Origin of the sequence: Kitasatospora sp. NPDC086801 (assembly GCF_044745805.1) — a bacterium.
Classification (GTDB): domain Bacteria; phylum Actinomycetota; class Actinomycetes; order Streptomycetales; family Streptomycetaceae; genus Kitasatospora.
The window spans coordinates 1-90,448 of the sequence record NZ_JBIVAX010000035.1; the positions used below are offsets into that span (position 1 = coordinate 1).

The 90,448-nt window shown below is 71.5% G+C and carries 62 protein-coding genes and 1 pseudogene; 31 read left to right on the forward strand and 32 right to left on the reverse strand.

Annotation, left to right across the window (positions count from 1 at the left end):
- Positions 1–27 precede the first annotated feature (27 nt).
- The 3 genes from ACIPLC_RS28545 to ACIPLC_RS28555 all read left to right on the forward strand — a co-directional run bounded on the left by ACIPLC_RS28545 (position 28) and on the right by ACIPLC_RS28555 (position 5,355).
- Complete coding sequence (locus ACIPLC_RS28545; RefSeq protein WP_400475888.1) at positions 28–3,402, forward strand: SDR family NAD(P)-dependent oxidoreductase; 3,375 nt, start codon at positions 28–30, stop codon at positions 3,400–3,402.
- Positions 3,403–3,486: 84 nt separating this feature from the next.
- Positions 3,487–4,407 (forward strand): proline iminopeptidase-family hydrolase, encoded by a 921-nt coding sequence (locus ACIPLC_RS28550; protein WP_400475889.1) that lies wholly within the window; start codon positions 3,487–3,489, stop codon positions 4,405–4,407.
- Positions 4,408–4,419: 12 nt separating this feature from the next.
- Complete coding sequence (locus ACIPLC_RS28555; RefSeq protein WP_400475890.1) at positions 4,420–5,355, forward strand: ACP S-malonyltransferase; 936 nt, start codon at positions 4,420–4,422, stop codon at positions 5,353–5,355.
- A gap of 47 nt (positions 5,356–5,402) precedes the next feature.
- Here the strand turns inward: ACIPLC_RS28555 and ACIPLC_RS28560 are convergent, their stop codons facing one another.
- Positions 5,403–5,648 carry a phosphopantetheine-binding protein gene (locus tag ACIPLC_RS28560; RefSeq protein WP_400475891.1) on the reverse strand — a complete coding sequence of 82 codons (246 nt, stop codon included), beginning with the start codon at positions 5,646–5,648 and terminating at the stop codon, positions 5,403–5,405.
- Positions 5,649–5,755: 107 nt separating this feature from the next.
- Here ACIPLC_RS28560 and ACIPLC_RS28565 point away from each other — a divergent pair, with 107 nt between their 5' ends.
- The 7 genes from ACIPLC_RS28565 to ACIPLC_RS28595 all read left to right on the forward strand — a co-directional run bounded on the left by ACIPLC_RS28565 (position 5,756) and on the right by ACIPLC_RS28595 (position 33,129).
- Positions 5,756–7,273, forward strand: coding sequence for an AMP-binding protein (locus ACIPLC_RS28565; RefSeq protein ID WP_400475945.1), 1,518 nt, complete (start codon positions 5,756–5,758; stop codon positions 7,271–7,273).
- A gap of 110 nt (positions 7,274–7,383) precedes the next feature.
- The gene (locus ACIPLC_RS28570) at positions 7,384–8,931 is read left to right on the forward strand and encodes an AMP-binding protein (protein WP_400475892.1); all 1,548 of its coding nucleotides are present in this window, start codon (positions 7,384–7,386) and stop codon (positions 8,929–8,931) included.
- Complete coding sequence (locus ACIPLC_RS28575; RefSeq protein WP_400475893.1) at positions 8,928–10,157, forward strand: type III PLP-dependent enzyme; 1,230 nt, start codon at positions 8,928–8,930, stop codon at positions 10,155–10,157. The genes ACIPLC_RS28570 and ACIPLC_RS28575 overlap by 4 nt, the downstream gene beginning before the upstream one ends.
- Positions 10,154–10,633 (forward strand): cobalamin B12-binding domain-containing protein, encoded by a 480-nt coding sequence (locus ACIPLC_RS28580; RefSeq protein ID WP_400475894.1) that lies wholly within the window; start codon positions 10,154–10,156, stop codon positions 10,631–10,633. The genes ACIPLC_RS28575 and ACIPLC_RS28580 overlap by 4 nt, the downstream gene beginning before the upstream one ends.
- The gene (locus ACIPLC_RS28585; protein ID WP_400475895.1) at positions 10,630–11,991 is read left to right on the forward strand and encodes a methylaspartate mutase; all 1,362 of its coding nucleotides are present in this window, start codon (positions 10,630–10,632) and stop codon (positions 11,989–11,991) included. The genes ACIPLC_RS28580 and ACIPLC_RS28585 overlap by 4 nt, the downstream gene beginning before the upstream one ends.
- The gene (locus ACIPLC_RS28590) at positions 11,988–28,064 is read left to right on the forward strand and encodes an SDR family NAD(P)-dependent oxidoreductase (protein ID WP_400475896.1); all 16,077 of its coding nucleotides are present in this window, start codon (positions 11,988–11,990) and stop codon (positions 28,062–28,064) included. Before ACIPLC_RS28585 ends, ACIPLC_RS28590 begins: the two co-directional genes overlap by 4 nt.
- Entirely contained in the window at positions 28,039–33,129 is a 5,091-nt protein-coding gene (locus tag ACIPLC_RS28595; protein WP_400475897.1) for a type I polyketide synthase, read from the forward strand. The genes ACIPLC_RS28590 and ACIPLC_RS28595 overlap by 26 nt, the downstream gene beginning before the upstream one ends.
- Positions 33,130–33,264: 135 nt before the next feature.
- On the opposite strand, the gene ACIPLC_RS28600 is transcribed toward ACIPLC_RS28595, so the two are convergent.
- Both ACIPLC_RS28600 and ACIPLC_RS28605 read right to left on the reverse strand, forming a co-directional pair.
- Entirely contained in the window at positions 33,265–33,534 is a 270-nt protein-coding gene (locus ACIPLC_RS28600; protein WP_400475898.1) for a PqqD family protein, read from the reverse strand.
- Between the two features lie 935 nt (positions 33,535–34,469).
- Positions 34,470–35,171 carry a DUF1707 domain-containing protein gene (locus tag ACIPLC_RS28605; protein WP_400475899.1) on the reverse strand — a complete coding sequence of 234 codons (702 nt, stop codon included), beginning with the start codon at positions 35,169–35,171 and terminating at the stop codon, positions 34,470–34,472.
- A 360-nt stretch (positions 35,172–35,531) separates the two neighbouring features.
- Between ACIPLC_RS28605 and ACIPLC_RS28610 the strand changes: the two genes are divergently transcribed.
- On the forward strand, positions 35,532–35,975 hold the full coding sequence (locus ACIPLC_RS28610) for a cold-shock protein (protein ID WP_400475900.1): 444 nt from the start codon (positions 35,532–35,534) through the stop codon (positions 35,973–35,975).
- 99 nt (positions 35,976–36,074) lie between these two features.
- On the opposite strand, the gene ACIPLC_RS28615 is transcribed toward ACIPLC_RS28610, so the two are convergent.
- From ACIPLC_RS28615 to ACIPLC_RS28625, 3 genes are all read right to left on the reverse strand, one after another.
- Positions 36,075–36,842, reverse strand: a complete 768-nt coding sequence (locus ACIPLC_RS28615) for a thioesterase II family protein (RefSeq protein WP_400475901.1) — start codon at positions 36,840–36,842, stop codon at positions 36,075–36,077.
- Positions 36,843–37,058: 216 nt separating this feature from the next.
- Positions 37,059–37,502: a hypothetical protein gene (locus ACIPLC_RS28620; protein WP_400475902.1), complete on the reverse strand. Its 444-nt coding sequence runs from the start codon at positions 37,500–37,502 to the stop codon at positions 37,059–37,061.
- A 369-nt stretch (positions 37,503–37,871) separates the two neighbouring features.
- Entirely contained in the window at positions 37,872–38,669 is a 798-nt protein-coding gene (locus ACIPLC_RS28625) for an exodeoxyribonuclease III (RefSeq protein WP_400475946.1), read from the reverse strand.
- 286 nt (positions 38,670–38,955) lie between these two features.
- Here ACIPLC_RS28625 and ACIPLC_RS28630 point away from each other — a divergent pair, with 286 nt between their 5' ends.
- The gene (locus ACIPLC_RS28630) at positions 38,956–39,729 is read left to right on the forward strand and encodes a GntR family transcriptional regulator (RefSeq protein ID WP_400475903.1); all 774 of its coding nucleotides are present in this window, start codon (positions 38,956–38,958) and stop codon (positions 39,727–39,729) included.
- Between the two features lie 178 nt (positions 39,730–39,907).
- Here ACIPLC_RS28630 and ACIPLC_RS28635 read toward each other — a convergent pair whose 3' ends face one another.
- Positions 39,908–41,086: an ROK family protein gene (locus ACIPLC_RS28635; RefSeq protein ID WP_400475904.1), complete on the reverse strand. Its 1,179-nt coding sequence runs from the start codon at positions 41,084–41,086 to the stop codon at positions 39,908–39,910.
- Between the two features lie 369 nt (positions 41,087–41,455).
- Positions 41,456–43,090: a hypothetical protein gene (locus ACIPLC_RS28640; protein ID WP_400475905.1), complete on the reverse strand. Its 1,635-nt coding sequence runs from the start codon at positions 43,088–43,090 to the stop codon at positions 41,456–41,458.
- Positions 43,091–43,526: 436 nt separating this feature from the next.
- On the opposite strand from ACIPLC_RS28640, the gene paaK reads away from it, so the two are divergent.
- The 4 genes from paaK (at position 43,527) to ACIPLC_RS28660 (ending at position 47,758) form a co-directional block, all read left to right on the forward strand.
- A complete protein-coding gene (gene paaK, locus ACIPLC_RS28645) occupies positions 43,527–44,783 on the forward strand; it encodes a phenylacetate--CoA ligase PaaK (protein ID WP_400475947.1) in 1,257 nt (418 codons plus the stop codon).
- Between the two features lie 75 nt (positions 44,784–44,858).
- On the forward strand, positions 44,859–45,683 hold the full coding sequence (locus ACIPLC_RS28650) for a class I SAM-dependent methyltransferase (protein ID WP_400475906.1): 825 nt from the start codon (positions 44,859–44,861) through the stop codon (positions 45,681–45,683).
- 85 nt (positions 45,684–45,768) lie between these two features.
- Positions 45,769–46,206, forward strand: coding sequence for a GNAT family N-acetyltransferase (locus ACIPLC_RS28655; RefSeq protein WP_400475907.1), 438 nt, complete (start codon positions 45,769–45,771; stop codon positions 46,204–46,206).
- A gap of 136 nt (positions 46,207–46,342) precedes the next feature.
- Complete coding sequence (locus ACIPLC_RS28660; RefSeq protein WP_400475908.1) at positions 46,343–47,758, forward strand: pyridoxal phosphate-dependent aminotransferase; 1,416 nt, start codon at positions 46,343–46,345, stop codon at positions 47,756–47,758.
- Positions 47,759–47,814: 56 nt separating this feature from the next.
- Here ACIPLC_RS28660 and ACIPLC_RS28665 read toward each other — a convergent pair whose 3' ends face one another.
- Positions 47,815–49,251, reverse strand: a complete 1,437-nt coding sequence (locus tag ACIPLC_RS28665) for an aminopeptidase P family protein (RefSeq protein ID WP_400475909.1) — start codon at positions 49,249–49,251, stop codon at positions 47,815–47,817.
- Between the two features lie 112 nt (positions 49,252–49,363).
- Here ACIPLC_RS28665 and ACIPLC_RS28670 point away from each other — a divergent pair, with 112 nt between their 5' ends.
- Positions 49,364–50,014 carry a helix-turn-helix domain-containing protein gene (locus ACIPLC_RS28670; RefSeq protein ID WP_400475910.1) on the forward strand — a complete coding sequence of 217 codons (651 nt, stop codon included), beginning with the start codon at positions 49,364–49,366 and terminating at the stop codon, positions 50,012–50,014.
- Between the two features lie 257 nt (positions 50,015–50,271).
- Here the strand turns inward: ACIPLC_RS28670 and ACIPLC_RS28675 are convergent, their stop codons facing one another.
- The 4 genes from ACIPLC_RS28675 to bioB are packed head-to-tail and all read right to left on the reverse strand — an operon-like array spanning position 50,272 to position 54,114.
- On the reverse strand, positions 50,272–50,718 hold the full coding sequence (locus tag ACIPLC_RS28675; protein ID WP_400475911.1) for a hypothetical protein: 447 nt from the start codon (positions 50,716–50,718) through the stop codon (positions 50,272–50,274).
- A 54-nt stretch (positions 50,719–50,772) separates the two neighbouring features.
- Entirely contained in the window at positions 50,773–51,531 is a 759-nt protein-coding gene (gene bioD, locus ACIPLC_RS28680) for a dethiobiotin synthase (protein ID WP_400475912.1), read from the reverse strand.
- Positions 51,528–52,832 (reverse strand): adenosylmethionine--8-amino-7-oxononanoate transaminase, encoded by a 1,305-nt coding sequence (locus tag ACIPLC_RS28685; protein WP_400475913.1) that lies wholly within the window; start codon positions 52,830–52,832, stop codon positions 51,528–51,530. Before ACIPLC_RS28685 ends, bioD begins: the two co-directional genes overlap by 4 nt.
- Positions 52,833–52,863: 31 nt before the next feature.
- Complete coding sequence (gene bioB / locus ACIPLC_RS28690) at positions 52,864–54,114, reverse strand: biotin synthase BioB (protein ID WP_400475914.1); 1,251 nt, start codon at positions 54,112–54,114, stop codon at positions 52,864–52,866.
- Between the two features lie 306 nt (positions 54,115–54,420).
- On the opposite strand from bioB, the gene ACIPLC_RS28695 reads away from it, so the two are divergent.
- A complete protein-coding gene (locus ACIPLC_RS28695) occupies positions 54,421–55,278 on the forward strand; it encodes a hypothetical protein (protein WP_400475915.1) in 858 nt (285 codons plus the stop codon).
- Between the two features lie 90 nt (positions 55,279–55,368).
- On the opposite strand, the gene ACIPLC_RS28700 is transcribed toward ACIPLC_RS28695, so the two are convergent.
- Complete coding sequence (locus ACIPLC_RS28700) at positions 55,369–57,861, reverse strand: DEAD/DEAH box helicase (protein WP_400475948.1); 2,493 nt, start codon at positions 57,859–57,861, stop codon at positions 55,369–55,371.
- A gap of 171 nt (positions 57,862–58,032) precedes the next feature.
- Here ACIPLC_RS28700 and ACIPLC_RS28705 point away from each other — a divergent pair, with 171 nt between their 5' ends.
- Together ACIPLC_RS28705 and ACIPLC_RS28710 are read left to right on the forward strand one after the other, a co-directional pair.
- Entirely contained in the window at positions 58,033–59,232 is a 1,200-nt protein-coding gene (locus tag ACIPLC_RS28705; protein ID WP_400475916.1) for an 8-amino-7-oxononanoate synthase, read from the forward strand.
- Between the two features lie 82 nt (positions 59,233–59,314).
- Complete coding sequence (locus ACIPLC_RS28710; protein WP_400475917.1) at positions 59,315–59,836, forward strand: hypothetical protein; 522 nt, start codon at positions 59,315–59,317, stop codon at positions 59,834–59,836.
- A gap of 27 nt (positions 59,837–59,863) precedes the next feature.
- On the opposite strand, the gene ligD is transcribed toward ACIPLC_RS28710, so the two are convergent.
- Positions 59,864–60,871 (reverse strand): non-homologous end-joining DNA ligase, encoded by a 1,008-nt coding sequence (gene ligD / locus ACIPLC_RS28715; protein ID WP_400475918.1) that lies wholly within the window; start codon positions 60,869–60,871, stop codon positions 59,864–59,866.
- Positions 60,872–60,952: 81 nt separating this feature from the next.
- Between ligD and ACIPLC_RS28720 the strand changes: the two genes are divergently transcribed.
- Complete coding sequence (locus ACIPLC_RS28720; protein ID WP_400475919.1) at positions 60,953–62,014, forward strand: ATP-dependent DNA ligase; 1,062 nt, start codon at positions 60,953–60,955, stop codon at positions 62,012–62,014.
- 86 nt (positions 62,015–62,100) lie between these two features.
- Here ACIPLC_RS28720 and ACIPLC_RS28725 read toward each other — a convergent pair whose 3' ends face one another.
- The gene (locus ACIPLC_RS28725; protein WP_400475920.1) at positions 62,101–63,540 is read right to left on the reverse strand and encodes a serine hydrolase domain-containing protein; all 1,440 of its coding nucleotides are present in this window, start codon (positions 63,538–63,540) and stop codon (positions 62,101–62,103) included.
- A 467-nt stretch (positions 63,541–64,007) separates the two neighbouring features.
- Between ACIPLC_RS28725 and tdh the strand changes: the two genes are divergently transcribed.
- Together tdh and ACIPLC_RS28735 are read left to right on the forward strand one after the other, a co-directional pair.
- Positions 64,008–65,036, forward strand: a complete 1,029-nt coding sequence (tdh, locus tag ACIPLC_RS28730; protein WP_400475921.1) for an L-threonine 3-dehydrogenase — start codon at positions 64,008–64,010, stop codon at positions 65,034–65,036.
- Positions 65,037–65,068: 32 nt separating this feature from the next.
- Complete coding sequence (locus tag ACIPLC_RS28735) at positions 65,069–66,262, forward strand: glycine C-acetyltransferase (protein WP_400475922.1); 1,194 nt, start codon at positions 65,069–65,071, stop codon at positions 66,260–66,262.
- 255 nt (positions 66,263–66,517) lie between these two features.
- On the opposite strand, the gene ACIPLC_RS28740 is transcribed toward ACIPLC_RS28735, so the two are convergent.
- Positions 66,518–68,092, reverse strand: a complete 1,575-nt coding sequence (locus ACIPLC_RS28740) for a TolB family protein (RefSeq protein ID WP_400475923.1) — start codon at positions 68,090–68,092, stop codon at positions 66,518–66,520.
- Positions 68,093–68,308: 216 nt separating this feature from the next.
- Positions 68,309–69,748: a TolB family protein gene (locus ACIPLC_RS28745; protein WP_400475924.1), complete on the reverse strand. Its 1,440-nt coding sequence runs from the start codon at positions 69,746–69,748 to the stop codon at positions 68,309–68,311.
- Positions 69,749–69,946: 198 nt separating this feature from the next.
- Between ACIPLC_RS28745 and ACIPLC_RS28750 the strand changes: the two genes are divergently transcribed.
- Positions 69,947–70,858, forward strand: coding sequence for a LysR family transcriptional regulator (locus ACIPLC_RS28750; RefSeq protein ID WP_400475925.1), 912 nt, complete (start codon positions 69,947–69,949; stop codon positions 70,856–70,858).
- Between the two features lie 107 nt (positions 70,859–70,965).
- On the opposite strand, the gene ACIPLC_RS28755 is transcribed toward ACIPLC_RS28750, so the two are convergent.
- The 5 genes and pseudogenes from ACIPLC_RS28755 to ACIPLC_RS28775 form a co-directional block, all read right to left on the reverse strand.
- Positions 70,966–71,652 (reverse strand): TetR/AcrR family transcriptional regulator, encoded by a 687-nt coding sequence (locus ACIPLC_RS28755; RefSeq protein WP_400475926.1) that lies wholly within the window; start codon positions 71,650–71,652, stop codon positions 70,966–70,968.
- A 76-nt stretch (positions 71,653–71,728) separates the two neighbouring features.
- Positions 71,729–72,889, reverse strand: coding sequence for an FAD-dependent oxidoreductase (locus ACIPLC_RS28760; RefSeq protein ID WP_400475927.1), 1,161 nt, complete (start codon positions 72,887–72,889; stop codon positions 71,729–71,731).
- Positions 72,890–73,250: 361 nt separating this feature from the next.
- Positions 73,251–73,412 (reverse strand): annotated as a pseudogene (locus ACIPLC_RS28765) (alkene reductase); the annotation flags it as partial.
- Between the two features lie 180 nt (positions 73,413–73,592).
- Positions 73,593–75,377: a serine/threonine-protein kinase gene (locus ACIPLC_RS28770; protein ID WP_400475928.1), complete on the reverse strand. Its 1,785-nt coding sequence runs from the start codon at positions 75,375–75,377 to the stop codon at positions 73,593–73,595.
- A gap of 145 nt (positions 75,378–75,522) precedes the next feature.
- Positions 75,523–76,677, reverse strand: a complete 1,155-nt coding sequence (locus ACIPLC_RS28775; protein ID WP_400475929.1) for a hypothetical protein — start codon at positions 76,675–76,677, stop codon at positions 75,523–75,525.
- A 371-nt stretch (positions 76,678–77,048) separates the two neighbouring features.
- Between ACIPLC_RS28775 and ACIPLC_RS28780 the strand changes: the two genes are divergently transcribed.
- From ACIPLC_RS28780 to pip, 5 genes are all read left to right on the forward strand, one after another.
- Entirely contained in the window at positions 77,049–77,504 is a 456-nt protein-coding gene (locus tag ACIPLC_RS28780; RefSeq protein WP_400475930.1) for a hypothetical protein, read from the forward strand.
- Positions 77,482–78,411 carry a Gfo/Idh/MocA family protein gene (locus tag ACIPLC_RS28785; protein ID WP_400475931.1) on the forward strand — a complete coding sequence of 310 codons (930 nt, stop codon included), beginning with the start codon at positions 77,482–77,484 and terminating at the stop codon, positions 78,409–78,411. The genes ACIPLC_RS28780 and ACIPLC_RS28785 overlap by 23 nt, the downstream gene beginning before the upstream one ends.
- A 300-nt stretch (positions 78,412–78,711) precedes the next feature.
- Positions 78,712–80,598, forward strand: coding sequence for an endonuclease/exonuclease/phosphatase family protein (locus tag ACIPLC_RS28790; RefSeq protein WP_400475932.1), 1,887 nt, complete (start codon positions 78,712–78,714; stop codon positions 80,596–80,598).
- A gap of 74 nt (positions 80,599–80,672) precedes the next feature.
- Positions 80,673–81,185, forward strand: a complete 513-nt coding sequence (locus ACIPLC_RS28795) for a GNAT family N-acetyltransferase (protein WP_400475933.1) — start codon at positions 80,673–80,675, stop codon at positions 81,183–81,185.
- A gap of 234 nt (positions 81,186–81,419) precedes the next feature.
- Entirely contained in the window at positions 81,420–82,379 is a 960-nt protein-coding gene (gene pip, locus ACIPLC_RS28800) for a prolyl aminopeptidase (protein ID WP_400475934.1), read from the forward strand.
- A 594-nt stretch (positions 82,380–82,973) separates the two neighbouring features.
- On the opposite strand, the gene ACIPLC_RS28805 is transcribed toward pip, so the two are convergent.
- Positions 82,974–83,321 carry a hypothetical protein gene (locus tag ACIPLC_RS28805; RefSeq protein WP_400475935.1) on the reverse strand — a complete coding sequence of 116 codons (348 nt, stop codon included), beginning with the start codon at positions 83,319–83,321 and terminating at the stop codon, positions 82,974–82,976.
- Between the two features lie 162 nt (positions 83,322–83,483).
- Between ACIPLC_RS28805 and ACIPLC_RS28810 the strand changes: the two genes are divergently transcribed.
- Positions 83,484–83,735 (forward strand): GntR family transcriptional regulator, encoded by a 252-nt coding sequence (locus ACIPLC_RS28810; protein WP_266272921.1) that lies wholly within the window; start codon positions 83,484–83,486, stop codon positions 83,733–83,735.
- Between the two features lie 59 nt (positions 83,736–83,794).
- Here ACIPLC_RS28810 and ACIPLC_RS28815 read toward each other — a convergent pair whose 3' ends face one another.
- The 6 genes from ACIPLC_RS28815 to ACIPLC_RS28840 all read right to left on the reverse strand — a co-directional run bounded on the left by ACIPLC_RS28815 (position 83,795) and on the right by ACIPLC_RS28840 (position 87,453).
- Positions 83,795–84,100, reverse strand: a complete 306-nt coding sequence (locus ACIPLC_RS28815; protein WP_400475936.1) for a DUF6087 family protein — start codon at positions 84,098–84,100, stop codon at positions 83,795–83,797.
- Positions 84,101–84,132: 32 nt separating this feature from the next.
- Positions 84,133–84,402 (reverse strand): hypothetical protein, encoded by a 270-nt coding sequence (locus ACIPLC_RS28820; RefSeq protein WP_400475937.1) that lies wholly within the window; start codon positions 84,400–84,402, stop codon positions 84,133–84,135.
- A gap of 21 nt (positions 84,403–84,423) precedes the next feature.
- Positions 84,424–85,287: a JmjC domain-containing protein gene (locus tag ACIPLC_RS28825; RefSeq protein WP_400475938.1), complete on the reverse strand. Its 864-nt coding sequence runs from the start codon at positions 85,285–85,287 to the stop codon at positions 84,424–84,426.
- Positions 85,288–85,367: 80 nt separating this feature from the next.
- The gene (locus tag ACIPLC_RS28830; RefSeq protein WP_400475939.1) at positions 85,368–85,604 is read right to left on the reverse strand and encodes a hypothetical protein; all 237 of its coding nucleotides are present in this window, start codon (positions 85,602–85,604) and stop codon (positions 85,368–85,370) included.
- A gap of 367 nt (positions 85,605–85,971) precedes the next feature.
- Positions 85,972–86,487: an NUDIX domain-containing protein gene (locus ACIPLC_RS28835; protein WP_400475940.1), complete on the reverse strand. Its 516-nt coding sequence runs from the start codon at positions 86,485–86,487 to the stop codon at positions 85,972–85,974.
- A 624-nt stretch (positions 86,488–87,111) separates the two neighbouring features.
- Positions 87,112–87,453, reverse strand: coding sequence for a hypothetical protein (locus tag ACIPLC_RS28840; protein WP_400475941.1), 342 nt, complete (start codon positions 87,451–87,453; stop codon positions 87,112–87,114).
- A gap of 205 nt (positions 87,454–87,658) precedes the next feature.
- Here ACIPLC_RS28840 and ACIPLC_RS28845 point away from each other — a divergent pair, with 205 nt between their 5' ends.
- The gene (locus tag ACIPLC_RS28845) at positions 87,659–89,014 is read left to right on the forward strand and encodes a transcriptional regulator (protein ID WP_400475942.1); all 1,356 of its coding nucleotides are present in this window, start codon (positions 87,659–87,661) and stop codon (positions 89,012–89,014) included.
- A gap of 533 nt (positions 89,015–89,547) precedes the next feature.
- On the opposite strand, the gene ACIPLC_RS28850 is transcribed toward ACIPLC_RS28845, so the two are convergent.
- Positions 89,548–90,045, reverse strand: a complete 498-nt coding sequence (locus tag ACIPLC_RS28850) for a hypothetical protein (protein WP_400475943.1) — start codon at positions 90,043–90,045, stop codon at positions 89,548–89,550.
- Positions 90,046–90,047: 2 nt separating this feature from the next.
- Entirely contained in the window at positions 90,048–90,296 is a 249-nt protein-coding gene (locus ACIPLC_RS28855; RefSeq protein ID WP_400475944.1) for a hypothetical protein, read from the reverse strand.
- Positions 90,297–90,448 lie beyond the last annotated feature (152 nt).

A 90,448-nucleotide genomic window follows, 5' to 3' on the forward strand; every position in this document is an offset into this window, starting at 1 on the left:
GGTCGTGCTTACACGGCCGGAGTCCCGGTGGACTGGCCTGCCTACTTCGCCGGCAGCCACGCCCGACACACCGACCTGCCCACCTACGCCTTCCAGCACACCAAGTACTGGCTGGAAGGGATACCGGGATACAGCGATGTCGAGTCAGCCGGTCTGGACGGGGTGGAGCACCCCTTGCTGGGCGTGGCGGTGTCGCTGCCGGATTCGGCCGGTGTGGTCTTCACCGGCCGGCTGTCGCTGGGCACGCAACCTTGGCTGGCCGAACACGTGGTGCTCGGTTCGGTTGTGCTGCCCGGCGCGGCAATGGTGGAACTGGTCGCCCGTGCCGCAGACGAGGTCGGTTACGGGGCACTGGGCGAGCTCACCCTCGGCGCGCCGTTGGTGCTGCCTGAGCATGGCGGTGTCCAGGTGCGGGTCGTGGTGGGGGAGCCGGAGGACAGAGCGCGCCGGGTGCGGGTGTATTCGCGTCCGGAGCATCCGGGAGCGGAGTGGTCGGAACATGCGAGCGGCGTACTGGTCGCCGAGGCGGAACCGGCGGCTTTCGAGCTGACCACCTGGCCGCCGACGGACGCGACACCGATGAACCTCGACGGGTTCTACGAGGCGATGGCCGCCAACGGGTTGAACTACGGTCCGATGTTCCAGGGGTTGCGCGCCGCCTGGCGATCCGGCGAGGAGATCTTCGCCGAGGCAGCGCTGCCCGAGGGGGCACACGCTGACGAGTTCGGTCTGCACCCCGCGCTGCTGGACGCCGCCCTGCACGCGATCGCGTTGACCGTCGGTGAAAGTGGCCAGACCATGGTCCCGTTCGCCTGGTCGGGTGTGCGCCTGCACGCCGCAGGCTCCTCCACGGTACGGGTACGGGTGCGCCCGGCAGAAGACGCGGCCGTGGCGCTGGAGTTGGCGGACGGCGCAGGCAAGCCGGTGGCGTCGGTGAATTCGCTGGCGCTGCGGCCGATCTCGGTCGGACAGCTGGCCGCATTCGGAAGCGACGCCCTGTTCCGTGTTGAGTGGTCCACGGTGTCGGTGCCGGCCGGCGATTCGGTGTCGGCGTCAGTCTGGGACGAACTCGGGGACGCCGTGCCGGATGTCGTGGTGCTGCCGGTCGAGTCCGGTACGGACGCTGAGGCGGCTCGCGCGGCGACCCACCGGGTGCTGGCAGTGCTCCAGTCGTGGGCGGCGGACGAACGGTTCGCCGATTCCCGGCTTGTGGTGGTCACACGGGAGGCGGTCACGCTGCCCGGGGAGGCAGGTGACAACCTGGCCGGGGCTGCTGTCTGGGGTCTGATCCGGTCTGCGCAGGCCGAGCACCCCGGGCGGATCATCCTCGTCGATACCGATGGCGAACCGGACACCGATCTCACCGGTGTGCTGGCATCCGGTGAGCCCCAACTCGTCGTACGTGCGGGAGGGGTGTACGTCGCCCGCCTGGTTCGCACGGCGGCAGCCGAACCGGTCGGCGCGTTCGGTGCTGGCGGCACCGTCCTGGTCACTGGGGCGACCGGAACGCTCGGGGCTCTGGTCGCCGAGCACCTGGTCACCGAGTACGGCGTGGATAGCCTGCTGCTGACCAGTCGGCGAGGCGCGGACGCACCCGGTGCGACCGAGTTGGTTGCGAAGCTGACCGGAGCCGGCACACGGGTGGATGTCGTCGCGTGCGACGTTGCTGACCGGGCGGCACTCGCCGAACTGCTGGCCCGGGTGCCGACCGACCGTCCGCTCACCGGGGTGGTGCACGTGGCCGGCGTACTCGATGACGGGCTTCTGTCCGCTCTGACTCCTGAGCGTCTGGACGGGGTGCTGCGTCCGAAGGTGGACGCGGCGTGGAATCTGCATGAGCTGACCCGTGGGCTGGACCTGTCCGCGTTCGTGCTGTTCTCCTCGGCAGCCGGGGTGTTCGGAGCACCTGGTCAGGGCAACTACGCGGCTGCGAATGCGTTCCTTGATGCCCTGGCCGTTCACCGGCGTGGGCTGGGCCTGCCGGCGCAGTCGATGGCCTGGGGCTTGTGGGACCAGGAGGGAATGGCACAGTCCCTCGGCGAAATCGATCGCCGGAGGATGGCGCGGGGCGGGGTGCTGGCGTTGTCGACCCGCGAGGGACTGGCGCTGTTCGACCGGTCGGTCGGGCACGAGCAGCCAGTCGTGGTACCGGTCAGGCTCGACCTGGCGGAAGCCGCGGAGCTGCCGCCGCTGTTCGCCGGACTGGCGCGCGGCCCGGTGCGACGTAAGGCAGCGGTGGACGTGGGCGCGCTGCGGCGGCGGTTGGCAGGGCTGACTGGTGGTCAGCGCGAGGATGCGCTGGTCGAGCTGGTGCGGGTGCATGCAGCGGCCGTGCTCGGGCACGGCGGTCCAGACGCGGTCGAGCCCGAGCGTGAATTCCTGGCGATCGGCTTCGACTCGCTGGCCGCCATGGAACTGCGTACCAGCCTCGACACCGTCACCGGTCTGCGGCTGCCCGTGATGGCCGTGTTCGACAGCAAGACACCGGTTGGGCTGGCCCGGCTCCTCGACGCTGAACTTGCTGCGAGCCCGACTGGCCGGCCACATGGCGACCGGGCAGACGACACCGTGAGTGCCCTCTTCCGCACGGCGGTGGAGTCCGCGGGCGCGACCAAGGGGTTCGCTCTGTTGCGGGCTGTGGCCGATCTGCGTCCGGAGTTCGCGAGCCGCGCCGAGCTCGATCGCGTGCCGCAGCCGGTGCGATTGGCCACCGGGCCCGGGGCGCCGCGCCTGATCTGCGTCAACACTCCGATGGTCACTGGTGGCAACCACCAGCACGCGCGTCTGATCAGTCGGCTCGGCGGGCGGAACACGTCAGCGGTACCGGTGCCCGGTTTCGCGCGCGGCGAAGCCCTCCCGATCACCTCGGAGGCGGCGATCGCCGTGCTTGCCGAGTCGGTGCTGCTGGCAGCCGAGGACGAGCCGTTCGTGCTGCTCGGTTACTCCTCCGGGGGCGTGTTGGCACATGCTGTGGCCGAACGCTTGGAGAAGGCTGGGACAGGGACGAGCCCGACAGGGGTTGTGCTGTTGGACACCTACCAGGCGCGCGCGTCGAGCGAGTCCGGAGTGCTTGACGCGCTCGCGCTGGGCCTGCTGGCCAAGGAGGAGGCACTGGGCGGGTTCGATAGCGTCCGGCTCTCCGCCATGAGCCGGTACGTCGACCTGCTGCCGGACATCGAACTGGGGAAGCTGTCCACGCCCGTGCTGTTTGTGCGGGCAGGTGCGTCCTTCGTGGCCGGGTCCGGGCAGGTGTCGGACTGGGTGGCCAGGTCATGGGATGCCGCGCACGAGGTACGGGTCGTGCCCGGTACGCACTTCACCATCGTGGAGCAGGACGCCGCGACCACCGCCGAGGCGGTCGTGGAATGGTTGGACAGCTTGGGGGCCGCCGCCATGGGCTGACGCGGTGAACCCCCTAGCCGCCTCACCCCAGGTCTGGGGCGGCTAGGGGTTCAGCTGGATGCCAGGGGAACCTAGCGTGGGAACGTGCCAGACCGATCTTTTCCTCCCAACATCAAGGGAACACTGCCCTTCGGGGAGCATCGCACGTGGTACCGGGTCACCGGGGACCTCGGCGCCGGGCGCCCGCCGCTTGTCGTGGTCCACGGCGGACCAGGCAGCACCCACGACTACCTGCTGAACTTGGCGGCGTTGGCCGAGGAGGGCTGGCCGGTGGTGCACTACGACCAGCTCGGCAACGGCGGGTCCAGCCATCTGACGGACCGGGGCGCGGACTTCTGGACCGTGGAGCTGTTCCTCGCGGAGCTGGACAACCTGCTGACCCGGTTGGGCATCGCCGACGACTACGTCTTGTTCGGACAGTCGTGGGGCGGAATGCTCGCCGCCAAGCACGCATCGGTACAGCCCAAGGGACTGCGGGGGTTGGTGGTCGCCAACTCGCCGGCGTCCTACCCGCTGTGGCTGCGGGAGATGAAGGTGCTGCGGGAGGATCTGCCGGGGGGCGTGAACGACACGTTGCTGCGGCTCGAAGCGACCGGGGACACCCAGGGCCACGAGTACTTTGAGGCCATGCGGCAGTTCTACACCAAGCACGTCTGCCGGCTGGACCCGTGGCCACGCGACTTCATGGCCTCGTTCATGGAGATCTACAACGATCCCACCGTGTACTACACCATGAACGGACCCAGCGAGTTCCACGTGATCGGCACGCTACGCGATTGGTCGGTGGAGGACTGTCTGTCCGGCATCGCCGTGCCCACGCTGATCCTGTCCGGACGACACGACGAGGCCACCCCGGCGACCGTGCGTCCCTTCGCCGAACTGATCCCGGACAACCGGTGGGTGGTCTTCGAGTCCTCCAGCCATCTCCCGCACTTGGAGGAGCCGGAGCGTTTCCTTGCCGTCATGACCGAGTACCTGGGGAGCCTGGCCGGCTCGACCGTCTAAGGGAGCAGTCCATTGGGAACAGACACCGCCGTCGTTTTTCCGGGCATGGGGCCGACGCGCTTCGCCGACGTGGCGAAGTTCATGTTGATCAACCCCCAGGCCCGCAGGCTGACGCGTACTGCCGACGAGACACTCGGCTACAGCTTGGTCGATCGCTACCGCGATACTCCGGGCGACTACAGCGAGTACGCGCAACTCGCCTTCCTGGTCAACAGCCTCGCGCTGGCCGAGTGGGTCGAACAGACCCAGGGCGTGCGCGGTGGGATATGCGCTGGGCCGAGTTTCGGCGGCAAGGCGGCTGCGGTGTACTCCGGTGCGCTGTCCTTCCCCGACGCGGTGCGGATGACCTCGCGCTGGGCCCGCGTGTTGGAGGACTACTTTGCCGTCGAGCACCGCGACATCGTGGTCCAGTCGTTTGCCCGCGTACCCGAGCTGATACGGGCGGAGCTGTTGCGGGAGCTGGACGAGGAGGGCGAGTGGTACGACATCGCCTGCCACATCGACCACGACCTGACCATGGTGTGTTTGCGGGAGGGGCGGCTCGAGTGGTTCCAGCGGCGGGTGCGCGCGCACGGCGGGCTGCCGCTCTATGTCATGCGCCCTCCGATGCACTCGCAGGCGTTCACCGCTCTGCGGGACCGGGTCGAAGCCGAGATCCTCGACGTGCTGACCTTCGCCGATCCCACCATCCCGGTGGTGGCCGACCAGGACGGAAGGATGCTCACCACCGGCCCGGAGGTGCGGGCCATGCTGCTGGACGGATTCGTGCGCGCGGTTCACTGGCCGCAGGTCGTGCAGTCCTTGCGGGAACGGGGCGTTGACAAGGTTTACGTGTGCGGATCGGACAGTCTGTTCGGCCGGGTCCACTGCACCACCGCTGCCTTCGAGGTCGTTACTGCCGATCCCCGGCTGGCGTTGCGTCCCCAACGGCGCGGCATGGCCGCCTGAGCCGACAGGCCCGCCCGTGGCGATCGGTACGAGCGGGCCGAGGGTGCTCAGGCGAGCGTGCGCATCCGCTCGACCGCGGCCCACAACACACCTGGCGAGGTGAAGGTCTCCAGATTCAGGTCGTCCTCGATGAACCGCCCGTCGTACGCGGCCTCGAGGGAGGCCATCAGTTCCACCGTCGCCAGAGAGTCCAGGCCGAGGTCGCGCAGGTTCGTGTCGGGGCACAGTTCCTCGTCGGTTCCGAGGAACGGAAGGTATCCGTGCAGGATCTCATTAAACTGCTTGTCCAACATGCCGGCTCCGATTCGTGATGGTTTTCTGGAACCCCGAGGTGACTCAGGGGGAATCATTGTTGCACAGCGAAGAAAGCATTGCGCCCCATTTGGGCTCGGAGGAGCAAATGGATATTCGACCGGCGCTTTACTCGCGTTTTTTGCGCGGGTTGGCCGAGTCGCCACATGGCGTGGCAATTCGCACTGAAGGCGAAACGCTGAGTTATGCGCAGGTGCACGAAACCGCTTTGTGCTGGGCCGGTTCACTACTGGACGGCCCGGTCGGACAGCCGGCAGTTGTAGGGGTGCTGGCAGGCAGGGTGATCGAGGGGTACGTGGGGTTGCTGGCGGCCCTGTACGCGGGGGCGACGGTGGTCCCGCTGAACCCTGAGTTCCCCGCGGCGCGGACCGGGCGGATGATCGAGGCGGCCGGCGTGCGCGCGCTGATCGCCGACGGTCGCGGCACCGCTGTCCTGGCAGAGCTGGGGCTGGACCTGCCAGTGCTGGCCCCGGGAGGCGGCGGGAGCGTCCCGGTGCTGGCCCCGGGGGTACTTCACGAGCCGCTGCCCCCCGGCGACATCGCCTATGTCCTGTTCACCTCCGGCTCGACCGGCTCGCCCAAGGGAGTGCCGATCAGCCAGGTGAGCGCGCTGTCCTACTTCGACCTGCTCGACCGGCGCTACGACTTCACCGCCTCCGACGTGTTCTCGCAGACCTTCGACCTCAACTTCGACTGTGCGATGTTCGACCTGTTCTGCGCTTGGGGCGCCGGAGCGGCCGTGCACGTCGTCCCGCCGCACGCCTACCGGGTGCTGCCGGAGTTCGCCGCGGAGCGCGGGCTGACCATTTGGTTCTCGACGCCCAGCGCGATCTCGCTGGTTCGCCGACTGGGCGGATTGGCTCCAGGCGCCCTGCCCACGTTGCGGTGGAGCTTCTTCGCCGGCGAGGCGCTGCCGTGTGATGACACCGCCGACTGGCAGGCCGCCGCGCCGAGTTCGGTCGTGGAGAACCTGTACGGTCCCACCGAGCTGACTGTGACGGTGACCCGGCACAGGTGGTCGCCGGAGCGGTCACGCGGCCTGGCGGTCAACGGTGTCGTGCCGATCGGGGCGATTCACGAGGGGCACGAGCACCTGCTGCTGGGTGAGGACGGTCAACCCGTTGACACCGAGGGCGAGCTGTGCGTGACCGGGCCGCAGATGACCGCCGGCTACCTCGACCCGGCTGACGACCACGGCCGGTTCGCCGAGATTGATGGGCGTCGGTGGTACCGGACCGGCGACCGGGTCCGTCGACTCGGCAACGGCGACCTGGCCTACCTCGGCAGGCTGGACGCACAGGTCCAGGTGCAGGGGGTGCGGGTGGAACTGGCCGAGATCGACCATGCGGTGCGATCGTGCGAGGGCGTGGTCGAGGCGGCCACGGTGGCCAGGCAGGCGGCGCGGGGGCTGGAACTGGTCGTTTTCTACACCGGCGTCCCGACATCGCCGGCCGAGCTGTCCCGCCAGCTCAAACGCATTCTCCCGGCGGCGACGCTGCCGAGACATTACCACCACGTCGACGAACTCCCGCTGAATTCCAATCGCAAGGTCGACCGACGGGCCCTGGCCAGCGGGTTCTTCGGGGGTGTGAGCCGAGCCGGATAAGGGGAGTTAGGGGGTGTGGTCGCCGCTCATGTTCGGTAGGTTTTCCGGTTGGGCATTCCAGTGCCGGGTCCGGCACTGCCACCTGTTTCGTGCGAATACGGGGAGCGGCGATGCGGAATCGTTTGCACAAAAATACCGGAGAAAAGGGTGACACCCTTGTTCACAATGAACTGATTCACGACCTGCTGGACGAGGCCCTCGCGGAATACCCCGATTCGACCGCGATCCGGGACTCGGTGGGGCACTGGACCTACCGGCGGCTGGCGCAGATGAGCCACGCGTTCGCGCGGTGGCTGCGAGTGCAGGGGGTATCCCCGGGTGAGCGGGTGCTGACCCAGCTGCCGAGTCGGCGGGAACTGTGCGCGATGCTCTACGGCGCCTCGCGGGCCGGGGTGGTGCTGGTCCCGCTCAACCCGGCGATGAAGGAGTTTCATCTCACCTCGGTGCTGGCCAACGCCGAACCGGCGCTCGTGGTCGCGCCCTCGGCAGCTGTGGACACGCTGGCCGGGCTGACGGGTGTTCCAGTGCACGCCGTGGAGGACGTCTGGCTGGAGGTGGAACGACTCACTGGGGACACCGAGGTTCCGCTCGACCCCGGCATCGGGCCGGATGACATCGCGGCGTTGGTCTACACCTCCGGCAGCACCGCCGCTCCGAAGGCGGTGGTCTGCCCACACCGGCAGATGGCCTTCGCGTCCCGGTCCATCAATGCGGTGCTGGGCTACCGGCCCGATGACGTGGTGTTCTGCCGGTTCCCTCTCTCCTGGGACTACGGGCTTTACAAGATACTTCTGGCTTGCCTGGGTCGGTCCGAACTGGTGCTCGCCGGTGAGGAGTCGGACCTGGTGCTGCTCAGGCGGATGCGGGAGACAGGTGCGACCATCGTGCCGATCGTGCCCTCACTCGCCACCATGATCGCCACCCTCGCCAGCCGAGATGATGGGCCGCCCGCGCCGGTGCGGATGTTCACCAACACGGGCGCGGCGCTGCCGGAGACCACAATTGCCATGCTGCGTGAGGCGTTTCCCGGCGTCCGCGTGGTCCGCCAGTTCGGCCAGACCGAGTGCAAGCGCATCTCGATCATGCCCGTTGACGAGGACACCGAGCGGCCCGGCTCGGTCGGCAAACCGCTGCCGGGCACCGTGGTGCTGCTGCTGGACCAGGACGGCAACCCGGTGCCCCAGGGGGAGGCGGGCGAGATCGTCGCGGTCGGCCCGCACGTCATGCCTGGCTACTGGCGGGCACCCGAGATCTCCGTGCACACGTTTCAGCGCGACGCACGGACCGGCGAACGGCGTCTGCACACCGGCGACTACGGCAGCTTCGACGCCGACGGATACCTGTACTTCCACGGGAGGCGCGACGACATGTTCAAGCGCAAGGGCATCCGGATGAGCACGATCGAGATCGAGGCCGCCGCCATGGACATCCCCGGCGTGCGGGCCGCCGCAGTGCTGCCGCCCTCGGAGGGCCGGGACCTGGTGGTGTTCGTGGAGAGCGACCTCGCTGGGCACGTCGTCCTCAAGGAACTGGCGACGCGACTGGAACCGGCGAAGGTGCCGGCCGCCTGCCGTGTCGTCGATGAGCTACCGCTGACCCAACATGGCAAGAACGCGCGCCAGGTGCTGGCCGCGCTGTTCGGAAGGCCGGGCGAATGAACCTCTATGCTGAGCTTGCCGACCGTTTCGGCACTCCGCTGTACGTCTACGACCTCGACGATGTCAGGGCCGCCCGTGACGAACTGTTCGCGGCGTTGCCCGACGAGTTCGACGTCTACTACGCCCTGAAGGCCAACCCGCACCCCGAGTTGGCGCGCGCGCTGCGTGAGGGTGCCCGCTCCTGCCAGCCGGAGATCAGCTCCACCGGCGAGCTGCGGGCGGCACTGGAGGCCGGGTTCACCGGCGCGGACTGCCTCTACACCGGACCGGGCAAGACGACCGATGAACTGCGCGAGGCGATCGGGCTCGGCGTACGGTTGTTCTCCACCGACTCGGTGACCGACGTCCAGCGCGTCGGCGCGGTGGCGCGTGAGCACGGTGTGGTGGTCGACTGCTTGCTGCGCGTCAACAGTGTCACGGCCAGCGCCACGACGAGCATCCGGATGACCGGGACGCCGTCCCAGTTCGGCTTCGATAGCGAGGCTCTGCCCAAGGCGCTGCCCGAGCTGCGACAGGTCGACGGGGTGCGGATCACCGGCATGCACTTCTTCCCGCTGAGCAACGCCAAGGACGAGACGAGTCTGGTCGGGGAGTTCACACACACCATCGAGCTGGCGGGCCGGCTGTCGGCCGAGCTTGAACTCCCCCTGCGCTATTTGGACATCGGTGGTGGCTTCAGCGCGCCCTACGCCATGCCCGGCAGCCGGGGCAGCTACCCGAAACTGCGAGTGGAACTCGAGGCGGTACTGGACACGCACCTTCCCTCGTGGCGTTCGGGGGCACCGCGGGTAGCCTGTGAGTCGGGCCGCTTCCTGGTCGCGGCGGCGGGCACCCTGGTTGCGGGCGTGACCAACACGAAAACGAGCCGGGGCCGCAAGTTCGTCATTCTCGACGCCGGCGTCAACACCCTCGGCGGGCTGTCCGGACTGGGCCGACTGCTGCCGGTGTCGGTGCGCTTGGAGGCCGGGACGGACACCGAGCAGGCGAGCTTGGTCGGGCCGCTGTGTACGCCCGGCGACGTACTGGGCAGGGAGATCCCGCTGCCCCGGCTACACGCCGGGGACACCGTGGTGGTGCCCAACGTCGGCGCCTACGGGCCCACGGCGAGCCTGTTGATGTTCCTCGGCCGTCCCGCCCCGGTCGAGGTAGTGCTGGCGGGTGGTGAGGTCGTGTCGGCCTCTCGCCTGGAGTACGGGCGGGTCGACCTGAACGGATCTCAGGGATGAGCATCATGGTTCGCGAAGCCCCGATCCGACAGCGGCCGACTGTGGTCGTCAGTGGGGTCGCCTCTGACGCGCATACCTGGAACCTGGCGTACCTGCAGATGCTGATCGAGGAACTCGGCTATCCGGTGGTCAATCTGGGCCCCTGCGTGCCCGACGACGTGATGGTGGAGCGCTGTCTCGAGCTGTCCCCGGCGCTGATCGCGCTCGGTAGCGTCAACGGTCACGGGTACACGGACGGCCTGCGGGTGGCCGCGCAGCTGCGGGACCGCGCGCAGCTCGCGGACGTACCACTGGTAATCGGTGGAAACCTCGGCACCGCCGGGGAGTTGGACGCGCGGCAGGTCGAGCGGTTATTCGCCGCCGGGTTCGACGCGGTTTTCCAGGGCGGACAGCGAGGGATCGGTGACTTCCGCCGGTTCGTGAACGCGCTCCGCGGTCCAGCCTCCCGACTCCCGGTCGGGGAGTACCGGTCGTGAATCTGGAGGTGGAGCCGGTACGAGCGGTGGACTTCGGTGCGTTCGTCCGGAGCAGGGGCGGTGCCGGTGCCTTGGTGGTACAGCCCCGGCTCGGATTCGGCGACCCGGTGCTGATGCGGGCCGGACTGGCCGCGACCAAGGCGGCCGACGCCACCACGGTGGGTACCATCACGCTGGACAGCTATACGCGCGTCGGTGACCTCGAGGCCGCTGAAAGCGCTCTGCGTGAGGGAGCCCCGCTCAACGGCTACCCGATCGTCAGCCATGCCCGGGCGGTCACCGAGGGAGTGCTCGGTGGTATCCGTGACGTCACCTTTCCGGTCCAGGTCCGCCACGGGTCCGCGATGCCGGGTGACATCTTCACCGCGCTCATCGAACTGGGCATCCCCGCCACCGAGGGCGGCCCGGTGTCCTACTGCCTGCCCTACGGCCGCACCCCGCTGGCGGAGTCGGTGCGCAACTGGGCGGAGTGCTGCCGGCGCTTTGCGGCGCTGCGGGAGACCGGGGTCGAGCCGCACTTGGAGACCTTCGGCGGTTGCCTGCTCGGGCAGCTGTGTCCGCCCAGCCAACTGGTGGCGATGAGCGTGTTGGAGGCGCTGTTCTTCCACCAGCACGGACTGCGCAGCATCTCGGTCAGCTACGCCCAGCAGACCAACCTGAAGCAGGACGTCGAAGCCGTACTTGCGTTGCAGCGCCTGTGTGCGGAACTGGTTCCCACCGGCAACCTCCACATCGTGGTCTATGCCTACATGGGCGTGTATCCCACGACAGACCACGGCGCCTACCGGCTGCTCGGGCAGGCCGCCGAACTCGCCGTGCGCACCGGCGCGCACCGGCTCATCGTCAAGACCGTGGCCGAGTCACGTCGGATCCCCACCATTGCGGAGAACGTGGCGGCGCTCGAGTACGCGGGCCGGGTGGCGGACGCCATCCTGCCGACCCTGCCAGCCGGTGAGATTCCTGCCGCAGGGAGCGCTACGAGTAGAAGCCTCGTCGGGTTCGGCGACTCGCAGACCTACGCAGAGGCTCGCGCCCTGGTGGAAGCGGTGCTCGAGGTGGACCAGAACGTCGGGCGGGCCCTGCTGGGCGCGTTCGCCCGAGGCCTGCTCGACATCCCGTACTGCGTCCACCCCGACAATGCGGCCCGCACACGCAGCTTCATCGCCTCGGACGGGAGGCTGTGCTGGGCCGACGTCGGTGGGCTGCCGTTGAGCCGGCTCGTCGACACCCACCACACGCGGCGCATCACCTCCGCCGACCTGCTGGCCGACCTGTCCTACGTGCGCCGGACGTTCGACCAGCCGCCGGAGCGAGTACTCCCCGGTACCCCCGTCGATCAGGGGGCCATAGGGGTGTGAACAGCCGTTTCTTCCCACATAACCTGCCGATCCGCCAGCCGATCCCTGCCAAAAACGGGACCACCCACAGCCTGGAGCGTGCATCACCAATGGGCGAGTCTGGAAACCTTGTGTCACCCGGCGATCTGGCCAGCAGACTCGCGGATCTCCCGGTCGGCCAGCAGCGTGCCGCGCTGCTCGACCTGGTGACCGAGCTGGCCTCGGCCGTGCTGCGTGGCACACGTGGCGAGGAGGCCGGCGGCCTTGCGCCCGGACGGTCCTTCCGGGACAGCGGCCTGGACTCGCTCGGCCTGGTCGATCTGCAAGCCCGGCTCAACGCTGCCGCTGGGTTGTCGCTGCCGCCCACCGCGGGTTTCGACCATCCCTCCCCGGAGCTGCTTGCCGAGCACCTGCGGGCCGTGGTCCTCGGCCTGCCGACCGATGTCCCCGACGTCGAGCCTGTGCCTGGGGACCCGCATCAGCCGGTCGCGATCGTCGGCATCGGCTGCCGGTTCCCCGGGGGCGTGGACTCGCCGGAGAGTCTGTGGCGGTTGGCCGACGCTGACGGGCACGTCATCGGCCCGTTCCCCACCGACAGGGGCTGGGACCTCGACCGCCTCTACGACCCGGACCCGACCACCCCGGGCACCAGCTACGTGCGCCACGGCGGGTTCCTCGACGACGCGGCCGAGTTCGACGCGGAGTTCTTCGGCATCAGCCCCCGCGAGGCGCTGGCCATGGATCCGCAGCAGCGGCTGGTGTTGGAGACCTCCTGGGAAGCACTGGAGCGGGCCGGAATCAACCCGGACTCTCTACGCGGCAGCCGATCGGGCGTGTTCATCGGCGCCGAGCCGCAGGAATACGCGATGCGGCTGCACGAAGCGCCGGACGGCCTGGACGGCTACCTGCTCAGCGGCAACACTCCGAGCGTCGTCTCCGGCCGGGTGGCCTACTCGCTGGGACTGGAAGGGCCCACGCTGACCGTGGACACGGCGTGCTCCAGCTCGCTGGTCGCGCTGCACCTGGCAGTCCAGTCACTGCGGCGCGGTGAGTGCTCGCTCGCGCTGACCGGCGGCGTCGCCGTGATGGGCAGCCCCGGCACGTTCACCGCATTCAGCCGCCAGCGCGGCCTGGCACCGGACGGTGTGGTCAAGGCGTTCGCCGCGGCGGCCGACGGCACCGGCTTCGCCGAGGGTGTGGGCGTCGTCGTCCTGGAACGGTTGTCCGACGCGGTCCGCAACGGGCACCCGATCGTGGCCGTGGTCCGCGGTTCGGCGATCAACTCCGACGGCGCGTCGAACGGTCTCACCGCCCCCAACGGTCGCGCCCAGCAGCGGGTGATCCGGCAGGCGCTGGCCGATGCGGGGCTCAGCGGTGCCGACGTGGACGCGGTGGAGGCGCACGGCACCGGCACCACTCTTGGCGACCCGATCGAGGCGCAGGCGCTGCTGGCCACCTACGGCCAGGAGCGGGACCGCCCGCTGTGGCTGGGCTCGGTCAAGTCCAACATCGGACACACCCAGGCCGCCGCCGGCGTCGCGGGTGTGATCAAGATGGTTCAGGCGATGCGGAGGGGCGTGCTGCCGAGGACGCTGCACGTGGACCAGCCCAGTCCTGCGGTGGACTGGTCCGCGGGCGACGTGCGGCTGCTTACCGAGCCGGTGGCTTGGCCTCAGGCCGAACGGCTGCGTCGGGCCGGTGTGTCCTCGTTCGGGGTGAGCGGGACCAACGCCCACGTCATCATCGAGGAGCCGCCACGTTCCGAGCAGGACGATGCCCCGGGCAGCCGTTCCGAGGAGTTGACGCCGCTGGTGCTCTCGGCCAGGAGCGAGGTGGCGCTGCGCGCACAGGCGGCACGCGTGCGCGAGCTGGTGATGGCCGGGGACGGGCTGCACCACAACGACCTTGGGTTCTCCCTGGCCACCACCAGGGCGGCGTTACCGGTACGCGCGGTCGTGCTCGCGCAGGACCGCGCGGAAGTGCTGAGCGGACTGTCCGCGGTGACCGACGGCGCCCAGGCGCCGGACGTTCTCCGGGGCCGGGCGGCCGGCCGGCTGGCATACCTGTTCACCGGGCAGGGCAGCCAGCGTCTGGGCATGGGTACCCGCCTCTATGAGCGGTTCCCGGTGATGGCCAAGGCCGTCGACGAGGCCATCGGCCATCTCGATCTGCAACTGGACCACTCCCTGTGGGACGTGCTGTGGGCCCAGGAGGGCTCGCCGATGGCCTCGTTGCTCGATCAGACCATGTACGCGCAGGCCGCACTGTTCGCAGTTGAGGTCGGACTGTTCCGGCTGCTGGAGTCGTGGGGTCTGCGCCCGGACTACCTGGCCGGGCACTCGATCGGTGAGCTGACCGCGGCGCATGTGGCCGGGGTGTTGTCGCTGGAGGACGCGGCAACTCTCGTGGCCGCGCGTGGCCGGCTGATGCAGGAGCTGCCCGAAGGTGGGGCGATGGTGGCGATCGAGGCCACCGAGGCGGACGTCCGGGCCGTGCTCAGCACGGACAACGTGGACATCGCCGTGGTCAACGGTCCTCGCTCGATCGTTGTCGCGGGTGAGACCGACACCGTGCTGGCGGTCGCCGAGAAGTTTGCCGCCCAGGGCGCCAAGACCAAGCGGCTGCAAGTCTCGCACGCGTTCCACTCGCGACTGATGGAGCCCATGCTGGCTGAGTTCGGCCGAATCGCGCGAATAGTGACCTACGCGCCGCCGTCCATCCCGGTTGTCTCCACTGTGACCGGGCGGCTCGCCACCGCGGAGGAGCTGTGCTCGCCGGACTACTGGGTACGCCAGGTGCGGCAGGCCGTCCGATTTGCCGACAGCGTTAGGGAGCTGGCTGCGCAGGGCGTGTCCACCTTCCTGGAACTCGGCCCTGATGCGGTGCTGTCGGCCCTGGGGCCGGACTGCCTGGACGAGACGGACGACGTCGGCTTTGTCCCGGTGATGCGGTCCGGGCACGACGAGGACCGCCAGACGCTGAGCGCGCTCGCCGCTGCGCACGCGCGTGGCGCGGCCGTGGATTGGCATGCTTTCTTCGCCAGCAGCGGGGCACGCCGGGTTGACCTGCCGACCTATGCCTTCCAACGGCGGCGGTTCTGGCTCAGCAGCCCGTGGGGGGTCGGGACCGCACGCGGAACCGGGGAGCCGGACCACCCGCTCCTCGACACGGTGGTCGGTCTGGCCGACTCCGGCGGCCTGGTGCTGACCGGCCGCGTGGGCGCCAGCACCCACCCGTGGTTGGCCGACCACATGATCGCGGAGGCGACACTGCTGCCGGGGACGGCGTTCGTGGAACTGGCGCTGCAGGCCGCTGCGCAGGCGGGCTGCACGCGGCTTGCCGAGCTGACCCTAGCCGCGCCCCTGGTGCTGCCCGAGACGGGCGAGGTCACACTCCAGGTGGTCGTTGGCGAGCCGGATGATCACGGCGGCCGACGCATAGACATCTACTCGCGCAGCGGCAGCGCGCCGTGGGTGCAGCACGGGACCGGGTTTGTCACTCCCGAGGCGGGCGCCGGAGTCGCCCTGACTGCGTGGCCGCCGACCGGAGCGCGGCGCGTGGACACCACCGGCCTCTACGAACGCATGGCCGAGCAGGGATACGAGTACGGGCCAGCCTTCCGGGGACTGCGCTCAGTGTGGCAGGGCGACGGTGAGGCGTTCGCCGAGGTCGAACTGCCCGCCGCGGTCGTCGGCGAGGCTGGCGCCTTCGGGCTCCACCCGGCCCTGCTCGATGCGGTCCTGCAGATGACTGACTTCGCCGCAGCCACGCGGCCGTCCTCGGATATCCGGCTGCCGTTCTCCTTCTCCGACGTGTCGCTGCACGCCAGCGGGACATCGGTACTGCGCGTGCGGGTCACCGCCACCGGCACCGACGAGGTGTCGCTGGCGCTGGCGGACGCCACGGGTGCGCCTGTCGCCTCCATCGGCTCCTTCGTCGTTCGACCCATGGCTGGTGACAAGCTGCGCGCGGCGCGCCGCGATGCGCTGTACCGGGTGCGCTGGACCCCACTCGCCGGCAGTGCCGCCGACGGTACCGGGAAGACCACGAGCGCCGAAGGCGCCGTCAGGGCCGTCTACCACTGCCCGAGCGGTTCCACCGGGGACCCAGCGGCCGACGTGCGCGTGGTGCTGGGCGAGGTGCTGTCGCGGGTGCGGGCCTGGGTGGCTGAGAACCGGGCCGAACAGTTGGTGATCGTGACACACGGAGCCGTCGCCGTCGCCCCTGGGGAGACCCCCGACCTGGCCCAGGCCCCGGTATGGGGCTTGGTACGGGCGGCACAAGCCGAGCACCCGGGCCGGTTCCTCCTGGTCGACACTGACGGGTCGACCCCCGAGATCGCCGACGAGCCCGAAGTGGCCGTCCGTGCCAGCCGGGTGTTCGTGCCGAGGTTGACCGCCTCGGAGACCGCGCATGGGCACACCACGCCATGGAACGTCGGTGGGACCGTGCTCGTGACCGGCGGCACCGGCGGGATCGGGGCCGAAGTGGCCCGCCACCTGGTCGCCGTCCACGGCGTGCGCAGGCTTGTCCTGACCAGCCGAGCTGGTCTCGCCGCTCCGGGGGCGGAGAGCCTGCGCGAGGAACTGGCCGAACTCGGCGCCGAGGTCAGCGTGGTCGCGTGCGATGTCGCCGACCGGGACGCGCTGGCCGCGTTGCTGGCCGGCATCCCGCAGACCAGCCCGCTGACCGCCGTGGTGCATGCCGCCGGTGTGCTCGACGACGGACTGGTCGACTCGCTGACCGACCAGCGGATGGACGCCGTACTGCGTCCCAAGGTCGACGGTGCCCTGAACCTGCACGAGCTGACCCGCGATCGCGACCTCACCGCCTTCGTGCTGTTCTCCTCGACCGCGACCGTGCTCGACAACGCCGGCCAGGCCAGCTACGCCGCAGCCAACGTGTTCCTCGACGCCCTGGCCGCGCACCGCCGCGCCGCCGGGCTGGCCGCTACTTCGTTGGCATGGGGGTTGTGGACCGGCGTCGGCGGCATGGCGGCAGGGCTGGGCGAGGCCGCGCTGCGCCGCATCGACCGTCTAGGCCTGGAATCGCTGTCGGTGGCCGAGCATCTGGCGCTGCTGGACGAGGCCGTGGCCGGTGAGCAGCCTGTCGTCATGCCGATCCGGCTGAACACCCGCACTCTGGCCAGGCGGACCGATCCGGTCCCGACGCTGCTGCGCGGCTTCGTCCCCGCCCAGCGCGCAACCTCGGTTGGCCGGCCTGCTCCGGCCGGCCGGTTCGACGGCCGCTCGACCACCGAACTCGGCGAAGAGCTGCTCGATCTGGTGCGTTCCGAGGTGGCCGCGGTCCTGGGACACGACGGCGCCGAGGCGATCAATGTGTCCGGCGCCTTCACCGACATGGGCTTCGACTCGCTGGCCGCAGTCGATCTGCGCAACCGGCTCAACACCGCGACCGGCCTGCGGCTGGCCACGACCCTGGTCTTCGACTATCCCAACCCCAGGGCACTGGTCGCGCACCTGGCCGCCAAGCTGGGCAGCGCGGACCAGGAGCAGACCTCACGACGCACACCTGCCGTCGTCGAGGCTGACGAGCCGATCGCCATCGTCGGGATGGCCTGCCGATACCCTGGCGGCGTCCGCTCACCGGAGGACCTCTGGCGCGTGGTCGCCGAGGGCGCTGATGTCATCGGTGAGTTCCCGACAGACCGGGGCTGGGACTCCGACGTCTACGACTCGGAACCGGGCAAGCCGGGCAAGAGCTATGCCCGGGAAGGCGGCTTCCTGTACGACGCAGCCGAGTTCGACGCGGACTTTTTCGGCATCAGCCCGCGCGAGGCGCAGGCGATGGACCCGCAGCAGCGTCTGCTGCTGGAAACGGCCTGGGAGACGCTTGAGCGGGCCGGGGTCGACCCGCACAGCCTACGCGGCAGTGACACCGGCGTCTTCGCCGGCGTGATGTATCACGACTGGGGCCTTCGGCTGGGACCGCTGCCCGAGCACATCGCCGACTACCACGGCAATGGCAGCCTGGGCAGCGTAGTCTCCGGCCGGGTCGCCTACGCACTGGGGCTGGAGGGACCTGCGGTGACCGTGGACACCGCTTGCTCCTCGTCGCTGGTCGCGATGCACTGGGCGGCGCAGGCCCTGCGCCGGGGGGAGTGTGGGCTGGCTCTGGTCGGCGGTGTCACGGTGATGTCCACTCCGGACACCTTCGTGGACATGAGCCGGCAGCGCGGGCTGGCCGCCGACGGTCGGTGCAGGTCCTTCGGCCGCGGTGCGGACGGCACCGGTTGGTCGGAAGGTGTCGGCGTGGTGCTGCTCGAGCGGCTGTCCGACGCGCGGCGCAACGGTCACCGCGTGCTCGCCGTACTGCGGGGCTCCGCAGTCAACTCCGACGGCGCGTCCAACGGGCTCACCGCTCCCAACGGCCCCTCCCAGCAGCGAGTGATCCAGCAGGCCCTGGCCAGCGGCGGGCTGGTGCCCGCGGACGTGGACGCGGTGGAGGGCCACGGCACCGGTACCCGGCTCGGCGACCCGATCGAGGCGCAGGCGCTGCTGTCCACCTATGGTCAGGACCGGCCCGCAGACCGGCCGCTGTGGCTGGGGTCGATCAAGTCGAACATGGGCCACACCCAGGCCGCGGCCGGTGTGGCGGGTGTGATCAAGATGGTCCAGGCCATGGGGCATGGAGTGCTACCCAGGACGCTGCACGCGGAGGAACCCTCACCGCAGGTGGATTGGTCGGCGGGAGCGGTGTCGTTGCTGTCCGAGCCGGTCGAGTGGCCGGTCGGCGACCGACCGCGCCGGGCCGGAGTCTCCTCTTTCGGGATCAGCGGCACCAACGCCCACCTGATCCTCGAACAGCCGCTGCCGGTCGAGGACGCACCGGAGCCGTACCGGCCCGAGGCAGTGCCATGGGTGCTGTCCGGCCAGACCCCGCAGGCGGTGCGCGCACAGGCCGATCGGCTCAGGTCCGAGGTGGACACGCTGACGGGCGGGGACATCGCCGCCGCCGGACGGACACTGGCCACCGCCCGCGCCGCGCTGTCCTTCCGCGCAACCGTGACCGGAACGACCCTGGACGAGCTGGTTGCCGGTCTGGCGGCGGTGGCCGATGGTGCGGTCGCCCCGGAGAAGGCTGGTGACGCTAAGGTCGCCTTCCTGTTCACCGGCCAGGGCACGCAGCGGCTTGGCATGGGCCGTGAGCTGCATACGTGTTTCCCGGTGTTCGCCGAGGCATTCGACGCGGCGTTGGCCGAACTGGACCGCCACGTGGACGTCCCACTCCGCGAGGTGCTGTGGGGCACCGACGCGGAGGCCGTGCACCGTACCGACTACGCGCAGCCAGGGTTGTTCGCGCTGGAGGTGGCGCTGTATCGGCTGGTCGAGTCGTGGGGCCTGCGGCCGGATCACCTGGCCGGGCATTCGGTCGGCGAGATCGCGGCGGCGCACGTGGCCGGCGTGCTCTCACTGGCTGACGCGGCGAAGCTGGTCGCCGCCAGGGGCCGGCTGATGCAGGCGCTTCCCGAGGGCGGGGCGATGGTCGCGGTGCAGGCCACCGAGGACGAGGTCTTGCCGCTACTGGTCGACACGTCCGCGCTGGCCGCAGTCAACGGGCCGACCTCGGTGGTCATCTCCGGCGAGCGGGACGCCGTCACCGCGATCGCCGCTCATTTCACTGCACAGGGCCGCCAGACCAGTCGGCTACGGGTCTCCCACGCCTTCCACTCGCCGCTGATGGGCCCGATGCTCGACGACTTCCGCACCGTCGCAGAGTCGCTGGACTACGGCACACCTGCGGTCCCGGTGGTCTCCACGGTGTCGGGCAGTGTGTCCGACGACTGGAGTAGCGCTGACTACTGGGTCGGACACGTGTCGGCCACCGTGCGGTTCGCCGACGCCGTGCTAACCCTGCGCGAGGCCGGGGTCGGCATATTCGTCGAGGTCGGCCCGGACGCGGTGCTCTCGGCGATGGGATCCGAGTCGGTCGCCGACGCCGCGTTCGTCCCGCTACTGCGCCGCGACCGGTCCGAGGCAGCGGAGCTCATCGCCGGGCTCGGCCGTGCGCACTCCCTGGGCGCGCGGGTCGACTGGCGAGTCTTCTTCGGGCCGGGCAGGTGGATCGACCTGCCCACCTACGCCTTCCAGCGCCGACGGTACTGGCTGGACGCGGCGAACACCGTGGGTGGCGGACTCGGCGCGGTCGGTCAGGAGGCCACCGGGCACCCGCTGCTGGGCGCGGCCATCGTTACGCCGGCCTCCGGCGCGATGGTGCTGACCGGCAGGCTCTCCGTGGACACCCAACCCTGGCTCGCCGATCACGGAGTGCTCGGCGGCATCCTCTTTCCCGGGACCGGCTTCGTCGAATTGGCGATCCGAGCAGGAGACCAGGTCGGCTGTGGAGTCATCGAGGAGCTGACCCTGGAGGCCCCGTTGGTGCTGCCCCGGCGAGGTGGCCGGGCCCTGCAGGTGGTCGTCGGTGCCCCGGACAGTGCCGGCTCCCGGCCGATTACCGTGCACTCGCGCGGCCACAACGGAGATGAGTGGACCCGGCATGCCACCGGCCTGCTTGCCAACGGCAGCACCGCCGCTTCGTTCGACCTGAGGGAGTGGCCGCCCCCGGGAGCGGAACCGGTCGATCTCGACCGGGCCTACGACACCCTCGCCGAGCGAGGTTACGGATACGGGCCGGCGTTCCAGGGGCTGCGTGCGGCCTGGCGGCGCGGCGAGGACGTGTTCGCCGAGGTCGCGCTGCCGGAGGACACCGAGGGCGAGCGGTTCGGCTTGCATCCCGCACTGCTGGACGCGGCCATGCATGCGGACCTGCTCACTGTGTCCACCGGACCGACGCTGCTCCCGTTCTCGTGGAACGGTGTCGTTCTGCACGCCGCCGGAGCCGCCATGCTGCGCGTGCACATTCACCGTGTGCGCGGCGACGAGGTCTCCAGCATTCTGGTCGCCGACCAGACCGGGCAACCGGTCGCCACAGTGCGGTCGCTGGTGTCCCGGCCTGTGTCGGCCGAGGCCCTGGCCACGCATCCAGCCGAGCCGCTGCACCAGATCGACTGGATACGGGCGCCCGAGGCCACCGGTGAGCCGGGTGAGTACACCGTCTACCACTGCCCAGACGGCCCGGTCACGCCGGAGGGCGTGCGTTCGGTGGCGCTGCGGGTGCTCGCCGAGCTGCGGTCCTGGCTGGCCGGGCCACAGCAGGCGCCACTGGTCGTGGTCACTCGCGGCGCGGTTCCCGTGCGGCCCGGTGAGGACGTCAACCTGGCCCACGCACCGGTCTGGGGCCTGGTGCGGGCGGCACAGGCGGAGCACCCGGGCCGTTTCCTGCTGGTCGACACCGACGCCGTCAACGAGCCGATCCACCCGGCCGTGGCCATCGGGGAACCCGAGGTGGCCCTCCGCGAAACCGTCGCGTTCGTGCCCAGGCTGGTCCGTGCCACGCGGTTCGCCGCGAACCTGCCGTGGCAGCCCGACAGCACGGTGCTGATCACTGGTGGTACCGGCGGACTTGGCGGCATCCTGGCCCGCCACCTGGTTGCCGAGCACGGCGTGCGACACCTGGTGCTGGTCAGCAGGCGTGGACCGGACGCACCAGGGGCCACCGAGCTCGTCGCCGCGCTGCGCGAACTCGGTGCGCGGGTCGCGGTACGGGCCTGCGACGTGACCGACCGGGACGCCCTCGCCGAGGTGATCGCCGGGATCGACCGGGCGTACCCGCTCAGGGCCGTGGTCCACGCGGCGGCGGTTGCCGGCGGTGGGGTGGTCACGGGCCTGGACCCCGGGCAGGCCGAGTCCGTGCTCAGGGCCAAGGCGGACTCCGCGTGGCACCTGCACGAACTCACCCGCGAGTTGGAACTGGACGCGTTCGTACTGCTCTCCTCCGCCGGCGGGCTCGTGCTCGCCGCCGGCCAGGCCGACTACGCGGCGGCCAACGTCTTCCTCGACGCGCTCGCCGTCCATCGCCGGGCGGCCGGGCTCCCCGCCACCGCGCTGGCCTTCGGCATGTGGGCGGTCGACACCGGCCTGGGCGGCACCCTCACCGACGCCGACCTGGACCGGATGAGCCGTCTGGGCATGCCCGCGTTGCCGGTGGAGCAGGCACTGCGATTGTTCGACGCCGGGCTGCGGGCAGATCTCGCAGTGTCGGTCCTACTGCGGATCGACCCGGCTGCCCTGGCCGCCCGTGCCGAAGACGTTCCCGCGTTGCTGCGCGGATTGGCGCGCGGCTCGGCCCGCCGCCGCGTCCGCGGGGCGACACCCGACTCCGACCTGGCGGCGTCCCTCATTCGGATGACCTCCCGGGAACGCGACCGCGCCCTGCTGGAGCTGGTGCGCGCGCAGGTCGCAGCGGTGCTGGGCCACGCATCCGGCGAGCAGATCGAGCCGGACCGGGCCTTCCGCGAACTGGGCTTCGATTCGCTGGCCGCCGTGGAGCTGCGGAACCTCCTCATCTCTGCCACAGGGCTGCGGCTGCCCGCGACGCTGGTCTTCGACCACCCCAACTCCCGCGCGGTGGCCGAGTTGCTGGCCACCAGACTCGCTGGACCTGCACCCGCTGCCACGTCGGTCGCGGTGGCCGACGCGCCGGCCACCGAGGACGAGTCCATCGCCATCGTCGCGATCAGCTGCCGCTTCCCAGGCGGGGTCCGCTCGGCAGACGACCTGTGGCGACTGGTCGCCGACGGCCGTGACGCGATCGGCGAGTTCCCCACCGACCGAGGCTGGGACGGCGAGGCCCTGTTCGACCCCGAGCCCGGCCGTCCGGGCAGGACCTACACCCGCCACGGCGGATTCGTGCACGACGCGGGCGAGTTCGACGCGGATTTCTTCGGCATCATGTCGCGCGAGGCGCTGGCCATGGACCCACAGCAGCGGCTGCTGCTGCAAGCGTCCTGGGAGGCGTTCGAACTCGCCGGCATCGACCCGAACACGGTGCGTGGCAGTCAGACCGGTGTTTACGTTGGTGTGATGTATCACGAGTACGGCAGCAGGCTCTCTGCCGTACCCGAGGACATCTCGCCCTACCTGGGCAACGGCAGCGCCGGCAGCATCGCTTCGGGGAGGGTCGCCTACACCCTCGGTCTGGAGGGCCCGGCGGTGACGTTTGACACGGCCTGCTCCTCGTCCCTGGTCGCGCTGCACACCGCCTGCCAGGCGTTGCGCGCCGGAGAGATCGACATGGCACTGGCGGGCGGCGTGACGATCATGCCGACCCCGGACATCTTCGTCGACTTCAGCCAGCAGCGGGGACTTTCGCCAGACGGCAGGTGCAAGGCGTTCGCCGATACGGCCGACGGCACCGGGTGGAGCGAGGGTGTGGGCATCCTGCTCGTCGAACGGCTCTCCGACGCCCGCCACCTCGGGCACCCGGTGCTGGCCGTGGTGCGAGGCAGTGCGATCAACCAGGACGGCGCGTCGAACGGGCTCACCGCTCCCAACGGCCCCTCCCAGCAGCGAGTGATCCGCAAGGCGCTGGCGGCGGCTGGACTGGCGCCCACGGAGGTGGATGCGGTGGAGGGCCATGGCACTGGTACTCGGCTGGGTGACCCGATCGAGGCGCAGGCGCTGCTGGCCACCTACGGCCAGGACCGGGACCGGCCGCTGTGGCTGGGCTCGGTGAAGTCCAACATCGGGCACGCGCAGGCCGCGGCGGGCGTCAGCGGCGTCATCAAGATGGTGATGGGGATGCGCAACGACCTGCTGCCCAGGACGCTGCACGTGGACCGGCCCAGCTCGCAGGTGGACTGGTCCGAGGGCGACGTCCGGCTGCTGACCGAGGCGGTCGCCTGGCCACGGGGTGACCGCCCCCGCCGGGCCGGTGTGTCCTCCTTCGGGCTCAGCGGCACCAACGCTCACCTGATCCTCGAGGAGGCTCCGCCGCAGGCTCCGGTCGACAGGCCGCGGCCACCCGTGACGGCGCCCGTGGTGCCGCTGGTGGTATCGGCCCGCAGCGCCAGGGCCCTGCCTGAGCAGGCACGGCGGCTGGTCACGCACTTGCAGGCCCACCCTGACCAGAACCTGGTGGACGTCGGCTTCTCACTGGCCACCACCAGGGCCGCGCACGAGCACCGTGCGGTGGTACTGGCCGAGGGGGTGAACTCGGCGCTGGCCGGGCTGACCGCGCTGGCCGCGGGAACCGACTCCGATGTGGTGACCACAGGAAGCGTCGACGATGGCGCGGTCGCCTTCCAGTTCACCGGGCAGGGCGCCCAGCGCCTGGGCATGGGCCGGGAGCTGCACGCCGCCTTTCCCGTGTTCGCTGCGGCCTTCGACGAGGCGGTGGCCGCATTGGACGAGCAGCTGGATCTGCCGCTGACCGACGTGCTCTGGGGCGAGGACCCTGAGTTGGTCAATCAGACCGTCCACGCGCAGCCAGGGTTGTTCGCGCTGGAAGTGGCGCTGTATCGGCTGGTCGAGTCGTGGGGCCTGCGGCCGGATTACCTGGTCGGGCATTCGATCGGCGAGATCGCGGCGGCGCACGTGGCCGGCGTGCTCTCACTGGCTGACGCGGCGAAGCTGGTCGCCGCCAGGGGCCGGCTGATGCAGGTACTGCCGGAGGGCGGGGCGATGGTCGCGGTGCAGGCCACCGAGGACGAGGTCCTGCCTCACCTGAGCGAGTGTGTGGGCATCGCCGCGATCAACGGGCCGACCTCGGTGGTGCTGTCCGGGACCGAGGACGAGGTCCTCGTCATCGCCGCACGGTTCGCTGACAGGGGACGTAAGACAGGCAGGCTGTCCGTCTCGCACGCGTTCCACTCACCGCTGATGGACCCGATGCTGAGCGAGTTCCGCGCGGTGGCTGAGAGTCTCTCGTACGGAACCGCGTCCATCCCTGTCGTCTCCACCGTCACTGGCGGCCCGACCGACGAGCTGGCCACGCCGGAATACTGGGTCGAGCACGTGCGTAGGCCGGTCCGCTTCGCCGACGCCGTGCGATTCCTGGCCGAGCAGCGGGTCACCCGGTTCCTCGAGCTAGGCCCGGACGCGGTGCTGACCGCACTAACCAGGGGAGGCCTCGAGGCGCCCGAGCTGCTGATCGTTCCGGCCGCTCGTAAGGACCGGCCGGAGGTGGCCACCCTGCTAGCCGCCATGGCACGGCTGCACGTGGTCGGTGTCAGTCCACAGTGGAGCGCCTACTTCGACGGTCAGGGAGCGAGTCGGGTCGAGTTGCCCACATACGCGTTCGACCGGCGCGTCTACTGGCTGGACGACGCCTCCGCCGGAGTCGACGGAGATGCCACCAGGCACGGCCAGGTAAGCGCCGAGCATCCGCTGCTGTCCGCAGTCCTTGCCTCGCCGGAGGGCGATGGCGTGACACTGACCGGCAGGCTGGGCCTGGACAGTCACCCCTGGCTGGGCGACCACGATGTGCTCGGCACGGTCATCCTGCCCGGCACGGCCTACGTCGAACTGGCCGTACGCGCCGGAGAGGAGATCGGCTGCGACGTGGTGGAGGAGCTGACCATTGAGACGGTCATGCCGATCTCCGCCGCCGGCGGCACCGCGATCCAGGTCGTCGTGGACACGGCGGCCGAGGACGGCCGCTGTTCCTTCGCGGTCTACTCCAGGCCGGACGGCACGTCCACCGGCACGGCGTGGACCAAGCACGCCAGCGGTGTGCTGGCTGCCGGGAACGGACCGGCGCCGGTGACCGGGACCTTCGGGGGCGGCCACGGCGAGTGGCCGCCGCCGGGGGCGAGCGCCGTGGACATCTCCGGTGTGTACGACTACCTCACCAGCCAGGGCTACGGTTACGGCCCGATGTTCCGCGGCCTGCGCGGCATCTGGTCGCGAGGCAGGGAGACCTTCGCCGAGGTGGCACTGCCGGACCAGGCGGTCGACGACGCCGCTGCGTTCCGCCTGCACCCGTCCATCTTGGACGCCGCGCTCAGCGCGACCGACTTCATGGACGGCCGTAAGCCGCAGGACGTTGGCGGTACCCAACTGCCCTTCGCCTGGACCGGTATGACCGTGCACGCCACCGGCGCGTCCCGACTGCGGGTCCGGATCACCCCGGTGGATTCGCACCAGGGCAGCGGGTCTGACGCGGTCCGGCTCGAGCTGTCAGACCCGATGGGCATCCCGGTCGCCACGGTCGAGTCCCTTGTGGTCCGTCCGGTCACGGCGGCCAGCGTGAATGCGGCGGCCAACAAGGGCACCGGCGAGCGCGAATGCGTGTTCCGGATGATCTGGAACCAGCTGCCGTTGGGTGGGCTGCACTCGGCGAGTGCGGGCGACTGGGCGGTGCTCGGCGAGAACCGGTTCGGCCTTGCCGTCCCCGCCTACGACGGCGTTGCCGCACTGCGGGCCGCGGTCAACGGTGGAGCATCGGTTCCCGAGGTCGTGGTGTTCGGCGTGGACGGAGCAGGAGCCGCCGAGGGCGGAGTTCCCGCCGGGGTACGGGTGGTCACCGACCGGGTGCTCGACGAGGTGCGCGGCTGGCTGGCCGACGAACGCTTCGCCAACTCGCGGCTGATGGTCGTCACCACCGGTGCTGTGAAGGTGACCGATGCCGACACCGTCGACCTGACTGTCGCACCGGTCTGGGGCCTGATCCGCTCGGCGCAGGAAGAGAACCCGGAGCGCTTCGTCCTGGTCGACACGGACACCTCGCCCAAGGCCGATGAGGCTCTGCCCGCGGTCGTGGCCAGCGGCGAGCCCGAGGCGGTCGTGCGCGGCGCCGAGGTCAGGGTGCCCCGGATGGCTCGCGTGACCGCCGGTGTCGTGGTGCGCAAGCAGCCGTGGGAGGACACCGGAACGGTACTGATTACCGGTGGTACCAGTGGTCTGGGTGCGCTGGTGGCCCGGCACCTGGTCGCCGAACACGGGGTCCGGCACCTGCTGCTGACCAGCAGGCGTGGGTTGGCGGCTGAGGGAGCCAGGGACCTGCGCGATGAGCTGTGTGATCTGGGGGCCGAGGTCACCGTAGTCGCCTGCGACGTGTCCGACCGGGAGGCCGTGGACCGGCTGCTCGCAGACGTGCCTGGCGAGCACCCGCTGAGCGCGGTGGTGCACGCGGCGGCCGTGATGGACAACGCGATGGTCGGCTCGCTGACCCCCGGGCAGATCGAGGCGGTGTTCCGGCCGAAGGTGGATGCAGCCTGGCATCTGCACGAGGCGACCCTGGGACTGGGCCTGAAGGCGTTCGTGCTGTTCTCCTCATGCGCCGGCCTGGTGGTCGGCGCCGGACAGGGCAACTACGGTGCGGCGAACAGGTTCCTTGACGCGCTGTCGACGTACCGTGCGGCGGTCGGTCTGCCCGCCTCGGCCCTCGCGTTCGGCTTGTGGCAGGTCAGGACCGGTCTGGGGGGCGGCGTCACCGATGCTGACCTCGCCCGGCTGCGGGCGATGGGCATCCCGGCGCTGTCGACCGAGGAGGGGCTGGCTCTGTTCGACGAGGCGATCACCCTGGACGAGCCGATGCTGATGCCTCTCCGGGTGGACGCCGAGGCCGGCAGGTCAGTGCCGGGGCAGCCGCCGACACTGCTGCGGGACGTGCTCGCCGCGCCGGGCCGCACCCGGACTCCGGTGAGGGCAACTGCCATGGTGGCCCCAGCGGTTGTCAGCGAGGAGGGACCGGAGGCGCTGGTGCGGCGGCTCGGCCCGTTGAGTGAGGGCGGGCGTAGGCAGGCCGTACTCGACGTGATTCGCGTCGAGATGTCGATGGTCAGCCGCGACGCCCCGGAGTCGATAGATGTCGGCAAGGGATTCACCGAAGTCGGCCTTGACTCGCTGGCCGCACTCGACCTGCGCAACCGCCTACAGGCGGCCACCGGGTTGCGATTGCCCGCCACGATGATGTTCGACTACCCGAACCCGGCCGCCCTGGCCGAGTTCCTGCTCGAGGAGCTGCTGCCGGATCTGCCGGCACCGGACGATGACGAGGTGAGGCGGGCGCTGCACTCGATCCCGTTGGACCGGCTCCGCGAGGCCAATCTGCTGGACGCCCTGTTGGCGCTGGCCACCCCCGAGGCGGGGCGGTCGCAGCCGCAGGTCACACAGCCGCACGATGAGACCGAGGACCGCAGCGCCCAGATTCGGACGATGGACATCGACGACCTGGTGCGCGCAGCGCTCGCGGGCGGCGAACCGAATGGAACAGGGGGAGATCGTGGATAGCTCGGTCGAACGCATTGTCGAGGCGCTGCGCAGTTCCATGCTCGAGAATGAGCGGCTGCGCCAGGAGAATGCCCGGCTGGCCGTCTCCGAGCCGGTCGCCATCGTCGGTATGGCCTGCCGGTACCCCGGCGAGGTGGCATCTCCGGAGGGCTTGTGGGACCTGGTGGCGGAGGGCCGGGACGCGATCACTCCGTTCCCGGATGACCGTGGATGGGATTTGGCCACGCTCTACGACCCACATCCGGGTAAGCCGGGCAAGAGCAACAGCCTGGAGGGCGGGTTCCTGCCCGACATGGCCGAGTTCGACGCCGGACTGTTCGGCGTCTCACCCCGCGAGGCGCGACTGATGGACCCTCAGCAGCGGTTGCTGCTGGAGACGTCGTGGGAGGCGCTGGAGCGGGCCGCCATGGACCCGACGTCGCTCAAGGGCAGTCGGACCGGTGTTTTCGCCGGGGTGATGTACCACGACTACGGGGCCGGCACCAGCGACGGCAGTCTCGTCACCGGCCGCGTGGCGTTCACCCTCGGTCTGGAGGGTCCGGCCGTGTCAGTGGACACGGCTTGCTCGTCGTCCTTGGTCGCCCTGCACCTGGCCATGCGGTCGCTCCGCAGCGGCGAGTGCGCACTGGCCCTGGCCGGCGGCGTCACCGTCATGACCGAACCGGACATGTTCGTCTATTTCAGCCACCAGCGTGGCATGGCCGGCAACGGCCGGTGCAAGTCGTTCTCAGCCGACGCCGATGGCACCGGCTTCTCCGAGGGCGTGGGCGTGCTGGTGCTGGAACGGCTCTCGGATGCGCGGCGCCACAACCACCCGGTACTCGCGGTGGTGCGTGGCAGTGCGGTCAACTCCGACGGCGCGTCGAGCGGGATCAGTACCCCGAACGGGCCGTCTCAACAGCGAGTGATCAGGGCCGCGCTGGCCGACGCCAATCTCGCACCCGCCGACATCGACGTAGTCGAAGCGCACGGCACCGGTACCCGGCTGGGCGACCCGATCGAGGCGCAGGCGCTGCTGGCCACTTACGGTCAGGACCGACCGAGCAGCGGTGAGCCCCTGCTGCTCGGTTCGCTGAAGTCGAACCTCGGCCACAGCCAGGCGGCCGCGGGGGTCGGTGGAGTGATCAAGATGGTGCAGGCGATCAGGCACGGCGTGGCGCCCCGGACCCTGCACCTGGGCGAGCCGACCCCGCACGTGGACTGGAAGTCGGGAGCCGTCTCGCTGCTGTCGACTGCCCAGCCGTGGCCGAAGCACGACCGGCCGCGCCGGGCCGGCGTATCCTCTTTCGGCTTCAGCGGTACCAATGCCCACGTGATCCTTGAACAGGCACCCGACGTCCAATCCACTGTCGACGGCGCGGAGGGCGCCAAGAGCGGGGAGCCAGAGGTGGTGCCCTGGGCGGTGTCCGGGGCGAGCGAGCAGGCGCTGGCCGCGCAGGCCGCGCGGCTCGCGGCGTATCTCGACGCGGCACCAACCTGGCGGCCGGTGGACGTGGCGTGGTCGCTGACCGCCCGCGCACGGCTGGAACACCGAGCTGTTCTCACCGGCGACCGCGAGAACCTGCTGGCCGGGCTCGCGGCGCTGGCAGAGGGCACCCCGTCGACTGCGGTGGCCACCGGGACGGGGCTGCCGGGTGCCACGGCGTTCCTGTGCACCGGGCAGGGAGCACAGCGCTTGGGAATGGGCCGAGCTGCGCACGCGGCGTTCCCGGTGTTCGCCGAGGCGTTCGACACGGTCGTCGCCGAGCTGGATCGCCACCTCGGCAGGTCGCTGCGCGAGGTGGTCTGGGGCAGCGACGAGGCGCTACTGGACGAGACCCGCTATAGCCAGGCCGGCCTGTTCGCGGTTGAGGTAGCGCTATTCAGGCTGTTTGAGTCGTGGGGGGTACGGCCCGATTACCTCGCGGGCCACTCGATCGGCGAGATCGCCGCCGCGCACGTGGCGGGCGTGTTCTCGCTGGCCGACGCGGCGAAGCTGGTTGTGGCTCGGGGCCGGTTGATGCAGGCCCTGCCGCCAGGCGGCGCGATGATCGCGATCCAGGCGACCGAGGCCGAGGTGCTGCCGCTGCTGACCCCGGAAGTGGACATCGCTGCGGTCAACGGCCCGGACGCGGTCGTCGTCTCCGGGGAGGACACGGCGGTGACCTCCCTAGCCGCCCGGTTCGCGGGGATGGGCCGCAGGATCTCGCGGCTGCGGGTCTCGCACGCTTTCCATTCCGCGCTGATGGAACCGATGCTGGCGGAGTTCCGTTCCGAGCTCGACACGTTGTCGTTCGCTGAGCCGCGCATCCCGGTGGTCTCCAACGTGACCGGCGCATTGGCCGACGTGGCCCGGGCTGAGTACTGGGCCCGGCACGTGCGCGAGCCGGTGCGCTTCGGCGATTGCGTTCGGTTCCTCCGGGAATGCGGCGTCACGCGGTTCGTGGAGTTGGGCCCCGACGGCGTCCTGTCCGGTATGGCGCGGCTGACGCTGCCCGAGGATGCGGTCACGGTCGCGGCGCTGCGCGCGAACCGTCCTGAGGCGCACACCCTGACTGCTGCGATCGGCCGGCTCCACATCGCCGGCGTCGAGGTCGACTGGTCGGCCTACTTCCCGGTCAGCGGCATGCGGCAGATGGAGCTGCCGACCTACGCGTTTCAGCGGCGGCGGTACTGGCTTGACCCGGCCAGTGGGAACAACCTCGCCAGCGTTGGTCAGACACCGGCGGAACACCCGCTACTCGGCGCCGTCGTGACGCTGCCCGACACCGGGGGCCTGGTGCTGACCGGGCGGCTTTCGGTGACGACCGTGCCCTGGCAGGCCGGCTACCGGCTGCTGGGCAACGCGGTGGTGCCCGCCGCGGCCCTGGCCGAGATCGCACTACACGCCGGCGAGAGGGCCGGGCGCCCCGTGCTCGAGGACCTGAGCCTGGAGACGCCGCTAGTGCTACCTGAAACCGGTGACATCGCGGTGTGTGTCGTGGTGGGCGCACAGGCATCGGGCGGCGACGCCCTCCCGGTCACCGTGCACAGCAGCGAGGACGGCCTCGACTGGGTGCGGCACGCCAGCGGCACGCTCGTCGACCAGTCGGCCGATGCCACGTTCGCCCTCACCGAGTGGCCACCCGCCGGTGCCATCCCTGTTGAGGTGGACCCCGGGTACGCGCGACTGGCTACGGGTGGGACCGAGTACGGGATCGCGCCACTCCGCAGCGGCCGGCTGTGGCGGCGTGGTACGGAGGTCTACGCCGAGATCGCGCTCGACCCCGAGACCGAGACTGGCGACTATCTGCTGCATCCGGTGTTGCTCGACGCGAGCGTACACGCGCTGGCGGTCGCGCAGGACGGTGCCGAGCCGCTGATCATGGCGGCCTGCCGGGGTCTGCGGGTGCACGCGGCTGGTGCTACTGCGGTGCGGGTGCGCCTGCGGCAGAGTGGGCACGGCTACGCCCTGGAGATCGCCGACACCACGGGCGCACCGGTGGCCTCCGCCGATGTGGTCGAGACGCGCCCGGTAACTGCGGACCAGGTGCCCGCACAGCGGGCCGGAGTGTCGCTGTTCAGGGTGCGTTGGCAGGAGGCGGATACAGCGGCGGGCCTGCCAGCAGGGCGGTACGCCGTGCTGGGCGAGAAGTCGCTCCTGCCGGACCTGCCGGACCTGCCGCACCACGTCGACCATGACGAACTGGGTGGGGCCGCGCCGGAGGTGCTGCTCGCCGGGGTCGCGGTGCCGCCATCGGTCGAGCCGGCCGCCGAGGCCGAGCGGGCAGTGCGGGTCGTCCGCGACTGCCTGGCCGACCCTCGCCTGGCTGCGTCCCGGTTGGTCGTGGTGACCCGGGGCGCGGTCACGGTGGGCGAGGAGACCGCCGACCCGGCGCAGGCGTTGGTTTGGGACCTACTCCGGCCTGCTCAGGAAGAGGCATCGAGGCGAGTCACACTGGTCGACGTCGCTGGGGACACGCTGCCCTTGGAGGCCTTGCTCGCCGTGGACGAGCCCGAACTGGCCGTTCGTGACGGCAGGGTGTTCGTGCCTCGTGCGGTCACAGTGCCGGTGACTGGTGAGATCGCGCTCTCCGGTGCCGTGCTCCTCGTCGGGGGTGATGAGGCACTCGCGCGACAGCTGGGTGCACTTCCCGGGATCACCCTCCGCGCCGAGGCAGCGGAACCCGAGGCGCTGGTTCGGGCATTGGCCGAGTGGCGTGGGGATGCTCAGCTCACCGTCATCGCACCGGGTGAACCGGAGATCGCCCACCTGCTGCGGGACCTGATCCGCGACCACGAGTCGGTGGCGTTGGTCCTGGTCGGTGGTGCATGCGCGTTTGCCGCCGCGTTCGCCGGGCAGATCGCCGGCCAAGGGGGCACTGCGGTGTCCGTGACCTGGGAATTGGGCACACGTCGGCTTGCCGTCGAGAGTGCCCCCACGGCTCTGGCTGCCGCCATGGCCGCAGGTGCCGTGGACGTGCTGGCGTTGCCGGTGGGCCTTCGCCCGCTGCGGGCGGAGGGCGCGGCGGTGCACCCCCTGTTCCGGGCGCAGGCTGGCAGCGGCCCACGGCGTATTGCCGAGGCCAGGCCCTCGAACCTACGTGACCAGCTCGCCGAGATGACCTCTGAAGTGCAACGTGAGGCACTGTTGGACCTGGTTCGTATGCGGGTCGCCGCGGTTCTGGGTCACACCACGACTTCTGACGTTTCGGCCGACCGGGGCTTCCTCGACCTCGGCTTCGATTCGCTGACGGCGGTGGAGTTGCGGACCAGCCTCAACGCTGCCATGGGGCTGAGGCTGCCTACAACGTTGATCTTCGACTATCCCACTCCACATGCTCTGGTCGACCACCTCGTGGATGAGTTGGCTGGAGTGGGGACTGGACCAAGCACACTCGACATGCTTTTGACGCAGTTGGAACTGGCGCTGCTGTCAACCGATCCCGAGGAGGTCGGGCACGCGCGAGTGGCCACGAAGCTCCGTGCCTTGCTCGCCAGCTGGGGCGATGGCCGAGATGACGCGGCACCGGAGGACAATCTGGCTGCCGCAAGCGTGAGTGAACTTTTCGATATTCTGGATCACGAGCTCGAAGAGCGTCCGTGACCCCTGTGTCGGCTGGTGCTCGCGCGCAGCGAGTACCAGCCGGCTCTGCTACTCATAGGCAACCCACGGCCAGGTCTCGGGGCTGACCAATCAGGAATTGCGGCACCGAGTCCGGAATGAGCTGCTGCTCTGCCGTTACGGTTCGACGCGTACCAGGCCAGCGTTCCGCAGCTCATTGATCCATGATGAGAAGTTGACTCGCATGTTGGCCGGATCCGTCCCCCATAACTTGGCGAGCATGTCGGCTGCCACCTCCGGCTGGCCGTCGTGCTGGCGCAGTGCGATCCACATCGCCACCTCTGCCTGGCCGCAGCGGTAGCGGATTCCGGCAGGCGTGGAGCACAGCTCTAGGAATCCATCTTTGAGAATGTCGGCAGTGACGCCCACTTCCGGCTGAACCCGCACATCGGCTCCTTCCTGTGTGCTGGGCAGCTCGCAGCTGCAAAATCTGGCGGCAGTAATACGCGGTGCGGTCCCCGCGCCCCTTCGAATATACATTTGTCTTATACCCGTGTCTATGCCGTTGTCGTTGGGTTCCGAGACGAAGCCGCATCCCCGTCGTGAGCTGCGGTTTTACGCCGCTGCCTGATGCTCGTTGATGAGCCCTTCGGGTGTCGGCTGGTATTCGATCGCAGAGTGACCGCGTGGAGGGGGGTCCCCGCGGTACGGCGCTGCGGTCGCGTGATCGAACACGGATCATTCTGATCTGCCCAGGGCTGCCGAACCATCCGGCACTCCCCCTTGTCGTGGTGGGGCTAGCCCCACCCGTCGCCCTGATGCCGGGAGGTGGGCTCGGTCGCGAACGATGCCACTGACCGTGCCCGCGGTTTCCGGGGTTTTCGCGGGGACCTCTCCCGCGCCAGCCGGGAGAAGGTCGACCAGCAGCGCAGCCGCGGAAAACGCGGTTGCATGAACTGTCGGTCGCAACGGTCCGGTTCGGCGGCGCCGCGCCCCAGTACTCCTGATGCCACGTCAGTGTTTCCAAATGCTACCGAGGTACAGCCACCCGGCACGATGGGACGGCGACCGGTGAACCGTCAGCTTCGGGTGGACGGAGTCAAGCGCCAGCAGCCGAGCATGGAAGCGCTCAGGCGTATTTGCGTGGAGACGGAATGCGGACCAGTCTGTGAGGGCGGCGACGGCGTCCAGAGCGAGCGGTGCGGGCTACGAAGAAGCCGTAAGGAATCAATCTGGGCTTCGGGGGCAACGGCTCGGTGATCCGGTATGGCGATCACGAAACAGATGTTGTCCCAACTCGACTGCTGTTTCTCGGTGTTGTTACCCCATCTGAACGAGAGGCAGCGGCACTTGGCGGTGACGGCTGAGGCGAGACCGCTCGGTCAGTTCAGGGGCTTGCGCTCCCCGGCCGATATCTCTTCGGTCGCCTGGTGGGCCTGCTCCGGGCGCGCCAGTTCGGCGTCCGTACGTCGGCGGAAGACACCCACGCCGCCCCAGAAGGCGAGACCGGTGACGACCACGCGCGGGGCCCCGGGGTCACCGGGGCCGTTAACCGCATCACTGAAGCCGCCCATCACCCCCAGCCCGCGTGAGACGACCTCGACCCCCGGCGGGACCAGAACCTGGATACCGCCCATGATCGCCGCACACCGAATGACGGTTTCGTTGCTCTCAAAGTCGGCCTCGCGCAGGTCGATCCGCCCGCCACCCCAGAACGCGAAGACCCGGAAACGGCACGGCGCGACCCAGCGGCCCCGGCGGTTGAAGCCGCTCATGATGGCGATCGCCCATCGGGAGGTGGCCGTCCCGCCGATCCGTTCGAGCCAGTTGGTCCCGGTCGGCTCGGCCAGGGCGCGCCGACCGGAGCGGGCTGCGGGCAGGTCCTCGGTGAGCGGAAGCAGTTCCGCGACGGTCACGGTCCGGTAGGCGCGTTCCAGCCGCTCCTCGAACTCCGCCATGCCGAGGCGACCTTCGGCGACAGCCTCGCGCAGAGAGTCCACAGTCCGTTCGCGGTCCGCGTCGGAGGCGCGCAGGCCACCAGTGCCCTTCGGCTCAAGCGGATATGATGTCATGTTGCCTATCATAAGCGCAGGAATCCCGCTCTCCGAGGCGGAGTTCGGTAGGTGCGCCCTGTCCGACCTCACCCGACTCCGGCTACTGGAGTTCATCCTTGACCGCGAGTGCACGACAGCCGAGTCCGGCCCCCGACTGCTGCACTCGCATCCCTGCGGCCGAGGAGGCCGACCAGTGATGGCCAGCCGGATGCGATCCAATTCGCCCCTCGGAACCCCTATGCCATCCCCTGGTCTCCGGCCGTCAACAGGGGTGTCCCTCGGATTCCCCGGTATATAGCCTGGGCTGCCGGGTCCGATGGGCTGGTGGTCGGCGGGCAGTGCGGGTCGTGTTGTTCAAGAGTTGTGTTGCTTCAGGTATGGGGTGTGGCTATGGCTTTGGGCAAGGTTGTCCGGTTCGACGAGGTTCGAGGGTACGGGTTTGTCTCACCCGACAGTGGCGGGTCTGATGTCTTCCTGCATGTCAACGACCTCTTGGTCGACAAGTCGTCGATCGGCCCCGGCGTTCTCGTGAGCTTCGATCTGGAGGACGGTGACCGTGGACTCAAGGCCTCGGCCGTCTCCCTCGCAGGCGACCAGGAGCCCTATTCGCCCCGCGCTGACTCGCGTCCGGCGGTGGTTCCCCACGCACCTGCGCCGGACGCACGCAACGACCTGGACGACGGAACCTGCGAGGTGCTCTCCGTCAAGGACTTCTCCGACGAGGTCACCGAGGCCCTGCTGGCCAGCTGCCCGGGGCTGACTGGTAGTCAGATACTGGACATCAGGCGGCGCCTGATGCGGATCGCCACGGGCCATGGCTGGGTGGAGCCGTAACGGACGGCACCGCCGATGACGAAGCCGGCCGGGGCGCGATGTGCGCCGGCCGGCTTCGCCATCGAGCCGTTCCACGGTGTGCACGGGAATGCCGTCAGCTCAGCTCAGCTCAGCGAGTTCCGAGGTGACCCGGCGGATGGACTCGATGACCCGGGGGCCGTAGTCCTGTAGGTAGAAGTGCCCGCCGGGGTAGGTGGTCAGCTCGAACGCTCTGGTGGTGTGCTTCTTCCACGCCTGCGCCTCGTCGAGGCTGACCTTGGGGTCGTCGACGCCGATGTGCGCGTGGATCGCGGTCGCGAGCGGGCTGCGGGGGGTGTAGCGGTAGAGCTCGGCGGCCTTGTAGTCATTGCGGGTCGCCGGGAGGACCATCTCCATCAGCTCCTGGTCGCCGAGGAGTTTGGCGTCCGTACCTCCGAGCTGCTTGATCTCCGCGATCAGGCCCTGGTCGTCCATCAGGTGCACGCTCTCATCGCGGGCCCGGCTCGGCGCGCGCCGACCGGAGGCGAAGAGCGCCAACGGCACCGTCCCCCGGCTCTCCAGACGGCAGGCCACCTCAAAGGCGATGCTGGCGCCCAAGCTGTGGCCGAACAGAGCCAGCGGGAGGTCGGCCAGCGGCTCTATCAGGTCCACAAGGATGTCGGCGAGCTCCTCGACGGTCTCGACGAAGGGCTCGCCGCGGCGATCCTGCCGACCGGGGTACTGGACGGCCACCACGTCCAGCGCCGGGGAGAGCGCGTTGGAGACCGGGACGTAGTAGCTCGCCGAACCACCCGCGTGGGGGAAACAGACCAGCCGGATCCGGGCCCTCGGCGCGGAGTGGTACCTCCGCAGCCACAGATCCGCATCAATGGTGTTCTCGGTTCCCATGGGGTCCCCAATCATCGCTGTAACTGGTCATTGATCTTCGAGCCTGCCGCCCCGCCCGTCTGGCGACAACCCCTAATCCCCTCAAGCGCGCCCACAGTGCGGAGGCGTGGGCGTTGAACAGCGCCGCGCCCGGGTAGTCGCAGGTTTTCGGGTCCAGCGGAGTGTCGGGCAGCGCGTCCGTGCGGGCTGGACGCTTCGGTCCGCCGCGGACCGCCGTCAGAGGTCGCGGGAGCGGAAGGCCGTCACGATCACAGCGACCGAGCCGACTGCCCACGCGCCGTACGAGATCCATGCAGGGGTGGCGGCCCAGCTCGGCACGGCGACGAGTGCGCCGACGACGGTCAGTCCGGCGGTCACGATGCCGACCTTGGCGAGCAGTACCCGGCTGCGGTTCGGTACGGCGATGAAGGTGGTGCGGATCAGACCGCTGGTCAGTTCGCCGAGTACGGTCTGGGCGCCGATCGTGCAGGCGAGGGCCATGAGTAGGGAGAAGAGGGGAGGATGGAAGGCGTCGTGCCCGGCCTCGTAGATCTGCTTGAACGAGTCGAGATAGCCCGGCCAGACGCTGTACGTGTGGGTGGCCGTCTTGTAGGCGATGAGGCAGGTCAGCACGGGGGCGGCGGTGACCACCCAGCAGCTCGCACTCGCTGGCGCCGGCAAGGCCCTCCAGTACCTCCACGAGGCCCTCGCCACGGCACTAGCCGAACAACTGCGCACGGCAGCCGCCCTCCAGCCGTACAGCAGGCCCGACCTGCTCCGCGTCCTGGGCGCGAACACCAACAGCAACTGGAGCGTGGTAAACCCACCGCTCGGGGTGGAAGGACGGCCGCCCGGCGTAGGCCTGCCAGCCTGGTGGCGGTGCCGAAAGTTCTACAAAGCAGGTCGATTCGCCATTGACCCATTGCCCGCAGGGCCGATCAGGCGCGAGCACAGGCCACGTGAGTCGATGCTAGCGAGCCCTGGACTGATGTCACGCGGTCATCCCAGGGCTCGATTTTTGCTTGTTCGTCAACTATAGGAATATGCAGGTCAGTTAACGTCGAAGTCGAACTCGGCGGTGACGGGGGCGTGGTCGCTCCAGCGCTCGGTGTGGGTGGCGGCGCGTTCGACGTAGGCCTCGACGGCCTTGGCGGCGAGGCCGGGGGTGGCGACCTGGAGGTCGATCCTCCAGCCGGAGTCGTTGTCGAAGGCGCGGCCGCGGTAGGACCACCAGGAATAGGGGCCGGTGCGGTCGGGGTGGAGGCTGCGGACGACGTCGACGTAGCCGGCCTCGTCGTAGACGCGGGAGAGCCAGGCGCGTTCTTCGGGGAGGAAGCCGGCGGACTTCTGGTTGGCCTTCCAGTTCTTGAGGTCTTCGGGGCGGTGGGCGATGTTCCAGTCGCCGCAGACGATGACCTCGCGGCCGTCGGCGGCGGCGCGGGTGCGGAGGGCGGTGAGGTGGACGAGGAATTCCGCCATGAAGCGTTCCTTCTCGTCCTGGCGCTCGGTGCCGACCTCGCCGGAGGGGAGGTAGAGGCTGGCGATGGTCAGCCCCGGCAGGTCGATTTCGACGTACCTGCCCGAGTTGTCGAATTCCTCCGACCCGAATCCGATGACGGTTCGCTGCGGCTCCTGGCGGGACAGGACGGCGACGCCTGACCGGCCCTTGGCGGCGGAAGGGGCCCAGGCCGCGTGCCAGCCGTCGAGGTCGCGCAGTTCGACGGGCAGCTGCTCGGGCTCGGAGCGCACCTCCTGGAGGCAGATCACGTCCGCCTCGGTGCCGGCCAGCCACTCGACGAAGCCCTTCTTGGCCGCCGCCCGGATTCCGTTCACGTTCACACTCGTCACCACGATCACCCGAGCAGCCTACCGAGTGCCGGGGCCTGCGCCGAAGCGTGACGCGCGCCGGCCGGGGGGTGACGTGAACGCGGCATGAATATGTGCGACGGTCGCACCAAGCCGTGCCATTGGTCTTGACCATCTCCGGACGAAGCCCCTAGGGTCGCTTACTGCAAAGACCTTTAATAAAGAAGGACGGATAAAAGCCCGCTCTCCCACCTGCCGCATCCGCGGACAGCGGGCTCGGGATCCGCCCTCCTTGCCTCAGGGCGGACAGAGCAGGGTGGAGGACACGGTGGGGACGACTGGACAGCTTTCGGCGGTGCCGGAACCGAAGTACTGGCACCTGCGCACGGTGCTGCTGCGGGCCATCGACTCGGAGTTCTCCACCGGCCAGATCCTGCCCAACGAGCGCGAGCTCTCCGCCCGCTTCGGGGTCGCCCGGGCGACCCTGCGGCAGGCCCTCGACCAGCTGGAGCTGGAGGGTCGCCTGGTGCGCCGCCGGGGGATCGGCACCCTGATCGCCGCCCCGCGGGTCGGCGTCCCGGTCAACCGGCAGGAGGAGGGCTGGCCCGGCGCCGGCCGCAACCACGCCTGGCGGACGGTCGACTGCACCACCGCCCCCGCCCCGGCGCAGCTGGCCAAGGACCTCGGCATCGCCGAGGGCGCCACCGTGCACACCGTCCGCCGGGTCCGCCTGGTGGAGGGCCGGGCGATGGCCACCGAGTCGCTGCACGTCCCGGCCGCCGCGCTGCCGCACCTGCCCGGCTTCCGGGCCGAGAGCGACCGGGCCCGCTCGGTGCTGCGCCAGCTGGAGCGGCTGGAGGTGGACGGCGAGTCCCGCGCGGTCGAGCTGGGTGTCGCCGAGGCCGACGAGGCCGCCCTGCTGGAGCGCCCGCCCGGTTCGCCGGTGCTGGTGATGACCACCCAGTACGCGTCGTCCGGCCGCCTGGTGGCGCTCGCCGTCGCCACCTACCGGGCCGACACCTGCAAGCTGACCTTCGGCGAGACCGGGCTGGTCGAGGTCACCCCGGTCGGTGCTGCGGCCGAGGTCCGCACCGCCTCCTGAACCATTTTTCCGACACCCTCAGGCCGAGGCCCGGACGCCCGACTGGCGTCCGGGCCTCGGTCGTTGTCCGGGTGGGGCTGAGTCCGGAGCTCAGTCCGGAGCTCAGCCCGGGAATGCGTCCGGAGTTCAGCCCGGAGCTCAGCCCGGGACTGGGTCCGGGGCTGAGCCCAGGGGCCCGTCAGGCCCGGCCGTTGCCGGTGGTCGGCGGGTCGACGGCGAACAACTGGTCCTCGACGTGGTCGAGGGCGACGCGCAGCGCGCCCATCGCCACGACCTCGGAGCCGAGCGCGGCGAGCGCCACCTCGGGGGCGCGGAGGGTGAACTGGGCGAGGCGTTCGCGCAGCGGTTCCAGCACGCCGTCGAGCCCGGCCGCCCAGCCGCCGATCACGACGAGCTGCGGGTCGATGGCGAGGACGAGCGCGGCGACGCCCTGAACGAGACGGGTGAGGAAGCGGTCCATGGCGACCTTCGCGACCTCGTCGCCCTCCCGCGCGAGGCGCAGGACGCGGGCGACGGCGGCCTCGTCCAGCGGATTGAGCGGTTTGCCGGTGGTGGAGAGGAGGCGTTCGGGGGTGACCTCCTGGCCGAGCAGGTGGAGGGCGCCGATCTCGCCGGCCGCGCCGCCGTGACCACGGTGCAGCCTGCCGTTGATGAGGGATCCGGCGCCGGGGCTGAGGCCGGCCATGACGAAGACGACGTCGCCGGCGCCGACCGCCGCGCCCTGCCAGTGTTCGGCGATGGCGGCGAGGTTGGCGTCGTTCTCGATCAGGACGGGGCAGCGGAAGGAGCGCCGCAGCCGGGCACCGAGGTCGAGGCCGGTCCAGCCGGGCATGGCGGTGCCGAGTCGGATGGTGCCGTCGCGGTCGACGATGCCGGGGGTGCCGATGCCGACGGCCCAGAGGTTGTCACGGGAGATACCGGCCTTGCGCAGGACCTCGGCGACGGCGGTGCGGACGGCGGCGAGCCGGTCCTCGGCGTCCAGGGTCTCGTCGACCGGCTTGAAGTGACTGCCCACCACCTCGCCGGTGAGGTCGGCGAGGATGACGCGGATGTCGTGCACGCCGATCTCGATGCCGAGGATGTGCCCGGCCTCGGCGCGGAAGCGGAACCAGCGGGCCGGTCGGCCGCGCCGGCCGGTGCCGGGCTGGCCGTCCTCCTTGGGTTGGTCGACCTCGGCGACCAGCCCGGTCTCGACCAGACCCTCGATGACGCCCTCGACGGTCGGGCGGGAGAGCCCGGTCTCGCCGACGAGCTGAGTGAGGGTCACGGAGTGGCCGGTCCGCAGCGCCCGAAGCGTGACCGCCGCGTTGATCCGCCGCAGCAGCGAGGAGTCTCCTCCGGTGAGCCGATCCGCCAATGCGATGCCCTTCGCCGTTCGCGCGACTGCCCTGGCGCGCGGTGTCGAGTGCGCGGTGCCCACCGAATGGCCCGCGGGGGTGTGCCACCCCCGGAACGCGGCACGGCGGCGCGGGGCCGCCTGCGCCAGGGCCGGAGGACAAGCGGAGCCTACCCGGGGGTGGGCCCGGGGGGCGAGAATCCTTGCAGCTCATCCAGGCTTCGGTATCGAAATGGTACGCATCGGGTGGCGGTGCACGACCCGGGCTTCACGGCCCGGCCACGGGCGGCCCGCCGCCGGGCCGCCGGGGCCGTACCGACCAGCGGGAACGGGCGGAGAGCGGCGAGCGCTGCAAGGGGGAGTCGGACACGGCCCGATGGTAGCGGCGGCTCAGGGCATCCGTGCCGCGAACAGCCGCTGCCCGAGGAGCCCCATCGGGTGCCCGTCCTCGGGCAGGGTGAGGACGGTCGGGCAGCCGGCGGCGGTGAGCGCGGCCCGCCAGCGCTCGGCGGGGAGGGTGGGGAGGGCTGGGAGCGTCGGGAAGGCCGGCGAAGCGAGGGGGGCGGTGGCGGCGGGGAGCGCCGGGGCGGCGGGGGCGGCGGAGCAGTCCGGGGAGTCGGCGCCGGCGCCGGCCGCGGCGTCCCCCGTGATCAGCAGGTCGAGCTGTTCGCCGGTGGGCGCGAGCAGCAGCAGCTGCCCGCCGGGTGCAAGCTGGTCGACCAACTCCGGGACGACGGTGTCCGGGTGGCCGGTCGCGGTGGCGACGACGAGGTCGTAGCGGCCGCCGTCGGGCAGTTGGTGGTGGTCGGCGCCGGGGCGGGGCCGGGTGGCGAGGGCCCGGGTGACGGTGGAGTCGGGGCCGTCCTGGCCGAGTTCGAGGATGCGCAGCGGCTCCGGCCCGTCGTGGGTCTCGGCGATGCCGCGGACCAGCGCGCCGAGGGCGGCGCCGAGGTAGCCGCGGGCGGCCGCCCAGCGGATCGGGGCGGCGGCCGGGCGGGGTGCCTCCTCGCCGGTGATCAGCCGGGGCAGCCGGAGCGCGCCGCGCCGGACCCGGTCGAGGACGGCGACCGGGCCGAGCCCGTCGGTCCAGGCCTCGACGGCGGGTCGCCAGGCCTCCCGGACCTCGGCCGCGGTGAGTTCGGGCCGGCCGTAGTGGACGTCGTCGTGCCGGGTGATCAGGCCGTGCCGGGTGAGGGCGTCGAGCCAGCGGCTGACCCGGGGCCGTTGGGTGGGGGTGACGAGGGCGGCGGCGAGGATCTCGGCCTCGGTGTGCCCGCGCCCGGGATCGGTGAGGACGCCGCTCTGCTGGAGGGTCAGCAGCAGTGCGGCCAGCACGGCCTGGTCGAGGTGGGTGCCGAAGGCCTGGACGTGTTCGGTGGTGACGCCGATGGCGTGCTTCCAGGCGGTGGCCGCGGCGGCGTCGGCGGCGGTGCGCAGCCGCTGGTCGGCGGCCTCGGCGTGGCTGTGCGGGGCGCGGACGTGCGCGAGGACGGCGCCGAGGGCGTCGACGGCGGCGTACACGTCGTCCTGCCGGGGTTCGGGCCCGACGTGCAGGACGAGCCGCAGGGCGCCGAGGTCGTGGTCGGCCAGGTCGGGGCGGCGGCTGAGGTGCCACAGCAGGGCGGACGGCAGGCTGAGGTGGGTGGTGGCGCTGGCGGCGAGGGCGGCGAGCTGCTGGTCGGGGTCCTGCTGGGGGTCGCCGCAGTGGACGGTGCCGCCGGCGAGCAGGGTGGCGAGGGCGAGTTCGACGGCGAGGTCGGTGGCGGGGTGGAGCACGGTGTGCCGGATGGGCGGCGGGCCGAGGACGCCAGCCCAGTGCCGCAGCCGCTGTTCGGCGGTGCGGGCGGCGGAGGGCGGCAGCGCGGCGTGGGCGGCGACGCGCTGGGCGAGGGTCCGGGGCAGGCCGCCTGGCGGGGAGACGCCGAGCAGCAGGCCGATGCCGCTGATCGCGCGCCCGTCGGCGACGACGGCGGGTCGGTCGCCGAGTTCGCGCAGCGCGCTGACCAGGGCGGGAGTCGTGGGCACGGTGATCACTCCGGGGTGCGGGGGAGAAACCGCACCACTGAACCACGTGGCCGGGCCGGGTGATGCCGTGCACGGGTCAAACTTCCGTAATGATTTTCATATCGGACAGCCAAGGTGGACACCCGATCTCCACCCGAAGTGGTCGGAACTTCGCATTCCGGATCCGGCGCGCGACCCCTTGACAGCCGGTACGGGCGCTGGGTTACTTGGCGTGGGATCACCCTGACCGAACGATCGGTCGGTGCACCCGTATCGGCCGACCTGCGAAGGAGCGACGATGACCGGCAGCGCACCCGCCCCGCGCCCACACGGCGAAGAGCCCGGCCGGAGCGGGGAGCCCGTACGGCATGGCGAACAGCCCGTACGGCATGGCGGAGTGCCCGCCCGGCGCCTGGGGGAGCCGATCCCGTCCGCGCTGCTGGACGCCGGTGAGCGGATGGGCGTCGACGAGCTGCGCGCCCACCAGCTCACCCGCCTCCGGGCCACCCTGCGCCACGCGTACGACAACGTCGAGCTGTACCGCCGCAAGTTCGACGCGGCCGGCGTCCGCCCCGAGGACTGCCGCAGCCTGGCCGACCTCGCCCGCTTCCCCTTCACCACCAAGGCCGACCTGCGCGAGGGCTACCCGTTCGGCATGTTCGCCGTCCCGATGGAGCAGGTCCGCCGGATCCACGCCTCCAGCGGCACCACCGGGCGCCCGACCGTCGTCGGCTACACCGAGCACGACCTGTCGATGTGGGCCGACGTGGTCGCCCGGTCGATCCGCGCGGCCGGCGGCAGACCCGGGCACAAGGTGCACATCGCGTACGGCTACGGGCTGTTCACCGGCGGGCTGGGCGCGCACTACGGCGCCGAGCGGGCCGGTTGCACCGTCATCCCGGCGTCCGGCGGCATGACGGCCCGGCAGGTGCAGCTGATCCGGGACTTCCGGCCCGAGATCATCATGGTCACCCCCTCCTACCTGCTCACCCTGCTCGACGAGTTCGAGAAGCAGGGGGTCGATCCGCGCAGCACCTCGCTGCGCATCGGCATCTTCGGCGCCGAGCCGTGGACGGAGGAGATGCGGCGCGAGATCGAGGAACGGCTCGACCTGCACGCCGTCGACATCTACGGCCTCTCCGAGGTGGTCGGCCCCGGCGTCGCGCAGGAGTGCGTGGAGACCAAGGACGGGCTGCACATCTGGGAGGACCACTTCTACCCGGAGATCGTGGACCCGTTCACCGACCGGGTGCTGCCCGACGGCGAGGGCGGCGAACTGGTCTTCACCTCGCTCACCAAGGAGGCGCTGCCGGTCATCCGCTACCGCACCCGCGACCTGAGCCGGCTGCTGCCCGGCACCGCGCGGCCGGCCTTCCGGCGGATGGAGAAGGTCACCGGGCGCAGCGACGACATGATCATCCTGCGCGGGGTGAACGTCTTCCCGACCCAGATCGAGGAGGTCCTGCTGCGGACCCCGGGCGTCGCGCCGCACTTCCAGCTGCGGCTCACCCGGCAGGGGCGGCTGGACCACATGACCGTCCGGGTCGAGGCGCGGCCGGACGCCCCGGCCGAGCAGCGGGCGGCGGCGCGGGCGGCGATCGTCCGGGCGGTGAAGGACGGGGTGGGCGTCACGGTCGCGGTCGAGGTGGTGGAGCCGTACGCGTTGGAGCGCTCGGTCGGGAAGATCCGGCGGGTGGTCGACGAGCGGGGGTGAGGCCGGAGGGGCCCGCCGGCCTGGGGCCTGGGGTGCGTGGGGCTGCGAGGCCGGTGGCGTACGGCCATCCGGTTCATGACCACCGGTGCGGTGCGGCCGGCCGCCGTCGTGGTCGACGCGGCGGCTCCGGTGGCTCCGGCGGCTCCGGAGGGCGGCCGGGCGGGCGTGAGCACCCCGCGCGGGCCCTATGCTGCGGGGATGCCGAGTGAGCTGCGCACTCTTGAGCCGGAGACCGATCAGCCGGAGACCGATCAGCCGGAGACCGACCTCGCCTTCGTCCGGCGCGAGACCGAGCTGAAGCCCGTCCCGTTCGTCCCCGAGGTCGGCCTGCACATGGCCGAGGACGCGATCACCCTGTGGGAGACCACCGAGCTGGCACGCGGGGAGGTCGGACTGCCGCCGCCGTTCTGGGCGTTCGCCTGGGCCGGCGGGGTGGCCGTCGCCCGCCACGTGCTGGACCACCCCGAGTTGGTGGCCGGGCGGGCGGTGCTCGACGTGGCCGCCGGGGGCGGAGTGGTCGCCGTCGCGGCCGCGCTGAGCGGCGCCGGGTCCGTGCGCGCCGCCGAGATCGACGCCTACGCGGTGGCCGCCATCGGCCTCAACGCCGAGGCCAACGGCGTGCGCGTGGAAGCCGCCCTGGTGGACCTGGTGGACGGCGACGGCGCCCCGGCCGACGTGGTGCTCGCCGGCGACGTCTTCTACGAACGGGCCATGGCCGCCCGCTTCCTGCCCTTCCTCGAACGGGCCGCCGCACGCGGTGCCACCGTCATCGTCGGCGACCCCGGCCGGGCCTACCTGCCCCGGGAACGGTTCACCGCGCTGGCCGCCTACCAGGTGCCGGTCGTCGCCGACCTGGAGGACACCGCCGTCAAGACCACCACGGTGTGGCGGCTGGGCTGACGGCCCGCCCGTCCACGCCGTGGAGTTCCGTCCACGCTGCGGAATTCCCGGCCGCCGGGCGGAACCGCCTGCTAGACAGGCCGCCATGACCGACGAGATCGCCCTGCGCACCGCCACCCCCGACGAGATCCCCGCCCTGCTCGCCCTCTGGGCCCGGGCGGCGAAGGGCGCCAGCATCACGGACGACGCCCCGGGCGTGGCCGCGCTGCTCGCCCGGGACCCGGAGTGCCTCATCGTCGCCACCCCGGCGGACGACCCGGTCGCCGTCCTCGGCACCGTGATCGCTGGCTGGGACGGCTGGCGTTGCCACCTCTACCGGCTCGCCGTCGACCCCGACCACCGCCGCCGGGGCATCGGCGCCGCCCTGCTCGCCGCCGCCGAGGAACGCTTCGCCGCGCTCGGCGGTCGCCGCGCGGACGCCATGGTGCTGGACGACAACGCCCTCGGCCACCGCGCCTGGAAGGCCGCCGGCTACCGCCCCGAACCGCGGTGGAGCCGCTGGGTCAAGCCGCTGACCGCCTGATCCCGCCCCGTCCGGACGGCCGCCGAGCGCTGGCGGCCGCCTCCGGTGCGTGGTCCGCTGAGGCCGATGCGGGTGCGAACGACTGTGTTCCGGCACGCCGCCCAGCGCACCCCGCGACACCCGGAGAAGGACCGCCATGACCGACGACACCCGCACCCTCGCCTCGCCCGAGGCCGCCGCCGAGATCCTCGCCCGCCAGCCCGACCTGGAGCAGGCCCTCGCCTACTACCGCAACCATCTCGCCTCCGAGACCGCGATCGACCTGTCCGTCGCGGAGAACGTCCTCCTCTTCCACCACTCGATGAAGAAGAAGATCTTCGACAACATCCAGTTGATCCCCGAGCGGAACATCCAGTACAGCCCCCCGGCCGGCACCCCGGAGCTGCGCGAGCAGGTCGCGAAGCTGCTCGCCCGGGCGTTCGACGTCAAGGTCGTCGAGGCGAAGTACGTGTTCGGGGTGGCCGGGGTCGCCTCGGCGCTGGAGTGCATCGCCTTCGCGCTCAAGGGTGCCGACCCGGTCGGCCCGCCGCTCAAGGACGGCGACGAGGTGCTGATCCCCGCGCCGTACTGGCAGGGCTTCAACTGGTCCTTCCAGGAACGGCCCAAGCTGAAGTGCGTCCCGGTGAACCTGCCGACCACGGGGGCGGACCGGTACCGGCTCACCCTGGCGCTGCTCAAGAAGGCCTACGAGGACCGGAAGGCGGCCGGTCGCGCGCCGCGCCTGCTCGTCCTCACCAACCCGCACAACCCGCTGGGCGTCAACTACCCGCGGGCCCTGCTGGACGAGATCTACGGGTGGGCGCTCAAGGGCACCGACCTGCACATCATCTCGGACGAGATCTACTGCCACTCCCAACTCGACAGCAGCACCACGAAGTTCACCAGCGCGGTGGCCCTGGACGCGTACCGGACGTACGCCGAGCGGATCCACGTGGTCTGGGGCTTCGCCAAGGACTTCGGCCTGTCCGGCTTCCGTACCGGCTTCGTGGTCTCCAAGAACGCGGCCGTGCGCGACACCATGCTCGGCAACAACGACCCGGCCGAGCCGACCCATCCGCTGCCCTGGTTCAGCCCCTTCGACTCGCTGAAGACCTACGTCATCCAGTACCTGCTGGACGCCCCCGCCAACGGCCCGGGCAGCGGTCTCTACACCACCTACGCGATGAAGGAGTACCGCACACTGCTCAACACGAGCTTCGGCAAGGTCAAGGCCGCTCTGGACGCCGCCGGGATCGAGTACGTGCACCGGCCCGGCGACAACGCCGCCCAGTTCTTCTGGCTCGACCTCACCAAGTACCTCGGCAAGCGCTCCGCCCACGCCCAGGAGGCGACGGCCGGGCTGCCGGACGCCGGACCGGGCGGGCTCGACCCGGACGAGGAGTGGCTGTTTCGGCACCTCGCCGCCAAGCCCACCGAGGTCACCCTGCTGCCCGGCGGGGCGATGCACAACCCGGTGCCCGGCTTCTTCCGCCTGTGCTTCACCGCCCGCCAGCCCGAGGACGTCGTCACCGCCGTCCAGCGGGTGGCGACCGCCCTGGGCAAGCTGAAGTAGCCGCCACCGCGCGGCACCCGGGCACGTGCCCGGGTGCCGCACGGCGTTGTCCGGGCTCAGCCGCGCAGCTCGGCGAGCCAGGCCTCGACCTCGGTGGAGGTACGGGGCAGGCCGGCCGACAGGTTCTCGTTGCCGCCCTCGGTGACCAGGATGTCGTCCTCGATCCGGACGCCGATGCCGCGGTACTCCTCGGGCACGGTCAGATCGTTCTGCTGGAAGTAGATGCCCGGCTCGACGGTGAGCACCATGCCCGGCTCCAGCGGGCCGTCGACGTGCTCCTCGGTGCGCGAGTGGGCGCAGTCGTGGACGTCGAGGCCGAGCATGTGGCCGGTGCCGGCCAGGGTGAAGCGGCGGTGCAGGCCCAGCTCGTACACCTTGTCGGCGGTGAGGTCGCCGAACAGGCCCCAGGATGTGAGGTGTTCGGCGAGCTCGCGCTGGGCGGCACGGTGGAAGTCGCGGAAGTCGGCGCCGGGCCTCACCGCGGCGATGCCGGCCTCCTGCGCCGCGTACACGGCGTCGTAGATCTTGCGCTGGAGCGCGGTGAACCGGCCGTCGATCGGCAGGGTGCGGGTGACGTCGGCGGTGTACAGCCGGTTGGTCTCCACGCCCGCGTCGAGCAGCAGCAGCTCGCCCGGCCGGGCGCGGCCGTCGTTGCGCACCCAGTGCATCGTGGTGGCGTGCGGGCCGGCCGCGGCGATGGTGCCGTAGCCGACGTTGTTGCCCTCGATCCGGGCCCGGACGAAGAAGGTGCCCTCGATCAGCCGCTCGGCGGTCTCGGTGTCGGTGCCGAGGACCCGCACCACGTCCTCGAAGCCGCGGGCGGTGGCCTCGCAGGCGAAGCGCAGCTCGGCGATCTCGAACTCGTCCTTGACCAGGCGCTGACCGGACAGGAAGACCCGGAACTCCTCGTCCCGTTCGGCCGTGACCTTGTCCCGCAGCGCCTCGTCGACGCCCGCGTCGTGGCCGCGCAGCAGGCGCACCGGGCCGGTGGCGGCGCCCAGGTCCGCGCGGACGGTGCGGACGTCCCGGCAGGGCAGGCCGAGCAGCCGCTCGCTCTCGGTCAGGCTGTTGCGGCGGCCGTCCCACAGCTCGCCGTGGTTGTCCAGCCAGAACTCGCCGTTGTCGAGGCCGGAGCGGTCGCGCAGGTACACGGCGGCCAGGTGGCCGGTGTCGCCGGTCGGCTCCAGGACCAGCACGGCGTCCTCGGACTGGTCGCCGGTGAGGTAGACGTAGTCGGAGGTCGGGCGGAACGGGTAGTCCGTGTCGTTGGCCCGCACCTTGGGGTTGCCGGACGGGACGACCAGGCGCTCGCCGGGGAAGGCCGCGGACAGCTCGGCGCGGCGGCGGGCGGTGTGCGCGGCCTGCGGGATCGGCTCCAGGGCGAGGCGCTCGGTGTCGGCCCAGCCCTGCTTCATGTTCTCGGCCAGTTCGTCGGTGACGCCGCGAGTGAGGCCGTTCTTCCGGTACTTGATGGTCTCGGCGGGTTCGGTCACTACGGTCTCCTGGTGAGGGTGGTGGATGCGAGGTACTTCGCTACGCTGACCCGTCCGTCGGCATGCGTCCCGTACGGTATATCGAACAGCGTCCGGAGAGAAGAGGTCCTGCGTGAGCGTTTCCGAGAGATCCGTCCGGGGCGTCCTCGCCGCCAACCTGAAACGCGTCCGGGCCCAGCGCGGGCTGTCGCTCTCCGAGCTGTCCCGGCGGGCCGGGATCGGCAAGGCGACGCTCTCCCAACTGGAGTCCGGTACCGGCAACCCGACGCTGGAGACGGTCTTCGGGCTCTCCCGGATCCTCGGAGTGCCGATCTCCGACCTGGTCGACGGGCGGCCCGCCGGCGAGCTGACCGTGGTCCGCGCCGCCGACGTCGAGGCGATCAGCGGTGCGGGCGTCGACCTGCGTCCGCTGCAACGGATCGAGGCCGGGGACTCGGTGTTCGAGGTCTACGACCAGCAGGTGCGCCCCGGCGCCACCCAGGACTCCGGCGGCCACGTCGGCACCGAGCACACCGTCGTCCAGGCGGGCCGGCTGGGCGTGCGGGTGAACGGGCGCGAGACCGAGCTCGGGCCGGGGGACTACGTCGGCTTCGACGCCTCGCTCCCGCACGCGTACACCGCGTTGGACGGCGAGCCGGTGCGCTCGGTGCTGATCCTGCACCACCGGGCGGAGCAGCGGCTGCACCTGGCGGAGCGGGTCTCACCACGCCCCTCGCCGGAGCCCTCGCCATGGCCGGCCTCGGGCCCTACGCCGTGGCACTAGCCGTGCTGGCCCTGCTGGCCGTGTTGAGCCGCAGCGGTTCGCCCGCCCGTGCGTGACGTTCGGTTTACCGAACGCGAGGTGGGTTGCCACCGTGACGGCAGGGGGCCGGCCGGCGGGCCGACCGACGGGCCGACCGACGGGCCGGCCGGGACGTACCGGAGAGACCGGCACCTTCATGGTCGTCGAGGGCCGATGAGGGGGCAGGCACGACGGCGCGGGCTTCGAGAGGTCTCGAAGCCCGCGCCGAGGTTCCGGTGTCAGGCGCCGTTGAGGGCGTAGCTGCGGAAGGTCGCCAGCAGGGGGAGGACCTCGGTCTGGCTCGGGTCCTCGGTCACGGCGCGCATGGAGTCGATCACCGCGCGGGCGATGGCCTTGGTCACCGCCAGGTCGTCCGGGGGCGCGAGGGCGCCCCAGGTCTTCAGGGCCTGGGTGAGCAGGGCGCTCATCCGGGCGCCGATGTTGGAGCTCACCGCGTCGGAGAGCTCGGCGATCTCCTCGTCGCTCATGGTGGACCGCAGGCCGAAGGCCAGGGCCATCAGGGTGTCCATCGCGTGCTCGCCGTACGCGGCGACCAGCGCCGGGAGCGACCGCTCGTCCGCACCGCCGGCGGCGAGGGCGGACAGCGCCTCGTCGTCGTCCTTCCACGCAGCCTCCAGGGCGGCCAGGGCCCGGAGAGACTCGTCTACCGTCATCCCGTCTGTCATGGGAGGAACGGTATTGAGCCCGTAGCGTCCGAACCCAGGGTTCGGGCGCCGGAATCACCCCTTCGAGCGAAGCGGGGCCCGTTCGGGTCGGTGGGAGTGCGTGAAGTGCTCCGCGTTCCAGGTGCCGCCCAGCTCGGGGGAGAGCGAGGCGAGGGCGAGGGCGGCGAAGTCCGCGGCGGCTGCGGCGCGTTGCGGCAGGGCGCCGAGCAGCGGGGCGCCGGCCGAGCGCGGCAGGTCGGCGAGGTTGCACCGTTCGGCGAGCCCGGGGGCGGCGGGCCAGGAGCCGACGAGCACGCCCGCCAGCGGCAGCCGGCGGGCGGCCAGGGCCTCCGCCGAGAGCGCGACGATGTTCAGCGTGCCCAGCCCGGCGGAGGCGACGAGCAGGACCTCGGCCGACAGCCCGGCGTCCAGGACGGCCCGCGCCTGGTCGGCCAGGGTGCGGCCCTCGTCGTCGTAGCGGACGAGCAGCCCGCCCGCGCCCTCGACCAGCACCAGGTCGTGCGCGGCGGCCAGTTCGGCGACGGCGGCGGCCACCTCGGCGGGGGAGAGGAAGGGCATCCCGGCCCGCCGGGCGGCGGTGTCGGGCGCCAGCGGCTCCGGGTAGCGGACGAGTTCACGGATCGTCAATTCACCTGCCAGGCGCCGGACTTCGTCGGCGTCACCGGGCTCGCCGGGGGCGATCCCGGTCTGTCCGGGCTTGAGCACCGCGACCCGCAGACCGGCCCGCAGCGCGGCCGAGGCGACCGCCGCCGTGGCGACGGTCTTGCCGACGTCCGTGTTGGTGCCCGTCACGAACAGGATGCGGGCGCTCATCCGGCCACCGCCGCAGCGGTCACGGCGGCGGCGATGCGTGCCACGTCCTCGTCCTCCGTCACGTAGGGGGGCATGGTGTAGATCAGGTCCCGGAAGGGCCGCAGCCAGACGCCGGCCCGGGCGGCCGCCTCGGTGGCCGCGGGGACGTTCACCGGGTGGTCCAACTGGACGACGCCGATGGCGCCCTGGACCCGGACGTCCCGGACGCCCGGGAGGCCGGCGGCGGCCGTGAGCCCGTCGGCCAGTCCGGCCTCGATGCGCTTGACCCCGACCGTCCAGTCCTGGCCCAGCAGCAGCTCCAGCGAGGCGTTGGCGGCCGCGCAGGCCAGCGGGTTGCCCATGAAGGTCGGCCCGTGCGCGAGCACCGGCATCTCGCCGCGGCTGATGCCGTCGGCGACCTCGCCGGTGCACAGCGCGGCGGCGAGGGTCAGGTAGCCGCCGGTGAGTGCCTTGCCCAGGCACATCACGTCCGGCGAGACGCCCGCGTGGTCGGCGGCGAACAGCGCGCCGCTGCGGCCGAATCCGGTGGCGATCTCGTCGAAGACGAGCAGCACCCCGTACCGGTCGCAGAGTTCGCGCAGCATCCGCAGGTAGGCGGGGGAGTGGAACTGCATCCCGCCGGCGCCCTGCACCACCGGTTCGACGATGACGGCGGCCAGCTCGTCGGCGTGCCGGGCCATCAACTCCTCGAACTCGGCCGCGTACCCGGCGTCGAGCGGGGCGTCGAACCCGGCTGGCGGCTGCGGGGCGAACAGCTGCCCGGGCAGCACCCCGCCCCACAGGTGGTGCATGCCGCCGTCCGGATCGCAGACGGACATCGGGTGGAAGGTGTCGCCGTGGTACCCGCCGCGCCAGGTCAGCAGCCGGCGCTTGGCCGGGCGGCCGGTGGACTGCCAGTACTGGAGGCACATCTTCATCGCGACCTCGACGGCCACCGAGCCCGAGTCGGCGAGGAAGACGTGTTGCAGCGGCTCGGGCGTGATCTCGACCAGCGTCGCCGCCAGCCGGACGGCGGGCTCGTGGGTGAGCCCGCCGAACATGACGTGGCTCATCCGCCCCAGCTGCTCGCGCACGGCCTCGTCCAGCACCGGGTGCCGGTAGCCGTGGATGGCCGCCCACCAGGACGACATCCCGTCGACGAGCTCGCGCCGCCCGCCCGCGACGGGCTCGGCGAGGCGCAGCCGGACCCCGGAGGCGGATTCGACCACGTACGGGGTGGCGGTGCCGGGCATCGGCCCGTACGGGTGCCAGACGTGGGCGCGGTCGAGGGCGAGCAGCGTGTCCGCGGACAGCTGGGGCATGATGCGTCAGTCTCCAGAACTGCCAGAACGGTCAGGCGTTGGGCGCGAGTTCGGTGCCGGCGCCGCGCAGCCGGACCTTGACGAGGTCGCTGCGCAGCTCGTCACCCGAGGCCTCGATGGCGGTCGCGGTGGCGGTCAGGGCGTCGGCCGCCTCCGGGGCCGGGGCCGCCTCCGGGGCGTGCGCGTGCCCGCCGCACGGGCCGCAGCCGCCGCCGCTGCCGCAGGCCGACGCGGCGGTGCCGCAAGCCGACGCGGCGGAGGAGGCCGCCGCGACGTCCGCGCGGTGGCGGGGCAGGGTGGCCTCGCCGGCGCCTTCGACCTCGAACCCGGCGTCCTTGATCATGTCGAGGTCGGTCTGCCCGGCCTGGCCCTCGCTGGTCAGGTAGTCGCCGAGGAAGATCGAGTTGGCGAGGTGCAGGCCGAGCGGCTGCATCGAGCGCAGGTGCACCTCGCGGCCGCCGGCGATCCGCACCTCGGTGTCCGGGTTGACGAAGCGGACCATCGCCAGGATGCGCAGGCAGCGCTGCGGGGTGAGGTTCCACTCCTTGGCGAGCGGCGTGCCCTCGAACGGGATCAGGAAGTTGACCGGGACGGAGTCCGAGCCGAGCTCGCGCAGCGCGAACACCACGTCGACCAGGTCCTCGTCGCTCTCGCCCATGCCGGCGATCAGGCCGGAGCAGGCGGACAGGCCCGCGCCGTGCGCCTTCTTCACGGTGTCCACCCGGTCCGCGTAGGTGTGGGTGGTGGTGATGTCGCCGTAGGTCTTCTCGGAGGTGTTGAGGTTGTGGTTGTAGGCGTCGGCGCCGGCCGCCTTCAGCCGCTCCGCCTGGTTGTCGGAGAGCAGGCCGAGGCAGACGCAGATCTCGACCTCGGGGTCGGCCTCCTGGATGGCGGCCATGGTGTCGGTGACCCGGTCGATGTCACGGTCCGTGGGGCCGCGGCCGCTGGCGACCAGGCACACGCGCTTGGCGCCGCCGGCCACCCCGGCGCGGGCCGCCTCGGCGGCCTGGTCGGGCTTGAGCCAGGTGTACTTGAGGATCTCGGCCTTGGAGCCCAGCCGCTGCGAGCAGTAGTTGCAGTCCTCCGGGCAGAGCCCGCTCTTGAGGTTCACCAGGTAGTTGAGCTTCACGCGCCGGCCGAACCACCTCCGGCGGACCTTGCCGGCCGCGGCGACGACGTCCAGCAGTTCGTCGTCGGTGGTGGCGAGGACGGCCAGCGCCTCCTCGCGGGTCGGGACGTCGCCGCGCAGGCCCTTGGCGGTGAGGGTATCGAGCAGATCCATGGGGCCGATCCTGCCTGGTGGCGCTCGAATGGCGCCAGAGGAAACCCGCCAGAAGATCGGCGGAAGGATGTGCCACTTGCCACAGTGTCGAAGCTCACGGCGTCGGTGCTGGTCACGAGCTTGACGCTGGTGCGAATCGGAGGTTACCCGCCGGTAGGCGGCGGTCGCGGCGAAGGTCCGGGCAAACCGGCGGAGGGCGGTCACCGGTACGGGCGGAGGGCGGTCGCGGGCACCGGCGTGCGGCGGCGATCGGCAACCGCCCACCCCGTGATCCACGCCACCCGACGGTTGCTTAGAATCTGCGCCATGACCACGCAGGGGGAGCGCACCCCGACTCCGGGAGAGGGCCAGGACGGCCAGGCAGGGCGGCGGACCGGCGGGGCCGCCGGCGCAGGCGGGGGCCTGAGCGGCAGTCGGGTCGGTGGCAGGGGGCGGCGGCTGACGGCCCGCCGGGCGGTGAGCTGGGTCGTCGTGGTGGGAGTGGTGGCCGCCGGCGGATGGATCATCACCCGCCCGATGCCCGGCGACTACATACCCGGGCTCGGCCCGTCCACCAAGGACGCGGCCGGGACGCCGCCGGTGGTGGGCGCCCCGCCGCCGCGCACCGACCCCGAGGGGCTCAACGCGGACACCTTCTTCCCGCCCCAGCGCCCGGTCGAGGTCGGCGCCTACAAGGCCCGGCGCAACGGCATCCGGCAGGGCGACAACTGCACCGAGGTGCTGCAGGACCGCACCCAGGAACTGCTCAGGGACACCGGCTGCCAGGCCTATCTGACCGTCAGCTTCACCGGCCAGGACCGCCCGGTCCTCAGCAGCGTCACCGTCCTGCGCTTCGGCGACCAGGCCGCCGCCGTCCGGGCCGCCGACACCCTGCGCGGCAAGCCCGGCGCGCTCGCCTTCATCCTCCCGGACGCCAACGCCGCCCCCGCGCCGTCGTCCGGCGCGCCCAAGGCGGCCGGCGAGCCGCGGGTCGAGGCGGTCGGCCACTACGTGACCGTGACCAACTCCCGGCTCGGCGAGGCCCGCGCGCCCGGCCCGAGCACGGGCGCCCCGTCCACCCCGGCCCCGGGGTCGTCGGGCCAGGCGCCCAGCACCGAACAGACCCTGGAGGAGGCCACCCGCGCGCTCTCCTACGCGGTGGGTGCGCCGTTCGTCTGGATGTGACGTCCGCGCCGGACCCCCGCCTGGGTCCTGTCCGACCGGACCGGGGGCTCGTGTCGAAACCGGGCCCCCGGGAGGTGAATTGACGGCCCGTCAGCCGCCCAGCCGGTCCACCGCGGTGACCCGCAGCACCGCCCGGCCCTCCTCGTCGGAGCCGAACAGGTCGACCTCGGCGCTGATGCCCCAGTCGTGGTCGCCCTCCGGGTCGTCGAAGATCTGCCGGACCCGCCAGGCGGAGTCCTCCTCCTCGATGATCAGCATCTTGGGGCCGCGCGCGTTCGGGCCGGTGCCGAGGTCGTCGTACTCCTCCCAGTACCCGTCCATGGCGTCCGCCCAGCGGTCCGCGTCCCAGCCGTACGAGCCGTCCAGCTCGGCGAGCTCCTCGTAGTGCTCCAGCGCGCACAGCTCGACCCGGCGGAACAGCTCGTTGCGCACCAGCACCCGGAACGCCCGCGCGTTCGCCGTCACCGGCGCCGGCCTGTCGTCCAGCGTCACCTCGGGGGCCTGCGGGTCCGTCGGGTTGGCCAGCTGCTCCCACTCGTCCAGCAGGCTGGAGTCGACCTGGCGGACCAGCTCGCCGAGCCAGGCGATGACGTCCTTCAGGTCGTCGGTCTTCACGTCCTCGGGGACGGTCTGCTCCAGCGCCTTGTACGCGCTCGCCAGGTAGCGCAGCACGATGCCCTCGGTGCGCGCCAGCTCGTAGAAGCCGACGTAGTCCGAGAAGGTCATCGCCCGCTCGTACAGGTCGCGGACCACCGACTTCGGCCTCAGCTCGTGGTCGCCGATCCACGGGTGCGCCCGGCGGTACACCTCGTACGCGTGGGTGAGCAGCTCCTCCAGCGGCTTCGGGTAGGTGATCTCCTGGAGCCGCTCCATCCGCTCCTCGTACTCGATCCCGTCGCGCTTCATCTCGCCGACGGCCTCGCCGCGCGCCTTGTTCTGCTGCGCGGCGAGGATCTGGCGCGGGTCGTCGAGGGTCGCCTCGACCACCGAGATCACGTCCAGCGCGTACGAGGGCGAGGTCGGGTCGAGGAGCTCGAAGGAGGCCAGGGCGAAGGTGGAGAGCGGCTGGTTGAGCGCGAAGTTCTCCTGGAGGTCGAGGGTGAGGCGCACGATCCGGCCCTCGGCGTCCGGCTCCGGCAGCCGCTCGACCACGCCGCCCTGCAGCAGGGAGCGGTAGATCGCGATCGCGGTGCGGATGTGCCGGCGCTGCGCCGCGCGGTCCTCGTGGTTGTCGGTGAGGAGCTTGCGCATCGCCTCGAAGGCGTTGCCGGGGCGGCCGATCACCGACAGCAGCATCGCGTGGCTCACCTTGAACCGGGAGACCAGCGGCTCCGGGTCGGCGCCGATCAGCTTGTCGAAGGTCTCCTCGGTCCAGCCGACGAAGCCCTCCGGCGCCTTCTTGCGCACCACCTTGCGCTTCTTCTTCGGGTCGTCCCCGGCCTTGGCGATCGCCTTGTCGTTCTCGATCACGTGCTCGGGCGCCTGCGCCACCACCTGTCCGACGGTGTCGAACCCGGCCCGGCCGGCCCGGCCTGCGATCTGGTGGAACTCCCGGGCGCGCAGGATCCGCACCCGGTTGCCGTCGTACTTGGACAGCGCCGTGAACAGCACCGTACGGATCGGCACGTTCACCCCGACGCCCAGCGTGTCCGTCCCGCAGATCACCTTCAACAGGCCTGCCTGGGCCAGGCGTTCGACCAGCCGGCGGTACTTCGGCAGCATGCCCGCGTGGTGCACGCCGATGCCGTGGCGCACGAAACGGGACAGGTTGCGGCCGAACTTGGTGGTGAAGCGGAAGCCGCCGATCAGGTCGGCGATGGCGTCCTTCTCCGCCTTCGAGCACATGTTGATGCTCATCAGCGACTGCGCCCGGTCCACCGCCTCCTTCTGCGTGAAGTGCACCACGTAGACCGGCGCCTGGCCGGTCTGCAGCAGCTCCTCCAGGGTGTCGTGCATCGTGGTGCGGCGGTACTCGTAGAACAGCGGCACCGGGCGGGTCGTGTTGCGCACCACCGTCGTCGGGCGGCCCGTCCGGCGGGTCAGGTCCTCCTCGAAGCGGCGCACGTCGCCGAGCGTCGCCGACATCAGCAGGAACTGCGCCTGCGGCAGCTCCAGCAGCGGGATCTGCCAGGCCCAGCCGCGGTCCGGCTCCGCGTAGAAGTGGAACTCGTCCATGACCACCTGGCCGACGTCCGCCCGGAGCCCGTCGCGCAGCGCGATCTGCGCCAGCACCTCGGCCGTGCAGCAGATGATCGGCGCGGTCGGGTTCACGCTCGCGTCGCCGGTCATCATGCCGACCTGCTCGGTGCCGAACATCTTGACCAGGTCGAAGAACTTCTCCGACACCAGCGCCTTGATCGGCGCCGTGTAGAACGTCCGCTTCCCCTCCGCCAGCGCCGCGAAGTGCGCGCCCGCCGCCACCAGGCTCTTGCCCGAGCCGGTCGGCGTCGCCAGGATCACGTTGTTCCCCGACACCAGCTCGATCAGCGCCTCCTCCTGCGCCGGGTACAGCGTGATCCCGCGCTCCTCCGCCCACGCGGCGAAGGTCTCGTACAGCGCATCGGGCGTGGCGGGCTTCGGCATCAGATCAAGGAGGGTCACCCGGCTATCTTGCCTGCTCGCCGCCACCCCGGGCAAAGCCCGCCATCAGCCGGCACCCGCCCCGGGACTGTTCGGATCGCTGCACCGGCGGCCGCGAAGCTGTGCGCGGTCGCCCATTGATCGCGGCGGCGGGGGCGTGCCAGAGTGCCGGGCATGGTCCAACCGCTCGCGTCCGGGACGCACACCACCGACCTGGCCCCGGCGGCCGTCTTCGACTGGCTCGACGAGGCCGCCGGGCTGCGGGCCGAGGCCGGTCTGACCCGGCGGCTGCGCAGCCGCGCGGCGCAGGACCCGGTGCTCGACCTGGCCGGGAACGACTACCTGGGGCTGACCAGGCACCCGGTGGTGACGCGGGCGGCGGCCGAGGCGGCGGTGCGGTGGGGCGGGGGGTCGACCGGGTCGCGGCTGGTGACCGGGACGACCGCGCTGCACACCGAGCTGGAGGAGGAGCTCGCCGCGTTCTGCGGGGTGGAGGCGGCGCTGGTGTTCTCCTCCGGGTACACCGCCAACCTGGCCGCGCTGACCGCGCTCACCGACCCGGACACGCTGATCGTGTCGGACGCCTACAACCACGCCTCGCTGATCGACGGCTGCCGGCTCGCCCGCGCGGACGTCCACCGGGCCCCGCACAGCGACCCGCAGGCCGTACGGGAGGCGCTGGGGCGCCGGACGCAGCGGCGGGCGCTGGTGGTCAGCGACTCGGTGTTCTCGGTGGACGGCGACGCCGCCCCGCTGCCCGGGCTGTCCGCCGCCGCCCGGGCGCACGGCGCGGCGCTGCTGGTCGACGACGCGCACGGGCTGGGCGTCCTCGGGCCCGGCGGCGCCGGGGCGCTCGCGGCGGCCGGACTGGCCGGGCAGCCGGACACCGTCGCCACCGTCACGCTCTCCAAGTCGCTCGGCTCGCAGGGCGGCGCCGTGCTCGGGCCGCGCCGGGTGATCCGCCACCTCACCGAGACCGCCCGCACCTTCATCTTCGACACCGGCCTCGCCCCGGCCGCCGTCGGCGCGGCCCTCGCCGCGCTGCGCCTGCTGCGCGCCGAGCCGCACCGCGCCGACCGCACCCGCGAGGTGGCCCGCGGCCTCGCGGCCCGGCTGACCGCCGCCGGGCTCCGGGCCTGCGAGCCGGACGCGGCCGTGGTGTCGGTGCGCGCCCCGGGTGCGGAGGCCGCCGTCGCCTGGGCCGCCGACTGCCGGCGGGCCGGGCTCGCCGTCGGCTGCTTCCGCCCGCCGTCCGTCCCGGACGGGGTGTCCCGGCTGCGGCTCACCGCGCGCGGGGACCTGACGGAGGCGCAGCTCGCGGAGGCGGTCCGGATCATCGCCGAGCTGGCTCCGGCGGGCGCCCGGGTCGGCTGACACCGGGCGGGATCGGCCGGGACCGGGCCGCTCCTGCAACCGCCCGGCCGCCGGTGGCGTCACCCCCGGCGGGGGTGAGCCGATGGGGGTGGCGGTGCGGCGGTGGGGGCCGGTGGCGGCCGGGGTGCTGCTGGTGTGGCTGGCCGGGTGGCTGGTGGGCGGACCGGCGCGGCAGTTCGGACAGGCGGCGGGGCTGGTGGGGGCGCCCGGGACGTTCCGGGCGGAGCGGTGTCTGATCCCGGCGTACGACGACGGCCCGCCCCCTTCGGACTGCCGGGGCGTGTTCCGTCCGGACGGCGACGGCCCGGCGGACGAGCACGCCCGGGTCTGGGCGGGCGCACCGGTGGGCGAGGACGTCCGAGTGGTGTGCGAGGGGGAGGAGTGCCACCTGGTGTCGGCCGCCGAGGTGGCGCGGACGCTGATGCTGCTGGCGCTGGCCCTGATGCCGGGTGTGGCGGGCGTGCTGCTGGTCGGTGCCGGCCTGCGCGCGTGGCGGGTGGGCCGGGGGCTGGTGTTCTCCGGCGTGGTCGGGGGCGTGCTGCTGTTCACCCTGGTGATGCTGGGCGGCGTCTTCTGGTTCGTGCTGTCCATGACGGGGATGTGAGCCCGGCCGGATCCGTACGATGCGCCGTTACGTCTTCCGCGCCCGGCTGGGCTGCACCCTGGTCGGCTCGCCCGCCGCCTTGGGGTGGTCGGGCGGGTACGGGAGTTCGCCGAGGCCCTCGTCGTGCAGTTGCTTGTCGTACAGCTCCAGCAGGCTGTCCAGGCGGAACGCCTGGCCGTCCATCTCGGCGTTGAGGTCGCCGAGTTCGGCGAAGCGGGCGGGGACGGTGCGCAGGTCGAAGTCCTCGGGGGAGGCGTCGTCGAGCTCCTCCCAGCGCAGCGGGGTGGAGGCGGTGGCGCGGGGGCGGGCGCGCAGGGAGTAGGCGGAGGCGATCGTGCGGTCGCGGGCCATCTGGTTGTAGTCGACGAAGATCCGCTCGCCGCGCTCCTCCTTCCACCAGGCGGTGGTGACCTGCCCGGGCATGCGCTGCTCCAGCACCCGGCCGAGCGCGATCACCGCGTGCCGGCCGTCGGTGAACGTCCACTCGGGCACCAGCGGGACGTACACGTGCAGGCCGCGCCCGCCGGAGGACTTGGGCCAGCCGCGGAGTCCGTGCTCCGCCAGCAGGGCGCGCAGTTCGTGGGCGGCGCGGACGGCGTCGTGGAAGTCGGTGCCGGGCTGCGGGTCGAGGTCGATGCGCAGTTCGTCGACGTGCTCGGTGTCGGAGCGGCGGACCGGCCAGGGGTGGAAGGTGAGGCAGCCGAGGTTGGCGGCCCACAGCACGGCGGCCGGCTCGGTGGGGCAGATCTCGTCGGCGGAGCGGCCGCTGGGGAAGCTGATCCGGGCGGTGGGCAGCCAGTCCGGCAGGCCCTTGGGGGCGCGTTTCTGGTAGAAGAACTCGCCGTCCACGCCGTCCGGGAAGCGCTGCAGGGTGGTGGGCCGGTCGCGCAGTCCGCGCAGCACCCCGTCGGCGACGGCCAGGTAGTACTGCGCGACGTCCAGCTTGGTGAAGCCGCGCTCGGGGTAGTACACCTTGTCCGGGTTCGACAGCCGGACGCTGCGCCCGGCGACATCCAGTTCCACGGCTGAGCCCATGGCTCTCACGCTAAGGGCGCCGCGTCCGGCGCGCGTCTTTTCGTCGCGCGGCTTCCGGCCGTGCGCGCGAGGATCGGAGCCATGGACCTGCCCGTGATGCCGCCGGTGGCGCCGATGCTCGCCAAGTCGGTGGCGAAGATCCCGCCGGGGATGCAGTACGAGGCCAAGTGGGACGGCTTCCGGACGATCGTGTTCCGCGACGGCGACGAGGTGGAGCTCGGCAGCCGGACCGGCAAACCGCTGACCAGGTACTTCCCCGAGCTGGTCGCCGCGCTGCGGCGGGAGCTGCCGCCGAGCTGCGTGCTGGACGGCGAGGTGGTGATCGCCCGGGACGGCCGATTGCGGTTCGAGGAACTGCTGGAGCGCATCCACCCGGCGGCCAGCCGGGTGCGGCTGCTGGCGGAGCGGACGCCCGCCTCCTTCATCGCCTTCGACCTGCTCGCACTCGGCGACCTCCCGTTGCTGGACGAGCCGCTGTCGGTGCGCCGCGCGGCCCTGGAGACGGCGCTCGGCGCCGCCCGCGACCCGGTGTTCACCGCCCCCGCCTCCACCGACCGCGACGTGGCGCAGGCCTGGTTCGCCGAGTACGAGGGCGCCGGGCTGGACGGGGTGGTGGCCAAGCCGCTGGACCAGCCGTACCGGCCGGGCGAGCGGACCATGTTCAAGATCAAGCACGCGCGTACCGCCGACTGCGTGGTGGCCGGCTATCGCGAGCACAAGAGCGGCCCGGTGGTCGGCTCGCTGCTGCTCGGCATCAACGACGCCGAGGGCCGGCTCCAGCACGTCGGCGTCTGCGCCGCGTTCTCGATGGCCCGCCGCTGCGAACTCGCCGAGGAACTGGCCCCGTTGCGGATGGCGGACCTCTCCCGGCACCCGTGGGGCGGCTGGGCGGACGAGGCGGCGCACGCCGAGGGCCGGCTGCCGGGCGCGGTCAGCCGGTGGACCGGTGGCAAGGACCTCTCCTGGGTCGCGCTGCGCCCCGAGCGGGTGGTCGAGGTCGCCTACGACCACATGGAGGGCACCCGCTTCCGGCACACCGCGCAGTTCCGCCGCTGGCGGCCGGACCGCACGCCGGAGAGCTGCACCTACGCGCAGCTGGAGGAGCCGGTCTCCTACGATCTGGCCCGCGTGCTGGGGAGTTGACGGCACGGCACGGCACGGCACAGGCACGACACAGGCACGGCACAGGCCCGGCCCGGTGATCCGGGCCGGGCCTGCGACGGGTCGGGTCAGACGTTGACCGAGGTCGGCGAGTTGGAGGCGGATCCCGGGGCGGTCGGCGAGGAGGAGGGCGAGGCCGACGGCGACGCGGATCCCGAGGGCGAGGCTGACGGCGACGCGGATCCCGAGGACGAGGCCGACGGCGAGGCGGTGTTCATCGGCGGGAGCGAGTAGACGTTCTTCGGCGAGACGATCTGCGTGATCGCCTGCGCGAACAGCGAGGACGGCTCCGAACCCTGGTACGTCACATCGGTGTTGAGCAGCACCACCAGGGCGGCCTGCGACTGCGGCAGGTACACCGCCACGGTCTCGTAACCGGGCAGCGAGCCGTTGTGCCCGATCCACCCGTTGTTGTCGAACAGCCCGAGGCCGTAGCGGACGCCGGGGTCGCCGGTCGGCAGGGTCTTCAACCGCTGGCCCTGGGTGGCCGGGTTCAGCAGGGAGCCGGTGGCCAGGGTCTTCGCCCAGTTCTGCAGGTCGGTGAGGTCGGAGATGACCGCCCCGGCCGACCAGGCCCAGGACGGGTTCCAGTCGGTGGCGTCCGTGGTCTCGCCGTTGGGCGTCTGGTCGGTGTAGCCGTGGGCGTGCGGGTCGGGGAAGCTCGCGTCGGTCGGGAAGACCGTCCCGTTCAGGCCGGCCTGGGTGAACACCTGGTCCTTGAGGAACTGGCCCACGGGCTCCCCGCCGGCCTTCTCGATGACCTTGCCGAGCAGGATGTAGTTGCTGTTGCTGTACTCGAACTTGCTGCCCGGCGGGAAGTTCGCCGGGTGCTTGTACCCGTAGGCGAGCAGCTGGTCGGGCGTGAACACCCGGTTCGGGTCGCTGATCAGCGCGTTCACGAAGTCCGGGTCGGAGCTGTACGGGAACAGGCCGCTGCGCATCCCGGCGAGCTGGCGGATGGTGATGCCGTCGCCGCCGGGCACGCCGTCCACGTACTTGGAGACCGGGTCGTCCAGGCCCACCTTGCCCTGGTCGACCAGCCGCAGCACGCCCGTCGCCGTGAAGGTCTTGGTCACGCTGCCGATCCGCGTGTTCAGGTCGGGCGACATCGGGGTGCCGGCGACCTTGTCGGCCTGGCCGAAGGCCCGCTGGTAGCTGCCGCCGGGGGTGGTGATCCCGACGATCACGCCGGGGGTGGAGGTCCGGCCCATCACCTGCTTGATCGCGGCGTCCAACTGGTTGGCGATGTCGGGGGTCAGCGGCACCACCGTGCCGGCCGAGCCGCTCGCCGGGCTGCTCGGCGAGCCCGAGCCGGCGGCGGAGCCCGACGCGGACGGGCTGAGCGCGGCCGGCTCGGCGGTGAGCGCCGCGCCGTCGGCCGGCCGGGCCGGCGTCGACCCGCCGGAGCAGGCCGCGCTCGCGAGCAGGCCGGTCAGCGCCAGGGCGGCGCAGGCCGCTCGGCGGGTGGAACGGGACGCGGCCGGATGTGGCCGTCGGATCTTGGTCATGGGTCGAGGCGCCTCTCTGGGGCGGGCGGCCCCGGAGCGCTGCTCCACGGAGCCGGCGGGGGAGCGCCGCCACCGTAAGCACCGCCGGTGCGCCCCCGCGCGTCGGCCGCCGCGGGGCTGACCCGAACGGACCCAGCGGTCAGCCGAGTGCCCCGGCCGGCTGGCGCACGCCGCCTCCCGTGCTGTCAAGGACCGCCGCCCGCTGGGGGGTTGGTGTCGCCGAAGTCGGCCCGCGCTCGGCCGGACGGGTGAGCACCGGCACGCCGCGCCCGCCCCCGGCCCCAGCTCGGGCACGATCGTTTAGCCCAGCTGTGGCCGCCCTTAAGAATTCCTCGATGGACCGCACCCCCTCTCACCAGGCAGATTTCTGCCTGCCCGGAACGCGTCCGCCAGGAACGGCCACACCGGGGCCACTCGGCCTGCCCACCCCCAAGGCCGCCCCACTCGTACGTCAGGAGCCGTCGCCCGTGAAGGCACTCGTCAAGCAGAAGGCCGAGCCCGGCCTCTGGCTGGTGGACGTCCCCAAGCCCGAGATCGGCCCCGGCGAGGTGCTGATCAAGGTGCTGCGGACCGGCATCTGCGGCACCGACCTGCACATCCGCAACTGGGACGGCTGGGCCCAGCGGACCATCACGACCCCGCTGGTGCTCGGCCACGAGTTCGTCGGCGAGGTCGCCGAGATCGGCGCCGGCGTCGCGGACATCGCGGTCGGCGACCTGGTCAGCGGCGAGGGCCACCTGGTCTGCGGCAAGTGCCGCAACTGCCAGGCCGGCCGCCGCCACCTGTGCCGCAACACGGTCGGCCTCGGCGTCGGCCGGGACGGCGCCTTCGCCGAGTACGTGGCCCTGCCCGCCTCCAACGTCTGGGTGCACCGGGTGCCGGTCGACCTGGACGTGGCCGCGATCTTCGACCCGTTCGGCAACGCCGTCCACACCGCGCTCTCCTTCCCGCTGGTCGGCGAGGACGTGCTGATCACCGGCGCCGGCCCGATCGGCATCATGGCCGCCGCCGTCGCCAAGCACGCCGGCGCCCGCAACGTGGTGATCACCGACGTCTCCCCGTACCGCCTCGACCTGGCCCGTGAGGTCGGCGTCACGCTGGCGCTGAACGTCGCCGAGCACACCATCGAGGAGGGCCAGCAGAAGCTCGGCCTGCGCGAGGGCTTCGACGTCGGCCTGGAGATGTCCGGCCGCCCCGAGGCGATGCAGTCGATGATCGCCAACATGACCCACGGCGGGAAGATCGCCGTGCTCGGCCTGCCCGCCGAGCAGTTCCCGGTCGACTGGGCCTCGGTCGTCACCTCGATGCTCACCATCAAGGGCATCTACGGCCGCGAGATGTTCGAGACCTGGTACGCGATGTCCGTGCTGCTGGAGGGCGGCCTGGACCTCGCCCCGGTGATCACCGGCCGGTACGCCGCCACCGACTTCGAGGCCGCCTTCGACGAGGCCGCCAGCGGCCGCTGCGGCAAGATCATCCTCGACTGGACCGCCTGAGCCCCCCCGTTCGCCCTCGTTAGGAGTCCGCAGTGTTCGACAACGTGCGCGCCGACATCGCCACCACCCTCGACGAGATCCGCGAGGCCGGGCTCTTCAAGCCCGAGCGGGTCATCGGCACCCCGCAGAGCGCCGCGGTCACCGTCACCGGCGGCGGCCGCCCCGGCGAGGTGCTGAACTTCTGCGCCAACAACTACCTCGGCCTGGCCGACCACCCCGAGGTGCTCGCCGCCGCCAAGGACGCACTGGACCGCTGGGGCTACGGCATGGCCTCGGTGCGCTTCATCTGCGGCACCCAGGACGTCCACAAGGCACTGGAGGACCGCCTCTCGGCCTTCCTGGGCCAGGAGGACACCATCCTGTACTCCTCCTGCTTCGACGCCAACGGCGGTGTCTTCGAGACCCTGCTCGACGACCGCGACGCCGTCATCTCCGACGCGCTCAACCACGCGAGCATCATCGACGGCATCCGGCTCAGCAAGGCCCGCCGCCACCGCTACGCCAACCGCGACCTGGCCGACCTGGAGCAGCAGCTCAAGGAGACCCAGGACGCCCGCCGCCGCCTGATCGTCACCGACGGCGTGTTCTCGATGGACGGCTACGTCGCCCCGCTGCGCGAGATCTGCGACCTGGCCGACCGCTACGACGCCATGGTCATGGTCGACGACTCGCACGCCGTCGGCTTCGTCGGCCCCGGCGGCCGCGGCACCCCCGAACTGCACGGCGTGATGGACCGCGTGGACATCATCACCGGCACCCTCGGCAAGGCGCTCGGCGGCGCCTCCGGCGGCTACGTCGCCGCCCGCCGGGAGATCGTCGCCCTGCTGCGCCAGCGCTCCCGCCCGTACCTGTTCTCCAACTCGCTCGCCCCGGTGATCGCGGCGGCCTCGCTGAAGGTGCTCGACCTGGTCGAGCAGTCCAACGAGCTGCGCGAGCGGCTGGCGGCCAACACGGCGCTGTTCCGCACGAAGATGACCGAGGCCGGCTTCGAGATCCTGCCGGGCGACCACCCGATCGCCCCGGTGATGATCGGCGACGCGGCCAGGGCCGGCCGGCTCGCCGAACTGCTGCTGGAGCGCGGTGTGTACGTGATCGGCTTCTCGTTCCCGGTGGTGCCGCACGGCCAGGCCCGGATCCGGGTGCAGCTGTCGGCCGCGCACTCCACCGAGGACGTCGAGCGCGCCGTCGCCGCCTTCGTGGACGCGCGCGCCGCGCTGGGGGAGTAGGGCGTGCCCTAGCCCGCACAGGCTGCCCGCGGGCCGGTCCGCTCGGAACCGGACCGGCCCGCGGGCTCACCACCGGACCGGCCCGCGGGCTCACCGTCGTCGTGGGGGGGGGGGGGGGGGGGGGGGCCCCCCCCCCCCCCCCCCCCCCACGGCCCACCAACCACCTGCCCCACCCTCCCGCTTCGGGGGCGGGACGCCGGCCCGGCCGACGTCCCGCCCCCGTCCGCGGTTCACGGGGCGGGCGGCGGTCGCCGGTCAGTCGTCGTCCTGGTCCTGTCCCTGGTTCTGGTCCTGATCGTCGCCGTCGCCGTGGTGCCCGGTGGCGCGGGCGAAGACCTGGGAGTCGGTGCTCGCCGGGCCGCCGGTGCCGGCGAGCAGGTTCCCGCTGGTCGAGCTGAACACCACCGTGCGGCCGCGGGCGTCCACGACCGGGTCGGTCGAGGAGCCGTTGCCGAGCGAGCCGTCCGGAGCGGTGGTGATCCGCTCGGTGCGGCCGGTGCGCAGGTCGTGGCGGTAGACGTCCCAGCCCGGGTGCTGCGGGCCCGCCACCAGGTTGTCGGCGGCGGAGGCGAAGTAGACCCAGCGGTTGTCGGCGGTGATCCGGGCGTGGTCGGAGGAGCCGACCGAGGTGGTGCCGGGCAGGCCGCCGCTGATCTTCGTCACGGTGCCCTTCCCGAGGTCCCGGACGTACAGCACGGTGTGGAACCGGTGGCCGCCGGTCGACCCGCCGGGCTCGGGCAGGGCGTAGATCGCGCGCCGCCCGTCGGGGCTGATCGTCGCGTCGAAGCTCGGGGCGCCGAGCTTGCCGTCGAGGTCGAGGCTCGCGGCGGAGATGCGGCCGGACTCCACGTCGTAGGTGTAGTAGGGGGCGGTCACCGGCCGGGCCAGGTTCGGCTGGGCCAGGCCCTTCTGCGCGCTGTGGGGCAGGGCCGGGGCGATGCCCGGGGCCGGCTCCACGTCGGCGGGGGCGGCGGCGCCCCCGGCGGCCGGGGCGGGGGTCTGGTCGGCGGGCAGCAGGTTGCCGGCCATGGAGGTGAAGCCGATGGTGCGGCCGTCCGCGCTGATCGTCGGGTGGAGGGACATGCCGTCGCCCGGCTTGCCGTCCACGCCGCGGGTCACCAGCTTGGTCTTCCCCGTCCAGCGGTCGGTGACGTAGATGTTGTAGTCCCAGGTGTAGGGCCTGGCCAGCGAGGGGGCGTCGCCCTGGAGGTCGGGGACGAGGTCCTTCCGGCTGGAGCCGAAGACCACGTAGCGGCCGTTCGCGCTGATCGAGGGCGCGTAGGAGGCGTGGAACTTGTCGGTGTCGGTGCCGGTGAGCCCGCCGCTGATCAGCTCGGTGCGGCCGGTCCTCCGGTCGCGGACGTACACCTCGGTGCGCCCCTGGACCTGCATGCCGGGCACCACGCTCTCGGCGTCGCTGTCGAAGGCGACGTAGCGGCCGTCGGCGTTGATCGCGACGTTGTCGGTGAAGCCGTTCAGCGCGCTGCCGTCGGCGGACAGGTTGATCCGCTCGGTGCGGCCGGTCCTCAGGTCGCGGACGTAGGCGTCGCGGGCGCTCTTCGCGGGCTGGGACACCAGGTTCGTGGCCCAGGAGGTGAACAGGGCGTAGCGGCCGTCGGCGCTGATCGCCTGGCTCCAGGACTGGTTGTCCGGTGCGGCGCCGTTCAGCCCGACGCTGACCTGGACGGTGCCGCGCGGCGCCCGGTCGGCCCGGTCGGCCTGGGAGGCCTGGGCGGGTGCGGCGGTCGCGGCGAGTACGGCGGCGGCCGCCAGGATGCTGCCACCGCCGACCAGCCACCGGTTGCGGGTGGTGCGGGTGCTGTGTGCCATGAGGTCTGTCCTTTCCCCCTCTGATCGCCCGGTCGGGCTCCCTCCCGGCGACGGGCTCTCGGGAGAGCCAATCGCCGGGAGGCGTGGTGGTCAACGGCCACGGGTGATCTCGGCGGAAAATACGTCAACCAACGTATCCCGCAAGGGGATCGGGCCACTCGGACATGCCCTCGGGGTGTCCGGCACGCCCTGGGCGAGTGGCCCGATCCCCGGGGGTCACCGGCGGCGCAGGAAGACGTCCGAGGCGTGGTTGGTGTCACCGGGGACCAGCGTGCCGTCCTCGGCGGTGAAGATCGTCGTGAGGCCGAGGGCGTCGATCGCGGGGCCGTAGGAGGCGCCGGTGCTCTGCGAGCCGTCCTGGGCCCGGCTCACCAGCTCGGTGTGTCCGGTCCGGAGGTCGCGGCGGAAGACGTCGGTCTGCTGGTTGGTGTCGCCGGGGACCAGGTTGTCGGCGTCGGAGTCGAAGTAGACCCAGCGGTCGTCGAGCGTCATGACGCCGTTGGAGGACGACTTGGTGGTCGTGGTGCCGGGCGGCGTGGCGCTGACCTTGGTGAGCTTGCCGGTGGCCAGCTCGCGGGCGTACACGTCGAGCCGGGTGCGGTGCGGGGCGTCCCCGCCGCCGAAGACCGGCAGGCTGTAGATCGCGTAGCGGCCGTCGAGGCTGATCCGGTTGTCGAGGCCGGTGCCCCGGAACGCGCCCGTCTCGTCGATGCTGCCGGCGCTGGTCCGGCCGGTGTGCGCGTTCCACACGAAGAACGGGTAGTAGCGGGGGCCGGTCAGCCGGGGTTCGGCGCCCGCCGCGGGCCGGGCCGGGGCGGCGGCCTCGGCGGCCTCCGCGGTGTCGCTCAGGCCGGTCGGGGCGTCGGTCGCGGTGGCGGCCGGCTGGTCGGGCGGCAGCAGGTTGCCCGCCCGCGAGGTGAAGCCGATGGTGGAACCGTCGGCGCTGATGGTCGGGCGGAAGGAGTTGTTGTCGGCGGTGCCGCCGTCGGCGCCGGTGGTCACCAGCCGGGTGGTGTGCGTCCAGCGGTCGGTGACGTAGATGTTGAACTTGCCGCGGTGGACGCCCGGGGCGAGGTCGGTGCGGTCGGAGGAGTAGGTGACGTAGCGGCCGTCCCAACTCAGGCTGGGGGAGAAGGCGTTGCGGATCGTCTGGTCGTCGGTCGAGGTCGTCCCGCCGGCGGTGACCAGCTCGGTGTGGCCGGTCCAGAGGTCGCGGACGAAGACGTCGCTCTCGTGGTGGGGCTGGCCCGGCACCGCGTTGGTCGCCGTCGTGCTGAACGTGACGTACCGGCCGTCGCCGCTGATCGTCCCCTCGGCGGTCTCCGCGTTCAGCTGGGAGCCGTCGTCGGCGACGCTGACCCGCTCGATCCGCTTGGTCCAGAGGTTCCGGACGAAGAGGTCGGTCACGCCGTTGGTGTCGTTGGGCACCAGGTTGGTCGCCGACGAGGAGAAGAGGGCCGCGCGGCCGTCCAGGCTCAGTCCGAGCGCGTACGAGAAGCCGTCGGGCTGGGCACCGTTCAGCCCCTCGCTCACCCGGGCGGTCTCGCCGGACGGCCGGGCCTCGGCGGCCGGCAGCGCGGTGCCGGCCGCGACGGCGGCGGCCACCAGGACGCTGCCGGTCCGGGCCAGCCAACGGCGGGTTCGTGCGGTGGTCATGGACATCCTCCCCTGATGACGGCGCCGGGCCCTCGACACCCCCGAAGCCCGGCTCGGGAAGAGCCAAGCGCCGCCCGGCCCGGAAGGTCAACAAGGCGAAGCGATCTCGTCCGGAAATACGCCACAGGTCGTACCGCCCGCTCCGCGCGGGCCCCGGCCCGGTCGGGTCCGCCCCGGCACGCTGGCAGAATTGGCCTTGTGATCGACGCCCGACGGCTGCGGACCCTGCGGGCCGTGGCGGACCACCGCACCGTGACCGCCGCGGCGGCCGCCCTCTACCTGACCCCTTCCGCGGTCTCCCAGCAACTGGCCGCCCTGGAGCAGGAGACCGGCCACCACCTGCTCGCCCGCGAGGGCCGGGGCGTGCGCCTGACCGCCGCCGGGGAGATCCTGCTCGGCCACGCCGACGCCGTGCTCGCCCAGTTGGAGCGCGCCGAGGCCGACCTCGCCGCCTACAGCGCGGGCGTCTCCGGGGAGGTCACCGTCGCCTCCTTCGCCACCGGCATCGCGCTCGTCCTCGCCCCGGCGATCGGGCTGCTGGCCGCCCAGGCGCCCGGTGTGCGGCTCAAGGTGCTGGACGCGGAGGGCGACGCCAGCCTGCCGATGGTCCTGGACGGCCGGGCCGACCTCGCGGTGGCCGTCGAGTACCGGGGCGCCCCACGCGCCGACGACGCCCGGCTCACCCGCGTCCCGCTGTACGCCGAGCCGTTCGAGGCGGTGCTGCCGCTCGGCCACCCGCTGGCCGCCGAGGACGGCCCGCTCGCCGTCGCGGCCCTGTCCGACGAGCGGTGGATCGGCCCCTACCCGGGCAACCCCTGCCACGACGTCGTCCTGCTGGCCTGCGAGCACGCCGGCTTCCAGCCGCGCCTGGTGCACTCCTCCGACGACTTCCGGGCCGTCGTCGCCCTCGCCTCGGCGGGCGCCGGCGTCGCCCTCGTGCCGCGCTCGGCGCTGCGCGGCGTCGACCTCGGCCGGATCGCCGTCCGGCCGGTGGACAGCGAACTCGCCACCCGCCGGGTCTTCGCCGCCGTCCGGGCCGGGGCCGACGGGCACCCGCTGATCCGCCCGGTGCTGGACGCCCTCGCCGAGGCGGCCGCGGCGGGCGCCTGAGGTCGGCCCGGCGGGCGGGCGGACCAGCGGGCGGTCGGCCCGGTCGGCCCGGTCGTGGCGGTCGCGGTGGTCGCGGTGGTCGCCTCGGGTCAGGCGGGTCGGGCGGGTCAGGCGGGTCGGGGCGTCGTGCGCGTGCCGTTGACGACCACCCGGAACATCCAGGACAGCCGGTCCTCCGGCGCCCCGGACACCAGGTCGTCCCCGAGCGCGGCGATCCTCGGGTAGGCGTCGGCGGGCGCCGTGCGGAGCGCGTCGGTGAGGGCGCCCTGCTCCCGCTCCGCCTGCTCGCCCTGCCGGGCGGACTGCTCGGCGGCGGTGGCGGTGGCCACCTGCAGCAGCACGTCCACGCCCCAGGCCGCCTGCCCGTCCGGCACCCCGCCCTCGTGCAGCAGCGCCAGGACCGCCTCCACCAGGGCCAGGTAGTGGGGCCCGGACGGCCTCGCCACCAACGCGGCGTGGGCGAGCGCCGGGTGCCGGAACAGCACCCCGGTGCAGGAGTTGAGGACGGCGGCCAACCGCTCGCGCCAGTCCCCGGCCGCCGTCACCGGGCTCAGGTCCACCTCCCCGAGGAACTCCTCCAGGATCGCGGCGTGCAGTTCGGCGGCGTTGGCCACGTACACGTAGAGCGAGGCCGGCCCGGTGTCCAGCTCCTGGGCCAGCCGCCGCATGGTCACCCGTGGCAGGCCCTCCGCCTCCAGCACCCGCACGGCGGCGGCGACGATCGCCTCGTGGCTCAGCGCGGGCTTGGCCGGCCGTTCACGGCGGCTGCGGGGTCGGGCGGGGGCGTCGGTCATACCCGTCAGCCTAGCGACCGCGTTCGTGACGAACGGGTTCGCCGGTCGCCCGCCCGTCGCTACCGCCCGCCCGTCGCTACCGCCCGACTGCCGGGGCGGGCCGGGCCGGGGCGCCGAACTGGTCGAGCAGGCCCTGGAGGCCGTCCGGGCCGAACATCAGCTCCAGGTTGGCGGCGGACTCGGCGGCCGAGGCCTCGCTGCGCGGGAAGAGGGCGCGCTCGTAGGCGGTGAGGGCGGCCTCGGGGTCGCCGGGGTGGCGGGCGAGGGCCTGGCCGAGTTCGGCGCCGTCGAGCATGGCGAGGTTGGCGCCCTCGCCGGCGAACGGGGACATCAGGTGGGCGGCGTCGCCGAGCAGGGTGACGCCGGGGGTGCGGTCCCAGCGGTGGCCGACGGGCAGGGCGTGGATCCGGCGCGGGACCAGGTCGCCGTCGGCGTCGGCGAGCAGCGCCCGCAGGCCGTCGGCCCAGCCGTCGAAGCGGGCCAGCACGGCGGCCTTGGCGGTGTCGGGGGCGGTGGTGTCGAGGCCGTCCAGCCAGTCCTCGCCGGCCCGGACGGCGGTGTAGACGTGGATGCCTCCGTCGCCCTCGCGGTGGGCGAGGAAGCCGCGGCCCTCGGCCACGGAGAGGAAGAACCCGCCGCCGACCAGGGCGGCCGCCTCGGGGTGCCGGGCGTCCGCGTCGTGCAGGTCGGCCTCGACGAAGGAGATCCCGGTGTAGGCGGGCCGGGCGTCGGACAGCAGCGGCCGGATCCGGGACCAGGCGCCGTCCGCTCCGACCAGCAGGTCCGTGGTGACGGCCGTGCCGTCGGCGAAGGCGACCTGGTGGCGGCCGTCGCCCAGCGCGCGGGCGCGGACCGCCTTCCGGCCCCAGCGCACGGTGCCGGCGGGCAGGGAGTCCAGCAGGAGGTCCCGCAGCCGGCCCCGGTCGACCTCGGGGCGGCCGCCGGTGCCGTCGTCCTCCTGCTCCAGCCGGACGGCGCCGTCGGGCCCCACTACCCGCAGGGCCTCGCCGCCCGTGTGGACCAGGGCCAGGAACCGGTCGTGCAGCCCGGCGTCGCGCAGGGCCTGCTGGCCGGAGTCGTCGTGGATGTCGAGCAGGCCGCCCTGGGTGCGGGCCTCGGGCGAGGGCTCCAGGTCGAAGACGGCCGCCCGGATGCCGTGGACGTGCAGGACCCGGGCGAGCACGAGGCCCCCGAGCCCGGCTCCGATGACGGCGACGGGAACGTGCTGGACGGTCATGGCCACTCCTTGGATCGGTGCAGGTCGGTGCAGGTCGGTGCCCGGCGGCGCCGGTCGATGTCGGTCGGCGCGGGTTCGCCACCCGCCCCTCCACGGTAACGAACATGTTCGTAACGAACAAGTTCGTCGCCTGGAACGGCCCACCGGACATCCGGGATCGCACCGGACGGGAGTGTGAGAACTTCGCGATCCGGACATGGCGGGATCACTGGCGCACCGCGAGACGAGGCGGGCAGGCTCGGTGCCGGAGAACCAGCCGACGGGAGGCAGTGGACGTGGGATCACCGGTTGCGCCGGACGGGGGCAGCCGTATCGCGAGCTGCGCTCGCTTCGGGAGGACACCCTGCTGACGCTGCGGCCGGACGGCCGAGGGCGCCAGCAGGACGAAGCCCGCCGGCAGGCTGGAGTGGCGCACCAGGTCGGGGTGGCCGATCCGGCCGGTGTGCATGATCTGGGCGAAGACCCGCCCGCCCGCCGCGTGCACCGCGTCGGTGACGTCCTGCCAGGCCCGCAGCTGCCCGGCCCCGGTGTCCCGGGCGTGCCCGCGTACGTCGCCGACTACCTGCTCGACACCACCCGCGCCGCCATCGACCGCACCAACTCCGCCCGGCTCTTCGCCGGGGCGGCGTTCCTCAAGCAGCGGCCGAAGGCTGCGGCGCGGGCGGTGGCCGGGCTGTGGGGGTGGCCGGGCCGTGGGGGTGGCCTACTCCACGATCAGGTACCGCTGCGCGCTCGCCCCGCTGGCGCAGGCCCCGCCGTCGCAGCCGCCCTTGGCCTCGGTGAACGCGCTCCAGACGTAGATCCCGGGCGAGGGCGGGGTGTACAGGTAGGTCGACGCGTCCTGCCAGGGCATGTTCTGCCAGGTCCCGTCGGGCGACAGCACCGAGGGGTGGGAGGCGAAGCCGTTCGCCGTCCAGCTCAGCGAGACCGGCTGGCCGGCCTTGGCCACGGCCTGGTCCGCCGGGGCCAGCAGGCGGGGGACGGCCGGGGCGTCCTGCCCGGGGTCGGGCGTCGAGGAGCTCTTCGCCCTGACGAACAGGAACCGGTCCTCGGACCACGCGCTGCCGGCCTGTCCCTCGGCGGCGTTCGCGGTGCTCGCCTCCCACCGGTACAGCCCGGTGGCGGTGGGTGTGAACGTGCAGGCGGCGGTGCTCAGCCAGGCGGTGTAGCGGGGGGCGTCGTCGCCCAGCCCGGTGAAGACGCGCGACGCCGCGGCGGCGTGGTCCCAGCTGAGCGTGACCGACTGGCCGAGCTCGATGACCGTCCGGTCGGCGGGCCCGGTGGGCGCGGGCGGGTGCGGAGTCCCCGCGGGCACGCTGGTCACCCTGGTCGGGGGCGAGGAGCCGGCCGGGGTGCCACCGGACGGGAAGCAGTCCGGCGGCCCGGAGCCGCCGGTTATCACGAAGAGCCGGACGCAGACGGCGGCGGCGACGAGCACGAGGGCGAGCGGCACCGGCAGCCAGCGGAGCCGGCGCTTCCCGCCACCGGGCGGCGGTGCGTCGGGAGCCTGCTGGACCTCGGTGATCGCCGTACGGGTGCGGTCGTTCGGCTCGTTCGGCTCGTTCGGCGGTCCGTTCGGCGGTCCGAGCGGCGGCGGTCCGACCGGCGGAGCGTCCCCCGGGATCCCGGCCACGACCGGAGCCGCCCGCCGCTGCGCCGGAAGCCACGCCCCGGCGGGCGCGTCGTGCGCGGCCGGCCCGAACAGGTCCAGCAACTCGGCGGGGGTGGGCCGGTCGGCGGGATCGCGCGCCAGGCAGGCGGCGATCGCCGGGCGCAGGGCCTGCGGGACGCCGCCGAGGTCCGGCTCGGTGTGCATGACCCGGTAGAGCATCACCTGCGCTCCACCGCGCCCGAACGGCGCGCACCCGGCAGCGTGGCAGAGCACGTGGCCGAGGCTGAACACGTCACAGGCCGGGCCGATCGCGCCACCCGCGATCTGCTCCGGCGCCATGTAGCCGGGCGTGCCGACGACGACCTGGGTCCGGGTGATCGCGGTCCCGTCCAGCGCGCGGGCGATCCCGAAGTCGATGACGCGCGGCCCGTCGTCGGCGAGCAGCACGTTCGACGGCTTGAGGTCCCGGTGGATCAGGCCGACGGCGTGGATGGCGTCCAGCGCCTCGGCCAGCCCCGCCCCGAGGACGCGCAACGACGCTTCCGGCAGCGGGCCGTGGGCGGCGACCGCCTCGGCCAGGGACGGCCCCGGAACGTAGGCGGTGACCAGCCACGGCGGGTCGCCGTCCGGGTCGGCGTCGACGACCTGGGCGGTGTGGAACCCGCCGACCCGCCGTACGGCCTCCAGCTCGTGGGCGAAGCGCCGCCGGAACTCCGGGTCGGCGGCGAGCTCCCGGTGCACGCATTTGACGGCGACCAGCCGGCCGCCCGGCGAACGCCCGAGGTACACCACGCCCATCCCGCCGCTGCCCAGGCGCCCGAGCAGCCGGTACCGGCCGCCGACCGTCGTCGGGTCAGTGGCTCGTAACGCCTCCACGACACCCCCGGTGGGCCACCGCGCAGCAGCCGGTCCCGTCGACCGGACCCCCGTGACGAACCCTCGCCTCATCCCAGCGCGTCGCGCGCGGGGCTGTCAATGCCGGCCGCCGAACACTCGGCGACCGGCGCCCCGGCGCGCGGCGTCAGATGCGCAGGGTCCGCAGGAAGCAGCCCGTGGCCGAGTCGCAGCCGGTGACGTAGAGCGAGTGGCCGTCCGGCCCGACGGAGAGGGCGTGCACGCGCCACTCGGGGACGGAGAGGGACACGCTCTGGTCGAACCGGTTCTCGCCCGGCACGAACGTGTACAGCGGGGTGGGGAGCCTGTACTCGGGGCCGCCGAGCAGGTAGACGCGACTGCCGTCGGCGTTCATCGCCGGGTGGTGGTACTCGAAGTAGCCGGAGCCGTACTTCATGAGGTAGCGCACCTTGTCCGTGCCCGTGTCGAGCCCGATGCCCACGGAGTAGGTGCGGACCGACCCGAGCGCGAGCAGGAAGGAGCCGTCCGGGGAGAGCGCCAGCTCGTCCTTGGCCCCGGGGTCGACGACCGTGGTGGTGCCGAGTCCGGTCCCGATGTCGAGGCGCAGCAGGTCGAGGTTGGTGCCCGCGTAGAGGGAGTTGCCGTCGGGCAGGACGGCGAGATCGTTGACCGTGTGGCCGGTGACCGCCGTCTGGTCGATGAACTCCTGGTCGCCGGTGGAGAATTCCAGGATCCGGCCCGGCTCCTCCTGCCCGGCGGGGCCTGAGGGACCGGACTGCCCGACGTAGAGGGTCTCGCCGTCCGGGTCGGTGGCCAGACTGGTCGCCGCGCCCGGGGTCCAGCCCGCCGGGAGCTGCTGCTCCGGCGCGGCGACGCGGGCCTTGACCGTGTTGGTCGCGGTGTCGATGACGTAGACGGCGGAGCCGACTCCGACGTACAGCCGGTGGCCGTCCGGGCTGAGGGCAGGCCGCCCGTAGGGTGCCGGGTCGCCGAGCGGGAGGCGGGCCGTCACCGTGCCGGTCTGCGTGTCGACGGTGGACAGGTACACGCCCTGGCGCCCGCCGACCACGTCCGTCAGCACGAGGTAGACCGTTCGGCCGTCCGGACTGACCGCCTCGGTGACCTTCTCCCAGGTGAATTCCGCGAGCCGGACGGCCCCCGGAACGCCGGAGACGGGGCCGTCGGGATCGCCGGAGGGGGCCGCCCCCGAGGCTCCCGAGGCTCCCGAGACACCCGCCCCACCGAGCAGCAGGGCCACCGCCGTCGCCGCCGAGACGGTCCAGCGGGATCCGCGCCGTAACGCGCTTGCCGGGGTCCTCATCATGTCCTCCCGTTGTCGGCCGGTGTGCCGCGCCGGGCACCGGGTGGATCGAAGCCTAGGGGATTCCATTGCCATGGGATGGAGTAACTATTAAGTGGTGAAGGAGAGTTGGAAGTTCCAGCAGTGGCTGGTGGGGCGAGCCGGGCTTTGCTCGTCGGGATCGTCGTGGAGGGCTTCGCCCTGGATCGGGGCACCCACCGGGAACTGCTCGATCGCCGTGCCTTCCACCGCGAGCCGGCAGGAAGTCAACTGGCGCCCACCACCGGGTGAATTCCTCTCCGTCGAATGAGAGAATCTCCCCGGCCCGCGAATTCCGGCCCGTGAATTCCGTTCCGGAAGGCCGGAGTTACGACCCACCAGAGGAATCGCAGATGACCGACCTGCCGGCGCCCGCCCCCTTCACGACCGAGGACACCCTGTTCGGCGAGATCACCGTCCGCATCGACGGCCAGGACCGGGTGACCGTCTCCGGGGAGCGGATCCCCACCGCCGTCCTGGAGCGTGACCCGGGCAGCGAGCCGGACCCGCAGATCGCCATCGGCACCCGCGACACCGCCCACCTGACGCTGACCGTCGACGGCTCGCCGGCGCCCCCGCCCGCCCCGCCGACGCCGCGATCGGGTACGTCCTCGCCTCCGCCTTCGGCACGGGCGGGCAGCCCACCTGGATGCTGGTGGTCGAAGGGGTCGGCGCCCTCATCCCCTGAGCCGCCGGGCCGGTCGCTCGCCGGCCCGGCGCCGTTGTGCGGGAGCGGGCGAATAAGGTGGGGCGGATGGTTTTCGGCGCATGAGCATGGAGATTCGTATGAGCTCGACCTCTGTTCCTGACGGCCTGCTCCCGGTCGGGGTGATCGGTCTCGGTGACATCGCGCAGAAGGCGTATCTGCCGGTCCTGGGCGGGTTGCCGGCGCTGGACCTGCGGTTGATGACCAGGGACGGGGCGAAGCTGGACCGGATCGGTGACGCGCACCGGATTGCGCCGGCGAATCGCTTCACCGATCTCGGGGAGTTGATCGGGAGCGGGATCCGGGCGGCGTTCGTGCACGCCGCGACCAGCCAGCACGTTCCGATCGTGGAGCAGCTGCTGACGGCCGGTGTCGACGTCTACGTCGACAAGCCGCTCGACTACACCGTCGACGGTGCCCGCCGGCTCGTCGACCTCGCCGACCGGACGGGCCGCTCGCTGATGGTCGGCTTCAACCGCCGGCACGCGCCCGGCTACGCCCAGGCCAAGGAGCGCCCCCGCGACCTGATCGTCCTGCAGAAGAACCGCGAGGGCCTCGCCGAGGCCGCCCGCTCCCTGGTGTTCGACGACTTCATCCACGTCGTCGACACCCTGCGCTTCCTGGCCCCCGGCGAGATCGAGCACGTCGACGTCCGCGCCCGCGTCCGGGACGGGCTGGTCGAGCACGTCGTCCTGACCCTCGGCGGGGACGGCTTCACGGCGCTCGGCATCATGAACCGGCTCTCCGGCTCGACGGAGGAGATCCTGGAGGTCTCCGGCGCCGACTCCAAGCGGGCGGTGCACAACCTCGCCGAGGTGATCGACCACCGCGGCCAGCCCACCGTCCGCCGGCGTGGTGACTGGGTGTCCGTCGCCCGCCAGCGCGGCATCGAGCAGTGCGTGCTGTCCTTCCTGGACGCCGTCCGGGCCGGCAAGACCCTGGACGCGCACGACGCCCTGCGCACCCACGAGCTGTGCGAGCTGATCGTGGAGCGGATCGAGGCGGGCTGAGCGGAAGCCGGGGCGGGTCGAGGGGAGCGGGGTAGGAGCAGGGGCCGGGGCGGAACCAGAAGTTCACTGACGGGGTCTTGTCGCGTCATTTTCTACGCGCGTATCTTGGGGGCGCTGCGGGGGGCGGGTGACCGGCTTCCGCTTCCTCTACGCGGGTAGTGCGTGCCGTAGGCGCGCCGCCTGACCACACGTCACGGCCCGGCGGCCGCAGATCCGCCGGGTGGACGCCCCGTGCCCCGCCCCACCCTCGACCGCCGTGCCACGACCGTGCCGCACGACGGAGCTAGGAGTCATGCCCCGGTGACCACCGCCCCCGCTCCCCGCCCCCGCCGGGCCCTGCTGCGCGCCGCGATCCTCCCGGCCGGCCTGGCCGCCTCGCTGGTGCTCGTCCCGCTGCCGGCCGCGAACGCCGCCCCCGCCGCCGCGCCCACCGCCGCCCCGGCCGGGCCGACCGAGGCCGGACCGCTGCGCATCCACGACATCCAGGGCACCACCCGGATCTCCCCGCAGGCCGGGAAGCCCGTCACCGGCGTGCCCGGCGTCGTCACCGGCGTGCGCGCGTACGGCAGCGCCAAGGGCTTCTGGATGCAGGACCCGAACCCCGACGCCGACCCGGCCACCAGCGAGGGCGTCTTCGTCTACACCGGCGGCAACCCGACCGTGAAGGCCGGCGACGCGGTCCTGGTCAGCGGCAAGGTCACCGAGTACTACCCGAACTTCGCGGGCGGCTCGCAGTCCGTCACCGAGCTCACCGGCCCCGCCGTCACCGTGCTCTCCTCCGGCAACCCGCTGCCGGCCCCGGTGGTCGTGGACACCCGCAACATCCCCGGCACCTACGCCCCGCTGGCGCCCGCGGGCGCCAGCATCGACGCGCTGCCGCTCGCCCCGGAGAAGTACGCCCTGGACTTCTACGAGTCGCTGGAGGGCATGCTCGTCCAGGTCAAGGACGTCCGGGTGGTACAGGCCACGGACAAGTACAACGAGCTGTGGGTCGCCGCCGACCGGCAGGACCAGCGCAGCAAGCGCGGCGGCGTGCTGTACGAGTCGTACGCGGAGCCCAACGTGGGCCGCCTGATGGTGCAGCAGCAGGCGGCGGTCACCCCGCAGCAGCCGTTCCCGGTGGCCAACGTGGGCGACGTGCTGACCGGCACCACCACCGGCCCGCTGGACTACAACCAGTTCGGTGGCTACACCCTCGTCGCTGGCACCCTGGGCACGCTCCAGGACAACCACCTCCAGCGCGAGGTCACCGCGAAGCCGGCCGACCGCGAACTCGCCATCGCCACCTACAACGTGGAGAACCTGGCCCCCGGCAACCCGGACGCCAAGTTCGCCGAGCTGGCCCAGGGCATCGTCACCAACCTGCGCTCGCCCGACATCGTCGCCCTGGAGGAGATCCAGGACGACAACGGCGCCAAGAACGACGGCACGGTCGGCGCGAGCCAGACCGTCGCCAAGTTCATCGCCGCGATCAAGGCGGCCGGCGGCCCGGCGTACGACTGGCGCTCGATCGACCCGCAGGACGGCAAGGACGGCGGCGAGCCGGGCGGCAACATCCGGCAGGTGTTCCTGTTCAACCCGCAGCGGGTGTCCTTCACCGACATCCCCGGCGGCGCCGCCACCAGCGCCGTGGACGTCTCCGGCAGCGGCGCCACCACCGCGCTGACCGCCTCGCCCGGCCGGATCGCCCCGACCGACGACGCGTGGACCAACAGCCGCAAGCCGCTGGTCGGGCAGTTCTCCTTCCGCGGCAAGAAGGTCTTCGTCATCGCCAACCACTTCAACAGCAAGGGCGGCGACCAGGGCATCGACAGCCGCTTCCAGGCCCCGACCCGCAGCTCCGAGGTGCAGCGGGTCAAGCAGGCCACCGTCGAGCAGGCCTTCGTCGCCAAGCTGCTGGCCGCCGACCAGGAGGCGCGCGTCGTCTCGCTCGGCGACTTCAACGACTACCAGTTCTCGCCCGCGCTGGCCGCGCTCACCAAGGACGGCGTGCTGCGCGACCTGGTGAACGAACTGCCGGAGACCGAGCAGTACTCCTACGTCTACCAGGGCAACTCCCAGGTGCTGGACCACATCCTGGTCAGCCCCGAGGTCGGCTACGCCAAGTACGACGTGGTGCACATCAACGCCGAGTTCGCCCAGCAGGCCAGCGACCACGACCCGCAGGTGGTCCGCATCAAGCCCTGACCTGCGGCTATGCTGCCTTCGCCGGAGGTGATCGCCACCGGCGAAGGCAGCGACGGCGGTGGGGGTCGGAGAGCATGCGGTACCGGATCGAGCGGATGGGGGCCGAGGACTGGCAGCGCCTGCGAAAGGTGCGGCTGGCCCAGCTCCTCGACTTCCCGATGGCGTTCGGCGAGACCCACGGGACCGCGCAGGCCCTGGGCGAGGCCGACTGGCGGTCCCGGGCGGCCCGGCTGAACGAGCCGGGCAGCGTCGGCCTGGTGGCCGTCGACCCGGACGACGAATGGGTCGGGACGATGCTCTCCGTCCCCGACGGGGAACAGGCCGCGACCGCCGTCCTGATCGGCGTCTGGGTGGCCCCGGAACACCGCGGCCGCGACCGCGGCGTGACGGACGCCCTGCTGGACGCCGTCACCGACTGGGCCCGCACCGAGGGCGGCGCCAAGCGGATGCTGCTCGGCGTGCACGAGGCGAACGCCCGGGCCGCCGCCTTCTACCTGCGCCGAGGCTTCACCTACACCGGCGGGGAGACCCCCTACCGGCTCGACCCGCAGGCCCGCATCCTGGAGATGGCCCTCCCGCTGGACTGAGCACCTTCGTCGCCGGTCTATGCAGCCGTGCCCTGGCCGCCGGCTGGGTCACGCGGATCGGCACGACCCGGGCGCTCGCCGTGACCGCCGCAGGCCGCCGGGCCCGGCATGACCACCTGGGCCTGCCGCCGGCCGACCTCTGATCCTCGGGTCGGCTCAACGTCCACGCGCACAGCGCAGGTTGGAAGAAAATCACGGGCCTGGACCCAGGCGCACGACCTAGGATCGACGGTCATGGTTGATCTCTATCCTCCGACAAGCCCCTACGGCCACGGTTTCCTCGATACCGGAGACGGCAACCGGATCTACTACGAGCAGCTCGGCAACCCCGAGGGCAAGCCCGTCCTGTACGTCCACGGCGGCCCCGGGGCGGGGACGCCTGCGCGGCCCACCAGGGCGTGGGACCCGGAGTGCTACCGCGTGATCCGCTACGACCAGCGCAACTGCGGTCGCAGCACCCCGCACGCCAGCGACCCGGCGGCGGACATGAGCCTGAACACCACGCAGCACCTGATCGACGACATGGAGCGGCTGCGCGAACACCTCGGTGTCGAACGGTGGTTGCTGAACGGCGCCTCCTGGGGTTCGACGCTCCTGCTGGCCTACGCGCAGCAGCATCCCGAGCGGGTCACCGAGATCATCATCCAGGCGGTGACGACCACCAGCCCGGCCGAGATGGACTGGCTCTACCGGGGTGCCGGGCGCTTCTACCCCGAGGCGTGGGACCGGTTCCGCGAGGGCGTGCCCGAGGACGAGCGGGACGGCGACCTGCTCGCGGCCTACGCGCGGCTGATGGAGCACCCCGACCGGGCGGTCCGGGAGAAGGCCGCCGCCGACTGGCTGACCTGGGAGGACGCCGTCATCTCGGGCGAGCCTAACGGCGTGCCCGGCATGTACAGCGACCGGGAGGTCGACGAGCAGATCGCGTTCGTCCGGATCTGCGCCCACTTCTTCAGCAACGGCGGGTGGCTGGAGGAGGACCAACTGCTGCGCAACGCCCACAAGCTGGCCGGGATCCCGGCGGTGCTGGTGCACGGCCGGCACGACATGGGCGGCCCGGTGCAGACGGCGTGGGAGCTGGCGAAGGCGTGGCCGGGCGCGCGGCTGCACATCTTCGAGGACTCGGGGCACATCGGGAGCGAGGCGATGAAGGAGAAGGTCCGGGCGGCGATCGAGGAGTTCAAGCACCGCTGATCCCCGGGGGCCGGTTCGGCGGGCGACGAGCGCCGAAGGTGGCCGGGTCAGCCGGTGGGAAGACAGCGGCTTCCCCGAAGCGGGAGCGAATTCGCTCGAACCACCGGATTCCGCAGGTGAACGCACGGCCCTCCGGGTCGGCCAGGTACGTCCACGGCACTCCCCCCGGCCCCACGTGGGGCCGGGGGGAGTGGAGAGGCCTTCAGAGCGCGGCGAGGCGGCTCTTGAGCAGGCAGAACTCGTTGCCTTCCGGGTCTCCGGAGAGGTGATGTTAGGGGTTCTACGGCAGGGCCGAGAGTGCCTCGTCCGGATCGGCTCCGGACGGGGCGAGGGGGTACTACTGCGAGCAGTCCAGCGAGCACGCCCACAGGGTGTACCCGGGGCCGCTAGCGGCTTCCTGGTGGCCCACGGGGACCGGCTTCGGGGCGGGCCTCTTGCAGCGGACACAGCGCACGGGAGTGAGGCGGGGCCACGTCTCGCGGAGCCGGTTCGAGTGGTCGCCCCCGTGAAACGGCTTACGGTTGCACGGGGCTCCGTCGTACTTCCCGGGACGGGGGTCGCCGCACGTGGGCTTCTCCATGGCAGCGAAGGTCATCACGCCACCGCCCCGGCGAGGGTGTGCGCACCAGGGAACGTGTATCCGGGGTCCGGTTCTCCCATCACGACTGCCCGAAGTGCGTCGCGCCGCGCGCGCTGCTGCTCCCGCTCCTCGAACTCGCGTTGCATGGCGTCCAGCTCGGCCAACCAGGCGTTGCGGTCGACGTAGGGGCGCACCAGGGCGCTTACAAACGGGGCTTCGTAGTCGGCTCGCCGGGTGATGGCTGGGGCAGCCACAGCCGCGGGGATGGGCTTCGGCTCGGCCGAGACGGCACGGTGCTGCCCGCGAGCCGGCAGGACCAGGCGCAGGAAGGCGCGCAGGGCGAGGGCGATAAGGTGTCGCATGTTCGTTCAGCTCCCAATTAGCTGTCGGGCACTCGACCCCCGGAGCCGGTCCTAAGCGGCGCCGGGGGTTCTTTCGGCTTCGAAGGTAAGGCAACTCCTCTACCCTCGTCTACCTACGTGTGCGCATAGCTCGGGATGTGGCTCGTTGTCTACCCTTGGCCCATGGCCTCGGAAATCGACTACGACGCACCCACCCCGCCGTACCAGCAGATTGCGGCGGAGATCATCCGCGACATTGAGTCCGGGGCTCTCGCGGTGAACCGTCCGATCCCGTCCGAGTCGGCACTGATCCAGCGGTGGGGCGTGGCTCGGGACACGGCCCGTCGAGCGGTCCGGCATCTGCGCGAAGGCGGGTACGTCTACACCGTGCCGCAGCGCGGGACGTACGTGGCCGAGCGGACCCCCGAAAAGTAGAAGGCCCCGCCCTGCCAGAGCTCACCAGCGGGACGGGGCCGAGGGGTGGGAGGCGACTGTCAGGCTTTGCGATGCCGCCCGCTACCTTTGCGGAGTAGCGCAACGGGGGTGTCAGCCTGCGGAGGGGCAAACCCGTCCCCCCGTCGAACAATCATCGGATAGGCATCGGCGTAGGTATCGGCCACGGCGACCGGCTGCCACTCCCGTCCGTCCCACTCCACCACCAGGCGTGGTGTGTCCTGGAACAGGTTTCCTCGCCGGATTTCTGCGTCGAGGATCAGTGCGTCCCGGGTGCCCGGCGGTCGGTTGCAGGCGGCACGCGCGGCGTACCACTCGGACACGGACTCGTCGTCGGGGTCGAGCACGGCTGATCCTCTCGCGCGGCGTCTCTCCGAGGTTATCGGCCGGTGTCGTCTGGCGGGATAGTCCCGGGCCAACCGAACAGTCCGAGGATCGGCCGGTTCCGCAGCGCTTCGGCGTACTCGGTTGAGCTATCGAACTCCCGAAAGTTGGTGATCGGGTCGTCCGCCGCGTGCAGCATGGCGAGGGCGCAGGTAAGACAGAAATCTTGGCCGGTGTCGAGATCCCGCAGGTTGGCGTAACGCTGGCAGCCGGACCACTGACACATCCGGCGATGCCTGCCCCCGGCCTGTTGCTTCCGCGCCATGCTGTACGGTCCTCGGCCCTTCTACTTCGGTTCCTGGTTGAGTACCGAGAGACGCTGTGCAGACCGCAGACGGAGCGCGGACGGTTCCTCGGGCTGCACCGCCAACCACTGTCCGAGCAGTCCGCGTACCTCGCCAGCGAGGGCCAGGAAGTCACGGCCGCCGAGGTTCGGGGGCAGGGCGTCGCGCAGTTCCTCGCTGTCCTCGGCCAGGTCGACCAGCTTCCGCAACGCCCAATGCCGGGTGAGGAGTTGCACGCCGAACGTGATGTGCAAGCTGTGTTCCGTCGCGGTGCTCTGTCCCGCGTGGACCCACCCCCGGGGGATGAACAGTACTTGTCCCGCCCGCAACGTGGTCTCGAAGTCCGGGGCGTCCGTCTCGAATCGGGCCTTGTCGGCAGGGTCGAACCCGATCTTCGACCAGTTGTGGTGCTCCAGGGGGTTGACGAAGGTCGGGGCGAACAGGCGCCAAACCTTCGCGCCCTCGGTCTGCACGATGAACACGTGATGGCAATCCCAGTGCCACCCGAAGCCCTTCGCCCGACCGGCCGGAGTGAGGTAGAAATTCCCGGTCACTGGGTGGCCGAGCATGGATGAGAGTTCCTTGCAGAACGTCACGATCGGCGGGTAGCTGCGGTGCAAGCCGTTGAGAACCAGGGTGTCGGTCGGGTGGTCGGCGGACGGGCGTTCGGCGGTCAGCACGCCGTCACGGACCATGCCGAACCCGCCGGGGCGGATATCCGGGTCGTCCAGGATTTCCCGGGCTGCCTGCCGGCTGCCGAGGCGTTGCAGGTCGGCCGTATCCCGGGTGTAGACCGTCGGGACCGAGGGCCACGCCGTCCGGAAGGCGTCCGGGTCGTCAACCAGCCGTGCAAGTGCGGTTTCCACGATCGCGCTCCATTGCTCGTAGGGTGGAGAGCGGCGACCGCCCCAATTGAGGTGGGGCGGTCGCCGTCCTTCGGGGACTGTTAGCCGATCAGGCTGTCGTACTGGCCGTTCGCGAAGGCATCGCGGAGCTTGCGCAGCTCACCGGGGGTACCGGTGATCACGACGCCGTCGTTGTTGATGTTGGCGAGGGCGACCAGGCCGTTACCGGCGTCGGCGATGGCGAAGCACTCCACCTTGTCGTCCAGGTGGGAGTCACGGGCCACCGACCAGTTCAGGCCGGGGTGCGAGGCCGGGTCGAACTCCATGGGCTTGCTCATGTGCGTTCCTCCTCTTGTCGAAGGGGTACGGCGGGTGCCGCGCCCCTCGGTGGTACTGCCGCTGCGCCATGGGGCGTAGCGGGTGGTGCCCCGTCCCGGCGGCGATTCCCTTTCCGTCCGCCGGGACGGGAGTTTGGGGCGGGGCGCCGGAACGGCACTGCCTCGCCGGATTTGGTGCGCCCGAGGGGGACCACCAGCGGGTCACCGGGGAACAGGTCGGCCCACGGTTCGCGGAGAATCGCGCCGTACCGGCCGCAGGTCTCGCAGTGCCATACCGGACCGTCCGGACCGTTCGCGGGCACCTCGGCGAACGGGGTTACCTTGAACCGGTGTTGGGGCCCTTCGGGGCACTCTGGTGGACTTTCGGTCACGCGGCGGTGTGAACTCCCGCGGGCTCGCCGATGAACAGCAGCGGCAGCCTGTGACCGAACCTGCGGGCGTCGAGCGCGAAGCCGATGCGGTCGGCCTGGTACTTGGCGAGCTTGCCGGCGAACTGTTCCGGCTTGATCCACACCAGCTCTCGGATCTCGTCGTCCGCCCTCGCCGGGATGGACAGGCCCTCGGCCTCTTCGGCGGTCAGCACCCCGCCGTCCACCACAACGTTCAACCCCTCGTTGGCGCCGGTCGCCTCGTTCGCTTCCATCTGGTCGACCGCGAGGGCGTGCGTCAGGGTCCGGCGCAGCCCGGTTTCCTCCAGCAGCTCCCGCGCGGCGGCGTCGGCGATCTTCTCGCCCGCGCGGGCACCGCCACCGGGCAGGATCGGCCGGTCCTTGTACGTGGTCTGCACCGTGAGCACGGCCCCGGTGTCCTCGCGGGTGATCAGCACCACGCATCCGAGGCGGCGCCGGGGCTGCTTGTCGTGCTGAATTTCTTTGTGCGTCAAGGGAGTTCCCCACTTGAGTAGTAATCGAGAAGACCCCGCCCCGGTCGTCCGTGCGTCCACTCTCACGTCACCGGGGCGGGGGCTGTGCAACCCGCCGGTTCAGTGGGCCGACGGGAGTTCTAAGCGGCGAGGGCCGCGGGATTGAGCTGTGCCAGCGCTCGGCGACGTGCCATCGCCCCCGACCAGGCCGCCAACTTCGCTCCCCGGTCGCGCCGTTGGACGTACCGCCGGTGGTGCTCGCAGCAGACGGTCATCCGGCCTCGGCGGGCCGTCGACTCGATCTCGGTCACGTCCCGCTCGATTCCGCACGGAAAGCACCAACCGGGCGACCAGGTCAGCCCGAGGGGGTACGCCGGTATCTTGCCGCTCACAGTCCGGCCCGCCGTTTCGTGGCGGAGCGGCACAGTATGGCTTGGACCCGAGCGCGTGCCCGTCTTCGCCGCTGCCATCCCTCGACCCACTCGGGGCCGAACGAGACACCGATCAACGCGAGCGCCAGGGCGACGAACGACCACACCCACTTGCGCCCGTCATCCGGGTCCGCCAGGGCGACACCGAGGGCGATACCGGCGGGTCCGCCACCGACCCCGAGCACCAGGACGCCCGTTACCAGCGTCGCGCGAGTCACCTCGGTTCCACCTTCGGCACCATGACCATGGGCACATCGGCCACCAGGCGGAACGTGCGGTGATCGGCGTCGTGCTGCCACTCGTGAATCCGAGCCCACTCGTACATGGCGGCCGTGGTGGGCATGGGGCCAGATTCGGCGCCGCATACCGTGCCGTCTTCCGCTTCGGACTTGCACACCAGCACGTAGACCGCGGGGGGCAGGTCGGGCGCGTCATCCTGGCGGAGCGTCCAGTCACCGTGCCGGGTGGTCGTCTCGTTCTTGGACCGCCGAGGGCGACAGTCCGAGTGCGCCGGGGTCCACAGTGCGGGCCGCTCGGCCGTGGGGATCTCAGTCATCAGCCAACCCTCTTGTTGCTCTTGCCTGCCTGCGTTGCTTCCCGGTGAGGCGGGAGAGCACGGAGCCATTCACGGACGCACCCCCATGGTCGTTGGGCTGTGAACCTGCTGTAATCAGCCAACGGCACAGCGTGTGCCCCCGGTAGTCTCAAGAGGGGTGTCGAACCCTGTCGCTTGGGGCGCGCGAGGAAGACAGGTGAGGACCGTGAAGCAACCGAACCATGCGCTGGCTCGCATGCTCGACCGCTCAGGCATGAGCAAGGGAGAGTTAGCGCGGCGGGTACAGGCACGGGCCGCTAAGTACGGTCTCCGGCAAGTCAATCCGGACACCACCGGGGTACGCCGCTGGCTGGATGGGGAACAGCCCCGGAGCCCCATGCCGAGCATCATCGGCGACGTGTTCTCAGCGCACTTCGGCTACCGGGTCACCACGTATGACCTTGGCTTAGGTGAGTCGCCGGACCTTGACCGGCCACTGGTCTACCCCGCATCGTTCGGAGAAGCGGTTGAAGCTGTATCCGAGCTGGGGAGAGCGGACGTGGATCGCAGGCAGGTACTTGCAGGGCTGCCGTTTGTAGCCCTCGCCGGCACGGGGCCGTCCCGAGACTGGTTGCTCGGGACACTGGACCAGGACCAGGACCCGGATCCGGGTCCGCGCGTCCGCTTCGAAGACGTGACCAGCGTCAAGAACATGTTCGCGTCATTCCAGAACATGGACGTGATGCAAGGGGGTGGTTCCGGCCGACTGGTGCTCACCGAGTACATGAACCAGCACGTGTACCCGCTTCTCCGCCGGACGTACGCCGAAGACGTGCGGCGGGCCCTGTGTGCGGCAGCAGCCGAGCAGACGTATCTACTGGGTTGGATGGCGTATGACGACGGCGAGCACGGCACCGCACAGAGGTATCTGATCCAGGCCCTTCGTCTCGCCGAGGAATCGCGGGATGCCGCGCTTGGGGCTCACGTCCTCGCAGGGATGGCGGACCAGGCCACATTGCAGGGCGATCCCCTCGAAGGGCGTCGGCTTGCGCAGGCGGGGCGGCACGGACTAGCGCGAGCCGATTCCCCAGCGTGCTTGGCGGATCTTTGGGCACTTGAAGCACGGGCCCTCGCCGTGCTTGGGGACGGGAAGGCAACAGCCCACGCGGTAGGCGAGTCGGAGCGGGCGTTCACCCAAGTCACCCCGAGCACCGAACCGGAGTGGGCGAAGTTCATCGACGGGGCGTACCTGCACGGGGAGTACGCGAACGCATTCCGGGATCTCAACCAGCCAGACAACGCAACTGAGCACGCACAGCGCTCAATTGACTATGCCCGCCGCCAGGGACGGGCGCGGCGCGGCGCTCTCTCACAGGCGGCCCTAGCCGTTTCGCACCTCCAGCGAAACGACCTCGAAGCCGCTCACGCTGCGGGGGTCCGGGCAATCAGCTTGTCTCGACAGGTGCAATCGAGTCGTAGCGTCGAAGCGGTGCAGGATCTACAGAAGCGCATGATGCCGTTCGGCTCACATCGGCTGGTGGCCGACTTCAACGAACGGGCGCGCGTACTACTCGCCGCGTAGTCGAGCCCGCCGAGGCCGCGAACTCCTGAAAGGTGCAACGCAAAAATGGCCCCACACCCACCGTCCGCTAGGGAAGGGAGTGTGGGGCCATTGATGACTGATCCTGAAGACCAGAATCGCCATCGGGCATTTCTGCCTCCATGAAAACGCCCGATTTAGCCATCGGATTCTTTTCCCTCCCTGCCGCGCTCTTGGCAGCAACAGGGGAGGCCCCCGGGTGGGGTGGGCGCGTGACTGCAACCCTGTGCAGGCGATCACACACCAGAACTGCGCCTCATGCCGAAGCAGTCGGAGGGACGATCGGTGGGTTGATCGGATCGCCGTTCGGCTGCCGCGGTGTCACGTCGACGGCCAGCAGCCGGCCAGGGTCGCGGGGGTCGCGCATCGGTTGGACACCTCGTGGCATTGGCGCCCCACCGTTGGTCACTGGCAGGCCAGTTGGAGCATCCGACCACACGGGCCTTCCCTGCGCGTCCCGGGGGAAGTACGGATAGGTGCTGTCCGGGCCGGGGTCAAGTGCGTCAACGGCCATGTCAGTCCGTCGCTTCTATGTAGGCGGTCCGCTTGGCGTCCAGTTCCTCGGCGTAGTCCTCGGCAATCGCGGTGGCCATGCGCTCGGTGGTCTCGATCAGGTCCTCCATCAGGCGCAGGTCATATATGCGTGGCTCCGGCACGGTGCCCGGCTGGCCGGTGGCGGACTGGGCGCGCTGGGCAGCGTGCATGATCTTCTCTCGCTTGTATCGCTCGGCCCGGGACGCCATGTAGGCCATGAACCACGGTTCCTTGGCCAGTAGTTCGGCGAACCGATCCCGGTGGGCCTTGTCTGCGTCGCTGGCCTGCTGTGCGCGCTCACGCCACGAAGCGGCGAACGCGCGGTCATACTCGGCGGCTCGCTCGGCACGACGGGCCTGTTCGGCCTCCTCGGCGACCGCCAGGGCGGCCTCGGCCTCGGCGAGCGGAGCCGTGAACTTGTCGGCCTGGGCGCGCAGCTTGGCGAGCTTTTCGGCAGCCTTGGAAACGTCAGGGTTCACGGTCAGACCTCACGATTAGTGGGAGCGGAAACATTGCGGCCGAGCTGCACAGCGGCAGCCTTTGCGATCTCGTAGTGGCCGAGTGAAATTCGGGAGAGCGGGTTCAGCTGGTCGTACTGCTCGGGACGGTCGCGCTTCAGCTCGGCAAGGTGCTCCATCGTGGAGTCGTATTGGAACGAGTCAGCGCGCAGACGGAGCTTCGCGGTCGCCCGGTCCTCGTACGTGTAGGTGTAACTGCCAGGGTTACTCACGGTGCTACCTCCGGTGGGCCGCCTGTCGACGGCACGAAGAAGCCCCCGCCCGCGGGTTGGCGGGTTCTATTGATCCCCGCAACACCCTGGAGTTCAGGGAGTTGCGGGGATCGTGGATTTCGAGGTGCTGAAGGCGAGGTTCTTCGAGGCGC

Excerpts from the sequence above, each read along its gene's own strand:
- ACIPLC_RS28560 (WP_400475891.1), bottom strand. The coding sequence starts at position 5,648 with ATGTTGGACAAGCAGTTTAATGAGATCCTGCACGGATACCTTCCGTTC.
- ACIPLC_RS28565 (WP_400475945.1), top strand. The coding sequence starts at position 5,756 with ATGGATATTCGACCGGCGCTTTACTCGCGTTTTTTGCGCGGGTTGGCC.
- ACIPLC_RS28570 (WP_400475892.1), top strand. The coding sequence starts at position 7,384 with ATGCGGAATCGTTTGCACAAAAATACCGGAGAAAAGGGTGACACCCTT.
- ACIPLC_RS28575 (WP_400475893.1), top strand. The coding sequence starts at position 8,928 with ATGAACCTCTATGCTGAGCTTGCCGACCGTTTCGGCACTCCGCTGTAC.
- ACIPLC_RS28580 (WP_400475894.1), top strand. The coding sequence starts at position 10,154 with ATGAGCATCATGGTTCGCGAAGCCCCGATCCGACAGCGGCCGACTGTG.
- ACIPLC_RS28595 (WP_400475897.1), top strand. The coding sequence starts at position 28,039 with ATGGAACAGGGGGAGATCGTGGATAGCTCGGTCGAACGCATTGTCGAG.
- ACIPLC_RS28605 (WP_400475899.1), bottom strand. The coding sequence starts at position 35,171 with ATGATAGGCAACATGACATCATATCCGCTTGAGCCGAAGGGCACTGGT.
- ACIPLC_RS28610 (WP_400475900.1), top strand. The coding sequence starts at position 35,532 with ATGGCTTTGGGCAAGGTTGTCCGGTTCGACGAGGTTCGAGGGTACGGG.
- ACIPLC_RS28615 (WP_400475901.1), bottom strand. The coding sequence starts at position 36,842 with ATGGGAACCGAGAACACCATTGATGCGGATCTGTGGCTGCGGAGGTAC.
- paaK (WP_400475947.1), top strand. The coding sequence starts at position 43,527 with ATGGGCGTCGACGAGCTGCGCGCCCACCAGCTCACCCGCCTCCGGGCC.
- ACIPLC_RS28650 (WP_400475906.1), top strand. The coding sequence starts at position 44,859 with ATGACCACCGGTGCGGTGCGGCCGGCCGCCGTCGTGGTCGACGCGGCG.
- ACIPLC_RS28655 (WP_400475907.1), top strand. The coding sequence starts at position 45,769 with ATGACCGACGAGATCGCCCTGCGCACCGCCACCCCCGACGAGATCCCC.
- ACIPLC_RS28660 (WP_400475908.1), top strand. The coding sequence starts at position 46,343 with ATGACCGACGACACCCGCACCCTCGCCTCGCCCGAGGCCGCCGCCGAG.
- ACIPLC_RS28675 (WP_400475911.1), bottom strand. The coding sequence starts at position 50,718 with ATGACAGACGGGATGACGGTAGACGAGTCTCTCCGGGCCCTGGCCGCC.
- bioD (WP_400475912.1), bottom strand. The coding sequence starts at position 51,531 with ATGAGCGCCCGCATCCTGTTCGTGACGGGCACCAACACGGACGTCGGC.
- ACIPLC_RS28685 (WP_400475913.1), bottom strand. The coding sequence starts at position 52,832 with ATGCCCCAGCTGTCCGCGGACACGCTGCTCGCCCTCGACCGCGCCCAC.
- bioB (WP_400475914.1), bottom strand. The coding sequence starts at position 54,114 with ATGGATCTGCTCGATACCCTCACCGCCAAGGGCCTGCGCGGCGACGTC.
- ACIPLC_RS28695 (WP_400475915.1), top strand. The coding sequence starts at position 54,421 with ATGACCACGCAGGGGGAGCGCACCCCGACTCCGGGAGAGGGCCAGGAC.
- ACIPLC_RS28700 (WP_400475948.1), bottom strand. The coding sequence starts at position 57,861 with ATGCCGAAGCCCGCCACGCCCGATGCGCTGTACGAGACCTTCGCCGCG.
- ACIPLC_RS28705 (WP_400475916.1), top strand. The coding sequence starts at position 58,033 with ATGGTCCAACCGCTCGCGTCCGGGACGCACACCACCGACCTGGCCCCG.
- ACIPLC_RS28710 (WP_400475917.1), top strand. The coding sequence starts at position 59,315 with ATGGGGGTGGCGGTGCGGCGGTGGGGGCCGGTGGCGGCCGGGGTGCTG.
- ligD (WP_400475918.1), bottom strand. The coding sequence starts at position 60,871 with ATGGGCTCAGCCGTGGAACTGGATGTCGCCGGGCGCAGCGTCCGGCTG.
- ACIPLC_RS28720 (WP_400475919.1), top strand. The coding sequence starts at position 60,953 with ATGGACCTGCCCGTGATGCCGCCGGTGGCGCCGATGCTCGCCAAGTCG.
- ACIPLC_RS28725 (WP_400475920.1), bottom strand. The coding sequence starts at position 63,540 with ATGACCAAGATCCGACGGCCACATCCGGCCGCGTCCCGTTCCACCCGC.
- ACIPLC_RS28740 (WP_400475923.1), bottom strand. The coding sequence starts at position 68,092 with ATGGCACACAGCACCCGCACCACCCGCAACCGGTGGCTGGTCGGCGGT.
- ACIPLC_RS28745 (WP_400475924.1), bottom strand. The coding sequence starts at position 69,748 with ATGACCACCGCACGAACCCGCCGTTGGCTGGCCCGGACCGGCAGCGTC.
- ACIPLC_RS28755 (WP_400475926.1), bottom strand. The coding sequence starts at position 71,652 with ATGACCGACGCCCCCGCCCGACCCCGCAGCCGCCGTGAACGGCCGGCC.
- ACIPLC_RS28760 (WP_400475927.1), bottom strand. The coding sequence starts at position 72,889 with ATGACCGTCCAGCACGTTCCCGTCGCCGTCATCGGAGCCGGGCTCGGG.
- ACIPLC_RS28775 (WP_400475929.1), bottom strand. The coding sequence starts at position 76,677 with ATGAGGACCCCGGCAAGCGCGTTACGGCGCGGATCCCGCTGGACCGTC.
- ACIPLC_RS28780 (WP_400475930.1), top strand. The coding sequence starts at position 77,049 with ATGACCGACCTGCCGGCGCCCGCCCCCTTCACGACCGAGGACACCCTG.
- ACIPLC_RS28785 (WP_400475931.1), top strand. The coding sequence starts at position 77,482 with ATGAGCTCGACCTCTGTTCCTGACGGCCTGCTCCCGGTCGGGGTGATC.
- ACIPLC_RS28795 (WP_400475933.1), top strand. The coding sequence starts at position 80,673 with ATGCGGTACCGGATCGAGCGGATGGGGGCCGAGGACTGGCAGCGCCTG.
- pip (WP_400475934.1), top strand. The coding sequence starts at position 81,420 with ATGGTTGATCTCTATCCTCCGACAAGCCCCTACGGCCACGGTTTCCTC.
- ACIPLC_RS28805 (WP_400475935.1), bottom strand. The coding sequence starts at position 83,321 with ATGCGACACCTTATCGCCCTCGCCCTGCGCGCCTTCCTGCGCCTGGTC.
- ACIPLC_RS28810 (WP_266272921.1), top strand. The coding sequence starts at position 83,484 with ATGGCCTCGGAAATCGACTACGACGCACCCACCCCGCCGTACCAGCAG.
- ACIPLC_RS28820 (WP_400475937.1), bottom strand. The coding sequence starts at position 84,402 with ATGGCGCGGAAGCAACAGGCCGGGGGCAGGCATCGCCGGATGTGTCAG.
- ACIPLC_RS28830 (WP_400475939.1), bottom strand. The coding sequence starts at position 85,604 with ATGAGCAAGCCCATGGAGTTCGACCCGGCCTCGCACCCCGGCCTGAAC.
- ACIPLC_RS28840 (WP_400475941.1), bottom strand. The coding sequence starts at position 87,453 with ATGACTGAGATCCCCACGGCCGAGCGGCCCGCACTGTGGACCCCGGCG.